The sequence below is a fragment of the Brevibacillus sp. FSL K6-2834 genome, assembly GCF_038592925.1.
In the GTDB taxonomy this organism is placed as follows: Bacteria; Bacillota; Bacilli; order Brevibacillales; family Brevibacillaceae; genus Brevibacillus; species Brevibacillus borstelensis.
On record NZ_CP151945.1, the window covers coordinates 92501 to 207843 of the forward strand.

Annotated in this window: 113 protein-coding genes, 1 other RNA gene and 1 other annotated feature (2 of these 115 running past the window's edge); of the genes, 95 read left to right on the forward strand and 19 right to left on the reverse strand. The window is 51.9% G+C overall.

What is annotated here, in order from left to right; translation table 11 throughout:
- The 5 genes in view from NST96_RS00560 to NST96_RS00580 are tightly spaced (at most 18 nt apart) and all read left to right on the forward strand, a layout consistent with a single transcriptional unit that may run on beyond the window.
- Window positions 1-865: the 3' portion of a NosD domain-containing protein gene (locus NST96_RS00560; protein ID WP_024982954.1), read on the forward strand. The gene continues 557 nt to the left of window position 1, outside the view; the window shows 865 of its 1422 coding nt (coding positions 558-1422); the start codon falls outside the window, past its left edge; its stop codon occupies window positions 863-865.
- Complete coding sequence (locus NST96_RS00565) at window positions 862-1446, forward strand: nitrous oxide reductase accessory protein NosL (protein ID WP_327927309.1); 585 nt, start codon at window positions 862-864, stop codon at window positions 1444-1446. Before NST96_RS00560 ends, NST96_RS00565 begins: the two co-directional genes overlap by 4 nt.
- Before the next feature lie 18 nt (window positions 1447-1464).
- Window positions 1465-2283 carry an ABC transporter permease gene (locus NST96_RS00570; RefSeq protein WP_003390174.1) on the forward strand — a complete coding sequence of 273 codons (819 nt, stop codon included), beginning with the start codon at window positions 1465-1467 and terminating at the stop codon, window positions 2281-2283.
- Window positions 2276-3076: an ABC transporter ATP-binding protein gene (locus tag NST96_RS00575; RefSeq protein ID WP_024982956.1), complete on the forward strand. Its 801-nt coding sequence runs from the start codon at window positions 2276-2278 to the stop codon at window positions 3074-3076. The genes NST96_RS00570 and NST96_RS00575 overlap by 8 nt, the downstream gene beginning before the upstream one ends.
- Window positions 3066-3407 carry a hypothetical protein gene (locus tag NST96_RS00580; RefSeq protein WP_227278100.1) on the forward strand — a complete coding sequence of 114 codons (342 nt, stop codon included), beginning with the start codon at window positions 3066-3068 and terminating at the stop codon, window positions 3405-3407. Before NST96_RS00575 ends, NST96_RS00580 begins: the two co-directional genes overlap by 11 nt.
- A 28-nt stretch (window positions 3408-3435) precedes the next feature.
- Here the strand turns inward: NST96_RS00580 and NST96_RS00585 are convergent, their stop codons facing one another.
- From NST96_RS00585 to NST96_RS00600, 4 genes are all read right to left on the reverse strand, one after another.
- The gene (locus NST96_RS00585; protein WP_003390177.1) at window positions 3436-3645 is read right to left on the reverse strand and encodes a hypothetical protein; all 210 of its coding nucleotides are present in this window, start codon (window positions 3643-3645) and stop codon (window positions 3436-3438) included.
- A gap of 19 nt (window positions 3646-3664) precedes the next feature.
- The gene (locus NST96_RS00590) at window positions 3665-4078 is read right to left on the reverse strand and encodes an ArsI/CadI family heavy metal resistance metalloenzyme (protein WP_024982958.1); all 414 of its coding nucleotides are present in this window, start codon (window positions 4076-4078) and stop codon (window positions 3665-3667) included.
- Between the two features lie 72 nt (window positions 4079-4150).
- Window positions 4151-4501: a metalloregulator ArsR/SmtB family transcription factor gene (locus NST96_RS00595; RefSeq protein ID WP_003390179.1), complete on the reverse strand. Its 351-nt coding sequence runs from the start codon at window positions 4499-4501 to the stop codon at window positions 4151-4153.
- Between the two features lie 112 nt (window positions 4502-4613).
- Window positions 4614-4922, reverse strand: coding sequence for a DUF4870 domain-containing protein (locus NST96_RS00600; protein WP_003390180.1), 309 nt, complete (start codon window positions 4920-4922; stop codon window positions 4614-4616).
- A 237-nt stretch (window positions 4923-5159) separates the two neighbouring features.
- Between NST96_RS00600 and NST96_RS00605 the strand changes: the two genes are divergently transcribed.
- The 4 genes from NST96_RS00605 (at window position 5160) to NST96_RS00620 (ending at window position 9903) form a co-directional block, all read left to right on the forward strand.
- Window positions 5160-6122 (forward strand): cation diffusion facilitator family transporter, encoded by a 963-nt coding sequence (locus NST96_RS00605; protein ID WP_085974964.1) that lies wholly within the window; start codon window positions 5160-5162, stop codon window positions 6120-6122.
- A 132-nt stretch (window positions 6123-6254) separates the two neighbouring features.
- Window positions 6255-7475: an NO-inducible flavohemoprotein gene (gene hmpA, locus NST96_RS00610; RefSeq protein ID WP_031933407.1), complete on the forward strand. Its 1221-nt coding sequence runs from the start codon at window positions 6255-6257 to the stop codon at window positions 7473-7475.
- A gap of 131 nt (window positions 7476-7606) precedes the next feature.
- Entirely contained in the window at window positions 7607-8509 is a 903-nt protein-coding gene (locus NST96_RS00615) for a DMT family transporter (RefSeq protein WP_342405180.1), read from the forward strand.
- A 104-nt stretch (window positions 8510-8613) separates the two neighbouring features.
- On the forward strand, window positions 8614-9903 hold the full coding sequence (locus NST96_RS00620) for an NCS2 family permease (protein ID WP_342405182.1): 1290 nt from the start codon (window positions 8614-8616) through the stop codon (window positions 9901-9903).
- Between the two features lie 29 nt (window positions 9904-9932).
- On the opposite strand, the gene NST96_RS00625 is transcribed toward NST96_RS00620, so the two are convergent.
- Complete coding sequence (locus NST96_RS00625) at window positions 9933-10823, reverse strand: DMT family transporter (protein ID WP_122958741.1); 891 nt, start codon at window positions 10821-10823, stop codon at window positions 9933-9935.
- A 297-nt stretch (window positions 10824-11120) separates the two neighbouring features.
- Here NST96_RS00625 and NST96_RS00630 point away from each other — a divergent pair, with 297 nt between their 5' ends.
- The 6 genes from NST96_RS00630 to recR all read left to right on the forward strand — a co-directional run bounded on the left by NST96_RS00630 (window position 11121) and on the right by recR (window position 17683).
- On the forward strand, window positions 11121-12887 hold the full coding sequence (locus tag NST96_RS00630) for an HD domain-containing phosphohydrolase (protein WP_311067895.1): 1767 nt from the start codon (window positions 11121-11123) through the stop codon (window positions 12885-12887).
- Window positions 12888-12957: 70 nt separating this feature from the next.
- Window positions 12958-13222, forward strand: an RNA gene (gene ffs / locus NST96_RS00635) — signal recognition particle sRNA large type.
- 248 nt (window positions 13223-13470) lie between these two features.
- On the forward strand, window positions 13471-14883 hold the full coding sequence (locus NST96_RS00640) for an ATP-binding protein (protein ID WP_031933409.1): 1413 nt from the start codon (window positions 13471-13473) through the stop codon (window positions 14881-14883).
- Between the two features lie 124 nt (window positions 14884-15007).
- On the forward strand, window positions 15008-16705 hold the full coding sequence (dnaX, locus tag NST96_RS00645; protein WP_311067894.1) for a DNA polymerase III subunit gamma/tau: 1698 nt from the start codon (window positions 15008-15010) through the stop codon (window positions 16703-16705).
- 33 nt (window positions 16706-16738) lie between these two features.
- Complete coding sequence (locus NST96_RS00650; protein ID WP_003390191.1) at window positions 16739-17050, forward strand: YbaB/EbfC family nucleoid-associated protein; 312 nt, start codon at window positions 16739-16741, stop codon at window positions 17048-17050.
- A gap of 36 nt (window positions 17051-17086) precedes the next feature.
- Window positions 17087-17683: a recombination mediator RecR gene (gene recR, locus NST96_RS00655; RefSeq protein ID WP_003390192.1), complete on the forward strand. Its 597-nt coding sequence runs from the start codon at window positions 17087-17089 to the stop codon at window positions 17681-17683.
- A gap of 41 nt (window positions 17684-17724) precedes the next feature.
- On the opposite strand, the gene NST96_RS00660 is transcribed toward recR, so the two are convergent.
- Entirely contained in the window at window positions 17725-19170 is a 1446-nt protein-coding gene (locus tag NST96_RS00660) for an IS1182 family transposase (protein WP_024985259.1), read from the reverse strand.
- A gap of 184 nt (window positions 19171-19354) precedes the next feature.
- Between NST96_RS00660 and NST96_RS00665 the strand changes: the two genes are divergently transcribed.
- Genes NST96_RS00665 through NST96_RS00675 form a run of 3 tightly spaced genes read left to right on the forward strand, consistent with a single transcriptional unit; the run spans window position 19355 to window position 20847 of the window.
- Window positions 19355-20329: a CPBP family intramembrane glutamic endopeptidase gene (locus tag NST96_RS00665; RefSeq protein WP_031933410.1), complete on the forward strand. Its 975-nt coding sequence runs from the start codon at window positions 19355-19357 to the stop codon at window positions 20327-20329.
- Between the two features lie 12 nt (window positions 20330-20341).
- Window positions 20342-20569 (forward strand): DUF2508 family protein, encoded by a 228-nt coding sequence (locus tag NST96_RS00670; RefSeq protein WP_003390194.1) that lies wholly within the window; start codon window positions 20342-20344, stop codon window positions 20567-20569.
- A gap of 11 nt (window positions 20570-20580) precedes the next feature.
- Window positions 20581-20847 (forward strand): pro-sigmaK processing inhibitor BofA family protein, encoded by a 267-nt coding sequence (locus NST96_RS00675; RefSeq protein WP_003390195.1) that lies wholly within the window; start codon window positions 20581-20583, stop codon window positions 20845-20847.
- Window positions 20848-20859: 12 nt separating this feature from the next.
- Here NST96_RS00675 and NST96_RS00680 read toward each other — a convergent pair whose 3' ends face one another.
- On the reverse strand, window positions 20860-21378 hold the full coding sequence (locus NST96_RS00680) for a hypothetical protein (protein WP_003390196.1): 519 nt from the start codon (window positions 21376-21378) through the stop codon (window positions 20860-20862).
- Window positions 21379-21590: 212 nt separating this feature from the next.
- Here NST96_RS00680 and NST96_RS00685 point away from each other — a divergent pair, with 212 nt between their 5' ends.
- From NST96_RS00685 to rsmI, 12 genes are all read left to right on the forward strand, one after another.
- Window positions 21591-22613, forward strand: a complete 1023-nt coding sequence (locus NST96_RS00685) for a hypothetical protein (RefSeq protein ID WP_227278105.1) — start codon at window positions 21591-21593, stop codon at window positions 22611-22613.
- A 47-nt stretch (window positions 22614-22660) separates the two neighbouring features.
- Window positions 22661-22843 carry a sigma factor G inhibitor Gin gene (locus tag NST96_RS00690; protein WP_003390198.1) on the forward strand — a complete coding sequence of 61 codons (183 nt, stop codon included), beginning with the start codon at window positions 22661-22663 and terminating at the stop codon, window positions 22841-22843.
- A gap of 79 nt (window positions 22844-22922) precedes the next feature.
- Window positions 22923-24428 (forward strand): aminotransferase class I/II-fold pyridoxal phosphate-dependent enzyme, encoded by a 1506-nt coding sequence (locus NST96_RS00695; RefSeq protein ID WP_152562266.1) that lies wholly within the window; start codon window positions 22923-22925, stop codon window positions 24426-24428.
- A gap of 68 nt (window positions 24429-24496) precedes the next feature.
- Complete coding sequence (tmk, locus tag NST96_RS00700) at window positions 24497-25138, forward strand: dTMP kinase (protein ID WP_172920820.1); 642 nt, start codon at window positions 24497-24499, stop codon at window positions 25136-25138.
- Window positions 25139-25282: 144 nt separating this feature from the next.
- On the forward strand, window positions 25283-25612 hold the full coding sequence (locus NST96_RS00705; protein ID WP_003390201.1) for a cyclic-di-AMP receptor: 330 nt from the start codon (window positions 25283-25285) through the stop codon (window positions 25610-25612).
- An 88-nt stretch (window positions 25613-25700) separates the two neighbouring features.
- Window positions 25701-26147, forward strand: a complete 447-nt coding sequence (locus NST96_RS00710) for a YaaR family protein (RefSeq protein ID WP_003390202.1) — start codon at window positions 25701-25703, stop codon at window positions 26145-26147.
- Window positions 26148-26156: 9 nt separating this feature from the next.
- The gene (gene holB, locus NST96_RS00715) at window positions 26157-27137 is read left to right on the forward strand and encodes a DNA polymerase III subunit delta' (RefSeq protein ID WP_024984326.1); all 981 of its coding nucleotides are present in this window, start codon (window positions 26157-26159) and stop codon (window positions 27135-27137) included.
- A gap of 2 nt (window positions 27138-27139) precedes the next feature.
- On the forward strand, window positions 27140-27955 hold the full coding sequence (locus NST96_RS00720) for a stage 0 sporulation family protein (RefSeq protein ID WP_003390204.1): 816 nt from the start codon (window positions 27140-27142) through the stop codon (window positions 27953-27955).
- A 40-nt stretch (window positions 27956-27995) separates the two neighbouring features.
- On the forward strand, window positions 27996-28364 hold the full coding sequence (gene yabA / locus NST96_RS00725; protein ID WP_003390205.1) for a DNA replication initiation control protein YabA: 369 nt from the start codon (window positions 27996-27998) through the stop codon (window positions 28362-28364).
- A gap of 136 nt (window positions 28365-28500) precedes the next feature.
- Entirely contained in the window at window positions 28501-29268 is a 768-nt protein-coding gene (locus NST96_RS00730) for a tRNA1(Val) (adenine(37)-N6)-methyltransferase (RefSeq protein ID WP_003390206.1), read from the forward strand.
- On the forward strand, window positions 29243-29527 hold the full coding sequence (locus NST96_RS00735; RefSeq protein ID WP_003390207.1) for a GIY-YIG nuclease family protein: 285 nt from the start codon (window positions 29243-29245) through the stop codon (window positions 29525-29527). The genes NST96_RS00730 and NST96_RS00735 overlap by 26 nt, the downstream gene beginning before the upstream one ends.
- On the forward strand, window positions 29524-30408 hold the full coding sequence (rsmI, locus tag NST96_RS00740) for a 16S rRNA (cytidine(1402)-2'-O)-methyltransferase (RefSeq protein WP_003390209.1): 885 nt from the start codon (window positions 29524-29526) through the stop codon (window positions 30406-30408). Before NST96_RS00735 ends, rsmI begins: the two co-directional genes overlap by 4 nt.
- A 92-nt stretch (window positions 30409-30500) precedes the next feature.
- Here rsmI and NST96_RS00745 read toward each other — a convergent pair whose 3' ends face one another.
- Complete coding sequence (locus tag NST96_RS00745) at window positions 30501-30752, reverse strand: AbrB/MazE/SpoVT family DNA-binding domain-containing protein (RefSeq protein ID WP_003390211.1); 252 nt, start codon at window positions 30750-30752, stop codon at window positions 30501-30503.
- A 430-nt stretch (window positions 30753-31182) separates the two neighbouring features.
- Window positions 31183-31432: a binding site (T-box leader), on the forward strand.
- A gap of 43 nt (window positions 31433-31475) precedes the next feature.
- Between NST96_RS00745 and metG the strand changes: the two genes are divergently transcribed.
- From metG to spoVG, 12 genes are all read left to right on the forward strand, one after another.
- Window positions 31476-33503, forward strand: coding sequence for a methionine--tRNA ligase (metG, locus tag NST96_RS00750; RefSeq protein WP_003390213.1), 2028 nt, complete (start codon window positions 31476-31478; stop codon window positions 33501-33503).
- A 19-nt stretch (window positions 33504-33522) separates the two neighbouring features.
- The gene (locus NST96_RS00755) at window positions 33523-34290 is read left to right on the forward strand and encodes a TatD family hydrolase (protein ID WP_003390214.1); all 768 of its coding nucleotides are present in this window, start codon (window positions 33523-33525) and stop codon (window positions 34288-34290) included.
- Window positions 34291-34870: 580 nt separating this feature from the next.
- A complete protein-coding gene (gene ltrA, locus NST96_RS00760; protein WP_024985477.1) occupies window positions 34871-36169 on the forward strand; it encodes a group II intron reverse transcriptase/maturase in 1299 nt (432 codons plus the stop codon).
- Window positions 36170-36698: 529 nt separating this feature from the next.
- Complete coding sequence (locus NST96_RS00765) at window positions 36699-37790, forward strand: ubiquitin-like domain-containing protein (RefSeq protein ID WP_342405194.1); 1092 nt, start codon at window positions 36699-36701, stop codon at window positions 37788-37790.
- 260 nt (window positions 37791-38050) lie between these two features.
- Window positions 38051-38605: a ribonuclease M5 gene (gene rnmV / locus NST96_RS00770; protein WP_003390216.1), complete on the forward strand. Its 555-nt coding sequence runs from the start codon at window positions 38051-38053 to the stop codon at window positions 38603-38605.
- Window positions 38605-39498, forward strand: a complete 894-nt coding sequence (rsmA, locus tag NST96_RS00775) for a 16S rRNA (adenine(1518)-N(6)/adenine(1519)-N(6))-dimethyltransferase RsmA (protein ID WP_172920686.1) — start codon at window positions 38605-38607, stop codon at window positions 39496-39498. Before rnmV ends, rsmA begins: the two co-directional genes overlap by 1 nt.
- Before the next feature lie 214 nt (window positions 39499-39712).
- Window positions 39713-39985, forward strand: a complete 273-nt coding sequence (locus tag NST96_RS00780; protein ID WP_003390218.1) for a Veg family protein — start codon at window positions 39713-39715, stop codon at window positions 39983-39985.
- 76 nt (window positions 39986-40061) lie between these two features.
- A complete protein-coding gene (locus tag NST96_RS00785) occupies window positions 40062-40253 on the forward strand; it encodes a small, acid-soluble spore protein, alpha/beta type (RefSeq protein ID WP_003390219.1) in 192 nt (63 codons plus the stop codon).
- 184 nt (window positions 40254-40437) lie between these two features.
- A complete protein-coding gene (gene ispE / locus NST96_RS00790; protein WP_339166975.1) occupies window positions 40438-41349 on the forward strand; it encodes a 4-(cytidine 5'-diphospho)-2-C-methyl-D-erythritol kinase in 912 nt (303 codons plus the stop codon).
- Window positions 41350-41374: 25 nt separating this feature from the next.
- Window positions 41375-42196, forward strand: coding sequence for a pur operon repressor (gene purR, locus NST96_RS00795; protein ID WP_003390221.1), 822 nt, complete (start codon window positions 41375-41377; stop codon window positions 42194-42196).
- A gap of 16 nt (window positions 42197-42212) precedes the next feature.
- The gene (locus NST96_RS00800; protein WP_339166977.1) at window positions 42213-42596 is read left to right on the forward strand and encodes a RidA family protein; all 384 of its coding nucleotides are present in this window, start codon (window positions 42213-42215) and stop codon (window positions 42594-42596) included.
- Between the two features lie 194 nt (window positions 42597-42790).
- Window positions 42791-43078, forward strand: coding sequence for a septation regulator SpoVG (spoVG, locus tag NST96_RS00805; protein WP_003390224.1), 288 nt, complete (start codon window positions 42791-42793; stop codon window positions 43076-43078).
- A gap of 44 nt (window positions 43079-43122) precedes the next feature.
- Here spoVG and NST96_RS00810 read toward each other — a convergent pair whose 3' ends face one another.
- The gene (locus tag NST96_RS00810) at window positions 43123-44145 is read right to left on the reverse strand and encodes a GTP-binding protein (protein WP_039070471.1); all 1023 of its coding nucleotides are present in this window, start codon (window positions 44143-44145) and stop codon (window positions 43123-43125) included.
- Between the two features lie 197 nt (window positions 44146-44342).
- Here NST96_RS00810 and glmU point away from each other — a divergent pair, with 197 nt between their 5' ends.
- The 40 genes from glmU (at window position 44343) to ltrA (NST96_RS01010) (ending at window position 90154) form a co-directional block, all read left to right on the forward strand.
- Entirely contained in the window at window positions 44343-45725 is a 1383-nt protein-coding gene (gene glmU / locus NST96_RS00815; RefSeq protein WP_024983378.1) for a bifunctional UDP-N-acetylglucosamine diphosphorylase/glucosamine-1-phosphate N-acetyltransferase GlmU, read from the forward strand.
- Between the two features lie 23 nt (window positions 45726-45748).
- Window positions 45749-46699, forward strand: coding sequence for a ribose-phosphate diphosphokinase (locus tag NST96_RS00820; protein WP_003390228.1), 951 nt, complete (start codon window positions 45749-45751; stop codon window positions 46697-46699).
- A gap of 109 nt (window positions 46700-46808) precedes the next feature.
- Window positions 46809-47435 carry a 50S ribosomal protein L25 gene (locus NST96_RS00825; protein WP_024983377.1) on the forward strand — a complete coding sequence of 209 codons (627 nt, stop codon included), beginning with the start codon at window positions 46809-46811 and terminating at the stop codon, window positions 47433-47435.
- A gap of 478 nt (window positions 47436-47913) precedes the next feature.
- Window positions 47914-48489: an aminoacyl-tRNA hydrolase gene (gene pth, locus NST96_RS00830; RefSeq protein WP_031933419.1), complete on the forward strand. Its 576-nt coding sequence runs from the start codon at window positions 47914-47916 to the stop codon at window positions 48487-48489.
- A 101-nt stretch (window positions 48490-48590) separates the two neighbouring features.
- Window positions 48591-48821 carry an anti-sigma-F factor Fin gene (locus NST96_RS00835; protein WP_003390232.1) on the forward strand — a complete coding sequence of 77 codons (231 nt, stop codon included), beginning with the start codon at window positions 48591-48593 and terminating at the stop codon, window positions 48819-48821.
- Between the two features lie 200 nt (window positions 48822-49021).
- On the forward strand, window positions 49022-52570 hold the full coding sequence (gene mfd / locus NST96_RS00840) for a transcription-repair coupling factor (RefSeq protein ID WP_342405205.1): 3549 nt from the start codon (window positions 49022-49024) through the stop codon (window positions 52568-52570).
- A gap of 34 nt (window positions 52571-52604) precedes the next feature.
- Window positions 52605-53678: a peptidylprolyl isomerase gene (locus tag NST96_RS00845; RefSeq protein WP_003390234.1), complete on the forward strand. Its 1074-nt coding sequence runs from the start codon at window positions 52605-52607 to the stop codon at window positions 53676-53678.
- A 228-nt stretch (window positions 53679-53906) separates the two neighbouring features.
- Window positions 53907-54449 (forward strand): stage V sporulation protein T, encoded by a 543-nt coding sequence (gene spoVT / locus NST96_RS00850; RefSeq protein ID WP_003390235.1) that lies wholly within the window; start codon window positions 53907-53909, stop codon window positions 54447-54449.
- A 188-nt stretch (window positions 54450-54637) separates the two neighbouring features.
- On the forward strand, window positions 54638-56272 hold the full coding sequence (locus NST96_RS00855) for a polysaccharide biosynthesis protein (protein ID WP_003390236.1): 1635 nt from the start codon (window positions 54638-54640) through the stop codon (window positions 56270-56272).
- 31 nt (window positions 56273-56303) lie between these two features.
- Window positions 56304-57785, forward strand: coding sequence for a nucleoside triphosphate pyrophosphohydrolase (mazG, locus tag NST96_RS00860; RefSeq protein ID WP_024983372.1), 1482 nt, complete (start codon window positions 56304-56306; stop codon window positions 57783-57785).
- 2 nt (window positions 57786-57787) lie between these two features.
- Complete coding sequence (locus tag NST96_RS00865) at window positions 57788-58081, forward strand: RNA-binding S4 domain-containing protein (protein WP_003390239.1); 294 nt, start codon at window positions 57788-57790, stop codon at window positions 58079-58081.
- A 147-nt stretch (window positions 58082-58228) separates the two neighbouring features.
- Window positions 58229-58903 carry a tetratricopeptide repeat protein gene (locus NST96_RS00870; RefSeq protein WP_003390240.1) on the forward strand — a complete coding sequence of 225 codons (675 nt, stop codon included), beginning with the start codon at window positions 58229-58231 and terminating at the stop codon, window positions 58901-58903.
- Window positions 58904-59167: 264 nt separating this feature from the next.
- Window positions 59168-61240 (forward strand): copper amine oxidase N-terminal domain-containing protein, encoded by a 2073-nt coding sequence (locus NST96_RS00875; RefSeq protein ID WP_342405207.1) that lies wholly within the window; start codon window positions 59168-59170, stop codon window positions 61238-61240.
- Between the two features lie 222 nt (window positions 61241-61462).
- A complete protein-coding gene (gene yabP, locus NST96_RS00880) occupies window positions 61463-61747 on the forward strand; it encodes a sporulation protein YabP (protein ID WP_003390242.1) in 285 nt (94 codons plus the stop codon).
- Window positions 61744-62313 carry a spore cortex biosynthesis protein YabQ gene (gene yabQ, locus NST96_RS00885; RefSeq protein ID WP_003390243.1) on the forward strand — a complete coding sequence of 190 codons (570 nt, stop codon included), beginning with the start codon at window positions 61744-61746 and terminating at the stop codon, window positions 62311-62313. Before yabP ends, yabQ begins: the two co-directional genes overlap by 4 nt.
- A 20-nt stretch (window positions 62314-62333) precedes the next feature.
- Window positions 62334-62645 (forward strand): septum formation initiator family protein, encoded by a 312-nt coding sequence (locus tag NST96_RS00890; protein ID WP_024983369.1) that lies wholly within the window; start codon window positions 62334-62336, stop codon window positions 62643-62645.
- 42 nt (window positions 62646-62687) lie between these two features.
- Window positions 62688-63053, forward strand: a complete 366-nt coding sequence (locus NST96_RS00895; protein ID WP_003390245.1) for a S1 RNA-binding domain-containing protein — start codon at window positions 62688-62690, stop codon at window positions 63051-63053.
- A gap of 360 nt (window positions 63054-63413) precedes the next feature.
- Entirely contained in the window at window positions 63414-65891 is a 2478-nt protein-coding gene (gene spoIIE, locus NST96_RS00900; protein ID WP_003390246.1) for a stage II sporulation protein E, read from the forward strand.
- A 205-nt stretch (window positions 65892-66096) separates the two neighbouring features.
- Entirely contained in the window at window positions 66097-66852 is a 756-nt protein-coding gene (locus NST96_RS00905) for a DeoR/GlpR family DNA-binding transcription regulator (protein WP_024983368.1), read from the forward strand.
- Window positions 66849-67763 carry a 1-phosphofructokinase gene (gene pfkB, locus NST96_RS00910; RefSeq protein WP_003390248.1) on the forward strand — a complete coding sequence of 305 codons (915 nt, stop codon included), beginning with the start codon at window positions 66849-66851 and terminating at the stop codon, window positions 67761-67763. The genes NST96_RS00905 and pfkB overlap by 4 nt, the downstream gene beginning before the upstream one ends.
- Before the next feature lie 15 nt (window positions 67764-67778).
- Window positions 67779-69797, forward strand: a complete 2019-nt coding sequence (locus NST96_RS00915) for a PTS fructose transporter subunit IIABC (protein WP_024983366.1) — start codon at window positions 67779-67781, stop codon at window positions 69795-69797.
- A 21-nt stretch (window positions 69798-69818) separates the two neighbouring features.
- Window positions 69819-70079, forward strand: a complete 261-nt coding sequence (locus NST96_RS00920; protein ID WP_003390251.1) for an HPr family phosphocarrier protein — start codon at window positions 69819-69821, stop codon at window positions 70077-70079.
- Between the two features lie 15 nt (window positions 70080-70094).
- The gene (gene ptsP, locus NST96_RS00925; protein ID WP_342405213.1) at window positions 70095-71819 is read left to right on the forward strand and encodes a phosphoenolpyruvate--protein phosphotransferase; all 1725 of its coding nucleotides are present in this window, start codon (window positions 70095-70097) and stop codon (window positions 71817-71819) included.
- Window positions 71820-71968: 149 nt separating this feature from the next.
- Window positions 71969-72730, forward strand: a complete 762-nt coding sequence (locus NST96_RS00930) for a VWA domain-containing protein (RefSeq protein ID WP_003390253.1) — start codon at window positions 71969-71971, stop codon at window positions 72728-72730.
- Complete coding sequence (locus tag NST96_RS00935; RefSeq protein ID WP_003390254.1) at window positions 72720-73652, forward strand: serine/threonine protein kinase; 933 nt, start codon at window positions 72720-72722, stop codon at window positions 73650-73652. Before NST96_RS00930 ends, NST96_RS00935 begins: the two co-directional genes overlap by 11 nt.
- A gap of 15 nt (window positions 73653-73667) precedes the next feature.
- Window positions 73668-74417 carry a threonine/serine exporter family protein gene (locus NST96_RS00940; protein ID WP_003390255.1) on the forward strand — a complete coding sequence of 250 codons (750 nt, stop codon included), beginning with the start codon at window positions 73668-73670 and terminating at the stop codon, window positions 74415-74417.
- Between the two features lie 7 nt (window positions 74418-74424).
- A complete protein-coding gene (locus NST96_RS00945; RefSeq protein ID WP_122958774.1) occupies window positions 74425-74874 on the forward strand; it encodes a threonine/serine exporter family protein in 450 nt (149 codons plus the stop codon).
- Entirely contained in the window at window positions 74852-76279 is a 1428-nt protein-coding gene (gene tilS / locus NST96_RS00950; RefSeq protein WP_024983363.1) for a tRNA lysidine(34) synthetase TilS, read from the forward strand. The genes NST96_RS00945 and tilS overlap by 23 nt, the downstream gene beginning before the upstream one ends.
- Complete coding sequence (gene hpt / locus NST96_RS00955) at window positions 76276-76815, forward strand: hypoxanthine phosphoribosyltransferase (protein WP_003390258.1); 540 nt, start codon at window positions 76276-76278, stop codon at window positions 76813-76815. Before tilS ends, hpt begins: the two co-directional genes overlap by 4 nt.
- Before the next feature lie 69 nt (window positions 76816-76884).
- Window positions 76885-78921, forward strand: a complete 2037-nt coding sequence (gene ftsH / locus NST96_RS00960) for an ATP-dependent zinc metalloprotease FtsH (RefSeq protein ID WP_122958773.1) — start codon at window positions 76885-76887, stop codon at window positions 78919-78921.
- Window positions 78922-79258: 337 nt separating this feature from the next.
- Entirely contained in the window at window positions 79259-79900 is a 642-nt protein-coding gene (locus tag NST96_RS00965; RefSeq protein WP_141334247.1) for a hypothetical protein, read from the forward strand.
- 81 nt (window positions 79901-79981) lie between these two features.
- Entirely contained in the window at window positions 79982-80311 is a 330-nt protein-coding gene (locus tag NST96_RS00970) for a hypothetical protein (protein ID WP_024983360.1), read from the forward strand.
- Window positions 80312-80522: 211 nt separating this feature from the next.
- Window positions 80523-82256 (forward strand): ABC transporter substrate-binding protein, encoded by a 1734-nt coding sequence (locus NST96_RS00975; protein ID WP_024983359.1) that lies wholly within the window; start codon window positions 80523-80525, stop codon window positions 82254-82256.
- A 54-nt stretch (window positions 82257-82310) separates the two neighbouring features.
- A complete protein-coding gene (locus NST96_RS00980; protein ID WP_003390261.1) occupies window positions 82311-83267 on the forward strand; it encodes an ABC transporter permease in 957 nt (318 codons plus the stop codon).
- Between the two features lie 12 nt (window positions 83268-83279).
- Window positions 83280-84206 (forward strand): oligopeptide ABC transporter permease, encoded by a 927-nt coding sequence (gene opp4C, locus NST96_RS00985; protein WP_024983357.1) that lies wholly within the window; start codon window positions 83280-83282, stop codon window positions 84204-84206.
- A gap of 11 nt (window positions 84207-84217) precedes the next feature.
- Window positions 84218-85204 (forward strand): ABC transporter ATP-binding protein, encoded by a 987-nt coding sequence (locus NST96_RS00990; RefSeq protein ID WP_251255564.1) that lies wholly within the window; start codon window positions 84218-84220, stop codon window positions 85202-85204.
- Window positions 85197-86162 carry an oligopeptide/dipeptide ABC transporter ATP-binding protein gene (locus NST96_RS00995; RefSeq protein ID WP_003390265.1) on the forward strand — a complete coding sequence of 322 codons (966 nt, stop codon included), beginning with the start codon at window positions 85197-85199 and terminating at the stop codon, window positions 86160-86162. Before NST96_RS00990 ends, NST96_RS00995 begins: the two co-directional genes overlap by 8 nt.
- 154 nt (window positions 86163-86316) lie before the next feature.
- Window positions 86317-87180, forward strand: a complete 864-nt coding sequence (locus NST96_RS01000; protein ID WP_327926355.1) for an HAD family hydrolase — start codon at window positions 86317-86319, stop codon at window positions 87178-87180.
- Between the two features lie 96 nt (window positions 87181-87276).
- Complete coding sequence (gene nadA / locus NST96_RS01005) at window positions 87277-88221, forward strand: quinolinate synthase NadA (RefSeq protein ID WP_003390269.1); 945 nt, start codon at window positions 87277-87279, stop codon at window positions 88219-88221.
- Between the two features lie 634 nt (window positions 88222-88855).
- Window positions 88856-90154, forward strand: a complete 1299-nt coding sequence (gene ltrA, locus NST96_RS01010; protein ID WP_024985477.1) for a group II intron reverse transcriptase/maturase — start codon at window positions 88856-88858, stop codon at window positions 90152-90154.
- A 161-nt stretch (window positions 90155-90315) separates the two neighbouring features.
- On the opposite strand, the gene NST96_RS01015 is transcribed toward ltrA (NST96_RS01010), so the two are convergent.
- Together NST96_RS01015 and NST96_RS01020 are read right to left on the reverse strand one after the other, a co-directional pair.
- Entirely contained in the window at window positions 90316-91614 is a 1299-nt protein-coding gene (locus NST96_RS01015) for an FtsW/RodA/SpoVE family cell cycle protein (protein ID WP_342405227.1), read from the reverse strand.
- The gene (locus NST96_RS01020; RefSeq protein WP_003390271.1) at window positions 91611-91946 is read right to left on the reverse strand and encodes a PadR family transcriptional regulator; all 336 of its coding nucleotides are present in this window, start codon (window positions 91944-91946) and stop codon (window positions 91611-91613) included. Before NST96_RS01020 ends, NST96_RS01015 begins: the two co-directional genes overlap by 4 nt.
- A gap of 893 nt (window positions 91947-92839) precedes the next feature.
- On the opposite strand from NST96_RS01020, the gene NST96_RS01025 reads away from it, so the two are divergent.
- Window positions 92840-95026 carry an acyltransferase family protein gene (locus NST96_RS01025; protein WP_024984729.1) on the forward strand — a complete coding sequence of 729 codons (2187 nt, stop codon included), beginning with the start codon at window positions 92840-92842 and terminating at the stop codon, window positions 95024-95026.
- 64 nt (window positions 95027-95090) lie between these two features.
- Here NST96_RS01025 and NST96_RS01030 read toward each other — a convergent pair whose 3' ends face one another.
- Window positions 95091-95582 carry a PCYCGC motif-containing (lipo)protein gene (locus NST96_RS01030; protein WP_003390273.1) on the reverse strand — a complete coding sequence of 164 codons (492 nt, stop codon included), beginning with the start codon at window positions 95580-95582 and terminating at the stop codon, window positions 95091-95093.
- Window positions 95583-95754: 172 nt separating this feature from the next.
- On the opposite strand from NST96_RS01030, the gene NST96_RS01035 reads away from it, so the two are divergent.
- On the forward strand, window positions 95755-96867 hold the full coding sequence (locus NST96_RS01035; protein WP_339166996.1) for a zinc ABC transporter substrate-binding protein: 1113 nt from the start codon (window positions 95755-95757) through the stop codon (window positions 96865-96867).
- Window positions 96868-96948: 81 nt separating this feature from the next.
- On the opposite strand, the gene NST96_RS01040 is transcribed toward NST96_RS01035, so the two are convergent.
- The 3 genes from NST96_RS01040 to NST96_RS01050 form a co-directional block, all read right to left on the reverse strand.
- A complete protein-coding gene (locus tag NST96_RS01040) occupies window positions 96949-97938 on the reverse strand; it encodes a WG repeat-containing protein (RefSeq protein WP_172920350.1) in 990 nt (329 codons plus the stop codon).
- A 404-nt stretch (window positions 97939-98342) separates the two neighbouring features.
- Window positions 98343-99527, reverse strand: coding sequence for an MFS transporter (locus NST96_RS01045; protein ID WP_122958266.1), 1185 nt, complete (start codon window positions 99525-99527; stop codon window positions 98343-98345).
- Between the two features lie 148 nt (window positions 99528-99675).
- Window positions 99676-99978 (reverse strand): metalloregulator ArsR/SmtB family transcription factor, encoded by a 303-nt coding sequence (locus NST96_RS01050; RefSeq protein WP_003390278.1) that lies wholly within the window; start codon window positions 99976-99978, stop codon window positions 99676-99678.
- Window positions 99979-100256: 278 nt separating this feature from the next.
- Here NST96_RS01050 and NST96_RS01055 point away from each other — a divergent pair, with 278 nt between their 5' ends.
- The 8 genes from NST96_RS01055 (at window position 100257) to NST96_RS01090 (ending at window position 108344) form a co-directional block, all read left to right on the forward strand.
- A complete protein-coding gene (locus NST96_RS01055) occupies window positions 100257-101024 on the forward strand; it encodes a metal ABC transporter ATP-binding protein (RefSeq protein ID WP_171506529.1) in 768 nt (255 codons plus the stop codon).
- A 31-nt stretch (window positions 101025-101055) separates the two neighbouring features.
- The gene (locus tag NST96_RS01060; RefSeq protein WP_003390281.1) at window positions 101056-101895 is read left to right on the forward strand and encodes a metal ABC transporter permease; all 840 of its coding nucleotides are present in this window, start codon (window positions 101056-101058) and stop codon (window positions 101893-101895) included.
- A gap of 31 nt (window positions 101896-101926) precedes the next feature.
- The gene (locus NST96_RS01065) at window positions 101927-102358 is read left to right on the forward strand and encodes a Fur family transcriptional regulator (RefSeq protein ID WP_024984725.1); all 432 of its coding nucleotides are present in this window, start codon (window positions 101927-101929) and stop codon (window positions 102356-102358) included.
- A gap of 495 nt (window positions 102359-102853) precedes the next feature.
- The gene (nadB, locus tag NST96_RS01070; RefSeq protein WP_003390284.1) at window positions 102854-104476 is read left to right on the forward strand and encodes an L-aspartate oxidase; all 1623 of its coding nucleotides are present in this window, start codon (window positions 102854-102856) and stop codon (window positions 104474-104476) included.
- Window positions 104466-105311: a carboxylating nicotinate-nucleotide diphosphorylase gene (nadC, locus tag NST96_RS01075; RefSeq protein ID WP_003390285.1), complete on the forward strand. Its 846-nt coding sequence runs from the start codon at window positions 104466-104468 to the stop codon at window positions 105309-105311. Before nadB ends, nadC begins: the two co-directional genes overlap by 11 nt.
- A 10-nt stretch (window positions 105312-105321) precedes the next feature.
- Window positions 105322-106086, forward strand: coding sequence for a type III pantothenate kinase (locus NST96_RS01080; RefSeq protein WP_342405234.1), 765 nt, complete (start codon window positions 105322-105324; stop codon window positions 106084-106086).
- Window positions 106087-106424: 338 nt separating this feature from the next.
- Window positions 106425-107783, forward strand: coding sequence for a helix-turn-helix transcriptional regulator (locus NST96_RS01085; RefSeq protein ID WP_342405236.1), 1359 nt, complete (start codon window positions 106425-106427; stop codon window positions 107781-107783).
- A gap of 357 nt (window positions 107784-108140) precedes the next feature.
- Entirely contained in the window at window positions 108141-108344 is a 204-nt protein-coding gene (locus NST96_RS01090) for an aspartyl-phosphate phosphatase Spo0E family protein (RefSeq protein WP_216621078.1), read from the forward strand.
- 95 nt (window positions 108345-108439) lie between these two features.
- On the opposite strand, the gene NST96_RS01095 is transcribed toward NST96_RS01090, so the two are convergent.
- Both NST96_RS01095 and fmdA read right to left on the reverse strand, forming a co-directional pair.
- A complete protein-coding gene (locus NST96_RS01095; RefSeq protein WP_024984720.1) occupies window positions 108440-108805 on the reverse strand; it encodes an FmdB family zinc ribbon protein in 366 nt (121 codons plus the stop codon).
- Window positions 108806-108841: 36 nt separating this feature from the next.
- Window positions 108842-110020, reverse strand: coding sequence for a formamidase (fmdA, locus tag NST96_RS01100; RefSeq protein ID WP_251255517.1), 1179 nt, complete (start codon window positions 110018-110020; stop codon window positions 108842-108844).
- A gap of 551 nt (window positions 110021-110571) precedes the next feature.
- Between fmdA and NST96_RS01105 the strand changes: the two genes are divergently transcribed.
- Window positions 110572-111144, forward strand: a complete 573-nt coding sequence (locus NST96_RS01105; RefSeq protein WP_039070450.1) for a hypothetical protein — start codon at window positions 110572-110574, stop codon at window positions 111142-111144.
- Window positions 111145-111214: 70 nt separating this feature from the next.
- Here NST96_RS01105 and NST96_RS01110 read toward each other — a convergent pair whose 3' ends face one another.
- Together NST96_RS01110 and NST96_RS01115 are read right to left on the reverse strand one after the other, a co-directional pair.
- The gene (locus NST96_RS01110) at window positions 111215-112612 is read right to left on the reverse strand and encodes a TraB/GumN family protein (RefSeq protein WP_340700982.1); all 1398 of its coding nucleotides are present in this window, start codon (window positions 112610-112612) and stop codon (window positions 111215-111217) included.
- Window positions 112613-112885: 273 nt separating this feature from the next.
- Window positions 112886-113263, reverse strand: a complete 378-nt coding sequence (locus tag NST96_RS01115) for a DoxX family protein (protein WP_338462933.1) — start codon at window positions 113261-113263, stop codon at window positions 112886-112888.
- Between the two features lie 186 nt (window positions 113264-113449).
- On the opposite strand from NST96_RS01115, the gene NST96_RS01120 reads away from it, so the two are divergent.
- Entirely contained in the window at window positions 113450-114172 is a 723-nt protein-coding gene (locus tag NST96_RS01120; RefSeq protein WP_003390300.1) for an RcpC/CpaB family pilus assembly protein, read from the forward strand.
- Window positions 114173-115343 carry the 5' portion of an AAA family ATPase gene (locus tag NST96_RS01125; RefSeq protein ID WP_251238058.1) on the forward strand. The gene runs 323 nt beyond the window's last position, so the window shows 1171 of its 1494 coding nt (coding positions 1-1171); the start codon lies at window positions 114173-114175; its stop codon lies beyond the right edge, outside the window. It begins immediately after the preceding gene.

Sequence of the window (115343 nt, forward strand, 5' to 3'; positions counted from 1 at the left end):
TCAGTCCCACTACAATCAACTGACATCCAATCGGATTGGGAACATGTTTGACGGAGTTTATTTGGAAAATAGTAATTTCAATACTATTGAACAAAATTTCGTCGAAAAGTCTCGCTATGGGTACCACTTCATGGGGACGGCCGATACCAAGCTCCTTGGCAATACGGGAAGCGCTAATGTTACGGGAGCGATGCTGATGGAAACGACGCGAGCCACAGTCAAGGAGAACAGGTTCGTCAAGCAGAGAGAGAACCCCAATTCGCAAGGAATCCTTTTGTTCGACGTCACCCAGTCACAAATCGAGAACAACTTGATCGAGGGAAATCGCGTCGGACTGTTCATGGAACAATCCAGCGAAAATCTTTTTAAGGGAAATCAGCTTGAGAAAAACTTTATCGGCATGCAGCTAAAAGAGGCGGCCCACAACGAGGTAACAGCCAACCAGTTCATCTCCAATGTCATTCAGGGTCAGGCGCAGGCAAGCAAAGAGAATCTTTTGGAGGGGAACTACTGGGATACGATGCAGGGAATTGACCTTGATGGGGATCAACACAGTGATATCCCGTACGAGATGAACCCGTTTTTTCTTGCGTTGACGGGAGCTGTCCCGCCGTATCAGCTGTTTTTTCAAGCGCCAGGGTTTGTCTTTTTAGAAGGATTGTTTACATCCGGTACAGGTACGGCCATCCGGGATCCTCGTCCACTGATGGCACCTGCTAAAACGGTACTGGTGGCTACCGACGGGATTCTGCCCGCAGAGCAGACCGAGGAGCAACCCGAGGAGCGTACCTGGGTGATGAGTATCAGTGCATGCTTACTGGCGCTGACGAGTTTGGGAATCTATATGGGAGTGAGACAAAAATGAAGAAATGGACAATTGCAGCAGGCGCGATGATGGTAGCTTCTGTACTGATGATGGGCTGTGGCAAAGAGGAGGCACAGCCGGTAGAGATTGTGGAGGGCGTGGACAAGTGCGATATTTGCCATATGGAGGTCGCCAATAACCAGCACGCGACCGAAATTGTGCTCAAGGACGGAAAAGCTTTGAAATTTGATGACATCGGCTGCATGTACCGCTGGACGAATGAAAACGGAACAGAGCAAGTGGATGTCCAATTTGTTCGCGACTACCTTTCCAAGGAATGGGTGAAATCCGATCAGGCCAGCTACGCTTATGACGAGAGCTATAAAACGCCGATGGGCTATGGCGTGTACTCCTTCAAAGAGAAAACGGCTGCAGAGGTATTCGTACAGGAGCAGCAAGCAGGCAAAGTGATGAGTGCGCAAGATTTGAGCAATCACAGCTGGGAATCCAGTATGAAGAAGCATAAGGAAGAGCATGGGGGAGGCCACAATGGTGACGGCCAATCCGGTACCCACGGCGCGAATGCGGACGCAAATGGCTCGCACACGCCAAGCGCCGAAACGCAAGGCAAACACAATTGATCAGGGGAAGTGGCAGAAGTGCACATCGATAAAATTGCCAAACGGGAGATCAAGATCGGTTTTCGCAATCCGTGGGCATATTCCTTTATGGCTCTTTTTTCTCTGTTCAGCCTAGCCTTGCTGATCATCCAATCCCAATCGTTTATGGAAGGGTACACGTACACGACAGGGACTATGCTGAACCTGATTCTGTACCTCCTTCCCCTGATGACGATGCTGCTCGCCTCCTTTTCTCTTACCGCAGAAAAGGAGGAGGGGAGCTGGCAGCTGCTTTCTACATACGCGATCACCACGCCCGCTTTTTTATGGGGCAAATATTTTGGATTGGCGGTGGTGCTCGTTTCGATCGTCTGCTTCGGTTACGGCGTATCCGGGCTGCTCGGGTCGTTTTTAGGGACTGGCTTTACACTTTCCGCCCTGCTTTTTTTCCTGTTCTTCTCCGTTTGCATTGTTTTGCTGTTTTTGGGAATCGCGATCGTCGTCGGTACATTGAGCAAAAACCGCTGGCAGGCGCTCACGTTCGGGGTGAGCATCTGGTTCTTCTTTATTCTCGCATGGCCGACGATACTCATCTCGGTAGTAAGCTTTTTGCCTTATACATGGATCAAGCCAATCCTGCAAATCGCCACCTGCCTCAATCCGGCCGAGTTTGTACGGATTTTCTCGGTAGTCAGAATGGGGGGCGGCTCCATCTTTGGTCCGGAATATTATAACTGGGTCACCTGGATGCAGTCTCCGTTTGGCATTGTCGGGTTTATCGCTCTCAGTATCGGGTGGATTGTCTGTACGATGGGGATTGCCACATTCATCTGGGAAAGAGGGAGATACCGTGATTAATATCGGGTTGGAAATGGTGCAAGTGACGAAAAAAATAAAGGGAAAAACGATTGTCCACCCGTTTGATCTTACCATCAGGCCAGGGCAGGTCGTTGCGCTTTGCGGCGGCAACGGGGCAGGAAAAAGCACGATTTTGCGAATGATTGCGGGACTAACCCAGCCGACCTCTGGCACCATTGAGCTGAATAGACTGGACCGGAAGCTTGACCGCGAGTATTATTTGCGGCAAATCGGCTACATGCCTGATCACTTCAACTTTGGTGCGGGCTTGACCGCCAGCGAGACAATCCGTTTTTTTGCCTCCCTCAAGGGGCGTACTGCACAAGAGGCAGAGGCCGCGCTAAGAGCTGTCGGTCTGGAGGAAGCCCGCAACAAACGGGTCTCGGTGTTTTCCAAAGGGATGCAGCAGAGACTGCTCTTTGCTCAAGCTATTCTGGACAAACCTGCATTGGTTGTTTTGGACGAGCCTACAAACGGTTTGGACCCGTATTGGATGGATACGTTTGTCAGTCTGGTCAAGGAAGTGAAACAGGCAGGGCAAGCCGTCATCTTCTCGACGCATCAGCTGCAGGTGGCTGAGGAAGCGGCCGACCGGGCCATTTTTCTGATGGACGGAAAGATGGTCAGTACGGGAACGATTGAGGAGTACCGCGCCCAGTACGGAACATCCGGCTTGCAGGGGGCCTTCGCCAGTCTGGTTAGCCGAAAGCCTTCCGATGGCGAAGAGGACAGGTCTGCCTCGCCAGTAAAAATTACAATCAGAAAGCGTGAGAATGAGCAGCATGATGAATAACAAAAGGATTTTCTTCCGTTTCCTGTTCGGAGGGGCAGCAGCACTGGCCGCGGTTGTCCTGGCAGCCAATTTTACCAAAATAACAGCAGCCCCTCCCGACGATACCCGAATGATCCTGGAGCATACTCATCGCACCTATATCTCTCCGCCATGCTACGAACAGGCGCAAAAGACCAATCATATCGCCGAATCTACCCTTGGAGAGGCTCGGACGCATTCCTACAGCCCAGAGTCAGCCTGTACCGAGCAGTCCTTGCAGCCGATTCAAATAACGCTTTCCGCCTGGCTGCAAGAAAAACTGGGCATTCAAAAAGGAAAGTGGGATTGGTAAGGGAAACTGGGACTGGCTACAGGGAGCATCAAGCGCAGGAACAACAGCAGGTTTGCGGTGCCGAAGCGATAGTGGCGCCGCTTTTTCCCGCAAGTAAACGCGCCTTTTGCCAAAGCGCAGAAACGGCAATCCGCCTGATAGATTTCTGCTTGAGATACTTCAATGCATGCCGAGAAATGAAATCCAGCTCCCGCTGCCTTTCCATAACCTGCATCTCCGCTACATAAATATTGTCCATCCTATCTCGTCTCCCTTGTTTATTTTTGATTGCAGCAAACAGTCGCATCTTTGGAATGAACATCGGCGTCCTCTTTTGTATAAAAGAACTCCCACTCATTGCCGTCGGGGTCTACTACCCAAAATTTGTCCTGTACCGCATAACAGCAGGTGGTATCGACCTCTTCCTTTTCGATGGTGAGTCCGGCTGCTTGCAGGCGCTCGCGATGTTCGGCCACTTCCCTCGCGCTGTCCACTTGAAAGCCGAAATGGTTGACCTGATTGCCGCCTACCTTGGACCGGGCATTGAGTGTAAAATTCAGGCGGACAGCCTCGACCAGAAACTTGGCGTAGTCGTCCTTTGTCTTGACCGGGTCAACACCGAAAAGACGGGTATAAAAGTCAACCGATTGATCAAGCCGTGTGCAATTGATTCCGACATGTGCATATTTCATGAAAACAACCTCCTATATCAAAAATATTTGATGGATATATCAAAAAAAATTGATGAATAGACGAAAAAGAAATCAGCAGCAATCGCTGCTGCAGCGAAATACACAGCACAGCTCTTCGGATAACAAGCGGTTGACCTCTGCGTGATTCAGCCAATAGTAGTTCCAGACGCCGTCGCTTTCCTTCTGGATCAACCCGGCATCGAGCAAAATTTTCAGGTGATAGGAAAGCTTAGACTGCGCCATCTCCAGCACTTCCGCCAGGTCGCATACGCAGACCCGGCCGTGCTTGGTCAGCTCGTGCATGATCTGCAGTCGTTTTTTATCTGCCAAAGCCTTGAATTTACTTTCAAAGAGGTCAAAAGCTGGTTCTGTAGATGCTGTGTCCGACGGAGCTGTTTCAGAAACTGTGCTGATTTCTTTCATGGTCCGTTCCTTTCATCAAAAACTTTTGATATAGGCAATCATATGCGAAACGGATGTTTTTGGCAATCCATAAAATCAAATTTTTTTGATGAAGGCTATCGTTCGCCCTGCGTTACCCGACCAAAGCGCCAATGATCGGATAGGAGAAAGGACGTCCGCCGAGCGAATACAAAATACCTTTGATCGGGTAGTACAGCGCCATCAGGCCAAAAACGACAAAGAATGGAATGCCGATCAGGATGAAGACAAACGGCCAGGATATTGCAATCAGAACCCCGATAATCACGTGAAACAGCAATGCCTGAAGCGCCGTATTCTTAACCTCTCGATCGGCCATGAGCAGCCAGACGAGCAGCGGCACCAATACAGGTGCGAAAAAAGCGCTGGCGTGCGTGATAGCTTTTACTCCCTTATGATCCATGATAGATCCTCCCAGATAACGAAATAATAATGTCTATGTCCTTATAATACGAAACAGCACCTGCTTTCGTAACAGCCAAAAGCTTGAACAGGAGATCCACCTTGAGACGGAGAAATTGATTGGAAAAATCAGTCACATCCGTTATCATGAACATCACTTGTTTCGCTTATCCATTTAATCATGAAAGGGCTTGTTAAGAGGGGGATAACGTTGGGGAAATTGACCTTGTGGCAATTGATGAAAAAAGGCAATAAATCTTCTGCGGCGGCAGCACTGGGTAACACGGGCCTGGCGATCATAAAAGGCATCGCGGCTGCTTTGAGCGGCAGCGGGGCGATGTTTGCTTCGGCCATGCATTCTGTCGCCGATGCCGTCAACCAAGGATTTGTCTATGCGGGAAGTGTGCTTGCGGAAAAGGAGCCAACTCGTCGATTTCCGTCCGGTTTTGGCCGGGTCATCAACATCTTTTGCATGGTGGCTGTAATTGTGGTTACGATCATGGCGTATGAGACGATCCTGGAGGGCTTCCATCTGCTGGCCCACCCCGTACAGGCTGGACATTTTATACTCAATCTTGTCGTATTGCTCCTGGCTGTTGGCGTAGACGGCTTTATTCTGGTGAAAGCGATGAAGGAAATCGCCCGAGAGACGAGGACGGAAGCAAAAGGAATGGCTGTTATAAAAGTCGCATTTCAAAATGTTGGGCGTGCGGCGCCTCCGACCCGGCTGGTGTTTTACGAAGATCTGGTTGCGACATCAGGGGCTTTGCTCGCGTTGCTAGCGGTCATCGTCACCCAGTTGACCCCTGTGAAGGCACTGGACGGCATTGCGACGATTCTGATCGGAATCCTGATGGTCTTGGTGGCGTTTAAGGTTGGCTACGACAATATGGTGGGCTTGATCGGCGTGGCCGCTCCTCGCGAGGTGGAGGATCGGGTGGCGCGCATTATTTTTCAGGACCCTTCTGTAACGGATATCAATCGGATGAGAATTATGCAAGAAGGGCGCTTTTACCATGTTGAAGTTTATCTGGAGCTGGTAAAAGGTCTGACGCTTGCGGATGCAGACGATATCAAATTCCGGGTGCGGGACGAGCTGTTGAAGGACCCGGACATTACGGATGTCACGCTGGGCATTCTGGAGGACAACGACGTCCGCGACTGGCGGCCGGAAAAAGAAGAGCCCCAGCCGGTTCAATAGAAACGAAGACCCGCCCTGCCGTTCACAAACCTTCCACGTTTGATGTGATTCCAGTCACAGATGCGGAAAATGCCCCCCTTTATACTGAGAGTTGTCAAAGAAATTGACCTCAGGAAAGAAGGAGGGCCTAGCATGCTTAGTCCACAAACCATTGCGATCATCAAATCGACTGTGCCTGTCCTCGAGGTGCACGGCAAAGCCATTACAACCAGATTTTACGAAATGATGTTTGCAAGCCATCCCGAACTTTTGAACATATTCAATCACGCCAATCAAAAGCAAGGCCGTCAGCAAACAGCCCTTGCCAATGCCGTTTATGCGGCGGCTGCCCATATCGACAATCTGGAAGCGATCCTGCCGGCAGTGAAGCAAATCGCCCATAAGCATCGGAGTCTGGGCATCAAGCCGGAGCATTATCCCATCGTCGGGGAGAATCTGCTTGCCGCTATCAAGGATGTCCTGGGCGATGCGGCGACCGATGAAATCATCAATGCCTGGGCCGAAGCATATGGTGTCATCGCCGATGCCTTTATCAGCGTGGAAGAAGGCATGTACCGGGAAGCCGAGGCAGCAGAGGGGGGCTGGAGAGATTTTCGCGATTTCGTCGTGGTCAAAAAGGAGAAAGAGAGCGCTGTCGTAACATCTTTCTACCTGAAGCCAAAGGATGGCGGACCGCTTCCTCCCTTCCAGCCTGGCCAGTACATCAGCGTGAAAATGACAGTACCCGGTGAGACTCATACGCATATTCGCCAGTACAGCCTGTCCGACAGTCCCGGCAAGGAATATTACCGCATCAGCGTCAAGCGTGAAGACGGAGGAGAGGAGAAACCGGCTGGAATCGTCTCCTGCTATCTTCACAGTCATGTGCAGGAAGGCGATATCCTGCAAATCAGCGCACCTGCCGGCGATTTCATTCTGGATACGGAAGCCGACACGCCTGTGGTGCTGTTAAGTGGCGGCGTTGGGCTTACGCCGCTGGTGAGCATGCTTCAAACACTAGCGCAGCGTCAACCGAAAAGGCCGGTCATGTTCATTCATGCGGCTCGCAACAGTCTGACTCATGCGATGAAGGAGCAGGTAACTCAGCTTGCACGTCGTCATGAAAATGTACGGTCATATGTTCTTTACTCTGAGCCGACTGAGGAAGACCGCAAGCTCGGCGGCTTTGACAAGGAAGGCCATGTCGATCTGCCATTGCTGCAGTCACTGCTCCCCGATAACCGGGCTGATTTTTATTTCTGCGGCCCCGTTCCGTTTATGAAAACCGTTTATCGCGCGCTGCAGGAATGGGGAGTACCGCATGAACGCATCCACTACGAGTTTTTTGGTCCAATGGGTAGCTTGAATGAATAATTTTTAGTATAAATAAAATGTCCATTGTCTTTTCGCCCTCCGCTGCAAAGCGGAGGTATTTTTTTTCTTGCAATGCAAGCTTGCTCTCTCATCTCTCACTTATAATGGATGATTATGGGAGGCGTGATAGTGTGCATACAAAAAAACAACTTCTTTGGGCAGACTTGTCGTTACTTTTTATAGCTCTTGCCTGGGGCTATACGTTTATCCTGTCCAAGGATCTGCTGACGGAGCTGACACCCTTCGTTTTCACCGGAACGCGCTTCCTCGTCGCGGCTTTGATCCTGTTGCCGTTTGTTTGGAAACGTCTGAGGTCCGTTAGCCGGGAGGTGTGGATACAAGGAGCGGTTTGCGGAATTGCCTTGTGTGCCGCCTACACCTTGCAAATCCTGGGGATCGAGAGGACGACACCGGGCAAGGCCGGAGTTATTACAGGAACCAATGTGATTCTCGTTCCATTTTTGTATTTCCTGTGGAGAAGGCTGCCGGTAAAAAAGGGGGCAGTCATAGGCTCTCTGCTCGCTTTCTCAGGTCTGCTTTGTTTGTCGGGGGAAGGGGAATGGGCCGGGCTGTCGTCGGGCGATCTGCTCGTGTTCCTCTGTGCCGTCTTTTTTGCGCTGCACATCCTGATGGTCGACCGAGCCTATGAAAAGCACCAGGACATCGATACGCTTGCCTTTGTGATGATTCAGCTGATGGTTGTGGGCGTGATCGATACGGCGATTGCTGCCGTCAGCGAGCCGATTCCTCATCAGCTCAGCGGGTACGGCTGGTTTGCTTTCTGGTTTGACTGCCTGATCGGGACGCTTTTGGCCTATGTCGTTCAAATCAAGGCACAGCAATTTTCTCCGCCGGTTCACGTGAGCATCCTGCTCTCCTTGGAAGCGGTTTTTGCCTTTCTTTTCTCCTGGCTCCTGTGGGGAGAACCGCTGACCACTGTCGTAGTGATCGGGGTGGCTCTCATGCTTGCGGGAATCTACGTGACGGAGCTGTCAGACCACAAGGAAAAGGCGGATGAAGTGGGCCGCATTTGATCAAAATACGTGTATCCATCCTTTATCGGAGGGAGACAAAGCGCAATTTTTGCCGTTTTTATCTGGAGCTTTGAAAAATCGGATATACAGGAGCAGCTCTGCACATGATCAACCAGCGCAAGTGGACCTGGAAGCAGGAAGTGATCGCAGGTCTTACGACTTTTTTTACGATGGCTTACATTATGGTGGTAAACCCGCTTATTTTGGCCGATGCCGGTTTGCCGTTTGAACAGGGCTTCACCGCAACGATCATAGCCACTGTGGCGGGAACCTTGATCATGGGCCTGTGGGCCAATTACCCGATCGCTATCGCGCCGGCTATGGGGCTTAATGCGTATTTCGCCTACTCGGTTGTGAAAGCGGAGGGCGCCCTGACGTACACTGTCGCCTTTTCGGCTGTCTTTGTCGCCGGAGTGGTGTTTGTCCTGTTGTCTTTGACGCCGCTTCGCTCCAAGCTGATCGAAGTGATCCCCGATAATCTCAAATACGCCATTACGGCCGGGATCGGTTTGTTTATTACTTTTATCGGTCTGCGCTTAACAGGGCTTGTCACTGATCACCCGACCAATCTGGTCGCGTTGGGCGACCTTCACTCTCCGCAAGTTGTCCTGGCCTTGATCGGGCTCGGTGTCACGCTTGTATTTTTATCGCTCAATCTGAACGGTGCGCTTTTTTTCGGAATGGTGGTCACCGGACTGCTGGCTTGCCTGAATGGGCAGCTAACTTTTGAAAAAGGACTCATTTCCACTCCTTCACTGCCGAATGGTTTGATCGTTTTAAGCCCGATTCAGGCTTTTTCTGATGTGGCCAGCTACGGATTGTACGCCGTCGTTTTCTCCTTTTTGCTGGTTACCTTGTTTGATACGACTGGAACTGTGCTCGGAGTGAGCAGGCAAGCGGGATTACTGGTGGACAACAAGCTTCCCCGGGCAGAGAGGGCGCTGGTTGCGGATTCCGCTGCTACACTGACCGTATTCGGAACCAGTCCGACGTCCGCCTACATCGAGTCGGCCTCAGGGGTAGCGGCAGGAGGACGCACGGGAGTCACAGCGGTAGTGGTGGCGCTCCTGTTTGGAATCGCAGCGTTTTTTGGCCCTCTGGTGGGTGCCGTATCAGGGATTTCTGCGATTACTTCTCCGGCGCTCGTCGTGGTAGGCTCCATGATGCTGGGCAATGTCCGCTATATCGATTGGGATGCGATGGACGAGTCTTTCCCCGCCTTTCTCGTCATCGTCAGCATGCCGCTCACCTCCAGCATCGCGACGGGGATCGCGCTCGGGTTTATTTCCTACCCGCTGATGAAGGTGTTGAAAGGGAAATGGAGAGAAGTGCATCTCCTTGTTTATATTTTTGCTATCCTGTTTATTTATCAGCTTGCATTCTTGCCGCATTAAGGCAGATGCGAAAAGCGCCCTCTTCCTGCTCAAGACAGGGGAGAGGGCGCTTTGCTTTTTCCGCGGTGGCGTGCCCACTCAGGCAGCACCATTCCGAGCAGGATGACGACCACGCCAAGCCATTGCAGCAGGCTGACAGACTCCTGCAGGATGAGGTAGGAAGAAAAGACGGCCGTCGGCAGCTCCGCAGCTCCCAGGATTCCGGCCATCCCCGGACCGGTGTGCGGGACTCCGAAAGTAAAGCAAACAGTCGGGACAAACACGCCGAACAAGGCGAGCAGAAACACATATCCAAACAGGCCTTCCCACAGCACGCCGCTGGTGAGAAAGGCTGGCGGGTAGATAAGAAATATGAGCAGCATAGAGCCAGTCGACATAAAAGATGTACGAATCCAGGGATTCACGTCGGCAGCCGCTTTTCCGCTAAAAAAGATAAACAAGGTGTACGAAACGGCAGCCAAAAGCCCAAAGATGACACCGACGAGCGAAAATTCGCTGATTCCTTTGTCCAGCACACCCCCGGCCAAAAGCGTGCCCGCGAGCAGCAGAACGAGTGAAAACAAGGTGGGCGCAGAAGGTTTTTTGCGTGTGAGGATGGTCTCCAGCAAGACGCCCATCCAGGTAAACTGAAACAGCAGAACAATCGCAATAGAAGCGGGTATATGCTGCAAGGCGTTGTAGTAGAGCAAACCGGTGGAGCCGACCGGAAGTCCAGCAGCCAAAAGCAGAAGAATACGCTTGAGAGGCGGCTTATGGCGCAGGGCAAAGAGGGCCGGTATCCACGTTAGTACGAAACCAAAAAAGATCTGCCCGCCTACTACTTCCGCCGGTGAATATCCTTGTCCGTAGGCCAGCTTGACAATCGTCGACAAAATTCCATAGCTGCATGCGCCCAAAAAGACAAGCAGAATGTATCGCATAGGTATGTAACTCCTTACAGTGTGTTTGTACTTTGCTAGGATAATACGAATATTTCCTTTTGTCTATGTATGGAAAATTTGATGGCAAAAAAATCCGTTCAATCAACAAATAACAGGTTTATTGTCCACTCCAAGGTGGAAGGTATTGAAGTGTCACCGAATATTGGCAGCAAACCAGATTCAGTTTGTCAAACAGAGCGGGCATCTCCTTTTCATAGCGTATGCTTGGAGGACAGGAGATATCCTTTTGCCAAAGTGTCGTCGCAGCCAAAAAACTGACTGAGAAGGGGGAGGCTCATGTTTTCTAAAGCAAAAGATCGAATATTTGCAGCCTTGCTGTTTTTGTGCCTGATCCCCATCATCCTCGTCAGCCTGGTCAACTATCATGCGGCGAAAAAGGCGCTGTTTGAACAGTACTCGACAAACATCCGGGAACACATGCGCCGCCTTGACGACCAACTTTCCCTCTATTCGATGGTAGGGCAACGGGAACTGGACAAGCTGGCGGAAAAATTGTCAGCCCCGATCAATTCCGGCAAGCTCATCATGCCTCCAGGCAGAGGCCATCCCCCCTCCACTCCGACTGCTGAGACAGCGGCCGTACTTGAAGCTTTTACCGAAATTCAGAAAAAACACGCAAACTCGCGAAATATTTGTCTGATCGGCATTGATGGGACCTCCCTCTTCTTGCTGCCGAAAAACGGGGGAAGTGAAAGCGACCCGCGAGGATGGGATGTTTACCATCATACGTTGAGGGACGGGCAGGGCCATTTTCATATTATGAAGAGCGACGGTCGGGAAGGAGAGAGCTGGTGGACCTCCCGTCTGATAAAGGATGACCAGGGCAGGCTTTTTGGGGTTCTGGCGATAGAGTGGAATGCCAAACAAATCAACAAATGGCTGCAGAAAGATATCCGACCGACCAATACGACGCTGCTCATCTTTTCCAGAGGCAATATGCTGCTTTTTGGAGACAAGGACGGAACCGACAGGGAAGACTGGACGGGTCAGGAATATTCCTCTGTGCTCCAAGCGCTGCAGGAAGGTACCGGAAAAGAAGTCATTCCGTTCATTCATGGAAATGAAGAAATGCACCTGTTTCACTACACGTCGCCTGTATCGGGATACACCTACGTAGAGCTCCTGCCGAACAGTGCGATTGACCAACAGCTAAATCCGCTGAAAGAGATCTTTTGGGTGGTCACGATTCTGGTGGTGTTGTTGGCGGTGATCATTACCCGGCGTGTGGCCAAGTGGATTGACAGACCGATCCGTTCCCTGGTCGAGGCGACGGAAGCCTTGCAGCAGGGCGATTTCTCCATACGGGTAAAAAAACACGGGCTGCAGGAGATATCTCAGCTTGAGGATAAATTTAATCAAATGGCCTCACAGCTTCAGACGCTGATCCAACGCGAGCGGGATTACATGCAGACAGGGCTCGATCAAATCGTCCGGAGCTTCTATCTGGCCGTTGAAATGAAGGACCCATATACCGCGGGGCACAGTGAACGCGTCACGGAATATGCGCTGATTATCTACGATCATATGGACGAACGAAAAAAAGCGGAATTTTCCCGTGATGACCTTCGTTTTGCAGGGTTGATGCACGATATTGGCAAGGTGGCGATACCTGATCGCGTCCTGCTCAAAGACGGAAAGCTGACGGACGAGGAGTATGAATTGATCAAGCTGCATGCCTCGATCGGCGCGAATATCGTCAATCAAATCGTAAGTCTTGCCCACGTGAGCCCTGGTGTCCGCCATCATCATGAGAGGTGGGACGGCAGGGGGTACCCGGACAGGCTGGCGGAAAAGGATATCCCGCTGATGGGGAGAATTTTGGCAGTTGCCGATACCTTTGATGCGATGACTTCAACTCGTTCTTACCGAAAAGCGCTTTCCATGGAGGAAGCTCATGCCGAGATCCTCCGCTGCGCCAGCACCCAGTTTGATCCGGAAATCGTTCAGGTGTTCAGCAAGGCTTACAAAGCAGGTTGTTTCCATAGAAACAAGCTTCCATCCTACACCAACCAAAGCGATCTGCCGGCAGCTGCACAAGCCTGAGGGGGAGATTCCCTCTTTTGGTTGGCTTTACGCCTTGCGATTACACCTTATCTTTGGTATGCTTATGCTACCGTGCTAGACGGGGAGGTTGCGGTGCCCTGTAACCTGCAATCCGCAATAGCAGGGTTGAATTCCTATCAGAGGTCTTCTCATGTGAGGCTGCCTTATGATGGCGGTGTTGAGGAGCGGGTCCTGTGCAACGTGAACCCATGAACCTGGTCAGGTCCGGAAGGAAGCAGCCATAAGTGGATCATCGCGTGTGCCGCAGGGTAGCCTGTTCTGAGCTGTAGTCATAAGTAACGCTTGGATGGGGACGATCGACGATAGGTGCACGGTATATAATATAAATAATGAAGAACAGACGGTATGTTCCTGAGCGGATCGTACCGTTTTTTATTTAGCCATAGACTGCCATGAGCCGTTCATGACAATTTTTGTTGCTTTCTGGCGATCTCTAGCGAAAACATTTCCGGTAAAAATCGGTTGTTCCGGAAGGTTATTCCCATTTTTTGACGAAATTGTACGTGAACGGCAGACGCTTGAAAAATGCTAAGGTCAGGGGGGACAAGCTGTGGGAGAATCAATGTCGTTACATCTCGTCGGCTCGTCCAAAAGATTGCAACAGTTTGTCCAACAGTTGCCAACTGCTATTTTCCTGGTAGATCAAGCGGGATGTATCGTAGAGGTGAATGAACAGCTGTTGCGTGTCACAGGCTATCGATACGAAGAGCTGATCAACAAGCCCTTTCACCTTCTTTTGCCGTACGACGGTACGATAGAGCAGTTGTATTTGGAACTAATGGGCCAGGAAGCTGACCAAACGCTGGATGTGCTCTGGCAGGACAGTCAGGGCAGAACTGGCAAAACGCCAGCGATAATTATGATGCAGCCCGGAGAACATCCGTCTTATGTGGTCCACTTGTTTGAGCTGGGCAAAGAAACGGAGAACACGCTCTCCCAAAGGCTGATTGACAAACTTACGAATGACAGCAGCCTGGGTTTGTTTGTGCTGGATGAGCAAGGACGTATCGTAGAAGCGAGTCAAATGGCTTGCAAACTGCTGGGAAAAAACCGCATGGAGGTCATCAATAAGCACGTAGACCAAATCTTCGCCGGGATCCCGGAGGATCATCGACTCATCAGACGCGAACTGTTGGACGGTGTCAAACTCTACAACATGGCGACGTCATGGAGCAATGACAACCAACGCTATGAACTAATTGTCGACGCCAACACGCTTCAGGATGAATCGGGTAAAACCGTAGGTGCTTTCTTTCTCTTTAAGGATATAACAAACCTGCGCTCCTTCGAGCAAAAAATAGAGCGGAACGAAAGGCTGGCCATGATCGGGCAGATCGCTGCCGGCACCGCACACGAAATCCGCAATCCGCTCACGTCCATAAAAGGTTTTTTGCAAATGTTTTTGCAATCGTTTAGCGAAAACGGGATGGATCGCGAACGAACCTACACCGAAATCATGTTGACGGAGATCAACCGGATCAACTCTCTTGTCAGCGAGTTTTTACTGCTGAGCAAGCCCCGTGATGTGCAGTACGCGATCGTCGATTTGAATACCGTTTTTGAGGAAATCCTGCCGATCGTGGAATCGCAGGCTTTGCTCTACGGCGTTGAAGTCCAGTTTTCGTCCCGAGGCAAATTGCCGCTTGTCGTGGGGGATACCGAACTATTGAAACAGGTTTTCATCAATATTTGCAAAAACGGGATTGAGGCCATGGGAGAACAGGGGACCTTGAACATCTCCCACCACATCGATCCAGACGGCGACAAGGTCAGCATTGATATCAGAGATTCCGGACCGGGAATACCGTTGTACATTATTGACAAAATATTCGACCCTTTCTTTACCACAAAAGAAGAGGGGACCGGCCTGGGCCTGTCTGTTTGCCAAAAGATCATTCACGATATCGGTGGACAGATTCGCGTTTCCACCAAAGGATATGGCACGACCTTCCACATCCTGCTCCCCTATTTGTAAACAAGACCTTCTACGAGGCGTCCCGCAAGCAGTACGGGGCGTTTTCTTTGTACGATGCGGAGCAGATGTTGTATAATAGATGAGATTCGGAAGAGGACTGTGCAGATTGGAGTGTCACACAACCATGGCTTACACCGCGCTGTATCGCGTTTACCGACCGCAAGCCTTTCAAGACGTGGTAGGACAAGAGCATGTGACCGTCACCTTGCGCAATGCGTTGCGCGAGCAAAGGCTGTCTCACGCCTATTTGTTCAACGGTCCCCGAGGTACAGGCAAGACCAGTGCAGCCAAAATTATGGCCAAGGCTGTAAACTGCGAGCAGCCGCAGGATGGCGAGCCGTGCAATCAGTGCGATACCTGCAAGGCAATCACCGACGGCTCCGTCACCGATGTACTGGAAATCGACGCCGCCTCCAACCGGGGGGTTGAGGAGATACGAGACATTCGCGACAAGGTAAAATTTGCTCCCAGCGATGTCAGGTACAAGGTGTACATTATTGACGAAGTGCATATGCTGACGACGGAAGCGTTTAATGCGCTGTTAAAAACGCTGGAGGAACCTCCTCCCCACGTCATTTTTATTTTAGCGACGACTGAACCGCACAAACTGCCTGCTACGATTATCTCTCGCTGCCAGCGCTTCGATTTTCACCGCATCCCGCTGAGGGAGATGGTCAGGCGTTTGTCATATATTTGTGAAGCGCAGCAGGTGCGGGTAGAAGAGCAAGCCTTGACGCTGGTGGCAAAACTGGCGGAGGGCGGCATGCGTGATGCGCTGAGCCTGCTGGATCAAGCGATCAGCTACTCCAAGGATCAGGTAACAGCTGCTGACATTATGCAGATAACGGGAACGGTGTCACAGGGGTACTTTTCCGTATTGGCCAAACATATCGCCGAACGCGATGTAGCTCCGGTCATGGAGCAGTTTGACAAGGTGATGGTGCAAGGGAAAAACCCTGAGCAATTTTTAAACGATTTTCTCCACTACTATCGAGATATGCTGCTCCTGAAGACAGCACCTCACTTGGAAGAAATCGTGGAACGGACAACGATCGACGAACAGTTCGCCCAAGTGGCAAAGCTGTACGAGATAGCCGACCTCTACGAGGCCATTGAGACATGCAATCAGGCACTTACCCAATTGAAATGGTCTACCTACTCTCGCGTACTGGTGGAACTGACGCTGGTGAAATTATGCCAAGTGCAGGGGAAAGCTCCGGCAGCACCCGTACAAAGTGCTGTGGGGAATGACGACCTGGCTGCACTTGTCAATCGCGTCAGAGTGCTGGAAGAGAAGCTTGCGCAGCTCGCCCAGGGGCAGGCCATGGAAGCCGGTCAACCGAGAGCAGAGGAACCGCGAAAAAGTGAAGCGCGCCGTCCGGCTGCTGCCGGTGGGGGTTCGCGGACACCGATGAACAAGGTGCGGGAAGCGGCAATGGCCATCGATGAAGCGATGTCCCGTCAGGTCCGTGGCCAGTGGAGCCAGATATTGGCCGAGGTCAAAAAGGTCAAAATCCAGTATCAAGCCTGGTTGGTTAACGGGCAGCCCGCTGCAGTTGGCGGCGATTCGATCATCGTTACCTTTACCAGCCCGATTCACTGCGACAAGACGATGGAGCCGGAATTGAAAAGCGTGATCGAGCGGGCCATTTTCGCTGTAATTGGCAAGCAGCTGCAGCTTCTCTCCGTCATGGAAGAAGAGTGGCAGTCGGTTCACCAGCAAGCGGCGCAGGGAGAGGCTCAGACGCAAGAGGAGCAGGACCCGTTTGTGGCTGAGGCCATCCGTCTGGTGGGCGAGGGACTTGTTGAAGTGAAAGAATAGATAACCACACATCCGATTAAGGAGGACAACCACGTGAAAAACATGCAACAAATGATGCGTCAAGTAAAGAAAATGCAGGAAGAGATGCAAAAAGCCCAGGAAGGCCTGAAGGAAAAGGTAGTGGAAAGCTCTGCTGGCGGCGGCGCCGTAATGGTAAAGGCCAATGGTCATAAGGAAATTATCGACATTACGATCAAGCCGGAAGTAGTGGACGCCGATGATGTGGAAATGCTGCAGGACCTCGTTTTGACCGCTGTCAACGATGCTCTGCGCAAAGTCGATGAATTGGTCGGCAAAGAAATGGGACGCTTTACCGGAGGGATGAACATTCCGGGATTGTTCTAGTCGCGCACGTCGGAGCCTTTTGAAGGAGTAGAAGCGATGTTTTATCCCGAACCGGTCTCAAAACTGATCGAAGGCTTTATGAAACTGCCAGGCATCGGTCCGAAAACGGCAGGACGCCTGGCCTTTTTTGTACTCAATATGAAAGAGGACGATGTCCTGGACTTGGCCAAGGCGCTGGTCAATGCCAAGCGCCAATTGCAGTATTGCTCTGTTTGCAACAACATCACCGATCTCGATCCGTGCCATATTTGCCGCGACAAACGTCGGGACGGCTCGATCATCTGCGTCGTACAGGAGCCGAAAGACGTGGTGGCGATGGAAAAGACCCGGGAGTTCGAGGGGTATTACCATGTGCTGCACGGAGCCATCTCCCCTATGGATGGGATTGGGCCGGAGGACATTCGCATCCCTGATCTGCTCAAGCGGCTGGGAGACGAGCAGGTGAAGGAAGTCATTTTGGCGACGAATCCCAATATCGAAGGAGAAGCGACGGCGATGTACATTTCCCGTCTGATCAAGCCGTTCGGTATTCGGGTCACGCGGATCGCCCACGGATTGCCGGTTGGCGGTGATTTGGAGTACGCAGACGAGGTTACGCTGACCAAGGCATTGGAAGGGCGACGGGAATTATAAGAGAAAATGCAATACCTCAAACCCAGACAGGCTTGCCTGTCTCAGGTTGCAGACAAACTCCCTCGCTGAACGAACAGCAGAGGGAGTTTGTTTAATAATTTGATGAAAATACCGAAGGTGTTTTGATCGTTCACCTTTTGGCGACCTGATTTCCATAGCCAGGTCGCCATTTTTTTCAAGTTCATGGCAGCGAAAACAAGCATCGCCTGCATCGTGACCTTCTCCAGTCCTCGTAAGGTCGTCCAACGCATGCCATGCTTTTCCTTCATATCAGCGAATACACGTTCAATCGTTTCTTTCCGTTTGCTATAGATTTGTTTGTTTTCCTCGGTATGCCGGAGGTGGTCTACCTCTTCGAGGTAATCAGCCCAGATGTGGCGACTCACTCTCTTTGTGTAGTCTTTACTTTCCGTGCATTGTTTCAAGAACGGACAACTTCGGCAAACTTGAGAATTTGATCGATAGATACGGTACCCATCCTTGTTTGTTGTCTCATATGTTAAGATTTGCTCGTTCGGGCAGATGTAGCAGTCGAAATATTCATCATACACATATTCGTGCTTTTTAAAAAAACCTTCTTTGGTGCGTGGTCTTGTGTAGGGCATAACGGGGCGAATCTGGTCATCAAGGAGTGTTTTACTGATGTAAGGCGTCTTGTATCCCGAGTCCACTGCCACAGCTTGAGGCTGTGCAAACGTCTTTCGCACTTGATTCAAAACATCCTCAAAAACCTGACTGTCATGCACATTGCCTGGCGTTACCTTGGCACCAAGCACAAATCCATTTCGATCACATGCTGTATGAAAACTATAAGCAAATACACGTTCCTTTTCCCCTTTTACAAACAATCCGCAATCCGGGTCAGTTGTGCTGACTTTCACCTCCTTCTTCGAAGTTTCTGTCTTTTTTTCAAGGGGCTTCTTTCCATGTGCAATACGATCCTGATTGATTTCTTCGTCCAGCAGCTCTTGATATTTCTTCGCTTGTTCTTCAACGATTTCTTTCACGTATTTATGCTTATTCGCACTGGCTTTTACATGCGTAGCATCAATGAAAAGCACATCAGGCTTCACGAATCCATGATGAACCGCCTCCTCCAATATTCGAAGGAAGATCGACTCGAAGAGTTGAGTATCCCGAAAACGGCGAACATAGTTCTTGCCTAGGGTCGTGAAATGGGGAATGGGCTGACTGAAATCATAGCCAATAAACCACCGATAGGCAACATTGGTTTCGATCTCTTTAATCGTTTGTCGCATGGAACGAATTCCAAAAATATATTGGATGAAAGCAATTTTAACTAAGACTACAGGGTCAACACTGGGTCTGCCATTGTCATGACAGTAAAGGCTTTCCACCAAGTCATAGATGAACGAAAAGTCGATTGCATTTTCAATTTTTCTTACGAGATGATCTTCTGGCACCAACTCATCTAGCGAGAATGCAGATATCTGATAACGCCCTTCGGCCTCTTGCTTATTAAGCATAATGCCACCTCTAAAAAATAACTTTTGAAAACGTAACATGTTCTATATTCAACAAAAAAGCCTGCAGACCCTGTTCCTTACGGAACTTTGTCTACAGGCTGAGACAGGCTTGCCTGTCTTTTTTTTTCAAAAAACTACTTTTTTGCTAGGACGAGACATAAAGTGTAACGGGGAGAGTGAGACAATGCTGAATGGACCGGGGCTGCTGCTCTCGGAAAGGACACAGAAAGACCGGACGAAGAGCTGGGCGATCGTCCTGTTTATCGGCTATTGGGTCATGTTTGCAGCGGAGTTGTTCATGGTCCGCTTTCAGCGGGGAGCTGACGGCTTGTGGGTGGCGACAACTGCTGAGGAGCCGGCAGCGTGGCTCGTTATTCTCATATTGAGTGTCACAGGGATAAGTCTGCTGGTTTCCATCGTGTATGCGGTGCAAGCGGCGAGAAACCGGGGGAGAGGGGACTGGCTGTGGACCCCGTCCGAAGTGACGGGCAGTGATGTGCTGCACGTAGTCGCATGGCTTCACGTGTTTCAGACATGTACGCTGGTGTTGTATGGATTGGTGGTGCCTGCCACGCTTTTTCCCGCAGGGTCGATTGGCAGTTTTGTTGAATCTGCATCCTTTCAGCTTTTTATTTTGGTGCTTGTGCCGCTGCTGCTGCGAGGGCGCCTGGATCAGATAGGCGTTTGCAGGCCGCGTCAGTTGGGATGGATGATCGTCAGTTTGATCCTGTTGTTTTTGGCTGTCATGCTGCTGCTTGATGTGGCAGTGACCAAACCGGTCGCTGAATGGTTTGGACTGGCACTCGACTCGGAGAGAGAAAAGCAGATCGAACAGGAAATCGTCCATGCGCGCGAACGCAACGGATGGGCTGTCTTGACCTCGCTAGTGATGATCGGGGGGCTGGTTCCGCTTGCGGAGGAATTGCTGTTCCGCGGTGTGGTGCAAACGTTCCTCGTGAGCCGGCTCGGTGCCGTGATCGGCATTTTTATCAGCAGTCTGTGGTTTGCGTTGATACATGTGGATATCGCTTTGCTTGCACCGCTGTTTGCGATGGGCGTATTCCTCGGGTATCTGCGCCATCGTTTCCAATCAATATGGGGGGCCGTACTCCTGCATGCACTCAATAATATGGCCGGTGTTCTTTATTACTTCCAATAGGGAGGATGGGCAATGGGCTTTTGGAGGCAGGAAAAACCATCAGTTACATGGGGAAGCAACGGAATTGAGGAAGCGGTCAACCGCGCTCGGCTCGACTGGCAGCACGCCAGCCATCTGATGGAAATCAGCGAGCCGGACAACGGGCTGGAAGATGCTATTTACTACCTGCAGCTAACTGAAAAACGCTACATGTATCTGCTCTCCCATGCGAAAAGGGAGCGGGAACACCAACAAGCGTAAGGGGGATTTCCATGACATCAGGGTGGTTGATTGCCCTGCTCGTTGCGGGGATGTTGCTGTTGATTGCGGCCAGCAAATCAGTATGGGGGCCGATCCGCTGGCTTGGATTCGGTGTCATGCAGCTGGTCATTGGCGCCGTTTTGCTGTTTTTCGCCAACCTCGTCGGGGAACTGGCCGACTTTCACATTCCGATCAACCCTGTTACGGCTCTACTGACCGGGTTGTTGCGATTGCCGGGTCTGGCCGCTCTGATCGTGATCAAAATGTGGATGATCTAAAAGCTGACAAAGTCAGCCGTCGGTCAGCAGAAAGGCGACACTGCGATTTTCGTATTTGACGCGGCAATGCTTAGGCAGGCGGAGGGAAACAAGCAGGGCCAACAGCCTTGGCAGCGCAGCAATAATCGCACCGGCAAAAAGTGTAATGCCATAGGGAACGGGCAGCCAGACGTACAGGAATGCGGTCAGAAACAGGCTTCCTGCCAGAACGGTCGCTTCCGCACCACGATAGGCCGAGAGCGGGACAGGCAGTCGATAGCCGGCTCCCCACCAGGGTGAGAACAGCATGTCTGGAGTCGTCTGAGGAGCATGCCCCCGCAAGTGAACGTACATGCGAAATAAACAGAGATGGATGATCGCTATTCCCGGCAACACAGCCAATGAGACAACCAGGGCTGGAGCCGGGATTGCCAGCAGGCGTGCAGCAGCCGCAAAAACCAGTCCGAAAAGCAAGAGCTGTAACAGTGATCCGGCCAAGCGCCAGCGAAAACGGCGCACCAGTTTATAGCTGTAAATGGTTTGGTTTTCCATATGCCACATCCATTCGTTTTACGTACTCGAGTGTCATCATTTACTACTACCCTCGGATAATCCAGCCGTAAACCGGGAAAATTATTCAAAAATGCCCGTCACTTTACGTGCTGGCTGCACGGGGTACATCCCTATTATGGCATAGCCTCTCTTTGCGAGGAAGACGGGCATGTCTTGGCAGAGGACGACGAAACAGGAGGCGGAGAACGATATTGCCAGAGGATATGATCACACTCAGGGAAATCTCCGGTGTGACTCTTTCGGAATCGCGGAAGGCCGAACTGCGCAAGCTCGGGCTGGAGATATGCTCCGGGGAGGAAAGCGGAGCAAGCATTCAAGCGGACGGCATTCTGGTGGGCGGTCAGCCGGACAATTATGTAGAGGATCGGATCCAAATTGTTGAGGCGGGGGATGGTCCCCGTCTATTGCTCGTCTATGGGGACAAAATCCGGGCGGGGCTGGCAGATGAATGGTCGGCTGCCCATCCCGGGTGGGAAGTGATCCGGATGTTCCGTTTTTCGGACGGAGACAAAGTGCTGCTGGGCGGAGAGCCGTCTGGCAAATGGATGCGAAAGCTGAGTCGGCAGCTCGCCCGGCGAAACATAATTTCGCTCCTATGCCGCAGAGGTGAGGTTGACGAGGCTGTCCGTCAGCTGGGACTTTATTTGACGTGGAAAGAACGGTTTTTTATGCGCCTTGGCGAGGTATGTGACGAAGAAGGCTCGCAGCTGCGAATCCAGGTGCTGGCGCGTGCACTCGGCATGGACAAACGAGTCGGACAAGGCTGGCTGTACCCGGAGCGGAAGAGCCAGACACGGCTCTGCCGCTGGTTGGACCAGCAGCTTCAGCAAGTGTTAAAAAGAACAAATGTACATAGGATTACACTGTGGGGAAATATTTCGTTTTGGCTGCAGTTTCCTGCAAGCGGGTTGCTTGGAAAGGAAGTTCGGCTGTTCTCCCCCGCAGTCGATCACGCCAAAGCCGAAAACGTACCCGCCGAATGGTCTGTATACGAGGATTGGCGTTCAGCCCTGTCCCAGTCTGATCTGCTGATGATTGGGACCGCCGATCCAGTTATTTCGGAGATGCCGCTACCTGTGCTCGCCAGGGAGATGGCCAAACCGATTGTCATCGATGCTTGTTCATGCTTTCCTATAGAAGAAGCAGAATCATGCCGGATAATCTACCGAGCTATCGGCGAAAACACGAACGTTTGGGAATGGAGCCGATTATAATGGGGTATAATGGTTGGTAGATTGAGGGAAAAGGGCAGGCGTTTACTATGGAAAGAGTTGCTCAGCGATGCATCGTCTGTGAGGAAGAACGATTGGACGGGATCGCGATCTGTGAGCAGTTTATCTGCCAACATTGCGAGCAGGAAATGGTGCACACTGACGTACAAGATGCCAAATATCCATTTTTTATTCATCAGATGAGACGCATCTGGCTCACAAAAGACGCGTAGCTACGTTCAAAAAAGGCATTGGCCAAAGGGCCCGTGCCTTTTTCCGTTTTCGCCGACTTGCGGATAAAATCATGCTACAATGAAAAAAGTTGAAAAAAAGGACGTGAAGCTCGTGCGGGAAAAAAGCCCTGGCTACGGGGAGAGGCAGCGGCGCGCTCCCTTGTACGAACAGTTAGTCAAACACGCAAGCAGGCATCCGCATCCTTTTCATGTGCCTGGACATAAAATGGGACACAGCTTTGACCAGATCGGCAGGGAAACATTCGGTCCCTTACTGGAGCTGGATATGACGGAAATAACCGGGATGGACGATCTGCACCATCCCGAAGGCGTGATTGCGGAAGCCCAGGAGTTGGCGGCGGAAGCATTCGGTGCCGAGGAAACCCGGTTTTTGATCGGGGGCAGCACAGTCGGAAATATGGCGTTAATTATGGCGGTTTGTCGCCCCGGTGAGAAAATTCTGGTGCAGCGCAATTGCCACAAATCCGTTTTTCACGGCATGATGCTGGCTAGAGCCAATCCGGTCTATATTGTGCCTGCGGTCGATCCGGCCAGCGGGGTTGCTGCAGGCTTGCGCCGGGAGGACGTAGAGCGGGCTCTGATTGCCCATCCGGATGCGAAAGCCGTCTTTTTAACCAATCCAACCTATTACGGCATGGGCATCGACCTTGCCAAGATGGCCGCCACGGTTCACCGCTTTGGCGTGCCGCTGCTGGTCGATGAGGCGCATGGCTCGCATTACGGCTTTCACCCGGCTTTTCCGCAGTCGGCCATGGAAAGCGGGGCGGATGCTGCGGTGCAGTCCACGCATAAAATGACGACGGCGCTCACGATGTCGTCCATGCTGCATGTACAGGGCAACCGGATCGACCGGGAGCGTTTGGCCCGCAGCCTCGCGCTGCTGCAATCATCCAGCCCGTCCTACCTGTTGATGGCCTCGCTGGATCTCGCCAGACGCCATCTCGTTATGGAAGCGGCCCAGGAGTGGGATGAGCTTCTCCCGTTACTGGACGAGCTGAGGGAGGCTGTCCGCGAAATGTCATGGCTGGAGCTTGCGGGAATCGAGTCCACGAGTGTATATAGCACGATGGATCCGCTAAAGCTGATGCTCATGCCGCGGGCTGCCGATTTGGACGGGTTCGGGCTGCAGCAGGTTCTGGAGGATTTCCGGATTTACCCCGAGCTTGCAGACACAGGGCATGTTTTGCTGGCAGCCTCGTCAGGTACCAGGCCGGCGGATATCGATCAACTGCTGCATGCACTGACATCGATCCCGGAGAAGCCAGATCGTCAGCCAAAACGCATTCTGCAACCGGGAATCGTCTCCTCCAGCTTTTTGCGCGAGCAGGCGATGCCGATCCACGAGGCGATGGACGCCCCGCTGGTCAGTGTGCCTCTGGAGCAGTCGCTGGGGCGGATAGCGGGAGAAATGATCATTCCTTACCCGCCGGGAATTCCGTTGTTGACCCCGGGCGAGAGGATCGATGAATCCTTCCTTGCCTTGCTGAAAGAACTGAGAAAAAGCCAGGTCAGATTTCAGGGAGTCCGGGATTCCCGGCTCGATTCGATAGTAGTCGTCCGGTAACCGCACTTTGATGCGGAAGCGCCGGGCAGGCAGCTTCCGGGCTGCTCATTTGAAATGTGGAGGGAGCAATTGTCGTGACAACGAGAAAGACTGGTCGGTTCATCACCATAGAAGGAGCAGATGGGGCCGGAAAATCGACCGTGGCAGCCCGCCTGTATGACGAACTGCGAACAAAGGGCTGGGATGTCATGCTGACGCGGGAGCCGGGCGGCATTGAGATCGCTGAAAAAATTCGCGAGATCATCCTCGATCCAAAGTACGTCAATATGGACAAACGGACCGAAGCCCTGCTCTATGCAGCGGCGAGAAGGCAGCATTTGGCGGAAAAGGTGTTTCCTGCGTTGGCAGAGGGTAAACTGGTTCTATGCGATCGTTTTATAGATAGCAGCCTTGCCTACCAGGGATACGCCAGAGGGCTGGGGATTGACGAGGTATTTGCCATCAACAAGTTTGCTGTAGAAGACTGCATGCCGGATTTGACGCTGTATTTTGACGTCCGTCCCGAGGTTGGGCTGGCCCGGATCAATGCCACAAAAGGGCGGGAGGTCAATCGACTGGATCTGGAAGCGCTGGAGTTCCATGAGAAGGTCAGGGAAGGGTACCAGATTGTCAAAGACCGTTTTGCCGATCGGTTTATCGTCATCGATGCGGAGCGGCCGGCAGATGAGGTGTTCGCGGAAGCATTAGTGCAGCTCGAGGCGCGTTTGTAAGGTTGGGGTACCGTAGTTGCGTGTACATGCTGTATACTATGAATAAGAAGAATATCGTTACACTGCCCCAGCTTTCTTCATATTATAGAAGGAAGACAGGTATTCGACTGTAAACCAAAACTACGCGGAAAGGGTGAGCGCCGTATGAAAATGGTGGTTGCTGTCGTTCAGGACAAAGACAGTGGTCGTCTGTCACAGCAGTTGGTGAAGAAGGGTTTCCGAGCCACAAAATTGGCAAGTACCGGAAGCTTTTTGCGCGCAGGCAATACGACATTTTTGATTGGTACGAATGACGAAAGTCTGCCGGATGTCATTGATATTATTCAACAGAACTGCAAATCACGCAAACAGATGGTCACCCCTGTCTCACCCTTGAGCAATGCCGTCGACTCGTTTATGCCCTATCCGCTTGAGGTTCAGGTGGGTGGCGCTGCGGTCTTTGTTTTGGATGTCCAACAGTTTCACTCATTTTAACAACGATGCGTACAAGGCATCTCCTTTTTGCGGCTGCTTTCGTATATACTGAAACAAGGCGGCAAAGGAGACTTGTCGGAGGTGCCGGATGAAAATCAGCGAAGGATTCAGACCAATCGCGGATATGGGCAAAGCTTCAGACATGCGGAAGACTTCAGAGACGGGGAAAGCAGCCTTTGCTGAAGTGATCAGGGAAGAAGAGCAGCGCATGTCCCGAGACCAGCTGATCAAGCTTTTCAACGACATCGACAAGCAAGGCCAAATTCTCGCTCGTTCCCGCTCCATCCGCGATTTTTACCGCTATAAACAGCTGATCAAGGAGTTCATGGAAGAGGCAGTCAAATACGGAATGGCCCTCGATGACCGGAGTGGGACGAATCGCCGGGGACAAAGCAAGCTGTATAAAATGATCAAGGAAGTAGATGCACAGCTCCTTCGGCTTGCCGATGAAATCGTAGATGTCCATTCGCCCATTATCGACATGCTGGGACGGATCGGCGAAATTCGCGGGATGCTGATCAATATGTATTTTTAGGTGAAAACCATGACATGGACAACATTTTCGCAGCAGCCCCGTGCGGCTGAGCTGCTCCATCATAGCCTGCGCAATGACCGGCTGGCACATGCCTACCTGTTTACCGGACCCAAGGGCGCGGGAAAAAAACAGATGGCCCTGCATCTGGCAAAATCCCTCTTTTGTCAAGAGAAAGAGGCGGATGCCTGCGGGGCCTGTCTCTCATGCAGGCGCATTGAGGCCGGAAACCATCCGGATATTACGGTCATCACACCGGATGGGGCTTCCATCAAAATCGATCAGATTCGCCATCTTCAAAAAGAAATGGCAATGCGCGCCGTAGAATCGATTCACAAGGTGTACATTCTTGAGCATGTAGACAAAATGACGACGCAGGCAGCCAACAGTCTGCTGAAATTTTTGGAGGAACCCCCTGCCGGTGTGATCGCCATGCTTTTGACAGAGCAAAGTCACGCCATTTTGCCTACCATCCTGTCACGCTGTCAAATCATTCACTTCTCTCCACTTTCTGCCGAAGCCATCGCCGAAAAATTGGTCTTGGAGGGCGTCTCCGCAGGAATGGCCAGGATCGCGTCCCACATTACGTCAAATTTGGAAGAAGCCCGTGTGCTTAGTCAAGCAGAATGGTTTGCACAGCTAAGAAATGTAATGATACAATTGGTGCAGGAATGCAAACAACACAACTCCTCAGCACTCTATACCATTCATGATATGTTGCAAAAGAGCGACAAATTAAAGGAGGAACTGCCCCTCTTTTTGGATTTGCTCATCCTTTGGCTGCGCGATATCCTGTATGTGCAAGTAGACAGACATGCCCATCTCATCAACAGCGACCAACAGGATGTGCTGCAAGGACAAGCCTTGATTTGGACAAAAGCTGAGCTCTTGCATGGGATCGATCTGGTCATGGAAACGAAAAATCGGATAGAGCGAAACGCCAACGCACAGTTGGCCCTTGAGCGGTTGGTTCTTCAAATCCAGGAGGGATAACCTTGTACGAGGTTGTAGGTGTCCGTTTTAAAAAAGCGGGCAAAATATATTACTTTGACCCTGACCAGCTGCCGATCGAGCGGGATTCTTCCGTGATCGTCGAGACGGCGAGAGGGGTAGAATACGGCAAGGTTGTAATCGGTCGCAAGCAAGTGGCTGACTCCGACGTGGTTTTGCCGTTGAAAAAAGTCATCCGGATGGCAGATGAGCGGGATGCGAAGCAGGTGGAGGAAAACAAGCAAGCCGCCAAAAACGCGTTTTCCGTTTGCCAGACGAAAATCAAGGAACACAAGCTGGAGATGAAGCTGGTCGACGTGGAATACACCTTCGACCGCAATAAAATCATCTTTTATTTTACAGCGGATGGACGAGTCGATTTCCGCGAGCTGGTCAAGGATTTGGCTTCCGTCTTTCGCACGCGCATCGAGCTTCGCCAGATCGGCGTTCGCGACGAAGCCAAAATGCTCGGCGGGATTGGCCCCTGTGGACGTCTTCTCTGCTGCTCCACGTTTTTGGGCGATTTCGAGCCCGTGTCGATCAAGATGGCCAAGGACCAAAATCTTTCATTGAATCCGGCGAAGATCTCCGGGTTGTGCGGACGGCTGATGTGCTGTCTGAAATATGAAAATGATAACTACGAAAGCACGCGCGACGAGATGCCTGACATCGGAGCATCGGTCACGACGCCGATGGGCGTAGGACGAGTGGTTTCCTTGAACATCCTGGATCACTCGATGCAGGTGGAGCTTTCGGAGAACAGACGGATTATGGAATTTGCGTTGGATGAAATCGTCGTGGGGCAGCCTACGTTTGAGTAGTCGATAGAAAAAGAACAGGTAGCGGGGATGAGGTGAGCAAGTGGACAAACGGGAAATCTTCGTCAAGATGGCCAGTATCGAGGAACGAATCGGCGATCTGTATCAAGAAATTGGCGAATTAAAGGACGTCATCGTCGTCTTGATGGAGGAGAACGCCCAATTACTCGTTGAAAACCAGCACCTTCGCAACCGACTGGACAAAAAGACGACCAAACCCGCACCGAAGCAAAAACGGTCCGAGCAGGTCAAAACCGAAGAAGCCAAGAAAAAAGTAGTCGGAGAAGGATACGATAATCTAGCGCGTTTATACGCGGAAGGATTCCATATCTGCAATGTGCATTTTGGCAGCTTGCGCAAGGAAGGGGACTGCTTGTTCTGCCTCTCTTTCCTCAGCGGGGTACAGAAATAAAACCAGAAATCATGAAGCAATGCGACAGAACTGAACAAGGAAAGAAAGCGACCTGGGCCCAAATGACAGGTCGCTTTTTCAGACCTGTATGAGCAAAAGACGTGGCTTGCAAAAGCAAAGGAGTAGAAAGTGACGAATGGATTCGGGGAAAAACGTGCCGCTTTACGAGTCGGAGCGGATCGATGACCTGCTGACTCACGAAATGAAAATCATTCAAAGCCATGAAGTGTTTTGTTTTTCGATGGATGCTGTGCTGCTCGCACGTTTCGCCTCCGTGCCCAAGCGCGGCAGAGTGCTGGACATGTGTACCGGCAACGGAGCGATTCCGCTGATTATGACGACGCGTTCCCCGGAAGCTGTATTTGAGGGTATCGAGCTTCAGCCCCGTTTGTATGACATGGCCAGTCGCAATGTTCAATTAAACAATCTGGGCGATCGGCTGACTATGCATCTCGGCGACGTAAAAGAAGCGGTGCAGTTGTTTGGCTACGGGAAATTCGACCTGATCACCTGCAATCCGCCGTACATGCCGGCGGGAAGCGGAGAGCATAACTTGAGCGAGCATTTTGCGATTGCCCGTCACGAGATCCGGTTATGCTTGGAGGACGTCATTCGGGTAGGGAGCCAACTGTTGAAAAATGGCGGAAAATTGGCTTTGGTCCATCGGTCCACACGTCTGATCGACATCGTGACCTTGATGCGCCAGTACGGAATCGAGCCCAAACGGATGCGTCTCGTCTATCCAAGACGCGATGCCGAGCCCAATATGGTGTTGATCGAGGGAATCAGAAACGGCAAACCGGAGCTTCGCATCCAGCCCCCGCTGATTGTTTACGAGAACGGGGAGGAATACTGTGAAGAACTTCAGGAGATCTACTTTGGAAAACGCGATTCCCTCTCATAAAAGCCACTTTGTCTATATTCTGCGTTGTGCGGACGGGACGTACTACACCGGTTACACAACCGAGCTGGAGAGAAGAATCCGCGAGCACAACGAGGGAAAAGGAGCGAAATATACGAGAGGAAGGGGCCCTGTCGAGCTGATGTACATGGAAGAAGGTGTGGATCGTTCGTGGGGGCTGAAACGGGAGGAAGCAATCAAGCGGCTTTCCCGCCTTCAAAAGGAAGCGCTTATCAGTCAAGCGAAGGGAGGATGCGAGTGAACATCCAGCGAAGCTTTGCAGATGAACAGAAGGGTGTGCTGTATTTGGTAGCGACACCGATTGGCAATCTGGACGATATCTCCGTCCGCTGCCTGGAGACACTCCGCTCTGTGGATGTAATCGCCTGCGAGGATACACGCCAGACCAGAAAGCTGCTCACCCACTTTCAGATCGAGAAGCGTACGGTCAGCTACCACGAACACAACAAGGAGGCAAGCGGAAGCGGGCTGCTGCAGTGGTTGGCTGAAGGCAAGCAAATCGCTCTGGTAAGTGACGCCGGGCTTCCGGCCATCTCCGACCCGGGAGCCGATCTGGTCAGGGATGCCGTAGAGGCAGGGTATCCGGTCGTGCCCGTGCCTGGGGCGAATGCAGCGCTGACAGCACTGATTGCGTCCGGTCTGCCTACGGACCGGTTTGTGTTTTGCGGATTTTTGCCGCGGGAAAACAAGGATCGGCGGAAAGAACTGGAGCGGCTCAAATTTTATCCGGAAACGCTTCTGTTTTACGAAGCGCCGCACCGGATCGCAAAAACATTGGAAGCGATACGGGAAGAGTGGGGCGACAGACGGGCGGTTTTGGCCCGCGAGCTGACCAAGCGGTATGAGGAGTTTGCCCGCGGAACGCTGGATGAGCTGATCCGGCATATTCGAGAAGGAGAAGCCCGCGGAGAATATTGTCTGGTCGTTGAGGGGTTCACCGGGCAGGCCGAAAAAAATCCGGATGAAGATCAATGGTGGATGCAGGTCAGTGTCGTGGAGCATGTGGACCGATATTGTGAGCAGGGCTTTAGCAAGAAGGAAGCGATCAAACAAGCGGCAGATGACAGAGGCGTGTCGAAAAGGGACGTATACAACGAATACCACCGGGAGATGCCGCTCTAGCCGCCATACATAAAAAAGAGACTGGTTTCTCGCACCAGCCTCTTTTTTATTCATCCAATCATCATAGATGCAATTGTTCCGATCAGGAGGGCCTAGCGCTTAACTGCAGGCATCTCAGACAGGCAATCTTGGCATACAATCTTGCCTTTAAAATGGGATACGCGGTCCGCATTGCCACAGAAGATACAGGCAGGCTCGTACTTCTTCAGAATGATGCGCTCGCCGTCCACGTAAATTTCCAGCGCATCTTTTTCAGCAATCCCCAAAGTGCGACGCAATTCAATTGGAATAACGACGCGACCCAGCTCGTCCACTTTTCTAACAATACCTGTAGATTTCATCATGTCTAGCCTCTCCTCTCAAGATGTTTCAAAATGTCGTTTATTGTTTGAAACGGATTTATAGTCGTCAATATTCGACAATTTCCGGTGTTTTCATTATACCAGCGATTCCCAAAGGTGTCAACATTCATTTTACATTTAATTGAAGATGAATGTGTTTTTGGCATTGTAAATCCATACAGGAGCATCAATTACATGTGATGTTTGTATATATGGCTGTGTGCATGGAAAAAACTAACTGGGATTTTTGTGGGGGAAAGCAGTCAGTTAATGTCGAATGCCAAGGATATTATTCGACAAATTTCGATGATATCCATTTGTTGTTCGACAAACTGATGCAAATTTTCGAGAGAGTAGGCAGGCGCGATTGTTTCTAGGCAATGGTTTACAAACAAAACCCAATGTGTACAATAGAATAGTAAAGAAGCATAAATGATCGACCATGACGGGAAGAGTAGGCTTGCAAACTTATGACAGAGAGCCGGGGTAGCTGCGAACCGGTATAAGCGACCAAGCCGAACATGGACCCTGAGTTTCACGGATGAACGGGCACCTTGGCACCAGTAGTTCGTGACGTAAGCCTACGTTACAGGTGAAGTCAGCAGCACTGACTTGCCAAGTCCGCCATTCGCGAGAAGGCGGAGCATTTGGGTGGTACCACGAGATCAAAGCTCGTCCCAATCCGGGGCGGGCTTTTACTATTTTATCAAGGGGGGCACTTGTCTTATGAAACCGACGTATTACATTACGACGCCGATCTATTATCCCAGCAACAAGCTGCACATCGGAAACGCCTACACGACCATTGCGGCAGATGCCATGGCCCGCTACAAAAGACTGCGCGGTTATGATGTCTACTATTTGACGGGTACGGACGAGCACGGGCAAAAGCTGCAGGAGAGAGCAGCAGAAGACGGCAAACAGCCGCTGGAGTTCATCGACCCGATCGTCGACTGGATTCGCGATCTATGGGAAAAGCTCGATATTTCCTATGACGATTTCATTCGCACCACCCAGCCTCGCCACAAAGAGGTCGTCCAGAAAATTTTCCAACGCCTGCTTGACCAGGGAGACATCTATCTGGGAGAGTACGAGGGCTATTACTGTGTGCCGGATGAAGCCTTCTGGACGGAGACACAATGCAAGACAGACAAAGGGTATTTCTGTCCGGACTGTGGGCGTGAGGTCAAAAAAGTGAGGGAGCAAAACTACTTCTTCCGCCTGTCCAAGTATCAAGACAGACTGCTGCAGCACATCGAAGCCAATCCTGATTTCATCCAGCCGGAAACCCGCCGCAACGAGATGATCAACAACTTCCTCAAGCCGGGTCTGCAGGATCTGAGCGTTTCCCGCAGCACATTTGACTGGGGAATCAAGGTTCCGAGCGATCCGAAGCACGTCATTTACGTCTGGATTGACGCATTGACCAACTATATCTCCGCGCTCGGCTATCTGTCCGATGACGACAGCAAATATTTGCGCTATTGGCCCGCTGATGTTCACCTGGTTGGGAAGGACATCCTTCGTTTCCATACCATCTACTGGCCGATCCTGCTGATGGCGCTTGACCTGCCGCTGCCGAAAAAAGTGTTCGGCCACGGTTGGCTGCTTATGCCCGATGGCAAAATGTCCAAATCAAAAGGGAACGTGATCGATCCGAAGCTGCTGATCGACCGCTATGGTTCGGACGGTGTTCGCTACTTCCTGCTCCGCGAGATTCAATTCGGACAGGACGGCGTCTTCACCCCGGAAAGCTTTGTTCAACGACTCAACTACGATCTGGCCAATGACATCGGAAACCTGCTCAGCCGTACGGCGACGATGATTGAAAAATACTTTGACGGCGTCGTTCCCGCACCGCAGGACAAGGGAGAGCCTGACGACAGCCTGATCAGTCTGGCGACCAGGACCAAAGCACTGGTGGAAGAGCATATGGATGAAATGCGCTTTAGCAACGCTCTCGCCCACATCTGGGAATTGGTCGGACGCGCCAACAAATACATTGACGAGACCATGCCGTGGAATCTGGCCAAGTCTGACGAAACCAAAGGACGGCTGGCGACAGTCATGTACAACCTGGTGGAAAGCATCCGGATTTGCTCTATCCTCATTCAGCCGTACATGACCAAAACACCTGCGAAAATTTGGGACCAATTGGGCATTCTCGACAAACCGGAGGCATGCAGCTGGGAGTCGGCTGGCGTCTGGGGAGGCCTTCCGGCTGGAAGCAAAGTCAGCCGCAAAGAGCTGCTGTTCCCGCGCCTGGATGTACAGGCGGAGCTGGCTTTCATCGACGAGTCGACAGCAGAAGCCCGCCGTCAGGCAGAAGAAAACAAGAAGAAGCAGGACGCATTGAAAGGAGAACCAACCGTGAGTGAAGCAACGAACCAAACCGAGGCACAAGCTGCAGAAAAACCGGCGGACGCAAAAGAAGAGATCGGCATCGACGACTTTTCCAAAGTCGAGCTTCGCGTTGCACAGGTAGTCGAATGCGCGAAGCATCCAAACGCGGATAAGCTCTTGATTCTCCAGTTGGATCTGGGCTACGAAAAACGTCAGGTCGTCTCCGGCATTGCCAAGTACTACACGCCGGAAGAGATGGTTGGGAAAAAAGTAATCCTCGTGGCCAATCTCAAACCGGTCAAGCTGCGTGGGGAAATGTCCCAGGGCATGATTCTGGCGGCATCCGTCGGAGACCAGCTGACGCTGGCGACTGTAGACCCGACCATGCCAAACGGAGCAATTGTGAAATAAGGAAAGGGAGGACGCACACGTGTTATTTGAAACGCACGCGCACCTCAACGCCCCGGAATTCGATGAAGATCGCGAAGAGGTGATCGCACGTGCCCGGGAAAATGGCGTAAGCACGATCGTCAACATCGGGTTCAATGCAGAAACGATTCCCACCTGCCTGCAGCTGGCTGAGAAGCACGATTTCATTTATGCGGTCGTAGGCTGGCACCCGCAGGACGCCAAAGACATGACAGACGAACATCTGGAATGGCTGGAGGAGCTGAGCCGTCACCCCAAAGTGCTCGGTCTCGGGGAAATGGGACTTGATTACTATTGGGACACTTCACCCAAGGACGTCCAGGCGGAGGTGTTCCGCAAGCAAATCCGTTTGGCCAGGAAGGTGAACCTGCCGATCATCATCCACAACCGCGACGCTCACCAGGATGTGATCACGATCCTGAGAGAGGAAAAGGCGGCTGAGGTCGGCGGCATCATGCACTGTTTCTCCGGAAGCTGGGAAACGGCAAAAATGGCACTGGATATGAACTTCTACATCTCCTTTGGCGGTCCGCTCACGTTTAAGAACGCGAAGCAGCCAAAGGAAGTGGCGGCGAAAGTGCCGCTTGACCGCCTGCTGATCGAGACCGATTGTCCGTATCTGACGCCGCACCCGTTCCGCGGAAAGCGAAACGAATCCGGCTATGTCCGTTATGTCTGCGAAGAGATGGCCAACATCCATGGCATGACGTACGAGGAGATGGCCAAACAGACTGCCGAGAATGCTCGGAGGCTGTTCCGGCTGGATTGACAGTCGAGGCAAAAAACAAATGAAACGAGCTTGTCCCCTGGGGGCAGGCTCGTTTTTTCGTGAAGCGTGCCCAGCAAGCCGTTAATTGCTAGTTGGTGAAAGTCCAACCGAGGCAGGAGCCAAGTCACCTCGTAGCTGACAGGCAACTGGTGGAGAAATCCTAAGGTTGAAGCCCTGTGACAAAGTAACTCGAAAGAGTGCGAGCAAATCAGCAGGCCGTAACATAAAGTGAATCCTGCAGCCTCGTTAAGAAAGACCACCGAGAGGTGGACAAAGGGAAGCCGAGCTTGTTTCATATGGGCGAAGGCCAAGGACGGTGTGGAGAACTTGGAATACAGCACCTATGAATCCCTCGGGGTATGGGGAGCGGTATGTTGAGAAAGTAGTTAACGGAACTGGGGAGACCCTACTCTGCACGCCCCGTCAGGAGCGTAAAACGGAAACCTATAACCGTAAGGGAAGTGGTGGATGGCAGAGAGGGAGTCGGAGGGGTTCATAGTACCGATGAACATAAGGACAACACAACCTTATGGAGGGAAGGAGCCCTGCTTTGTTCACGGGTCGAAGGAGGTAAGAGTGAGTGAATGCAAGTAAACTTGCTAACTACACCGATGTAAAAGCTCGACAACTTTGGACAACCCTATATCTTTGTGCCAAGGCAAACTCAAAACGGCGATTTCATGCCTTGTATGACAAAATCTACCGCCCGGATATTCTAGCGACAGCTTGGAGGAGAGTAAAAGCAAATAAAGGGAGCGGAGGAATCGACGGACAATCCATCGCACAGATTGTGGAGGAGTATGGGGAGAGCCGTTTTCTTAACGAGATCTATCTAGATTTAAAAGAAAAGCGGTATCGTCCACATCCGGTTCGTCGAACTTACATCCCTAAACCGGATGGCAAGAAACGTCCACTCGGCATCCCGACGATCAAGGATCGGGTGGTCCAAATGGCTACTAAGCTAGTCATTGAACCGATCTTTGAAGCTGATTTTCGGGACTGTTCTTATGGCTTTCGGCCAGGAAGAAATGCTCACCAGGCAATTGCACAGATACGCAAAGCAAGCAAGAGGTGTTATTGGGTCGTAGATGTTGACATTAAAGGGTATTTCGACAACATCAACCATGAGAAGTTGATGAAACTGGTCGAAATGAGAATCAGCGACAGACGTGTTCTGAAACTTATCCGACAATGGCTGCAGGCTGGGGTCATGGAAAATGATCAATTCCATGAAACAGAACTGGGAACTCCGCAAGGAGGGGTAATCTCGCCTCTTCTTTCAAACATCTATCTAAACTACATGGACACCATTTGGGAAAATCAATTCTCCCATCTTGGCACACTTATCCGCTATGCGGATGACTTCGTTATCATGTGCAGAACCAAACAAGAAGCATTGGAAAGCATTCAAGTGCTGATGGCTATTCTAAACAAGCTGGAGCTTAGTCTCAGTAAAGAGAAATCTAGACTCGTTAATATTTGGGACAATTCCACTGGGTTTGACTTTCTTGGGCTGCACCATCGCAAATTCCCCGTGTTCAACAAAGGGGGGAGCAAGGTATTTGCTATGTCTCATGTACCAGCTAAGAAAGCAATGAAGGAAATGAGACGTAAAATTAAGGAATACACTGCACCAAGGAACAAACTGTTTCTGTCTCTAGAAGAGCTAGTGAAAGGGCTAAATCGCAAGCTAAGGGGGTTCAAGAACTACTACTTCATCTCGCCCATCGCCAAACGATGGGCAAGACGGATAGACTGGTATGTGATTGAACGCCTTACAATCTTCTGCAACAAGAAAAGAAGCAAGCGGAATAAACATGCCGGAAAGCTGAAGGTCATACAAAACACGCAGGGTAGTTTATTGAAATTAGCCGGATAAAGTAAGCCGAATGCCAAAGAAAGAAGAACATCGGAAAGCCGTATGAGGGAAAACCTCACGTACGGTTTGATGAGGGGGAGCTGAAATGAGCAAGGCGACCATACGGTCGCCCGAAAGTTTCAGTTCTCTACTCTACAAAGGCACGTGCAATCGGATGCCGTAAACGCTTGCTGCTACCGGGTTTTGCAAAAGCCAGGTGCGCTTTTTGCTAGAAGCAGAAACAAAAAACCTGTTCTTCCAAAGGACATCCCGCATAGCATTAAAGTATGTGTCGAACGATTATTGCGGAATCGACATGCACCCTCGACAGAAACCCGCTTCCATTCGCCAAACGGTTAATGCTAGGCTGGTAGCAATCAAATCCTCAGTCCGGCAGGGGGAATTTGACAAAGAGAAAAAAGTAGAATACAATCAAATCCGACCTTGTTCAGAACTGGCCAATTTCCAAAATATTGGTGCGATTTCATCAACCCTTGCCTGGCTAGACTCGAAAAGCTTTACGCTTTTCAGCAAAAAAGGAGTGTGGGAAATGGAGTTACGCACGGTGTGGGAAAGGCAAAAGAACCGGGCGATTGTCGTTCTCGGCAGCCTGGCTCTGGTGCTCGTTCCCATGATTGGCTATTTCTCTGCCCAAGCAACCCAGCCAAAACAGATCACGTTTTCGATGGACGGAGATACCCGCAAAGTGGGAACCAAAGCCTCGACCGTCGAACAGTTTTTGGCAGAACGAAACATCACGGTAACGGAAGATGATCTACTACAACCAGACATTCACGCGAAAATAAAAGACGGAACAACCATTACCTTACATACACGCTGGACAATTCCGGTCCAGGTGGACGGGCAGACCAAAGTAGTAAAAACGCTAAAGCGCGATGTAGCTGGAGCTCTGCAGGAGGCTGGCATCGCATTAGGCAAGCAGGACCGGGTAAAACCGGCTCTCACAGACTCACTTTCCAGACAGACGACAATCGTCGTTACCCGAGTCGAAGAGAAAGTCGTGCAGCAAGAGGAGCGCCTGGCCTTCCAGGAGCTGCGCAAAAACGATTCCGTATTGTCAAAAGGGACGACGCGCGTCATGCAAGAGGGCCAAGAGGGAAAAGCCATCGGTCATTATAAAGTCATCACGGAAAACGGAAAGGAAGTTTCCCGTGAGCTGATCAAGCGAGATGTAATCACACCAAAGAAAGATCGAATTGTAGCGGTAGGAACAGCCGTTGCTGTTCAAATCGATGACAAATCGAATCGAGTCGTAGCGTCCGCAGCGGGGATGGTCTCCCGGGGCGGAAAAGTGTTCCGGCCAAAACAGGTCCTGAACGGGGTTACTTTGACCGCCTATTCACCGGCAGGTGGAGGCAAACATCCAAGCTCGCCAGGCTACGGGCGTACAGCTACGGGCGTAAAGGCAAAAGCAGGGCACACGATCGCGGTTGACCCGAAAGTCATTCCGCTCGGGTGGTGGGTGTTTATTGACGGCATCGGATACCGTCGTGCAGAAGACGTAGGTGGAGCGATCAAAGGCGCGAAAATCGACGTTTTCGTCGGGACCGAGGCGGACGCGGTTCAGTTTGGACGCAAGCGAAACCGAACTGTCTATATCATCGGGCCGCACAAGCCATAGGACAGGAGCCATGCTCCTGTCTTCTTTATTTATCATCGACCTGATCGCAGATAGCAAAAAGCTTCGTTGAAAGCTTTCGCAGCCGAGTTTCCTAATCCGGCGGGGTTGTGTTAAGCTGAGTTATTAAGTAAGACGAAAGCGAGCCGAAAATGTTTCACCCAAAAACGAAGGAATTCCTGTTTTTTTGGCGCAAACTATAACTGTTTTGACTATCCTCAAAACCGTCGTTTTCGACATTTTATGAAAGCGGGAGCATCGACATGAAGATCAAGGAAGTCATCGTCGTAGAGGGACGAGACGATACAGCTGCCATCAAGCGGGCAGTCAACGCAGATACGATCGAAACAGGCGGATCTGCCATCAATCAAAAAACGATCGAAAAGATTCGCCTTGCTCAATCCAAGCGCGGCGTTATTATCTTTACCGACCCTGATTACCAGGGAGAGCGGATTCGCAAAATCATCAGCAAGGCAGTACCCGGCTGCAAGCATGCTTTTATCACCCAAGCGGACGGAACAAAGAAAGACGATATCGGCGTGGAAAATGCGTCGGTAGAGACGATTATCCGCGCGCTGAGCGACGTCCGGACCGAGATGGCGGAAAGTGCAGGAGAAATCACTGCCGATGACATGCTGGCCTACAGACTTACCTCAGGGGCTGATTCCAAGGAACGGCGTATCAAGCTGGGGGAAAGCCTCGGTATCGGCTACGCCAATGCCAAACAGATGCTCTCCCGCCTCAATGCGTTTCAGATAAGCCGTGAGGAATTTCTCAAAGCGATAGAAGCACTAGATCAGGAGGAGGGGAAGTCGTGATGCACGCCTCAGGGAAAGATATCGCAACACCGACCAGAACGAAAGAGGTTCTGGAGAAATACGGCTTCTCTTTTAAAAAGAGTTTGGGACAAAACTTTCTGATCGACACGAATATCCTCCATAACATCGTGGAAGCGGCCGATCTGGACAGCTCGAAGGCTGCCATCGAAATCGGCCCCGGTATCGGTGCGCTGACCGAGCAGTTGGGGAGAGCCGCAGGGCATGTCCTCGCCATCGAGATCGACCAGCGGCTGTTGCCGATCCTTGAGGATACGCTGGCCCCCTATGACAACATAGAGGTCGTACATGGTGATGTGCTGGAGCTGGACCTTGCTGCTCTCGCGCGGGACAAGCTAAGCGGGTATGAAAAGGTGAGCGTAGTAGCCAATCTGCCCTACTATGTGACCACGGCGATATTGATGAAGCTTTTGGAGAGCCGATTGCCGCTGGAGAACATCGTTGTCATGATTCAAAAGGAAGTGGCTGAGCGGATAGCGGCAAAGCCGGGGAGCAAGGATTACGGCTCGCTGAGCGTAGCTGCTCAGTTTTACGCGGAGACGGAAGTGGCGATGATCGTTCCGGCCAGCGTTTTTATTCCTCGACCCAATGTTGATTCGGCAGTGATCAAACTGAAAATCCGGGACCGTCCTCCCGTGGAGGTAGACGATGAGAATTTCTTCTTCCGGGTCGTTCGGGCATGTTTTGCCCAGCGCCGTAAAACGCTGCTGAACAATTTAATGAGCGGGCTGTTTGATAAACAGCGAAAAGACGAAGTAATACAGATGCTAAGCGACCTTGAGATCGAACCGAGCCGCCGAGGCGAAACTTTGTCGATCGATGAATATGCAAGCCTGGCAAACGAGATTATTCGACGTCAATTGCTGGGTAAATAACAAGCGAAAAATCCCCTGCTATTTGCGACAAATCAGCAAAAGCAGGGGATTTTTGGTGTTATATTGGGAATGTAGGAAAAATCGACAAATATCAACGCATTTATCGAAAAAAAAGGCCGTTGACAAAAACTCGGCCGGATTGCTATAATTTTTTATTTCTTTGACAAAATAAGCGTATGCTGTTATAATGGGATCAAGCGAGGTGGATGGAACAATGGCAAGAAACGCGTTACTTGACATTAAGCGCAGTTTAGACGGGCACATTGGCGAACGCATCCTACTAAAAGCCAATGGCGGTCGACGCAAGACCGTCGAGCGGACGGGCATCCTCGAAGAAACATACCCATCAGTATTCGTAGTAAAGCTCGATGACGACCAATTGTTCGAACGAGTTTCATACAGCTATGCTGACATCTTGACGGAAACCGTTGAGTTGACTGTCTGCAGAGAGAACGAGCACATTCGCATTACTTTTGTTCAACAATAGAGCCATTTTCGGCTCTATTGTTTTTTTTGTTCTCCGCCGTACATACTAAGCCTGTCAACGAGAAAGGGAGGGTGTTATGGGTCGCAGACGAGGCATTATGTCTGATGAGTTCAAGCTGGAGCTGGCCAAGGAACTGGGGTTTTACGATACAGTGAAAACCGAGGGATGGGGCGGCATCACTACGCGTGACGCCGGAAATCTGGTGAAACGCGCCATTCAGATTGCCGAAGAAGCGCTAGCGAAGCAAAATACCACAGACACTCGTTGACAGGGAAGGCCGGGGAGACCCGGCTTTTCTTTTGTGCCAAACTCTTGACCCGATAAAGACTATTTTCTGCCGGACTGTATTTGGTGCGAATAGTATGGTTATTTTCCCCTCTACTGGCAAGGCAGAATACCCCTGTGCTACAATAAGAGACTAGGAAAACAGATCGTAGGCAGAGGTGAACAACGTGCGTATCTCGGTCAAAGCGCCCGCCAAAATTAATCTTACTCTTGATGTACTGGCCAAACGCCCTGACGGCTATCACGAAGTGGAAATGGTGATGACGACAGTAGACTTGGCGGACCGGGTTGATCTGACCTTGCGCGATGACGGGCGCATTTCACTTGATTGTTCGGCAAGCTTTGTACCGGATGACATTCGCAACCACGCTTACAAGGCGGCGCTGTTGCTGAAGGAACGCTATCAGGTGCCCTATGGGGTGCATTTGTACATAGATAAACAAATTCCCGTCGCTGCCGGGCTGGCAGGAGGAAGCAGCGATGCTGCGGCAACGCTCAGAGGGCTAAACCTTCTTTTGAATTTGGGGCTTAGCCTGGACGAGCTTGCAGAGGTGGGAGCGGAGATCGGCTCAGACGTACCGTTTTGCGTCTATGGCGGGACGGCAGTGGCCCGTGGACGCGGAGAGCAGATTACCCATCTGGCGCCGCCTCCCCCGTGCTGGGTCATCCTGGCGAAGCCGCCGATCGGCGTTTCCACGGCAGATGTGTACGGCAATTTGCGCGTGAAGGGGATTGAGCGCCATCCCTCCACGGAAAACATGCTGCGTGCGATACAGGAGCAGAATTTCTCCCTGATGTGCCGCACCCTGGGCAATGTGCTGGAAGAAGTGACGTTGAATATGCACCCGCAGGTACGGCAGATCAAGGACCTGATGGAGGCTTCGGGAGCGGACGGAGTCTTGATGTCGGGCAGCGGCCCTACCGTTTTCGCCCTTGTCCAAAAGGAAGCAAAAGTGCATCGCATCTACAATGCCTTGCGTGGATTTGTAAAAGATGTGTTTGTGGCCCGTATGTTAGGTGTCCCTGAAAGGGGAAATGCTTGCACAAACACGTATGGAAATGATACATTAGCACCATAATATTCGGTTTTTTGGAGGAAGAAACATGAAGAAATTGCGCAGAAGTGCCCGTCTTGTCGATATGACGCAGCACTTGCTTGCCGAGCCCCACAAGCTGATTCCGCTTACCGTGTTCGCCGAGCAGTACGGGGCTGCGAAATCGTCTATCAGTGAGGACCTGTCGATCATTAAAGAAGCGTTTGAAAGCCAGGGTGTAGGCGTATTGACAACAGTGGCGGGAGCGGCCGGCGGAGTCAAGTACATTCCCAAGGTCAAGACGGACGATGCGCTTGCCTTCATGAACAATTTAATCGGCCACTTGGGCAATCCGGAACGTCTCTTGCCCGGCGGATACTTGTACATGTCAGATATATTGGGCGACCCCGCGACCATGTCGAAAATCGGCAAGCTGTTCGCTTCCGCTTTTGCGGACAAGAACGTCGAGCTGGTCATGACCGTCGAGACCAAGGGGATTCCACTCGCGTATGCGACGGCCGTCTATTTGAATGTACCGGTTGTCATCGTCCGGAGAGACAACAAGGTGACCGAGGGTTCGGTTGTGAGCATCAATTATGTATCCGGTTCCAGCAAGCGGATACAAACCATGTCGCTGGCTCGCCGCGCCTTGCCTGAGCAGTCCCGCGTTTTGATCGTGGACGACTTTATGAAGGCGGGAGGAACGGTTCGCGGCATGATCGATCTTTTGCAGGAGTTCCGGGCTACAGTGGTCGGCTGCGGTGTCCTTGTGGAAACGGCAGACGTATCCGAGAGACTCGTAGATGAATACGTCTCTCTGGCAAAGCTTCAGGAAGTAGACATCAAAGGCAAGCAGATCGAACTGGAATTGGGCAGTTATTTTCAAAAATAGAGAGGAGTAGAAGGGCATGGCAATCTCATTTGTGTCGACAAGCCAGGCTCCGGCAGCGATCGGGCCATACAGCCAGGCGGTAAAGGCAGGTTCCTTCCTGTTTGCATCCGGCCAGATTCCGCTTCGTCCGGACGGTACCTTGGTGGAAGGCGACATCGTGGAGCAGACTCACCAGGTTTTTGCCAACATCAAAGGCGTTTTGGCTGAGGCGGGATTGACGCTTTCCGATGTAGTGAAGGCAACGGTGTTCATCAAAGATATGAACGAATTCGGACGCCTGAATGAAGTGTATGGCGAATATTTTGGGGATCACAAGCCAGCCCGCTCTACAGTAGAAGTCGCAAGGCTCCCGCGCGACGTACAGGTGGAAATCGAAGTGATTGCGTACCTGGGAGAATAACGGACAGACAAGACAAAAATAGCTACGACAGCCCGACACAACTCGCGTGTCGGGCTTGTTTTTTGCTAGTAATTGGAGTATGCTGGATAAAATTATAGTTTTTTTTGCAAAATTTCGGTAAACGTAGCAGGAATATTTACCCAGTGCGTGGAAATACTCCTAAACGCTTTTTATAGATAAAGGGAGTGAACTTGATGGAAGTAACAGACGTCAGACTTCGCCGCGTGAATACGGATGGTCGCATGAAAGCCATTGCATCTATTACCATCGACCATGAATTCGTGGTTCATGATATCCGTGTAATTGACGGAAACAATGGCATGTTCGTAGCTATGCCGAGCAAGCGTACCCCAGACGGGGAATTCCGCGATATCGCTCATCCGATTTCCTCGGCGACACGCGAAAAGATCCAAGCTGCTGTACTGAGTGAGTACGAGCGTGTAGGTCAGGAAGAAGAGAGCACCATCGAAGCAGGCGCGTAACTAATGAAAAACAGGCACCCCGTCCTATGACAGGGTGCCTTGTTTTATTCATAACAAGCTTCTAGATCCCGGATGATTTTTTCCTTGTCCAATCCTTCGCCGATAAAGACCGCTACCATTTTGGGGCCAAAATTTTCAAAGGGGAACAAATGGACCTGGTTATCGGTATGCTGAAACGAGATCAGCTCATCCCGCCCTTTAAACAGCACGTAGCCTTTTGCCCGGTACACATTTTTCGGCAGGTCCCAGAGAAAATCTTCAAATTTTTCTGGATCTACAGGATAGGTAAAATGGTAGGAAAATGTTTCGATGCTGTTGTACAAAGAAGGTTCGGAAGCAGAAAGTCCTAGCGATTGCTTGACCTTTTCAATTGCAGACATTTTGCCTATGCTTTTTTGCACAAAAGGACCTCTCGTCCGGTCGTCGGCCCGTTCGGAAGCGACCTTCTCGGCGATTCTCTTTACCTGCAGCAATTGATCCAGGTCCATATCGCCCTGTATGGTGACGTGAATGGGAGCGTATGGGTTTAGCTCGACCAACTTCGCTTTTACCTTTTCCAGAGCGTCCGGTGCGACCAGATCGCTTTTATTTAATAGAAGCAAGTCGGCGTATTTCACCTGATTGCGGACTGTTTTTACGAGCGAGCTTTTCGATTGGAAGCGGGAGTTCAGGTCCCGGAAGCGGGAAGCGTCCACGACGCTGACAATGCCCTTCAGCTCCATCCTGTCGTAAAGCTCGGGGTGCGTCAGGGCATCGACGACATCTACGGGATCAGCGACCCCGGTAGTTTCGATCAGGATATGGTCGGGGTTGATCGTGGAGAGAATTTCCTGCAGCCCTTCTGTCAGCTCGCCTTGAATGGAGCAGCAGATGCAGCCGTCCAGCAGCTTTTTTACGGGAAAGCCGTAGCCTTGCAGTTGTTCCCCGTCGATATCTTCTTCGCCCATTTCGTTCATCAGCACGACGACCTGTCCGTCTTGCTTGCGCAGATAGGCTAGCAGCTTTTGCAGCAGCGTCGTTTTTCCGCTGCCAAGATAGCCCGTCAAGATGTACACGCCGGCACTCATCGCATCCATCCTCCTTTGCCTTGCGTTCATTTGTCATCTTTTCCCTTTCCATCATAAGATAGGTGCAAACAGGCGTCAAACGTGGCAAAAGCGAGTCGTTGATTTGTTACGAAAATAGAATACTGCGCCTATTATCTTGAAATCCTTATATGATTTAAGATATAGTCATTGTGGAACTTCTACGCTGGAGGGTTGACATGTCTAAGATCCATGCCGTGGTATTGGCGGCAGGCCAAGGAACACGGATGAAATCGAAGCTGTACAAGGTTCTGCACCCTGTTTGCGGAAAGCCGATGGTCCAGCATGTAGTGGATACACTGGCTTCCATGAGGGTGGAGGATGTCGTTGTCGTCGTTGGTCACGGTGCCGACACCGTTCAGGCCACTTTAGGCGAGCGTGTCGCATACGCATTGCAAAAAGAACAGTTGGGAACGGCACATGCTGTGCAGCAAGCAGCGTCGTTTTTACAGGCGAAAGAAGGAACTACGTTTATTTTGTACGGAGACGTACCTCTGTTGTCAGAGGAAACGTTGACCGCTCTTTTGCATTTCCATGAAGACCAGAAGGCAGCCGCAACGGTATTGACCGCTGTCCTTCCGGATCCAACCGGTTACGGGCGTATTGTCCGCAACGATTCCGGAGAAGTGATGGAAATCGTTGAACACAAGGATGCGTCTGACGAGGTTCGGGCAATCAAAGAGATTAATACGGGAATATACTGTTTTGACAACCAAAAATTATGGAATGCGCTGGCCCAGGTGAAAAATGATAACGTGCAAGGAGAATACTATGTGACAGATTGCATTGGTATTCTGCGCCAAGCCGGCGAGAAGGTTGTTGCCTTCGAAGCCGCAGACCCCGATGAGACAATGGGCGTCAACGACCGGGCACAGCTTTCGGAAGCGGAAGCATACATGCGCAAGCGAATCGCTGTTCGGCACATGAAAAACGGCGTTTCTATCATTGATCCTCTGTCCACGTACATCGAGGCGGATGTGACAATCGGTTCCGATACGATTCTCCAGCCTGGTACGTATCTTCGCAGAGGGACAACCATCGGCAGCGATTGCGTCATTGGCCCGCAAGCTGACCTGAGCAATACCAAAGTGGCTGACGGGGTTACCATTTCATACTCGGTGCTGGTAGACGCAAAAGTGGATGAGCAGGCTACAGTCGGCCCGTTTGCTTATGTACGGCCGGGAACAGAAATTGGTCCCCAGACGAAGATCGGCGATTTTGTCGAATTGAAAAACGCAAAAATCGGCAAAGGAACGAAAATCCCCCATCTCAGCTATGTAGGCGACGCGGAAATTGGCGAAGGTGTCAACATTGGCTGCGGCACGATCACGGTAAACTATGACGGCGCTGTCAAACACAAGACTGTCGTGCAGGACGGTTCCTTTATCGGATGCAATACCAATCTTGTGGCGCCGGTGACCGTGGGCAAAAACGCATACGTGGCAGCGGGCTCGACGATCAATCAGGATGTGCCGGACGACGCCCTGGCGATTGCCCGCGAGCGTCAGGTGAACAAACCAGGATACGCGAACAAACTGCCGCGAAAAAGCAAAAAGGAATAACAACGGGAGGTTCTTGAAAGATAATGGCTAATTACCGCGACCCCAAACTGAAGGTCTTTACGTGTAATGCAAATCGGGAGCTGGCAAGAGAGATTGCCGAGCATATTGGCGTTCCTCTGGGCAATTCGGAGGCGATTCGCTTCAGTGATGGCGAGTGTCAAATCAAATTGAACGAAAGTGTTCGGGGTTGTGATGTATTCGTCATTCAGCCGACATCTGCTCCTGTAAACGAGCACCTGATGGAGCTTTTGGTTATGGTGGATGCCTTGAAACGCGCTTCGGCAAAGAGCATCAACGTGGTTATTCCTTACTACGGCTACGCTCGCCAAGATCGCAAAGCGCGCGCCCGCGATCCGATTACTGCCAAGCTGGTAGCCAATCTGATCGAAACAGCCGGTGCTCACCGCGTCATCACGATGGATTTGCACGCGACCCAGATCCAGGGATTCTTTGATATTCCGGTTGATCATTTGCTGGGTGTACCCATTTTGGGCAAGTATTTTTCCGAGAAGGGGCTGAAGGACATTGTTGTCGTCTCCCCTGACCACGGCGGTGTCACGCGCGCCCGCAGACTCGCAGAGCGTCTGGAGGCTCCGATCGCGATTATTGACAAGCGCCGTCCGGAACCAAACGTCGCGGAAGTTATGAACATTGTCGGTAACATTGAAGGCAAAACGGCGATCATCATCGATGACATCATCGATACGGCCGGTACGATTACACTGGCGGCAAGTGCCTTGATCGAGGCGGGTGCAAAAGATGTTTACGCATGCTGCACGCATCCGGTCTTGTCCGGCCCGGCTATCGAACGCATTGCCAACTCCAAAATCAGCGAGCTGGTCGTAACCAATTCGATTCCGTTGACCCAGGATCGAATGATTGACAAAATCAAGGTCCTGTCGGTTGCGCCTATCATTGGGGAAGCGATTATCCGCGTTCACGAAGAACTTTCCGTAAGCAAGCTGTTTGACTAGAAGCCTGACGTGATCTAGGCGTTGAACACTGCATGGGGATGGAAAAGACCTCCACTGGACAAGCTAGAAGGAAGAAACTTCTAATCTAGCTGCCAGAGGAGGTTTTTTTGTGGAAGCAATTCAGGCGATGATCCGTCGCAAGGGAGAGACCGCGAAGACGAACAATGAATTGCGGCGAAAGGGATGGATTCCTGCGGTGATCTACGGTTCGGAAACCCCCAACCTGTCGATTCAGGTAGAAGGACGTGTCCTCGACCAAGCCCTTCGCCAGCAAACGACAAACAAACCGTTTACACTGGTCATAAACGGAAACAAGCATACCGTGATGGTTTACGAGCTGCAGCGCCATCCTGTGATGGGAAACATCCTGCACGCCGACTTCAAGCAAATCAATATGAATGAAAAGGTGCATACGAGCGTACCGATTCTGATGACGGGAGATCCCGAGCTGGGCGTCGCTACTCTGGTGCGCCACAGCGTGGAGGTATCCTGCCTCCCCGGCGACATCCCCGAATCGTTCACAGTCAATGTCGACGGACTGCAGATCGGAGATGTCGTCCTCGTAAAAGACTTGGATATTCCTGCGACAGTCGATCTGGCATTGGACGAGATGGAAGTCGTCATCAGTGTCCTGCCTGTGAAAGCAAAATCAGATGAATCGATCGACGCCGAGCAGGCTGCCGAAGCGGTCTCTGAGGATGCCAAGGCCCAGACCGAGGAAGCGAAGAAAGTATAGAACAACGAATAATGAAAAATGAACGGTGAACAATGAACAATGAACAAAGAAAACAAGCCTTCGACCCGCTTGTGCAGTGGGATTGAAGGTTTGTTTTCTTTTCCTATCCTTCTATTTCTCCTTTGAATTTGCTAATAAAGCTCCGGTAAAAGGAATAGCCGTAGAGATGAAAAAGGGAGAAAAAAGCGAGGGTCTTTGGGACACCTCCCAGGCTTTCTTTTCCAAGCGGAACCGTTTTTCGCGTCCAACTCTGAGAAACATCCCCGAACAGGCTGCTTTTGGACGCGGTTCCGCTTGGGAAAGAAAGCCGGACAGGCCGACCCCATGCAAGTGTCCCACCGAACCCGAGCATTTTTCTCCCTTTTTCATCTCCTCCCCCCAAAGTCCCGGCCAAAGCGCAAATGAAAAGGCACCCCCGTTCCTTTTGTTCCGCCCTATGTTTTAGTACAATGAAGAGAAGAACGAGGAGGGAACAAGCGTGAAAGTGATCGTCGGACTGGGCAACCCCGGCAAAAAATATGAAGATACAAGACATAATGCCGGTTTCATCGCCATAGATAAGATTAATGACAAATGGGGCATTCCCGTCGTGCAAAACAAGTTCCGCGCACTCATCGGCGAGGGACGGATCGAAGGGGAAAAGGTGCTCCTGGTAAAGCCGCAGACGTACATGAATCTCTCCGGCGAATCCATCGCGGAAATCTTGAAATTTTACAAGCTCACTCCGGAAGATGTCGTCGTTATTTACGACGATCTGGACTTGCCGCCCGGACAACTCCGCTTGCGGGAAAAAGGCAGCGCCGGCGGCCACAACGGAATCAAATCGTTGATTTTGCATATGGGTACACAAGAGTTTAAACGAATCAAAATCGGCATCGGTCGCCCGGAGCCGGGACGGAGCGTCAGCGATTATGTCCTTCATCCGTTTTCTACGGCAGAGCGCCCCTTGATCGATGAAGCTGCAGAGCTGGCTGCTGCGGCAGCGGCGATGTGGACAAAAGAGCCGTTTGTAAAAGTGATGAACCAGTACAACGTCTCCAAAAAACAAGGGTAGGCAAGGCTTTTCTCGCCGGTTCTACAAGAGTTGACACGTTAGTATGTTTTTCCACTCCCCCGGTCATACTAAGCCTAGGAATGACTGGGGGGTATGCGTGAATGAGCATTCGTTACGAGTGCCGCTGCTGTGGAGCGAGGATTGCGGAATTTGACGAAACCAGAGTGACGGAAGAACAACTGGGGTTGAACTCCTTGACCGCAGAAGAGCGTGCTCTTATAATATCCAAAGAACTAGGGGGAGACACGGTTGTGAGCATCACGTGCGGGTATTGCCGCGACGCGCTGCAATTAAACCCGGAGCTCTCACTTGTTGGCAACCCGCTTCAATAAAGGGGAAACGCTTTCGAAGGCTTGCAAATACAAGGCCTTGGCTTGATGAGCTAAGGCTTCTTTTCGCATGGTCGACTGGTGGCGGCATGGTCAGCATCTGATCTGCCTCGCCGACCGCCCGCAAAAGGAAAATCCAATGCACTGCCGATTTTGGCGAAACCAGATTTTCGACACAGAAAAACCTGAGAGGGGACTAGTGAATGCAAGTCATCATTAACCCGATGAAACAGGACGCCAATGTCGGGACAATCGTCGCTGGTCTGGAAAGAGGGCTGCACGAGCAGCTCGTTTCCGGACTGGCTGGCTCTGCGCGACAAGCGCTAATGGTCGCCTTGAAGCAAATGAGCGACCGTCCCGTCTGCGTCATTACCCATAACATGTTTCAGGCGCAAAAGGTGTACGAGGATTTGATCGAGCTCGTTCCTCCAGATGACGTCTTGCTCTACCCTGGAAACGAGTTGATCGGATCGGAGCTGGCGATCGCGAGTCCCGATATCCTGGCACAGCGCATTCATGTATGCAACCGTTTGGCCAAAGGCTTTACGGGTTTTTTGGTTGCGCCGTTTGCCGGTTTGCGCCGTCTTGCTGTTCCGCCTCATGTCTGGAAGGAAGCGCAAATCGAACTGAACGTAGGAGAAGAATTGGACATTGACGCCTTTTTGCTCCGATGCATCGAGCTCGGATATGAGCGAGTGGACATGGTGGAGAGAAAAGGCGAGTTAAGCGTGCGCGGCGGAATTATCGACCTGTACCCGATCGATTCGGAATGGCCGGTGAGAATCGAGCTGTTTGATGTGGACATCGATTCGATCCGTACCTTTGATATGGCTACACAGCGCTCGCTGGAATCGATCCAATCCTATACCATCGGCCCGGCGAAAGAAATGATCGCCTCCACAGCACTGCTGCAGGAATCGGCTGTCCGCCTGGAGCAGAAGCTGGGAGAGACTGTCGCCAAGCTGAAGGATGGGGCTGCAAAAGAAAAAGTGGTGGAATACATCGGCGGAGACGTTGAGCGCCTGAAGCAGGGACAGCGCTTTGCCCATCTGTACTCGTACATCTCCGTTATTTATCCGGCGAACGATACGCTGCTTTCCTACATGCCGTCCGACACGCTGTTGATCGTGGACGAACCGTCGCGTGTGCTGGATACAGCTGCACAACTGCAAAAGGAAGAAGGAGAGTGGCTGACTGGCCGAATTGCCGAAGGGGAGTTCATGGCGAATTTGACCTTGTCCCGTTCGTATGACGAGACCGTCGCCTCCAAGAAGCGCCAAATTGTGTATCTGTCGCTGTTTCTGCGTCAGGCCCCCAAGACCCAGCCGCAAAACATCGTCAACCTGACCTGCCGCACCATGCAAAATTTCCATGGGCAAATGAATGTTCTGAAAACAGAGCTGACCCGTTGGAAAAAGTCGCAGGACCAGATCGTGTTCGTGGCTGCCGATCTGGAGCGGGCAAAGCGGCTGGAGCGTGTGCTGCACGATTACGAGATGGAAGCCGATCTGCTGACGGATGAGGTGGAAACCGTTCCGCCGGGCAGGCCGACCATTATTTTGGGGAATCTGCAAACGGGCTTTGAGCTTCCGTTAAACAAGCTGGTCGTCATCACGGAGGGCGAGGTCTTTACTGCCAAGCAGCGGAAAGCGCGCAAGGTGCAAAAGGCGATCACCAACGCGGAGCGGATCAAAAACTACCTGGAGCTGAAACCGGGAGACTACGTCGTTCATGTCAATCACGGGATCGGAAAGTATTTAGGGATAGAAACGAAAGAAATACTCGGAATTCATAAAGATTACCTTCATATTCAATACGCGGGCGGCGACAGTCTGTTTGTTCCGATCGAGCAGATTGACCATGTTCAAAAATACGTCGCCAGCGAGGAAAGCCAGCCGAAGATTTACAGCCTGGGCGGCAGCGAATGGAAGCGCGTCAAAACAAAGGTACAGTCATCCGTAAAAGACATCGCCGAGGATTTGATCAAGTTGTATGCCGCGCGCGAAGCAGCGGTCGGCCATGCCTTTTCCCGCGATACTGCGGAACAGCGCGAGTTTGAAGCAATGTTTCCGTACCAGGAGACGCCTGACCAGCTTCGGGCCATTGCCGAGGTCAAGTCCGACATGGAGAAAAGGCGTCCGATGGATCGTCTGGTCTGTGGAGACGTTGGCTACGGAAAGACAGAGGTGGCCATTCGTGCAGCCTTCAAGGCAGTCATGGACGGCAAGCAGGTCGCCGTGCTGGTTCCTACAACGATCCTCGCTCAGCAGCATTACGAAACCTTCCGCGAACGCTTTGCCGACTACCCGATACGGGTGGAGGTATTGAGCCGGTTCCGTTCCCGCAAGGAGCAAAACGCGACGATGAAAGGGCTGAAGGAAGGTACGGTCGATGTCGTCATCGGGACGCATCGCCTCTTGTCCAAGGACATTCAGTTCCGCGAGCTGGGCATGCTGATCGTCGACGAGGAACAGCGTTTTGGGGTCAGCCACAAAGAAAAGCTGAAGCAGATGAAGACCAATGTCGATGTTCTGACATTGACGGCCACACCGATCCCGCGGACTTTGCACATGTCGATGCTCGGTGTGCGCGACTTGTCTGTCATCGAAACACCTCCGGAAAATCGCTTTCCGGTACAGACCTATGTCATGGAGTACAGCCCGGCGCTTGTTCGGGAAGCGATCGAGCGGGAAATGGCCCGGGGCGGACAAGTATTTTTCCTCTACAATCAGGTCCAGGGGATCGAGCAGATGGCCGAGCAAATTTCCATGCTGGTTCCCGATGCGCGTATCGCGGTAGCTCACGGACAGATGAACGAAAGCGAGCTGGAAACGGTCATCCTCGACTTTTTGGAAGGCAACTACGATGTGCTGGTAAGTACGACGATTATTGAAACAGGGGTGGACATCCCCAATGTGAACACGCTGATTATTCACAATGCGGACAAGATGGGTCTGTCCCAGTTGTACCAGCTTCGCGGACGTGTCGGACGTTCCAACCGGATCGCCTACGCGTACTTCACCTACCAGCGGGATAAGGTGCTGACAGAGGTGGCGGAAAAGCGTCTGCAGGCCATCAAGGAATTTACCGAATTGGGCTCCGGTTTCAAAATTGCCATGCGCGACCTGTCCATTCGCGGTGCGGGGAATCTGCTCGGGGCCGAGCAGCATGGCTTTATCAACTCTGTCGGGTTTGACCTGTACAGTCAGATGCTGAAAGACGCAATCGATGAGCTGAAAGGGGAAGTGAAGCAGGAAGCGGCTTCTCCGGTGGAGATCAACCTGCAAATCGATGCCTATCTCCCGTCCATGTACATTACCGACAGCCGGCAAAAAATCGAGATGTACAAAAAATTTGTCGCCGTATCGTCACTGGAGGATGTGGATGATTTGGCGGAAGAACTGTTGGACCGTTTTGGACCGTTAACCAAGCCGGTTGAGAACCTGCTGACCATCTCCCGGCTGCGGGTATATGCCCTGGAGCATCGGATTACCGAGATCAGCCAGAAAAATCCGGACGAGATCAAACTGGTCTTTCACCCGAGCCAGAACAACAATATTGATGGCGGTGCGTTGTTCGCTCTTGCCAGCAATTGGAGCAGACGGGTAGGCTTGTCGGGTGGACAACAGATCACCATAACTGTTAAAGTAAAGGGGTTACGAGAAGACGAGGGCATACAGCTCGTCGAAAAGCTGCTCCGACAATTTCATTTGGTGCGTAAAGACACCAATACGGAAAGACCCGTTTCCTGATGGTGACGGGCTTCCTTGAGAAGGGAGAACCAAAATGAAACGATCTGTTGCTTTATTGTCATCAGCGGTACTGGCTGTATCTCTGTTGACCGGGTGTGGCTCAGCAGCGGAAAAGGATTCCGCAGCGAAGCCGGCTGATCAAACACAGCAACCTGCGAACAACGGTGAACAGGCATCCCAGTCTGATGATGTGCTCGACCAGTTTAAAAAACTGACGCTGCCATATTCGGTTGATCCCAAAACCGCTATTGTGGAGTATCAGGGTGGAGAGTTGACTGCGCAAGAATTCGAGACGTTCCTGCGTGTGATCAATTTCTTGAACCCGATGCAAGGGGCTATGATCGAAAGCGCCGATCAGGAGTCGCTGAAAATCTTTGCCCGTGAGTATACGGCTACGAAGATTCTCGCTTCCCGGGCAGATGCGGCGATGGAAAAAGAGTCTCAAGAGCTTGCGGAAAAGACCTTTGAAAATCTCAAAGGACAGTACTTGGGATTGCTCGGCAAAGACGAGTCCAAGTTTGCCAAGCTGATGGAAAAAGAAGCAATCGACAAGGACACAGTCGTCAAGCAAATGGCATTGATTAACAATTCCATGGCCGTGCTGAGAAAAGGCATTGATGACGCCAAGCTGAAGAAGGAATACGAAGGCTTGGACAAAGAATCCATTACCGTTGCCTCCGTCCGTCACATTCTGGTTTCCTTTGAAAAGCACAACAACAACCAGGAGGAAGCCTTGAAAGTGGCCAACGACCTCTTGGCCCGCCTGAAAAAGGGTGAGGACTTTGCGAAGCTGGCGAAGGAAAACACGGACGACCCAGGCAGCCAGGAAACCGGCGGTCTGTACGAAAACGCCGATGTAAGCCAGTGGGTGCCGGAGTTCAAAGAAGCGGCACTGAAGCTGCCGCTCAACCAGATCAGTGACCCGGTCAAGACTTCTTACGGCTACCACATCATGAAAGTGGAAAGCCGCAAGGAAAGAACATTCGAGGAAATGAAGCCTGAGCTGCAGAATAAAATGCTGGAGCAGGAGTACGACAAATTTAACAAAGAAGAGCTGGACAAGCTGATTACGAAGTACAATATTCCACAGCCAAAACCAGCGTCTTAATCGGCAAAACAGGGGACCCCAGGGTTCCCTGTTTTTTCGTTTTCTCGCATATATTTGAAGTCCGGGTGAATACTATAGTCACTCGCTACCGCCCGGGGGAGAGTACAGAAACAAGCTGGAAAATGTTGCAGCCGATGGTCCGTAGTTAAAATGAGAATCTGAGGAAAAAATACAGCTAACCACCAACTTAGTCACAACCCACTTCTCAGGAAAGCGAGGCAACATGACATGAAAGCAACTGGTATTGTTCGTCGAATTGACGACCTCGGTCGGGTCGTGATACCAAAGGAAATTCGCCGTACACTGCGCATTCGTGAAGGTGATCCGCTTGAGATTTTCGTGGATCGCGACGGGGAAGTCATCCTGAAAAAGTACTCCCCGATCGGCGAGCTGGGTGATTTCGCCAAGGAATATGCGGACTCTCTGTATGAGAGCTTGAACCATACCGTGCTGATTTCCGATCGCGACAGCGTCATTGCTGTATCGGGTGCATCCAAAAAGGAGTACATGGAGAAAGCAATCGGCAGCATTGTGGAGAAATGCCTGGAGGAAAGAAAAACGCGCCTGGAGAAAAACGCGGGTACTTACGAAATCTGTCGCGATTACAGCGAGAACTACGGTTCCTTCGTGGTTTCCCCGATCGTAGCTGGCGGCGACCCGATCGGGTCGGTCATTCTCCTCACCAAAAGCGAGACGACGAAAATGGGCGATCTGGAAACAAAAATGGCAGAAACCGCAGCAGGTTTCCTGGCCAAGCAAATGGAGCAATAGCCTGACCCAAACAGCCTCGATGCGGGGCTGTTTTTTCTATGCGCGTGCGGGTGTTTTCAGCACCGAGAATGAGGGTTCATACAGGCCTGATCCCGCAAAGGGCCCGGGTGCATGGCGATTTTTTTGTGGAGAGATGGTTGTGGTATAATGTACGCAGTTTGTGTTTGGAGAGGGGAACGTTCACACACATGGCTCAAGAAAAGGCATCCGTACAATTTGTGAAAGGCGCCGCGATTTTGGGAGCGGCTGGTCTCGTCTCCAAGCTGCTGGGTGCGGTGTACCGGATTCCGTACCAAAACATTGCCGGGGACATCGGCTTGTATGTGTATATGCAGGTGTACCCGTTATATACGACCTTGTTGATTTTAGCTACTGCGGGCTTTCCGATTGCCATTTCCAAAATAGTCTCCGAGCGCATCGCTGTCGGTGATGCGGCGGGAGCGCGCAAGGCGTTTCGCGTAGCCAGTATCACACTGGTGATTCTCGGTCTGTTTTTCTTTGCGTTGCTATACGGGGGAGCGGGTCTGATCGCGCGGTTCATGGGTGATGAGCATTTGACACAACCGCTGCGGGCCGTAGCCTGGTCGCTTCCGCTCGTACCGATGGTAGCTATTTTGCGCGGTTATTTTCAAGGACATCAAAACATGATGCCAACCGGCGTGTCCCAAGTGATGGAGCAGCTGGTCCGGGTCATCTTTATCCTGATCGCGGCATTCTGGGCGATGAATGCATACCAGGACGCGTATCTGGCCGGAACAGGCGCTGTATTTGCGGCGTTTCCCGGAGCGGTTACAGCCGTTCTCGTTCTGCTGTGGTACTGGAAAAAGGACAAGCAGACGGGACCGTTATCCGTGGCCGGTGAGGATCAGTCCAGCCGATCAGGCTGGTCCAACCGTCAGGTGATTCGGAGCTTGCTCTATTACGCTTTGCCGATTTGCCTGGGGGCATTGGTGCTTCCGCTGGTTCCCCTGGTCGATTCGCTGACCGTCGTCAATATGCTGCAGTGGAGCGGCATGCATGAAGATGGGGCCAAGCTTTTAAAAGGGGCATTCGACCGCAGCCAGCCGCTGATTCAATTCGGAACGTTTTTTGCCACCTCGCTGTCGCTCGCGCTTGTCCCGGCGATCAGTGAAGCTGTCGCCCAGCGGCAGCAGCGGGTCATTGCGGGAAGGTCGGAAGTCGCCATCCGCCTGACTTTTTTGCTCGGTCTGCCGGCGTCCTTCGGTCTGGCACTGCTGGCCGAACCGATCAACGTCATGCTGTACGGTGACGATAAAGGCACCCAGGCCCTGGCGATTCAATCCTTTACGATCCTGTTTGCTACCTTGAGCATTGCCAGCGCGGGCATCCTGCAAGGGCTCGGGCGAGTCATGAGACCGGCCCGCAACCTGTTTATCGGCGTGATGGTCAAGCTGGTCCTCAACCTGGCTCTGGTGCCGCTTTGGGGCATCTCCGGAGCCGCTGCCGCGACCGTACTGGCGTATTTCGTTGCGATGGGACTGAATGTGCTGGCTGTGCGGAAATATACCGGAGCCCGGATCGGACTTAAGCGGATCGCGTGGAGACCGTTTTTATCGGTCTTGGCGATGGCCGTTGTCGTGCTAGTCGTGGAGTGGGGAATGCTGTTCCTGCTGGAGGGCGTTGTCGGATCCAATCGGATACTCCATACAATTGTCGGCCTGGTTGCCGTAGCGGCGGGCGGTGCAGTCTATCTCGTCGCTTTGCTCAAAACAGGCGGTCTGACGCAGGCCGACATCCGCTTCTTGCCAAAGGGTGAGCGCATCGCCTCTTTGCTCGTTCGTCTCAAGCTTTTGCGCAAATAGTTCACTTGAAAGAAGGAGGCTACGCGCCTTGATGAATCCAAAAGGTACGATTACCGTTGTTGGCCTCGGCGCAGGCGATCTCGACCAGCTGCCGTACGGCCTGTATCGCACGCTTAAAGAAGCCGGCCACTTGTATGTACGGACCAGTGAGCACCCTGTTTTAGCGGAGCTGGCGGGAGAGGTTGCGTACACCGCATTTGACGATATATACGAGCGGCACGGCAGCTTTGACCGGGTATATGCAGAGATTGCCGAAACACTGCTGGCCAAAGCGGTCGAGGAAAAAGAGGTCGTGTATGCGGTTCCCGGGCATCCGCTGGTCGCGGAGCGTACGGTTCAACTGCTGCTGCAAGAGGGGCCTGGCCGCGGCGTTCAAATCGAGGTTGGGGGCGGACAGAGCTTTCTGGACCCGCTGTTCGCCCGGCTGCGCATCGATCCGATCGAGGGATTCGCCCTGCTGGATGGTACGGCTCTGCAAGCCGGTCAGGTGCACCCCGGCCTACATACGATCATTGCACAGGTGTACGATAAGCTGGTTGCCTCCGAGGTCAAGCTTACGCTGATGGAGGTGCTGCCGGACGAGTATCCGGTGACGGTAGCGACGGCTGTAGGCGTCAAAGACATGGAGCGGATCGATACGGTGCCGCTGTACGAGCTCGACCGGCTCGATCACTTCGGCAATTTGACGCTGGTCTACGTACCGCAGGCCAAGGATGAAGCCGTTTTGTACCGGCAATTCTCTTTCCTCAAGGACATTGTCGCCACGCTGCGCAGTCCAGAGGGCTGCCCCTGGGATCGGGAGCAGACCCACCAAAGTATCCGCAAGAATTTGATCGAGGAGACTTACGAGGTCTTGGAAACGATTGACGATGAAGACCCGGACGCCATGTGCGAGGAGCTGGGCGACCTTTTGATGCAAATCATGCTCCATTCGCAGATGGCTGCCGAAGAGGGGTATTTCACGGTAGATGACGTCGTGGCCGGCCTAAACCAGAAGCTGATTCGCCGCCATCCGCATGTCTTTGGCGACAAGAGCGCCGATGATGCCGGAGAGGCGTTGGCCAACTGGCAGGAAATCAAGGCACAGGAAAAAGCGGCAAAAGGGATCGATCCGGACCGACAGTCCAAGCTGGCCGGCATCCCCCGTGATTTGCCTGCTCTGATGTACGCCTACAAGCTGCAGAAGAAAGCAGCTCAGGTCGGCTTTGATTGGGACGATGTCGCCGATGTGTACAAAAAGATCGAAGAGGAATATCAGGAGCTGCGGACAGCGCCGGAAGAAGAGCGCGCCGGTGAACTGGGCGATCTGTTGTTTGCGGTCGTCAATCTGGCCCGTTTCCTCGGGCTTGATCCGGAAGAAGCGCTGGCCCTGACCAACCGGAAATTTACCAGCCGTTTTGCCTACATCGAGAAAAAGCTGCAAGAAGCGGGACGCAGCTTCGACGACACCAGCCTCGAAGAGATGGATAAGTGGTGGGAGGAAGCAAAACGCATGGGACGAGGGGAGAAATAGAAATGAGACTGGACAAATACCTCAAGGTATCGAGATTGATCAAACGGCGGACACTGGCTAAAGACGTGTGCGACCAGGGGCGTGTGGAGATCAATGACCGCCCGGCCAAGGCATCCAGCTCGGTAAAAATCGGCGACAAGCTGGCTATCCGCTTCGGACAGAAGATCGTGGTGGTAAAGGTGGAAGACATCAAGGAAAATCCGCGGAAGGAAGAGGCGGCTACGCTCTACTCCGTAATCGGCGAAGTACCGGTGCCGCGTGACGAAAAAGAAGAAAACGAATATTTGAAGGGATAGCGGGCCAAAGCCCGGCTCTCTTGAATCGGAAAAGAGGACACCTGGCTGAAGGTCGTCCTCTTTTTTGCCATGATTTGACAACCTATTTGCAAACTTCGTATAGTTTAGTAGATAGAAAGAGTATCTGAGACGCAAAGGAATGAGACCGTGGGAAAAGTGATGCTGTTTTCTTTGCTGTGGTGGATAACGGGAAACCCGTTCGTGGCAATTCTGATCATCCTGATCGTTCTCTATGTACTGGATATGCGCTTTGTCCGGCTTTTTCCGGATGTCACCAAGCCGTTTCGGCGGAATCGGCGCCTGGCAGCTCTCAAGCGGACGCTCCAGCTGAACCCGCATGACTCATCTGCCAAGATGGAGGCAGCTCGCCTTTTGATGGAAAAAGGGGAGTACAAAGAGGCGCTGGACTATCTGGATCAAATATCACAAGTGATGCAGGAGTCGGCGGAGTACATCAGCGAGCGGGGTGCGTGCTTGTTGAAAACAGGACGGATCGCGGAAGGGGAAGAGACTCTGCTGCAAGCTCTAAAGCTGAATCCGCGGGTAAAATACGGCGAGCCGTATTTGCGTTTGGGGGAGGCTTTTGCCAAGGAGAACCGGCCGGAAAAAGCGCTCTCCTATCTGGAAGAGCTGGCTGGCATGCACAAGTCATCGGCTGAGGTGTATTACAAGCTCGGCAAGCTCTACGAAGACCTGAAGCAAAAGGAAAAGGCAAAGCAGGCATACAGGGAAGCCGTAGACGTATACCGGGGGTTGCCCAAGTACAAGAGACGGACAGAAAGGCGCTGGGCATTGCTCTCATGGTTAAAGGGCATGGGCTAGCAGAAACGAGAGCTGATCCCACAAATGCCAGGATCACGAAAAGACTGCGAAAGTGTGCAATCTTTTTACTTTACTTTGGTGCTGAGGCCATGTCGCTGCCTGGCAATGGGCATTTCGGGCATACTGCTTTTTTACCGCACCATGCCGCACCTTGCGGGAAGCGAACAGGAGACGCCGGTTAACAAATCGTTACCTGTTTGTAACGATTTTTCCCTAGCCTTTTCCTATGATGGAGAGAGTTGCATGGAAAAGGAGGCGTTTGTGATGCACAAAAGCGCAAAAAAAGGTCTGGCTGCGCTGATGGCAGCCACGGTATTGACAGCACCGTTAGCCATGAGCCCGATGGCGGCTTATGCACTGTCCGTGGACGATGTATCCGCCGACAATACAGATACGGATGAAGAAACCGAATATACAATTGAATTTGAAATCGAGAAGGATTTGAAAAGAGGAGACACGATTACCGTTTCATTTCCTTCGGGGTACTCGCTGAAAAAAGTGAGGGAATCCGACGTCACCCTAAAGGATGACGACAAGAGCAAGGTCGACATCGATAAGGTCGACGTAGGTTCCAGAGAAATAAAAATAACGGTCGATGAAAAAATAAAAGCGGACACCGGGCTTATTCTCTACATCGACAGGGTCGTCAACCCGTCGAAAAAAGGCGATTATGCGATCAAGGTCAAAACAAACCGGGAAAGCTACGACGACGAAGACATCACGATCGGCAAAAGCTCTTCCTCCAAGGGCAGCTCCAAGGATTTTGACGTAAGCCAGGGCAACTACGAGGAAGGCGCAACCACTTCGATCACGCTGGGTAAATTCAGCCTGTCCAAGTCGGACAAATTGAAAAAGGGCAAATACATCTACGTCGATTTTCCCGACAAGGACATGCTGCCCAAAAAGATCGACAACTCCGATGTGAAGGTAAACGGATCGAAGGCGGATGACGTACGGATTACTGACAGCGACTCGATCAGAATCGAGATACCGAAAGGGGCAGACGGTGACGATTATATCAAGCTGGAGTTTTCCTCTTCGGCTGAAATCAGAAACCCGTCCTCCGCAGGCAGCAAGTACACGTACAAGGTTTCTTACAACGACAGGGATTATGAGTCCAAAACCTTTGAAGTAAAGGGCGGCAAGAAGAAAGCGTTTGATGTTAAGCTTTCGGACAAGGGAGTAGGAGCGCGCACCGGCTACAGCTTTGACGTCAGCCTGAACGAAAAGGTGTATGCCAATACGCTCGTTACGGTCGACTTCCCACGAGCAGAGATGGTCCCGCCGGTCTTGTCCAACCTGAACGTGAAAGTAAACGGCTCAGAGGTCATGTCGCTCGGCGTCAACGGCAGCCGGGTATCGTTCCGTACGCCAAGCGGTTTTGGCAGCAGCAGCAAGCTGAATATCGAGTTTGGCTACGATGCTTTCCTGCGCAACCCGAATACGCCGGGCTCTTATGAGATTGTCGTGACTGTTGACGGAAGAAAATACTACTCGGAAAGCTTTGAAATCTACGGGGCTCCGATCACCAATCCGACAAATCCTACAAATCCTACAAATCCGACGAATCCGGTAACGCCGGTGCCAGTCGACAACAGCACAGCTACGCTGACCTTGAGCAAAACGACTCCGCAAGCGGTCACTGGCATGCAGGTGGCGATCCGATCGCTCGGCGTTCCGCTGGTCAGGAACAGGGATTTTGTCGAGATCGTCTTGCCGGTCGGTTTCCGTGTGCCGGCGTACATCGCTCCACAGACGGTAACGGTTAACGGCGTAGCGGCAGCGTTTGTCGGCGTTCGCGGGCAAAACCTGATCATCGTTCCGTCGCAGGACATCCCTGCGAGATCTGGCGTGAACATCAATCTGCTGGAGACGGCCGGAATAGCCACGCCGGCTGCAGGAGGAGTCTACAGCATTGGCGTGTATTCTTCCGAAGAGCCGGGCCTGCTGTTTGCCCGCCCGGTAAATGTCGTACCGCCGAATTCCGTGACCTTCCAGGCGAGCGTCGGTTCATTCATGAAAAACGGCAAGAAAATTGCCCTGCCGGCAGCGCCATTTGCAGTAAATGGCCACACCTTGATGCCGGCGCCGTTCTTCCGTGACGGTCTGGGTGTCTCGACCACGTATACCAATACCACCGCCAAGATCGTGGGCAATGGCAAAACGATTCAATTCAAGGTAGGCTCCAACGTTGCGACGGTCAATGGAAAAGCCGTTACCTTGCCGGTAGCGGTGCAAGCGAGAAACAACGTGCCAGTCGTTCCGCTCCGTTTTGTGCTGGATCAGTTGCAGTACAAGATTTCCTACAACAACGGCAGCTACGCAGTATTTAAATAAAACCTCCAACATGACAGGGCCGCATCGATGCAACCGGCTCTTCATGCAGCAATACAATCATCTGGAAGGGGAGTATCTTTCGGCAGAGGCCCGGAGGATACCCCTCTTTTTTTCTTGTCCCGGGAAAGAAGCTCGACAATCGTGAAGGCTTGTTGTTCTAAAAGGACATCCCCCTCCATATTTATGGTACAAGAACGAGGTACCGTGAGGAGGGCGAAAACGATGAACGACCACGTGAAGCGGCCACGTCACGAAGTCGTAATGATCAATCGCCGAAGTTTGGCGATTTCCGGTGTGAAGAACGTCGAGAGCTTTGATAGTGAAGAGTTTCTTTTGGAAACGGAAGGCGGCTTTTTAACCATACGTGGACAGAACCTGCATATGAAGAACCTGAGCCTGGAGACCGGTGAAGTGGCGATTGAGGGCTTGGTACACGAAATGGCTTATCTGGAGCAAGGGCAGGCTACAGACCGGTCGAGAGGATTCTTCGGGAAGTTATTCAAGTGAGTATCGCGGTTCAGCTGCAAACGGTTCTGGCCATGTCGGTTTGTGGGGCTTTAATGGGGATGGGGTATGATACGTATCACGTATTCACAGGAAAGGGCAGGCTTCCGGCTTGGGTGACCTTCTTTCTCGACATTTTGTTCTGGGTAGGCAGCATGGGTGTCGTCTTTTGGGTCCTCGTCCGGGTAAATGACGGGATTGTCAGATTGCCCATCTTCATCGGCATGCTTCTCGGAGCATGGGTGTATTTTGTCATAGGCAGTAAGAAGTATGTGCAATTTCTTCACGCCGTGATAAAATTCATACGGTGGTTATATCGAACCATAGTAGCAATAATCAATACGTTAATCGTCCGCCCTGTATTGCTTTTGTATAAATTGGTTTTCATGCTGGTCACTTTTCTGCTGACAATTGTGACGACCATTTTCGGCTATGGATGGAAGATCATTCGCACGCTTACGTCTCCTTTTGCCAGATGGGGTCAGCAATTGGGGAAAAATATATTCGGGAAATGGGCAGGGTTTCGGAGTCATTGGAAGAAATGGTTATTCGGGAAGAAGCAGAAGTAACAGCAATCGAGGTGGCAAACATGCGAACCGTATCCCCCCCTCAAGTGAATAATCGAAAGGGACAAAAGCGGAGAATCCGCCTTGTTCTCTTCTTCGTCCTCTGCCTGTTTGTTTGGGCCGGCTATACGCTTTATGTGCAAAGCGAGGATCTGGCCGGAAAGAAAGCCGAACTCGAAGCTCTCAAGCAGGAAATGAACGCCGTTCAGGCCGAGCAAGCGGAACTGACGTACAAGGCAAGCCGCCTATACGACCAGGATTACATCGCAGAGCTGGCACGAAAGCAATTCTTTTATACAAAGCCGGGCGAAAGTATATACGTGATTCCGGAGTAGACGTTCAGGGATATCTTCACCAAAGGGAGGCCTTTCACGTCCATGGGAGTCGAAGTAGGGAGCAAACTGGAAGGGAAAGTGACAGGCATCACAAAATTCGGTGCTTTCGTAGAATTGCCCGGTGGAGAAACGGGGCTTGTTCACATCAGTGAAATCGCGTCCACTTACGTAAAAGACATTAACGATCATCTCAAGCTTGGAGACAAGGTCACCGTCAAGGTGCTGAATATCCGTGACGGAAAAATCGGTCTTTCGATAAAAAAAGCGCAGGATAAAGAAAGGTCTCCCCGACATATGCGTGATCGGGCAGAAGGATTTGAAGACAAGCTCAACAGGTTTATCAAGGAAAGTGAAGACCGTCAGACAGCTCTCAGGAAGAAAAGGGACAAGAGAGGGCGGGGCCGTTGACCTGCAATAATGTCTGAGTATTGCGAGTTTTCTTATTTACAAAAATGCGCAAAATGACGAGAGAATGAGGAAGGGCATTTCAAAACGATGACGAATCTATAATGACAAGCCCGTTTCGCTAAGCGCGAATCACCTGTCAGCCGACGTAGACCGCCAAAACGTCGGTTCTTTTTTTTATCCAAAGCAATTCATCCCATGGCTTCGGCAAAAAGCTTGTCGAAGCCAAGTTTAATGGGGCCAATTGCGTCAATGATTTTGTCGCACGATTTTAGGAATACGCCTTGGTTTTTTGACAAATTTTACAGCACTGCCTCCGTATAATGGGAACCATTGAATACGTTAACGGGGTGGTGTAGCAAGATGATGATAAATAAAAACGTAACCAGTACAGGCAACATGTGGTCGAGGCGGGTTTCGGAGCAATGGAATGCCGCAACGGGAACATGGGGAGAACGCATTGCAGAAACAGCCGAGAAATGGAAGCTGCTGCCCTTCCTGATGGGTTTTTTACTGGGACGAGCTTTGATCCTGGAGGAATTGACTCCCTTTATCGTTCCGTATTTTATGGTCATGTACTACCTACGCAAGGATAGCATCCTCGCATGTGGGGTTGCTCTCGTTTTCGGGGCCTTTACCCATACCGTTCCGATGGGCTTGCAGGCCGTCATGAGCGTGGCGCTGGCACTGGCTGTTTGCAAATGGAGCGAGCGGCTGCGGCGCAAAGACTTCTCCAGGACTCCTCTGTTTGTCCTGATCACGGTTTTTGCCAGCCACCTGTTGTTTGACGCCATCACCAACCAGGTAACGACCTACAAGCTGGTTATGGTGGCGGTAGAGTCGGTGCTGAGCTTTGTCCTCACCTTGATTTTTATCCAATCCTTGTCCATCATCCATTTGGCAAAACCGTATGAGCCCCTGAAAAGCGAAGAGGTCGTCTCACTGGTGATCCTGCTCGCCTCATTGATGACGGGCACGGTAAACTGGACAGTTGAAGGCCTCTCCATGGAGCACGTCCTGTCGCGGTATTTGCTTCTCTTGTTTGCTTTTGCCGGGGGAGGAACGATCGGGGCCGCGGTCGGGGTGGTAACAGGCCTGATCCTCAGCCTGGCAAATGTAGGCGCGTTAATGCAAATCAATCTGCTCGCCTTTTCCGGTCTGCTCGCGGGCCTGTTGAAAGAAGGCGGCAAGGTTGGCGTATCTGCGGGATTATTGATCGGTACAGCCATCCTGGCCATTTACGGCGGAGCGGAAGAAACCCTCTATTTGTCACTGGTTGAGACCGGCCTTGCGATCATCTTGTTCTTGCTGACTCCGGCCAGCGTATGGAAAAACGTCTCGCGCTTTATTCCGGGGACAACAGAAAATCTGCAATCCCATCAAGAGTACATGCGGCGTGTCCGCGATGTGACGGCTGGCAAGATCCAGCAGTTCTCCGAGCTGTTTACCCAGTTGTCCCGCAGCTTTGCCCAGACGGCCGCCGATACGGAAGAACGCGATGAAGAAGCCGATGCATTTTTGAGCCGGGTGACCGAGTTTACTTGCCAAAAATGCTGGAAGCGCGAGCAGTGCTGGGAAAAGGATCCGGAGGCGATCTATCAAGGCATGCGCTGGATGATCGACAAGCTGCAGGAGACCGGCTCGCTCGCCCATGTCACCCCTCCGCGGGATTGGGAGAGAAAGTGCGTCAAAACGGAAAAAGTGATGACCGTCATGGAGCAGGAGTACGATCGTCAGCTGGCGTTTGAGCTTTTGAAAAAGCAAGTGAAGGAAAGCCGCAAGCTGGTGGCGGATCAACTGTCCGGAGTATCGCGGGTCATGAGCGATTTTGCCCGTGAGATTCAGCGCGAAGGGATGGAGCTGAGCCTGCAGGAAAAACAGGTGTCCCAGGCGCTGGAGGGATTGGGATTGTCTGTGCGGCGGGTGGAGATCCACAATTTGGAGGAAGGGAAGGTTGACATTGAGATCAGCCAGCCTACCTGCTATGGAAGGGACGAGTGCGCCAAGATCGTCGCGCCGATGCTGACGGAAATTTTAGGCGAGAACATCGTGGTGAAAGAGCGGCACTGTGAGGCGCAGAAGGACGGTAGCTGCACGATGTGCCTCGCTTCGGCAAAAACGTTCGAGGTCGACATCGGCATCGCGGGAGCCGCAAAGGACGGGAAGCTGCTATCGGGAGACAGCTTTCGGACGATGGACTTGGGGAATGGCAAGATGGCGCTTGCGATCAGCGACGGAATGGGCAATGGCGAGCGGGCGTTTCTGGAGAGTCAGTCCGCTCTGGACATGCTGCAACAACTGCTTCGTTCGGGCATCGATGAAAAGCTGTCGATCAAGACTGTCAACTCCGTTTTGGCGCTTCGCTCCACGGATGAAATGTTTGCAACGGTAGACCTGGCTTTGATTGACCTGCAAACGGCCCATACCCGATTCATAAAGATTGGATCGACACCGAGCTTCGTCAAGCGCGGATCAGATGTCATCACGATAACGGCCAACAACCTGCCGGTCGGCATTCTGGAGGATATCGAGGTCGATGTCGTCTCCCGCACCTTGAAGCCGGGCGACCTTTTGATCATGATGTCAGACGGAATCTATGAGGCACCACGGCATATCGAAAATCGCCAGGCCTGGATGAAGCGGATCCTTTCCGAATTTCAGACGAATGATCCCCAGGAAGTAGCCGATCTGCTGCTGGAGCGCGTGATCCGGCAGCACTCCGGCCAGATCGTCGACGATATGACTGTGCTGGTGGCGAGAATTGACAGATTTGTCCCGCAATGGTCGTCGATCCAGGTACACGGGATGCCCAAGCTGGAGCGGCCGAGAATTGTGAGTTAAGGAGTTCTAGGGAATAGATAAGGTAGCTGCTGATTCGAGCAAGCTGCCTTTTTTGTGGTTTGTTTTGAAAGAACATGACAGATTTCGTTGTGTTTTCTGATTGATAATGATTAATTGTGATTGTTTATGATCGTTTTTTGGATTATAATCGAGATGTAACAGCATCATGCTTTTTCTTTTCTGCTACGGAGGAAAGGAGGTTGTCATGCTAACCCCGGAACGTCATGAAATGATTTTGAAGGCACTCAAGGAAAAGGGTGTTGTCCGCATTCTTGAGCTGGTGGAGATGACCGGCGCATCGGAGTCTACGGTGAGGCGGGATCTCAGCGACCTGGAGGAACAGCGCCTGTTGAAGCGCGTCCATGGAGGCGCGGCTTTGCTGCAAAGCAAGATCGAAGAACCCTCCATTCAAGAAAAAGCGGTAAAGCACGAGAAAGAAAAGGTGGCCATCGCCAAATATGCCGCAAGCCTGATCGAGGAAGGCGATTCTATTTTTATTGATGCGGGAACAACGACTTACCAGATGCTCGCTTTTATTCCTCATGAAAATATTATCGTGGTGACAAACGGAATCGACATCGCGCTGCAACTGAGCCAGCGGAAGATCAAGACCATTTTGCTCGGCGGTGAAATGAAAGCGGCTACATTGTCGCTGGTGGGCCGAGATGCCGTCAATACGATCAGCCAATACCGTTTCGACAAATGCTTTCTAGGCATGAACGGGATCGATAAAAAGCACGGACTGACCACTCCCGACCCGGATGAAGCGTATGTCAAGCAGTTGGCGCTTCACTACGCGGACGAGTGCTTTGTTCTGTGCGATTCAAACAAGTTTTCCCGCGTGACTTTTGCCAAAGTCGGGGACATGGATCGCGTCACCGTCATTACTGATGACGGTTTGCCCGATGAGGAACAGCGGGAATACGCAAAACTGACACAACTAAAAGTGGTGAAAGCATGATTTATACAGTGACCTTGAATCCTTCGATCGACTATCACGTCTGGATTGACTCTTGGGAAGAGGGACAGATTCACAAGGCACAAAAGGACAGGAAGGTTGCGGGAGGCAAGGGCATCAACGTGTCCAAGGTGCTTCGCAATCTGGAAATGGACAGTACGGCCCTGGGGTTTGTAGGAGGCTTCGCAGGAGCGTTTATCGCTGATCAACTGGAGCGGGACGGTATCCGGCACGAGTTGATCAAAATCGAACAGGAATCTCGGCTAAACATCAAAATCAAGGCCCATGTCGAGACCGATATTAGCGGAGTTCCGCCGGAAATTCCTGCAGAAGCGCTGGCCAAGCTGCACGGCCGGCTTGACCAACTGACGGATGAAGACTGCCTGGTTCTGGCCGGCAGCGTGCCACGCGGGGTTCCGAATGACATCTATCAAGCCATCATGAAGCGTCTGGTACCAAAGGGTGTCCGCATTTTTCTGGACGCGAGCGGAAAAGCGCTGGCAGACGGCTTGGCGGAGCGGCCATTTTTGATCAAGCCAAATCATCACGAGCTGGGCGAATTGTTCGGGGTGAACATTTTGTCGCCGGCTGACGCCATTTTTTACGGAAAAAAGGCGCTTGAGGCGGGAGCCCGGAACGTCATCGTCTCGATGGCGGAACAGGGCGCTGTCTTTGTCAACAGCAAGGCGGCTTTTGCGGCCCGTATCCCGAAGCAGGACCCGGTTAATTCCATCGGTGCCGGAGATTCTGTGGTAGCCGGCTTTTTGTACGCATACGAAAAGGGCATGGAGCTGGAAGACGCATTCCGCTTCGCCGTGGCGGCGGGGAGCGCCACAGCCTTGTCGGAAGGATTTTGCACACACGAGAAAATCAAAGCGTTTTCTCCGAAGATAACCATCAGCAGAGTGGAATGATAAGGGGGGTCACATATGTCTGATCAGATTCGCATTGGGGATTTGCTCAAAGAAGATACCATTATCCTATCGCTTGCGGCTTCAACAAAAGAAGAAGTCCTGGACGAGTTGATCGCCAAGCTGGATGAGGCGGGGCGATTGAACAGCAGGGACGGGATGAAAGAAGCTATTCTCGCCCGAGAAGCGCTCAGCTCGACAGGTATCGGCGAAGGCATTGCCATACCGCATGCAAAGACAGCGGCTGTGAAGACGCCCAGCATCGCGTTTGGCTTTTCCAAACAGGGAATCGACTTTCAGTCATTTGATGGAACCAAAGCCCATCTGTTTTTCATGATTGCGGCAACGGAGAATGCCAACCAGGCCCACCTGGAAACGCTGGCTCTGCTCTCCCAGATGCTGATGGATGAAGACCTCCGCAAGCGGCTGATGGCGGCCGGTTCAAAGGAAGAGGTGTTGGAGATCATCGCCGTCAAGGAGCGGGAGATCAACAGCGCGCAGGGGTCAGACGGAACAACAGCGGACGAATCAACGGGCAGCCAGACAACAGGGCAAGCCGGAGCAGAAAACGCTGCGGTGCACAGCGCCGAAGCGGGGGCTTCGCCAGATGCTATCCCCGCTGGCGAAACCGGGGATTCGCTCCCGGCACGGCCAAAGGTGGTCGCAGTGACAGCGTGTCCGACCGGAATCGCGCATACGTATATGGCTGCCGATGCCCTGAAGAAAAAGGCCGGAGAATTGGGGATACCCATCAAAGTCGAGACGAATGGCTCGGGTGGAGTTAAAAACAAGCTCACACCGGAGGATATTCGGGACGCCGCTGCCGTTATCGTCGCGGCCGACAAGCAAGTCGAGATGGAACGGTTCAAAGGCAAAGTGGTGATTGAAGTGCCGGTAGCCGAAGGGATCCGGCAACCGGAAGCCCTGTTGAATCGGGCAGTCAAACAAGAAGGAAGGACCTTCGAGGGCAACAGCGGTCAGAATGGCGAATCCGCCGAATCCACTGAAGAAAAGGGAGCAAAGCAATTCGCATTTTACAAGCACCTGATGAATGGCGTGTCCAACATGCTGCCATTTGTCGTGGGTGGCGGGATCATTATCGCGCTGAGCTTCATGTTTGGAATCAAGGCGTCTGACCCGAACGATCCTACCTTCCATCCATTCGCCAAGGCTTTGATGGACATCGGCAGCGGGACGGCGTTTGCACTGATGATTCCCGTCCTGGCCGGATTTATCGCCAAGAGCATCGCCGACCGTCCGGGCTTTGCGCCGGGTATGGTAGGCGGGATGCTGGCGGCTGCCAGCGGCGCCGGATTTTTGGGCGGACTGATCGCCGGTTTTCTTGCCGGGTATATCGTGCTCGGATTGAAAAAGCTGTTTGCAGGACTTCCTCAGTCCTTGGAAGGGCTAAAGCCGATGCTGATTTATCCGCTGCTCGGGATACTGCTGACGGGTCTGGTCATGGTCTACGTCATCTCCGAGCCTTTGGCGGCAATCAATACGGGTCTTAGCGACTGGCTGAAGAACATGAACCAGGGAAATGCGGTTATCCTCGGGGTTATCCTCGGAGCGATGATGGCCTTCGATATGGGCGGGCCGTTTAACAAAGCGGCGTTTACGTTCGGGATCGCCATGATTGCCGAAGGAAACTTCGGTCCGCATGCGGCGATCATGGCAGCAGGGATGACACCGCCACTTGGATTGGCGTTGGCAACCACGCTGTTTAAGAAGAAATTTACTGCCGAAGAACGACAAGCAGGGAAAACCGCATACGTTTTGGGGGCATCCTTCATTACCGAAGGAGCGATCCCGTTTGCCGCGGCTGATCCGACGCGCGTCATTCCGTCGACGATGGCCGGTTCGGCTGTGGCTGGCGGTCTGTCGATGTTCTTCGGGTGCACGCTGCCGGCACCGCATGGGGGCATATTCGTTCTCCCCGTTATCGGCAATGCCGGAATGTACGTAGTGTCGATTGTGGTCGGTACGATTGTAACGGCACTGATGATCAATCTTTTGAAAAAAGAAGCAGTCAAATAACTGGACAAGGAGTGAATCACGATGTTGACTCAAACTTTTACTATTAAAAATCCGACCGGGCTGCATGCCCGTCCTGCGTCCCTGTTCGTCCAAAAGGCGACAGCCTACGCCTGCGAGATCAATGTGATCAAAGGGACGAAAAAGGTAAACGGAAAAAGCATTATGGGTCTGATGACGCTTGGTGCGGCAAAAGGCGACGAGATTACGCTCGAAATCAATGGCGAAGGGGAGCAGCAAGCCATGGAGGAATTGGGAGGCCTGCTCGAAGCGGTCCATGAATAAGTAAGGGGCGATCACATGGTTATCCAGGGCATTGCGGCAGCTCCGGGAATCGTCATCGGACGTGCGGTGGTCAAAGGCAGCGAAGAAATCCGCTATGAACGCCGGACCATCGGTGAAGAACAGAGAGCTGCAGAAGTGGAACGGTTTCAACGGAGCATACAGGAGGCTCATCAAGAATTAGAGATGATCAAGGAAAAGACGCGCAAGGACATCGGGGAGAAAGAAGCGGCCATTTTTGAAGCCCACCAGCTGTTTTTGCAGGACCCCGACTTCATCAGTGCAATTGAGGCGAAAATTGCGAGCGAGGGGCTGAATGCGGAAGCCGCTGTGGAAGACGTTCGCGACAGCTTTGTCGTGTTATTCGAAAGCATGGATAACGAGTACATGCGGGAGCGGGCAGCCGATCTTCGCGATGTAAGCCAGCGTGTACTGAGAAAGCTGCTAGGCATCTCTGAACAGTTGGATACAAGCCTGGACGGCCCGATCGTTCTCGTCGTGCATGATCTGACCCCATCCGATACGGCACAGCTTGACCGCGACAAGGTGAAAGGCTTTTTGACCAATATCGGAGGCCGTACGTCTCACTCGGCAATTATGGCTCGCACGATGGAAATCCCGGCCGTAGTCGGGCTGTCTGCGATCACGGAGCAGGTTCAGACCGGGGATACGGTGATCGTCGACGGGCTGGAGGGAAAAGTGTTTATCCAGCCGGATGAGACAGTCATCCGTACGTATGAGGAAAAGCAAAAGGCCTACGCTGAGCAAAAAGAGATGTGGGCCCGTCTGGTCAAGGAAGCGACGATAACGAAAGACGGCAAGCGGGTAGAACTGGCTGCCAATATCGGCAATCCGCAGGACGCCGTGCAAGCGCTTCAAAACGGAGCCGAGGCGATCGGGTTGTTCCGCACCGAGTTTTTGTACATGGGAAAAGCACAGTTTCCGACAGAAGAGGAGCAGTTTGAGGCTTACAAAGCTGCTGCGCAGGCGATGGGCGAAAAGCCTGTGGTGATCAGGACGCTGGATATTGGCGGGGACAAGGAGCTTTCCTATTTGGAGATGCCAAAGGAGCTGAATCCGTTTCTCGGCTATCGGGCCATCCGCCTTTGTCTGGACCGTCCCGAGCTGTTCAAGACACAGCTGCGTGCCTTGCTCAGAGCGAGTGCGTACGGGGGCATTAAAATCATGTACCCCATGATCGCGACGCTGCGAGAACTGCGCAGGGCAAACCAGTTGCTGGACGAAGTGAAAACGGATTTGCGCAATAACCACATTCCGTTTAACGAGAATCTCGAAGTGGGAATCATGATTGAGGTTCCGGCGGCTGCCATGATCGCCGACCAGTTGGCCAAGGAGGTCGACTTCTTCAGTATCGGCACGAACGATCTGATCCAGTATACGATGGCCGCCGACCGGATGAACGAGCAGGTCTCCTACTTGTACGATCCTTTTCATCCCGCTGTCCTGAGACTGATCCGCCAGGTGATCAAAGCGGCTCATCAAGAAGGGAAATGGGTAGGCATGTGCGGTGAAATGGCCGGAGAAGAGCTTGCGGTACCGATCCTGCTGGGCCTGGGCCTGGACGAGTTCAGCATGAGCGCGACCTCCATTCTGCGCACCCGCCATCTTCTGAAGCAATTGGACGCATCTGAGATGGTAGCCGTCGCCGAGCAAGCGCTGGCACTGGAGAGCGGAGAGGATATCCGGGCGTATATCCAGGAGCATGTGATCAGCAAGCTGTGACGATGAAGTGAACGATAGATGAAATGATGGATAAAAGAAGGGTTGCAGCGGGCTTCTGACAAGCCTGCGGCAATCCTTCTGGTATGTTTCCCCTTTGCACTGTCGATACTGGTTACCAATACAGGCAAGACAGAATGGGGAGATGACTAGTGAAAGAAGCAACCTTACGACAAATTTTGGTGGTGACGGACGGCTGCTCCAACTCCGGCATTAGTCCGGTTGCGGCTGCGACCCTGGCGAGGGAGCAGGGGATCACGGTAAACGTCATCGGCGTGATTGAAAAAGGCGATATGGGCGAGCAGGGAGAGAAGGAAATTCGCGAAATAGCAGAAGCGGGCGGCGGTCTGTTTGACATCGTGTACCCCCAGCAGTTGGCCCAAACCGTACAGATGTTGACACGCAAGGCTATGACGCGGACGATCCACCAGGTAGTAAGCAAGGAATTGAAAGAGATTTTGGGCGATTCCGCCATGGAGGGATTGGTTCCCGAGAAAAGAGTCCAGGTCGCCGGGATGGTGGACGAGCTGGGCGAACGCAGTCGTCTCGATGTAGTGATGCTGGTCGATTCCTCCGGAAGCATGAAGCCGAAGCTGGCTGCTGTCCAGCAAGCCATCCACGACTTCAGCATCAGCCTTCGTTCGAGAAGCGGACAAAGCCGGATGGCTGTTTGTTCATTTCCTGGGAAACAAAATCACCTCGATGTCCGCATCCCGTGGACTGAGGAGGTGGATCAGGCTCATCAGTTGACTTCCGGACTGACGATGAGCGGGATTACACCGACTGGACCGGCGATTATCGAAGCGATTGCACTGTTTGAGCATGTCAAGCTCCCAACCGGCTTGCGCGATCGCTACGGGCATAATGAGCTCGAAGACGGTGACCAAGGCAGTTTGAGAGACCATGTCTTTTAATCGCGCCATTCCCAAGCTGCCTCCCCAATTTCGCGGCAAATGGAATCAGAAAACGTACCATGTCCTGCGGGAGCTGGGGCGTGGTGCCAACGGGGCGGTCTATCTGGTGTCCCAGGACGGGGTTCGGCGAGCCGTGAAAATCGGAGCGGAAGGCATGGATATTCTCATGGAAGTTCATGCGCTAAAAAGCGTTCAGCAGGGGCGGGATGCGCGGGTAACCGTCGCTCCGCTCCTCTGCGACGTGGATGACCTCTATATTGACGGGCGGTCATGCACCTTTTACGCGATGGAATACCTCGATGGCGAGCAGCTGGATCAGTTCGTCCAGCGCACGGGAACGGATTGGGTGCCGGTTTTGATCATCCAGCTTTTGGCCAGACTGGCCGTCCTCCATCAAAGAGGATGGGTTTTCGGCGACTTGAAGCCGGAAAACGTGATTGTAACCCGTGCAGACAGTCAAGTGAGGCTGATCGATTTTGGAGGGGTTACGAAACATGGCTGTGCGGTCAGGCAATTTACGGAGGAGTATGACCGGGCTGCCTGGCATGCGGGTGACAGACGCGCAGAGCCGGCCTATGATCTCTTCTCGCTGGCCGTGATGACCGTCCGTCTGGCAAGCAGCCCGGAAGTTTGGAAGAGTTCTCGAACGGAGCCGCGTCAAACCAGTCTGCTCTGTGATATAATACGGAACAACGACAGCCTTTACCCATTTCGGGTTCCGCTCATCAAGGCTTTCCACGGACAGTACGCGGGAGCGGAAGAAATGAAAAGCGATATGCTGGCGATCGTGCAAGGCCGTACGACTGCAGTTCAGCAAAAAAAGGCGTCAGGGTCCGGTTCATCAGGCATCTGGATAGGCGGGTTGTTTGTCGCATCCATGCTGCTATTGGCCGGAACATTGTATTATGCATGGATGATGTAAGGGGTGTGACAATAGGTGTCCCCAGATCTTGTTATGGATACCTGCTTGTTGGCAGGCGAAATTATGTTGAAGAACGGCGGGGAAACGTATCGTACGGAAGAGACGATGTCGTGGATTGCCAAGGCGGCCGGCATGGATTCGGTTAACAGCTCCGCGACCCCGACCAGCATCATCTTGTCATTTCGTGCGAATGGACAAGATCATACACGCATGATCCGCACACCCAGCCGGACGATCAATTTGAGCAAGGTCACCTTGGCCAACGACGTCTCGCGCCGGTTTGTTTCGGGAGATATTACCATCTATGAAGCCTACAACCTGTTTCAGCAAATCGATCAGGGAAAACCGGTTTACCCCAAATGGATGCTGCATACGGCGGCTGGCGTTGCCAGCGGCTCTTTTGCCATGCTTGCGGGCGGTACTTGGTATGATCTGCTGCCCTCCGCATTGGCGGGACTGACGGTCAACCTCAGTCTGCAATTTTTTGAAAAGTTTCTACGGATCAAATTTTTTACTGAATTTGTATCAGCTTTGCTGGGCGGATTGTTTGCGCTCCTGTGCGCTACCTTTTTTACGGAGCTGCACCTCAGCATCCTGATCATCGGTGCCATGCTTCCTCTCTTCCCGGGGATCGCCATCACCAATTCGCTCAGGGATCTGATGGCCGGAGATCTCGTCGCGGGAGTCTCACGCGGGGCAGAAGCGCTTTTGACAGCACTTTCCGTTGCGGTAGCGACGGCTATTACCCTGTGGTTCGTGAGGTGAGAGACGAATGGTATTGTTGAAAGGATTGGGCCTCAGTCTGTTGTCTTCGATGGCGTGGGGATTGCTGTTTAATGTTCCGGTGCGCACCTTGCTGGCATGCGGCTTCGCCGGTTTGACCGGATGGCTTGTTTTCTCCATTCTCCCATATTTTGGGGCTGAGGTTATTTTATGCACGTTTGCGGCAGCGACAACCGTTTCCATATTAAGTCAAGTTTTGTCCGTCTGGCTGAGGGTCCCCTCCACCAACTTCAGTGTTGCCGGCATCATCCCTCTGGTGCCGGGATCTCTTGCTTACAAAGCGATGCTTGCCTTCGTAAATGGACAATATATGGAAGGAATCATGCTGGCCATGCAGACTGCGATGGTGGCAGGAGCGATCGCGTCCGGTCTGATCCTGGGAATTTCTTTATTTGCCATCTGGAGGGGAGCGCGCCATGCTAGAAAGCGTGCGCAATAACATCGAGCGCAGCAGGCTCCTGGAGCCGGGCGAGACAGTCGTGGTCGGCATCTCTGGCGGAAATGACTCGACTGCCCTTTTGCATATCTTGTGGGCTCTCAATTCACACTATCAGTACGGCTGGAAATTGCACGCTGTACACCTGAATCACGGTTTCCGCGGGGAGGAAGCGGGCAGGGACGCGGACTATGCCGGAGAGCTGTGCCAATCCCTCGGGGTTTCTTTTCACTTGTTTGAACGGAGCATTCCAGATGTCATGAAGGAGACCGGCATGGGGGCTCAGGAAGCGAGCCGCGCTGTGCGCTATGATCTCTACAAGCAGGTCGCGCTTCGTACAGGCGCTGCCAAAGTAGCCGTGGCGCATCATGCCGACGACCAGGTGGAGACGGTCTTGTTTCGGCTGTTGAGGGGAACGCGCCTCTCCGGTCTGACCGGGATGCCAGCCAGGCGCTGGCTGGTGGAGGGCCAGGTCGAGCTGATCCGGCCGCTTCTGCATGTGAGCAGAGCGGAGCTGGAGCGCTACTGTGAGGAAAACGCGCTATTCCCGCGAGAGGACAGCAGCAACCGCTCGCGCAAGTACGCCCGCAACCTGATCCGGCTGGAAGTAATGCCGCTGTTGGAGCAGGTAAACGAGCGCTACCGCGAGCACATCCTTTCCCTGTCAAAGGCCGTTCAGGAGGATGAAGCTTACCTGCAAAAGCAGAGTCGCGATCAGTTAAAAGCGGTTGTGATCAAGCAGAAAAAAGGCGACGTGACGATCGACGCCGACAAGTTTCAAAGTTGTGACGTTGCTTTACAAAGGAGAATGATTACTCTAATATTAAGTTATCTCTCAAGCCAAATCGAATGGTCTTCGCAACATGTGGAGGCCGTTTTGCGCATGATAGAGGGAAATCGTCCGTCTGCTGAACTGGATTTGCCCGGTGCCGTGACAGTGGCCAGGGCATATCGGCAGGTTCGCTTTCAGACGAATGGCCAGAAATTATATCGTCAGATTTTCTGCTACCAGCTTGCTGTTCCGGGAACAACACTGATTACGGAAAGTGGAGCAGCGGTACATACGTTTTATCGTGATGGCCCCATCGATTGGGCACGAGTTCCCGATCACGCGGCGGCTTTTGATGCCGATCGCCTTCCTGGGCCTTTATGCGTTCGCAATCGAAAGCAAGGTGACCGCATGCCTCTATGGGGAACAGCGGGGAGCAAAAAGCTGAAGGAACTGCTGATCGACGCCAAGGTGCCGCAGAAGTGGCGGGACAGACTGCCGATCCTGACTGCGGGCGACCAGGTGATCTGGGTTCCGGGCATCCGCCGATCCGCCATTGCGCCTGTAAGTGAACGGACCAAGCGGGTATTGTATGTGGAAGTGGAGTTTGGAGAAGAGTGGCGGGAGGTATTAACGTGAACCAAGACATCAAGGAGATTTTGCTCACCGAAGAACAAATTGCCAGCAAGGTTAAAGAGCTGGGCTCTATCTTGAGCGAAGAATACCGGGACAAAAACCCGTTGGTCATCTGCGTTTTGAAGGGCGCTGTCGTATTTATGGCCGATTTGCTTCGCCATATGGACATTCCCTGCGAAATGGACTTTATGGCCGTATCCAGCTATGGAAGCGGAACCGAGTCTTCCGGGATGGTGAAAATCCTGAAGGACCTCGACACTTCCGCCGAAGGCCGTCACGTCCTCGTTGTCGAGGACATCATGGACAGCGGTTTGACGCTGAGCAGGCTGATGGAGCTTCTGCGCCACCGCCAGGCGGCTTCCGTAAAGGTCGTGACGCTTCTCAACAAGCCGGATCGCCGCAAAGTAGACATCTCGCCAGATTACAGCGGATTTACGATTCCAGACGAATTCGTAGTCGGCTACGGTCTGGATTTTGCCGAGAAATATCGAAACCTGCCATTTATTGGCGTACTAAAACCGGAAGTTTACACGAACTAGCTTTGTTGTGAAGAACTGACTCCATATGGTAAAATGTGAAAAGTGTCTGTTCGTGAGAGGAGGTAAGGAATGAATCGCTTTTTTCGTAATACCGGGTTCTACCTACTAATCTTTCTTGTCACGGTCGGGATCGTGAATTTTATCCTCTCCGGTTCTGATAAGGTTGGGAAACTTACATATCAGGAATTCCGGGTACAGCTGTTAACCGATAACGTCTCCGAGCTTACGCTTCGTCCTGAGGGAGGAACGTATCGGGTAGACGGTATCCTGAAAGCAGCGAATCCGGGACAGGAAACCAAGTTTGTAACAAATGTACCGCTTTACGATTCGGATATCATCAAGCTGGTTAACGCGAAGATCGATGAGCAAAAAGTGAAAAGGGTTGAGGTCGCTCCGCAGGAAGGCAACAGCATCTGGCTGACGTTCCTGACATCGATCATTCCTTTCATCATCATCTTTATCCTGTTCTTCTTCCTGTTAAACCAGGCTCAGGGCGGCGGCAGCCGAGTGATGAACTTCGGGAAGAGCCGTGCGAAGCTATACAACGAAGAGAAAAAGCGCGTTACATTCAACGATGTTGCAGGAGCAGACGAAGAAAAGGCGGAGCTGGAGGAAGTGGTCGAGTTCCTCAAAGACCCGCGCAAGTTTGACGCAGTTGGCGCGCGCATTCCAAAAGGCGTGCTGCTCGTGGGTCCTCCTGGTACCGGTAAAACCTTGCTTGCCCGTGCTGTTGCCGGTGAAGCGGGTGTGCCGTTCTTCAGCATCTCCGGTTCTGACTTTGTAGAGATGTTCGTCGGGGTGGGTGCGTCCCGCGTGCGTGATTTGTTTGAAAACGCAAAGAAAAACGCGCCTTGCATTATCTTTATCGACGAGATTGACGCAGTCGGTCGTCAGCGTGGAGCAGGTCTTGGCGGCGGCCATGACGAGCGCGAGCAAACGCTGAACCAATTGCTTGTTGAAATGGACGGCTTCGGCGGCAACGAAGGCATTATCATCGTCGCTGCGACGAACCGCCCGGACATTCTGGACCCTGCGCTGCTGCGTCCAGGACGTTTTGACCGTCAAATTACGGTAGACCGCCCGGACATCAAGGGCCGCGAAGCTGTACTGAAGGTCCATGCCCGCAACAAACCGCTTGGCGAAGACGTGAAGCTGGATGTCATCGCACGCGGCACGTCGGGCTTCACCGGTGCCGATCTGGAGAACCTGCTGAATGAGGCAGCTCTTCTGACAGCACGGAAAAACAAGAAGCAAATCAACATGGCTGAAGTCGATGAAGCCATCGACCGCGTCATCGCCGGTCCGGCGAAAAAATCCCGCGTAGTGAGCGAAGACGAAAGACGTCTCGTGGCTTACCACGAAGCGGGCCATACGATTATCGGATACTACCTCAGAAATGCAGAAATGGTACATAAGGTAACCATCATTCCGCGCGGCCAAGCTGGTGGATACACAGTGATGCTGCCGAAAGAAGACCGTTTCTTTGCAACGAAGACCGACTTGCTCGACAAGATTACCGGTCTCTTGGGTGGACGCGTTGCAGAAGAGCTGGTGCTGGGCGATATCAGTACCGGCGCTCACAACGACTTCCAGCGTGCAACGGCGATTGCGCGCAGCATGATTACGGAATACGGGATGAGCCGACTGGGGCCAATGCAATTTGGCCGCAATCAGGGTCAAGTATTCCTGGGCCGCGATATTGGCCACGAGCGAAACTACTCCGAACAGATCGCTTACGAAATCGACCAGGAGATGCAAAGCATTATCAACGAGTGCTACGACAAGTGTAAAGAGCTGCTCACGAAGCACCGTGATCAGCTGGAGCTTGTAGCTACCACACTGCTTGAAGTCGAGACGCTTGACGCTGATCAAATCAAGCAGTTGATCGAGCACGGAAAGCTGGATCCGCATCCACTCGAAAACAAAGACGTGGTTGTGAATATCCAGCCAAAGAAAGACGAGCCGACCATCAGCGAAGCGACGGAAGCCAAAAAGGAAACCGTTGAAAACGCGGAAAGCACGACGGAAGGCAACACTGACAACAAAGCGGAAAACACTGCGGAGACGCCGAACAGTGGGTCCGAACAGGACGAGAAGAAACAATAAAATGATTATAGGTTGATCAAGTCGAGTTTGAATACGGTGATCGCTTCTGGGTGCTACCAAGGAGAGATCACCGTATTTTATTTGGAATTAGCGTATAAAAGTGAGGCAGTCAAAATTAATACCAGTAAAAATAACGAATAGTTAGTATAGTTTGACAAATAAATCTCAATATTTTATTATTGTATATAAATACAATTTATAGGAGGTATTAGGGTGAGAAAGATTATTAGCAGTGTTATCTCAGCGATCCTCTTAACCATCTCTGGTCAGTGGAGTTGTAGCGAAAGAATCAAAAACTTCATATGAAGTGACTTTTCAAGCGGAAGAAATTAATGATTTGAGTACATTGTTTATAAGGGCGAAAAATAATATCACAGATTATAAAAGTACTCCAAGTGCTGAGGCTAAGTTGCAAACTGATGGGGGTGTTGAGAAAAATTTGAAAGTTTATCATACGACACAACGTTTAAAAACCGAAAGAAATATTGCTACAAGTGAACAGAAAGAGAGCTACGTAACTTATTACTTCTATGGTATTCCTAAAGAAGTACTGGATAATAAATCAATATCCATTTTAGGGTCAACTTCTGATGAAGATTGGGATTCAAGTTATTCGGTCAAAGCATATTCTACATACTACTGGGATAAGTACAAATCTACTAACGGCGATGGATTTAAGAAATTGACCAAAGTAACTGGTGGCTGGACGATTAGTGATAATAAAGTGTCGATAACAAGCAGAGAAGTGAGATACGGCGCTTCAGGAGGAGCTTTGCGTGATGATGGAACACACGGAGGGTCTGTGATCCAAGATAGTGGACCTTTATACCCATCATCAAATTCTTTCTCATACGATGCCCCCAAAAACTGGAAGCCAGTTTCTGATTGGGCTAGTACAATTGGCGTCAACACAAAGGCAACGCTAAAATTGGGAACTGAAACTTGGACGTTAAAACTGGATAATTATAAGACCAATTAGCTCTGAAAAAGTAAAGCGAACACCAATATTGTCATAAAATTGGTGTTCGTTTTCTAATTGGGTTATTAAGGGGGGGCTTACTTGATTAAATCTTTATCAATCGGGATTGTTCTTGTCTTGTTATTTTTCGGGTACGCTCTTTATCAGGGAGATCTGATTGGTGTATGGATAAGGTTATCAGGTTATGCTGGCTTTGGATTGATCGTACTTGCACTTCTTATGCTGGGATCAACATTAGGAGTAGACAGGATTAATTTGGCGACACCAGATGTGAAAAGGGATTTTGTAGTGGATGATAACAACGAGGCAATGAGAAAAGAAAGAAAACTGGAGCAACGATGGGCACTCTATGTTTTATTGGCAGGGCTTCCGTCATTCGTGACGTGGATCATTCTTTATTATGGGAGGTGATTCTTCTTCCAGTCCCTATTTCCCGGCTGTCTATACGTGTAGTGTAAAGAAGATGATACTGTTTTTACCAAAGAGCCGTTTTCTATTTGTGCCTGGAATGAAAACGGCTTTTTTAATCCTCATAAAACCTACTTTACACATCGGAATTATATGTATATAATCATTTCCAGATGTTGCTTTTTTAACATGACGTTTTGAGGAGGATGTACGAATGAAAAAAGGATTGATTAGCGCGTTGCTGCTGATCCTGGTCGGAGCTGTATCCGTCTCCGGCTGCTCCACCCAGGAAAGCGCAAGCGACAATCAGACGCCTGCTGCACCGCAAGAGACGAGAACGGTCCAGAGCATTCCGGATTCGTTCTTTCCTGCGACGGATAAATCTAAATCGCCGGAAGCGGCAAAAAAGCGGACGGATACGGTTGTGGCTACGCTTACGGAGCCGGGCGGAGTATTTAACCCGTACTTTTACAAAAACGGCTACGACGGAAACGTGAGCGCGGCCATTTTTGCGCCGCTGGTGAGCGTCGACAAAAACGGCAAACCCATTCCCCGTCTGGCGGAAAAATGGGACATCTCGGACGATCAGCTAACCTACACCTTCCACCTGCGGCCAAACCTCAAATTCAGCGACGGCTCGCCACTGACAGCGGAAGACGTCGCCTTTACCCTGACGATTCTCCACGACAAGGCGTACGACGGAGACGAAGACATCTTTGAAACGCAGATCAAAGGCGGTCGGGCTTACAAAGAGGGCAAGGCAGATACCGTCGAGGGGATCAAAGTCATCGACCCGCAAACGATCCAAATCACGACGGAGAAAGTGAATGCCCGTTCGCTTCTCATCCTCGGCGGACCGGTGCTATCCAAAGCTTACTATGGCAAAGGCTATAAACCGGGCAACCTGGAGTATCTGCGGACGCTGCACGGAAAGCCGCTTGGAGCAGGCCCGTATAAGCTGGAGAAATACATCACCGGCCAAGAGGTCCGCTATCTGGCCAACGAACACTACTACGCTGGCAAGCCGGCGGTTGAGCACTTCATCTACAAGACGACAGAAGGAGATGCCCTGCAGTTTTTCCAGACAGGGGAGACTGATTACAACTCCTTTACAGCCAACGAGGACAATCTGGAGCTGCTGAAGAGCTTGGGCTACGCAAACATCAACGTGTACACGTCGACAGCTTACAGCTACATCAAATTCAACCACAGCAAGCCGTACTTCAAGGACAAGCGGGTGAGACAAGCGCTGATATACGGTCTGGATCGGCAAAAAATTGTCGACACGGCTTACCAAGGCTACGGCCAAGTAGCCAATGTCCCGGTCTCGCCTGTCTCCTGGGCATATACAGAGGAGGTCAATCCGTATCACTACGATCTGGAAAAAGCGAAAGCGCTGCTGGATGAAGCAGGCTGGAAGGTCGGGGCGGACGGCATCCGCGAGAAGGACGGCCAAAAGCTGAAGCTGTACTACTTGACGACCAAAGGACCGCTGAGCGATGTGCTCATCCCGATCGCAAAAGAAAACTACAAGGAACTGGGCGTACAACTGGAAGCGGAGCTGATGGACTACAATGCATTGCTGGCCCGCACAGCAAAAGGGGACCATGACCTCGCCTCCTTCTCCACGACGATGCTGACCGATCCGTCCGACGGCGTGATTCAATTTGGGTCGAACCGTTCAAGCAGCTTTACCGGCACGAACGGATACTCCAATCCAAAGGTAGACGAATTGCTGGAAAAGGGGATCAGCACGCTCGATATTGAAAAGCGGAAAGAAATTTACAAAGAGCTGTACAACGAGCTGAGCGACGATCCGCCGTACATTTTCCTCACCTATCGGAAGCTGCTGACCGCCCACAACGCGAGAGTGTCCGGATTTGATCCGAACGGATATACCGGCATTTCCGGCAATTTGCCCGATCTGAAGATTGAACCGATTCAATAGATCGAACGAAGATGCTCAGCCTCCGGGCTGGGCATATTCCTTGGGAGGCACAAGATGAAAGCCTATATCATCCGCAGACTGCTGTACATGGTCCTGACTCTGTTTGGGGCATCCGTTTTGATTTTTGGCCTGTACGCCCTGACACCGGGTGATTTTGTCGATAACAATCCGAAGCTGACTGACGAGCGAAAAGCGGAGCTAAAACAGATGTACGGTCTGGATAAACCGGTCGTGGAGCGCTATTTCGTCTGGCTCGGCAATGCCGTCCGGGGCGATTTTGGATATTCCCTTCAGTATCAGCAGCCGGTCACCTCGCTGCTCAGTCAGTACATCTGGAATTCCTTTTTGATTGCGTCCGCCTCTACCTTGTTTACTTGGCTGATCGCGATTGTGATCGGGGTCATCTCGGCGACCAGACAGTACTCATTCTTTGACTCAGCAGTGACGATCGGGGCATTTGCCGCGATGTCGTTTCCCTCGTTCTTCGCCGGGCTGTTGATCATCAAGTTTTTTGCGGTGGACCTTGGCTGGTTCCCGCCCGGGGGGATGATCACGACCGGCAGCAATGCGACCGGACTTGCATACGTGTGGGAGGTTATCGACCATATGTTTTTGCCGGTGCTTGTGCTCACAATGCTCGGGGTCGGCTCCCTGACCCGCTATTTTCGTACAAACATGCTGGAAATCATCCGGCAGGATTTCATTCGCACAGCAAGGGCCAAAGGCTTGAAGGAAAAAACAGTCGTCTACAAGCACGCCCTGCGAAACGCTTTGCTTCCCGCGATCACCCTGCTTGGCTTTGAGCTTCCGGCCTTGTTTGGAGGCGCGATCATCACGGAGAAGATTTTCAACTGGCCAGGGGTTGGGCAGCTGTATATGCAGGCGTTCAGCCTGCGCGACTACCCGCTGTTGATGGGATTTACGATGTTTTTGGCCATTTTGACCGTCGTCAGCAATCTGCTTGCCGACCTTTTGTACGGCGTGGCTGATCCGCGAGTGAGATTGAAATAGGAGGAGTCGACATTGTCATCCATCGTCACGGAGACAGCGGGACTGGCAGGCACGCGGACCGGTGCCCGGCGGTCTTCGCTCTGGAGAGATACGTTTGCCAAGCTGAAAAAGAACAAGGTCGCCATGTGCGGACTGGTGTTTCTGGTCATTATGTTTTTGTTCTGCTTCATCGGGCCGTTTTTTTCGCCCTACGCATCCGGAAAGGTCAATACGGTGATGATCAACAAGCCCCCCAGCATGGCTCATTGGCTGGGTACGGACAACCTGGGGCGGGACATATTGACCCGGCTGATGCAGGCCGGCCGCATCTCGCTGACGGTGGGACTGGCCGCCATGCTGCTGTCTGTCTTTATCGGCTCGGTTCTGGGAGTAGTAGCTGGCTATTACAGAGGGGTTGTCGATCAAATCGTGATGCGCTTTGCAGACATTCTGATGACGATTCCGGGACTTCCGCTGCTGTTTATTATCGGGGCGATCCTGTCCGAGTGGAAGGTGCCCACAGATTACCGGATCTACATCGTCATGCTGATGCTCAGCCTGATCGGCTGGCCGGAGCTGGCGAGACTGGTGCGAAGCCAGATTTTGAGTCTGCGCGAGCGGGAGTTCATGCAGGCCACCGAGTCTCTGGGGCTGCGCGATCACCGCAAGCTGTTTTTTCACCTGTTGCCCAATACAATCCCGATCCTGATCGTGGTAGCTACGCTGCGGGTCGGGGGAGCGATTCTGAGCGAGTCTGTACTCAGCTACCTGGGCCTGGGGGTCGTTCCCCCGACGCCGACGTGGGGCAATATGATCGATGCCGCGAATACGCTGATCGATTTTCAGAAACGGCCGTGGCTCTGGATTCCACCCGGCTTTGCCATATTTGCCACCGTGATTTCGATCAATCTGCTCGGTGACGGCCTCCGTGATGCGCTTGATCCGAAAATGAAGAGGTAGGAGAGACGGTTATGACAAACGCTTTGCTTACAATCGATCATCTGCAGACCCATTTTTTCACCCCGTCGGGAGTCGTCAAAGCGGTAAACGACATCAGTCTTCGCGTACGGGAGGGCGAGACGGTCTGCATCGTCGGGGAATCGGGCTGCGGTAAAAGCGTAACGGCCATGTCCGTGCTGGGGCTTGTAGCGGAGCCGCAAGGAAAAGTGGTTGGGGGAGACATCCGGTTCGATGGCGTAGACCTGCTGCAGCTCAGCCCACTGGAGAAGCAGCAGCTACGCGGCAATGACATCGCGATGATTTTCCAGGAGCCGATGTCTTCGCTCAATCCGGTCTTGACCATAGGCGAACAGATCATGGAGCCTCTGTGGGAGCATCTTCTTCTCTCCAAAAAGGAAGCCAGGGCGAAAGCGATTGAACTGATTTCGCTGGTAGGCATCCCCCGTCCCGAGGAGATCATGAACGCGTACCCGTATCAGCTAAGCGGAGGCATGCTGCAGCGGATCATGATCGCCATCGCGATCAGCTGCAATCCGAGACTGCTGATCGCCGATGAACCGACGACAGCTCTGGATGTGACGATTCAGGCGCAAATTCTCGATCTTTTGCGCGAGATCAAGGAAACGTACAACACGGCGATATTGCTCATCACCCATGATCTGGGCGTCGTTGCCGAAATGGCCGACTATGTGGTCGTCATGTACGCGGGCAAGGTGATTGAAGAAGGGCCTGTCCTGGAGCTTTTCAGCAATCCCCGGCACCCGTATACCCGCGGGCTTTTGCAAGCAAAGCCGGTGATCGGCCAGCGGAAAAAACGGCTGAACTCCATCCCGGGCCAAGTACCGAATCTGATTGGTCTGGCTGATTCCTGCTACTTCCATGACCGCTGCGAGAGCTGCATGTCGGTTTGCCGACTGAAGCAGCCGGAATTGAAGCAAATCGACGACGGGCACAGGGTGGCGTGCTGGTTATACGAGGAGGAGAGCGGGCTTGCGTGAGGCATTGGTGGAAGTCAAGCAGTTGAAAAAGTACTACCCGATTACCGGGGGCATTTTTGGCAGGACCATTGGTCACGTCAAGGCAGTCGATGACGTCAGCTTTGCCATCCGGAAGGGAGAAGCCTTCGGTCTGGTCGGCGAGTCCGGGAGCGGCAAAAGCACGACGGGACGCACGATTTTGCGCCTTACCGATAAAACGGCGGGCGAGGTCAAGTACAAGGGAGTGGATTTGCATGCAGTAAGCAAGCAAGAGCTTCGTCGGCTTCGGCCCAGCATGCAGTTCATTTTTCAAGACCCGTACAGCTCGCTCAATCCCCGGCTTCGGGTAGGGGATGCGATCGGAGAAGCCCTCATGGACCACGGGCTGGCCGACAAGTCGGAGATACGGGAAAGGGTGCAGGAGGTGCTCGCTCTCTGCGGGTTGGCTCCGTATCACATCGACCGGTTTCCGCATGAATTCTCCGGCGGTCAGCGGCAGCGGATTGGTATTGCCCGCTCGATTATCCTGCAGCCGGAGTTTATTGTGGCCGATGAGCCTGTTTCTGCGCTGGATGTCTCCATACAGGCGCAAATCATCAATTTGTTTAGCGACCTGCAGGAGAAAAAAGAGCTTACGTACCTGTTCATCTCGCATGATTTGAGTGTGGTGGAGCACCTCTGCACCCGCATCGGCGTGATGTATTTGGGCTCTCTGGTGGAAATTGCGCCGCGGGATGAACTGTTTGCCCGTCCCTTGCACCCGTATACGCGGGCGCTGTTGTCGGCGGTGCCTATCCCCGATCCGCGGCTCAAGCGGGAGAGGATCGTTCTGCGCGGAGACATTCCGAGTCCGGCGAATCCGCCGAAGGGCTGCAAATTCCATACGAGATGCCCGCTCGCGACTGACCGATGCAAGGAGGAAGTACCCGTTTTACGATTGGCGGACAGCGATCATCAGGTAGCTTGCCATCTCGTATAGCGGACTTTCGATTATGCAGGCGGAATGTCTGGCCCCGTATTGAATAACCTGGGCGAATAGGGTACATTGAAGGTGGAAGAATTCATAGTGATTTGGAAATAAAGTGCAGGATGTGGCGCCTGCGCTTTTCTTTTCATCAAAGGAGGAGATCGCCTTGTTTTCTAGGCTCCGTCTGGCAGCTTTTGATATGGATGGGACCCTGCTGAATGAACAGTCACAGATGACAGAGGCAACGAAGGAAGCCTGTAGGCTGCTGCAAGCCAGCGGCTGCAAGCTGGTGTTGTCGACCGGCCGCACCTATGCATCCGCGCAGCTGCCGATCGGCGGATTCGCGTTTGACGGATATGTATGCAGCAACGGCGCGACAGTTCTGGAGGCGGACGGAACATTGGTTCAGCATGCTGCTTTGCCGCTGGAAATGATCCAACAGGCTGTGCATACACTAAGGCAGGAACCAATCTACTATGAGCTGCACGACACCGAAAGCAATCGCTGGATGGTTCAGGAAGACAGGGAACGGATAGAAACATTGATTGAAGAAGATGCTTCGGTCGAAGGAGTGTCGCTGCGCCGCTTTTCCTTTTACGAGTGGTCACGGGTCGTTCCCTTGGCAGAAATGATGCAGCGGATCGCCACCGGCGAGTCGAAGATCGTCAAGCTGTTCGTCTGGCACCCCGTCCCGGAAGCGCTCGTGCCTGTCCGGGAACAGCTTGAGCGTTGGAGTGATCAGGCTGACATCACATCTTCAGGGAAGCACAATGTGGAGGTGATCCCGAAAGGCGTCTCCAAATGGGAGGGGCTCACTTATTTTTGTCGGAAATGGGGAATTGCGCCCGAACAAGTCATGGCGTTTGGCGATGCGGAAAATGACCGGGAAGCATTGTCCAACGTAGGGTTTCCTGTCGTCATGGAAAACGCCAGTCCGGCGATAAAAGAGCTGGCCCGTTTTATCGCTCCGCATCACGACGAGGACGGAGTGGCGCGCTTTATTCGCGAGCGCGTGCTGGCGGATGGGTAAATACAGCAGTCTCCCCAGCGGATATGCATTGACAAGCAAGTGGGTTGGGATTACAATGGCCCTAAATTATGACACCTACGTAGGGGGATAATATACATGGAAGCCTTGGCGTTAGAAAAAAAGGCCCAGCGAAACGCTGAGTTGCGCGAACGGCTGATGCAATTGAAAAAAGAACGCAATGCCATCATTCTGGCCCATTTTTATCAGCGGCCGGAGATTCAGGAAGTGGCTGACTATATTGGAGATTCGTTCGGTTTGGCGCAAAAAGCCAAGGAAACCGACGCGGACGTCATCCTGTTTTGCGGCGTACACTTTATGGGGGAAAGTGCAAAAATTCTCAATCCCCAAAAGACCGTCATCATCCCGGATGAACGCGCCGGCTGTCCGATGGCCGACATGGTCAACGTGGAAGGCTTGCGCAAGCTGAAGGCGCAGCATCCGAATGCAAAGGTGGTTGCGTACATCAACACGTCCGCCGATGTGAAAGCGGAAACATACATTTGCTGTACGTCCTCCAACGCGAAACGGGTCATCGAGTCGATCGATTCCGACGAGATCATCTGGGTCCCGGATAAAAACCTGGGTCACTACGTTTCCCAGTTTACCGACAAGAAGATGATCATCTGGGAAGGGTACTGCAATACGCATGACCAGCTTTCCGTCCAGGACATCATGTCGCTGAAAGCGCAGCATCCAAATGCGCTCGTCGTCGTCCACCCCGAGTGCCGTCCGGAAGTAGTGGCGCTGGCCGATTACGTCGGTTCTACGACAGGCATTCTCAAATACTGCCGTGAATCCTCCCATAAAGAGTTCATCATCGGTACGGAAGACGGCACCCGCTACATGCTGGAGAAGGACAGCCCGGACAAGACGTTTATCTTTGCTTCCAAGTATCTGGTCTGCCCGAACATGAAGGTCAACAACCTGAAAAAATGCGTGGAAGCGCTGGAGAACATGAAGCCGGAGATTTACGTGCCGGAGGATATCGCGGACAAAGCACGTGCTTCCCTGGAGCGCATGCTGGCCGTGGCGCCAGCGTAATGCTGGAGCGGCCTGTTTTTCAGGAATCTGGTGAGAACGTGAGAAACAAGTAAAAACCCGAGATACAAGCAAAAACCTGCACCTCTTTTGTCAAAAAGGGGCAGGTTTTTATTGTGAAGCGTGCCCAGCAAGCCGTTAATTGCTAGTTGGTGAAAGTCCAACCGAGGCAGGAGCCAAGTCACCTCGTAGCTGACAGGCAACTGGTGGAGAAATCCTAAGGTTGAAGCCCTGTGACAAAGTAACTCGAAAGAGTGCGAGCAAATCAGCAGGCCGTAACATAAAGTGAATCCTGCAGCCTCGTTAAGAAAGACCACCGAGAGGTGGACAAAGGGAAGCCGAGCTTGTTTCATATGGGCGAAGGCCAAGGACGGTGTGGAGAACTTGGAATACAGCACCTATGAATCCCTCGGGGTATGGGGAGCGGTATGTTGAGAAAGTAGTTAACGGAACTGGGGAGACCCTACTCTGCACGCCCCGTCAGGAGCGTAAAACGGAAACCTATAACCGTAAGGGAAGTGGTGGATGGCAGAGAGGGAGTCGGAGGGGTTCATAGTACCGATGAACATAAGGACAACACAACCTTATGGAGGGAAGGAGCCCTGCTTTGTTCACGGGTCGAAGGAGGTAAGAGTGAGTGAATGCAAGTAAACTTGCTAACTACACCGATGTAAAAGCTCGACAACTTTGGACAACCCTATATCTTTGTGCCAAGGCAAACTCAAAACGGCGATTTCATGCCTTGTATGACAAAATCTACCGCCCGGATATTCTAGCGACAGCTTGGAGGAGAGTAAAAGCAAATAAAGGGAGCGGAGGAATCGACGGACAATCCATCGCACAGATTGTGGAGGAGTATGGGGAGAGCCGTTTTCTTAACGAGATCTATCTAGATTTAAAAGAAAAGCGGTATCGTCCACATCCGGTTCGTCGAACTTACATCCCTAAACCGGATGGCAAGAAACGTCCACTCGGCATCCCGACGATCAAGGATCGGGTGGTCCAAATGGCTACTAAGCTAGTCATTGAACCGATCTTTGAAGCTGATTTTCGGGACTGTTCTTATGGCTTTCGGCCAGGAAGAAATGCTCACCAGGCAATTGCACAGATACGCAAAGCAAGCAAGAGGTGTTATTGGGTCGTAGATGTTGACATTAAAGGGTATTTCGACAACATCAACCATGAGAAGTTGATGAAACTGGTCGAAATGAGAATCAGCGACAGACGTGTTCTGAAACTTATCCGACAATGGCTGCAGGCTGGGGTCATGGAAAATGATCAATTCCATGAAACAGAACTGGGAACTCCGCAAGGAGGGGTAATCTCGCCTCTTCTTTCAAACATCTATCTAAACTACATGGACACCATTTGGGAAAATCAATTCTCCCATCTTGGCACACTTATCCGCTATGCGGATGACTTCGTTATCATGTGCAGAACCAAACAAGAAGCATTGGAAAGCATTCAAGTGCTGATGGCTATTCTAAACAAGCTGGAGCTTAGTCTCAGTAAAGAGAAATCTAGACTCGTTAATATTTGGGACAATTCCACTGGGTTTGACTTTCTTGGGCTGCACCATCGCAAATTCCCCGTGTTCAACAAAGGGGGGAGCAAGGTATTTGCTATGTCTCATGTACCAGCTAAGAAAGCAATGAAGGAAATGAGACGTAAAATTAAGGAATACACTGCACCAAGGAACAAACTGTTTCTGTCTCTAGAAGAGCTAGTGAAAGGGCTAAATCGCAAGCTAAGGGGGTTCAAGAACTACTACTTCATCTCGCCCATCGCCAAACGATGGGCAAGACGGATAGACTGGTATGTGATTGAACGCCTTACAATCTTCTGCAACAAGAAAAGAAGCAAGCGGAATAAACATGCCGGAAAGCTGAAGGTCATACAAAACACGCAGGGTAGTTTATTGAAATTAGCCGGATAAAGTAAGCCGAATGCCAAAGAAAGAAGAACATCGGAAAGCCGTATGAGGGAAAACCTCACGTACGGTTTGATGAGGGGGAGCTGAAATGAGCAAGGCGACCATACGGTCGCCCGAAAGTTTCAGTTCTCTACTCTACAGCCAAAGTATTCACTGTAAAAGCTTTAAGAGGAGAGCGGCTGTCTCACGTCCTTTTGGCGGTAAATTCCAAGGACCAGACCCAGTATTGCCATGTGACTGATGAAGGTAAGACCGCCGTAGCTGATGAGCGGTATGGGTGCGGAAAAAAATGGGACCCACCCGATTGCCATCAAAATCCCCCAAAAATACTCGGTAAAAAACATGGCCGCAAGTCCACACATAAGCAGTGCTCCGTAACGGTCGTTCGTTTGCTTGGCGGCTCGAAACAGTTGCATCAGCAAGAGCATGCCGATCAAGAGGACGCCGACCCCTGCAGCCAGCCCGAACGCGTACACCAGATAAACAAAAATGAAATCGGACCCCAGTGCTGCGGTATAACCCAACCCCTCCAGCTTGGTACCGAAACCATGTCCCCACAAGCCTGCGGATCTGATTGCCTCCAGGGACCGAATCAGCATATATCCTCTCCCCATAGGTTCTTCATACGGGTTGACCCAGTACAACAAGCGGTCTAGCTGATAGCGTTCCATCGTCAGAAGGAGTAATGCCACGGCTCCAATCAAGAGTGTGCCTAGGCTGATGCAAGCTTGACGCCTACTCGCCGGCGAGCGGAAAAGCAGAACGAAAAAACCGACGGAAAAAAGGATCCCGGCAAACAAGTCAGGTGCCTTGACATAAAACAGCAAAGGAACAAAATACAGCCCCAATACCAGCCACAGAGAGAGCTTCCTTTGCCAGTTCCAGTCTGAAAATATTCCCGCGAGCGAGATGATCAGCAAAAACGGACTCAGTCTGACAATATCGATGGGTATGCCGATATCCAAGTACGGTTTTCCTGACAAAGTCTTTCCTTGTGTAAACGCAAAAAAAACTGCGAGGAGAGTACCCATATACATGAGCAGGCCGTAAGCTTTCATTTTGCTGTAATTGGCGTAAAGCAGGGCGACAAACGCAGCAATTCCAAAGCAGATAAAGACGAGCTGTCTCTTCAGGAACTTGATATCTTCGGGATTGCCCGCAATAAGTGAGAGCAGAACGAGGAGTCCGATCCCAATCAATGCCGCCACCATCCCGACGACACTCCATTCCATCCGGGGCTTGTGTGCTTCATGCAGATGTTTTCCCACCGCGAACGGATCTCCCATTTCCGCCAGGGCTCGTTCGACAGCCTCGGCTTCCGTGCTGCCGGACTCCATCAAATCCTCCACCTTGTCGGCGATGTGGCTCTCCAGCTCCAGCGTTACGGCTGGATGCACGTCCTTGCAGCGAATCTGAGAGCAGACCTGCCGTATGTATGCCTGAATCTTGTCGTTTGGCGTCATGCCCGTCCCTCCCCAAGTACCTGATCAACAGCGGTGCGGAACGCGACCCACTCCTGTTTCTTTTCCTGCAGCCGTGCTTTTCCTTCTCTGGTGATCCGATAGTATTTCCGCTTCCGCTCGCCTTCGCCATCGCTCCAGTACGATTCGACAAGTCCCTCCGATTCCAGCGTGTGGAGGATAGGGTACAGGGTTCCTTCCTTCAAGGAAAGGATGCCGTTTGAGCTCTTTTCCATTTCTTTGCTCATCTCGTAGCCGTACATCGCTTTTCGTTCGAGAAGGGTCAGAATGAGGATGACTGTGCTGCCCTTCATCAGCTCCTTGTTGATTTTCATGATAGCCTCCTTTTGCATTGGAATTCGATACATCGAATATCTAGGTATAATCATACAAGAAGCCAGCCGCATTCGTAAAGGGGGAATGGCAAGAATCGGTCGAAACGTTTTTGGTTCCTTTTCGTCAAACTTTATGTTGGATAGTCTCCATTCAGTCGCCTGAACAAAAAACAGCAGCCCCAGATGGCCGCTGTCTGAAATCGCACCTGCTCTGCCGGGATGACGGTCATTCCCCTGTCGGGAGTCGCAAGGCGAAATCCCCTGGACAAACTGTCAGAACATCGATCCGTTTGCCATCATATCTCCGGGTATTCCTTCGTATTGGATGTAAAAAATCGGAATGTGCGCTTCTTGTGCTTTTTCGATCAAGGTTTGAATCACCGCAAAGGTTTCTTCGGTCTTGTAAGTTCCCCAAAGTGGTCCAACCTGCAATTCAATGAGGAGCAACGTGATTGCTGATCCGTCATGGGCAATATCCCCTTTTTATCTCCAGTGGACAGAGAGTTACTTCCATTTTATCAAACGCTTTGCAATCAACATACCGTATAGCTGTCGAAGTATGTTTTCGAGCTTTTACGTGGGGTTTAACATTTTTGTCGATTCTTTTTATCTTGCGGAAAAAAATAACTTTTTTCTTTTTAACGATTTGTAAATACATTTGCGATTGTACTTCTTATAATGGGAACGTACATAGGAAAGCTCTTCATATGAGGGACGGAAGGAGCGTTTGTCTTCGTGTGAAAACAATGTCGTTTTTTGGTGAAATCGCCTCAATCGAGGATTTTCCTTTCATATATACAAGTACACTAGAGGGGAAGGCAGACTGATCATGACAAGAGGGCAGCAAGAGTCAATTACAGCAAGAGCAGCAACACGCAGAGGGGGTGGACGAGATGCCTAAGCCGATCAAGGCAAACGGCCGCTACATGGCTGGCTTGGATGGGCTTAGAGCTTTGGCAGTGCTGGCCGTTATCGCTTACCACCTTCATCTGGATTGGACACCCGGAGGACTGCTGGGGGTCGGTGTATTTTTCGTTTTGTCCGGATATTTGATTACGGACATTCTCATCGCCGAGTGGAAACGAAGCGGCAGGCTCCATTTGGGCGATTTCTTGCTGAGGAGGGCGCGCAGGCTCCTGCCGGCGATGCTTGTCATGATGGCAGCGGTAGTTGGATGGCTTGCCATTAAGGATCCCTCCCGACTTTTGGCGATGAAAGAAGAAATCGGATCGGCGCTGCTCTATGTCAGCAACTGGTGGCTGATCTTTCATGAGGTTTCGTACTTCGAGAGCTTCGGTCCGCCTTCTCCGCTGGGCCATTTTTGGTCATTGGCTGTAGAGGAACAGTTTTACCTCATCTGGCCGCTGGTGCTCGTACTTGGGCTTAGCCTCCTGAGAAAACGGGGAAAGCTGCTTGGACTGACGCTGGCGGGAGCCGCCGCTTCAGCACTGGCGATGGGGCTGCTTTATGAGCCGGGGGCTGATCCGAGCCGGGTGTATTACGGGACTGACACCAGAGTTTTCGGTTTGCTCATCGGGGCTGCGCTCGCGATGGTATGGCCGAGCAGGAAGCTTTCCCACAACGTCTCGGCTGGCGTACGGTTGGCCCTCGATCTGGTCGGGGGAGCAGGTCTTTTGGTCGTCATTTCGATGATCTTCCATATAAATGAGTATGACGAGTTTCTCTATCAAGGCGGATTGGTCGTACTTTCTCTGGCAACGGCTGTCGTAGTAGCTGTGCTTGCCCACCCCGCCTCTTTGCTTGGCAAGCTGATGGGCGCAAAGCCTCTGCGGTGGTTTGGCGTTCGCTCGTACGGCATCTACCTGTGGCATTATCCCGTCATTGTGCTGACCAGCCCAGAGGTAAATACAGGGGGAGTGAACGTCCCGCTGGCATTTGTTCAGGTAACGGCAAGCGTCCTGCTCGCTGCCCTGTCGTGGAGATTCATTGAAGAACCGATTCGCCACGGCGGGTTGGGACGGTTGTGGAAACGCATCAAAGGACGGTCGGGGAGGAGCAGACGCGTCGCATGGATTGCTTCGATTGGGGCCTTGCTCGTGATCAGCCTTTCCTTTGCCGGGATGACGCATCTGTTCCCGATAGCTACCGCGAGTTCGTCTACTCCTGACAAGGTTTATGGCAAAACGGAAGCAGATCCAGCGTCCCTTGATCAAGCGCATGGGTCTGGAGCTGCTGCGGGAGCACAAACGCCCGGCGATGGAAAGGGACCCCAAACCCCAGGCAGTGCAGACAGTGCTGCTGCTGATAAAAGCGGACATGCAACAAAGCCGGCAGGCAATCAGGCAGTGAATGGAAAGCAAACCAATCAGCCCGGCAGTGGAGAAAGCGCGAAGGATACGGTGGCGGCCGGAAAGAACGGCGCCAAGGACGGCAAGCAATCTCCTGCTGGTGGAAAGAATGCGTCAAAGGAGAAGCAGACCCCTTCAGCAGCAGACAAATCTCCGAATGCTGATGCCGCAACGGGCGACAAGCAATCAGCGGGCAACAGCCAAGGCACGAGCACAGACCAACCCGACGGTTCGGCTGCGGAACAGCAGAAAGGCCAGGAGGGAAAAGCGGAAACACCTGTCATCGGGAACGGCCATGGCATTACCGTCATTGGGGATTCCGTAATTCTCGACGCGGAGCCTTACTTAAAAGAGATGCTGCCGGGAATCGTCATCGACGGAAAGGTTGGCCGACAGATGTCCCAAGCGCTGGAAGTGGCCAACCGCCTCCATGCGGAAGGGAAACTGGGCAAAACCGTGGTGCTGGAGCTTGGTTCAAACGGTGCTTTCACGAAGAAGCAGATGGATTCACTCTTGCACACACTCGGCAAAAACCGGCAGATCGTCCTGATCAACACCCGTGTCCCTCGTCCATGGGAGAGTACGGTCAACGAAGCACTGAAAGAGAGGGCCGACAGCTCTCCGCAAATTTCGCTGATCAACTGGCATGAGGCCAGCGCCAACCACGATGAGTATTTTGTAAAAGACGGCGTTCATCTCACCACCGAAGGAGCCAAGGTTTACGCATCGCTTTTGGCAAATGGCATCAAGAACCTCGGCGAAGAAAACTAGCGGAAAACAAGAACCCCTTCCTGCGCTTGGAAGGGGTTTTGTCATATGCTCCTGCAACCGAATCTTACGACGGCATGGGAGTCGGAGTCGGCTTTCCATAGCCGTCTTTATACGTATCGTCGATAAACGTGCGGATTTCTTTATCGGTTTTTCCATCCAGTTTCATCTTGGCAGAGACGACGGCGATTTCCATACATACGCCGCAGCGGGTGCCATGATCGTCCCAGACGATGGAGCCGTCTTCTTTTTCCTCTTTAATAAAGCAGTTTCCATTGTGCTGGTGGCCGGCACTTTCACCGCAGCCGCAGTAGCAAGGAATCACCTTGAGAAGCTCGCGATTGGCTGCAGCGACTTTATAGGCTGCGACGATTTGCGGGTCTTGGTTGTCCAAAAAGCTGGGCAGTTGATCCACCGAAGCGGTCATCTCCTGCAGGTCTCCATTTGGGGCGTGCTGCTGATGCGCTGCATGATCGCCCTGGGCTTTGTCTTGAGAGGCACAGCCGGAGACAAGGGCTGCAGCCAAAAGACCAATTACAAAGAAATGTTTCCGTTTCATCCTGGACAGACCTCCTTACCGGTATCATATCATAATGCGATGAAGAAATTGTGAAGAAACCGGCGCAAATCGGAATAAATCCTATTTACTTTATGGGCAGCTGCCCGTATAATAAAAAACGGTTGAGATACAAATCGGAATGATTATGAATTGGAAGAGGAGTGGAAGAAGGATGAAAAAAACGATGCTGGCTACGCTGACGATTGTGACCGCATTGGCTATGGCTGGCTGCGGCACAGCAAATACTGCCAATACGTCTCCGCAAACGGATGAGGGAACATCCAAAATAAAAGTATATACGACGCTTTACCCGCTGGAGTATGCGGCCAAGCGGATCGCTGGCGAATATGCCGACGTGGCGAATATCGTACCAGCCGGAGTGGAGCCTCATGATTTTGAGCCGACTGCCAAGGATATGGTCGCTCTGAGCAGTGCCGACCTGTTCATTTACAACGGGAGCGGGTTTGAGGCATGGGTGGACAACGCGGTAAAAGGCATGGACAAAAACAAGACGACAGTGGTCAATACAACGGAGGGACTTTCCCTGCTGGAAGCTGCGGGGGGACATGACCATGATCACGGACACGAGGGCGAGGCAGCCGAAGCAGGACATGACGATCACAAGGAAGACTCCGGTGCTCAAGGACATGAGGAACACAAGGAAGGTTCCGAAGCTCAGGGTCACGAAGAACACAAGCAGGATGCCGCTGCTGCCACTGGCTCCACCGAGGAGCACGCCCATGAGCACGAGCATGATCACGGCGGTACCGATCCCCACGTGTGGCTCGATCCGACCATGCTGAAAGCACAGGCGGAGAAAATCAAGTCCGCTCTGGTTGAAAAGGACAAGGCGCATGCTGATGCCTACGAGAAGAACTACCAGCAGCTGGCCGCCGATCTGGATCAGCTGGACAAAGACTTTGCGGATATGGTAAGCAAATCCTCCAAAAAAGAGTTTATGGTCGCCCACAGCGCCTTTGCCTATCTGGCCAAGCGTTACGGACTGGAGCAGGTAGCAATCTCAGGGATTGATCCAGCCGACGAGCCGTCGCCGTCAGAGATGAAGGAGCTCGTCGAGCATGTGAAGGAACACAACATTTCGTATGTCCTGTTTGAGACCCTGGCGTCGCCGAAGGTAGCCGAAGTGATTGCCAAAGAAGCAGGCGTCCAAACGGGAACGCTTAATCCTCTGGAAGGCTTGACGGAGGAAGAAGCGAAGGCGGGGAAAGACTATCTCTCTATTATGAAAGACAACCTCGAAATGCTGCGTGCGGCATTGAAATAGGAAACAGGAACGGAAGCTGTCCTTGGCGATCCATAGAGCCAAAGGGGCAGCTTCCTTTTTTCTATCTTTTATATCCGGATTTTACTGTTGCGGGGGCCAGACAACTCCACCGCTTCGATCGATATAGCCCCATGCTGTACCCGTTTGCACGTTAGCCAGGCCATGATGAAAGTCGTAAGCAAAATCAAATTGAGCCGGAATGACGATTTCTCCGCGTGCGTTGATAAACCCCCACTTTTCGTTAAGCTTTACTGCGGCAAGCCCCTCGGAAAAGGAACCCACCTCCGCAAATTGCGGGGCAATGGCTGTCTTTCCCGTCTTGTCGACAAATCCCCACCCTTGCCCTGTCTTGACCTCGGCCAATCCTTCGGAAAAAGCATGGGCCAATTCGTACGCGGGGGCTATTTTCATCGTACCCTGTCGATCGATAAATCCCCATTTGCCGTCGAGCTTCACCGCTGCGAATCCCTCTTGAAAAGAATGTGCACTCTGGAAGGTGGGCGGGATGACTGCCTTTCCGCTTTTGTCCAAAAAGCCGTATAGATTCCCTGTTTTTATAAAAGCCAAGCCTTCGGAGTAATCCCCCAGTTCTTGTACATTCGGAAACGGGATCTCGAAAGCCGGTTCTCCAGATCGGTTGATAAAGCGGAAGGAGTCGTGATCATGGACAGCAGCCAGCCCCTCGTGAAAGCTTCCGGCGAATTTAAATTGCGGTGTGATGACGACTTTGCCGGTCCGATCAATATAACCCCATCCTTCTCCGTTCGGGACCCGTACCGCAGCCAGCCCTTCCGAAAAATCCTGTGCATCGGGAAATTGAAAATCGATTCGAACGCTTCCTTGTTTATCGATGTACCCCAGCTTCCGATCGTCATTTTCTACAATGGCGAGACCCTCTGAAAAGGCAAAACCTTGGAGAAATGACGGCTCGATAACGACCTGTCTGCTCCGGTTGATATATCCTGCATGGTCCCTTTGTCTAATGGGGAAAAGCGCGTCGTCTTCGCTTGAGGGCTTGCCCTGTTTGACTTGCCCGGCAGGAGTTGAATGCGGGGGTGCATGATCTGGCATTTCCGTTTGCGGCTTTGGGGGAGAGCATCCAACCAATATGACCAGCAGTAGCATTCCAAGAGTATATAGGCGAAATATACTCACAGCGAAATCTCACCCCATGTATTTTCGAAATTTTACGTTTTGTTTTACGGATGGTTATTGTCGCCAAAACACCTGTTTTATATAACAAACAAAGGGGAGTTCATTTTTACGATAATCACCTTTGTTCGATAATAATCCCTCAATTCTGGTATTTATCCCTGTATTTACAATTAGTATGACGGTAATTACACCGGTTTGTTTCGCAAAAGAGAGATAAATAATCCTCAAAATTTCCTGATTCACGAAGGATGGGCTTGTAGAGCTGCCAAGCACAAAAAAACCGGAATCGGTTCGGCCCTCCTGATTCCGGTTGTATTCGTTTATTCGTTTGCTTGAGCCATCTGCTTTCCTTCACTCATCCGCAGCCTCAACAGAAACGCTGCAAGGATCGCCAGGACCACTCCGATCATGCCGAACCATGTAACCGATGACAACGACACTTGATCGATAATGATGCCTCCCATTCCTGCACCAGCCGCCATGGACAATTGCATCATGGATTGGTTAAGGCCCAGCATGATTCCCGAATAGTTTGGTTCAATCCGAACCAGATTAAATTGCTGCGTAGGACCGGTAGACCAGGCCGCAAACGACCACAAAACCAGTAAGCCAGCAACAAGAAGCCACGAATGGGGCAAGGAAACGGAAACGGATAGCAAGATGAGGGCTGCTGCGTGCAGGAGCATGCCCCCGGTCAGCGTCGGGAACACGCCCCACTTGTCCGTGCTGAACCCGCCGAATTTGGATCCGGCCAAGCTGGCGATTCCGAACGCCAATAAAGCTGCGCTCAGCATGTCTTCCTTCAAGCCGGCGACATCGAGAAGATAAGGCGAGATATAGGTATAGGCGATGGAGTATCCGCCCAACCAGAAGAAGGTAATGGCAAGCCCTAGCGCTACTTTTCCGTTTTTCAAAAAAGCAAGCTGCCTGGACAAGGGAACGGGATCGTCTCCTTTGACTCGAGGCAATACTGTGTAGAGAACAAACATCGCCAGCAAGCCTGCCAGTGCCAGGAAGCCGAACACAGACCGCCATCCGAACGCGGCCGCTGCAACTCGTCCAAGAGGAACCCCGATAATCAACGAAGCAGTAAATCCCATAACCACTGTGGCAAGGGCACTTGCTTGTTTGCCCGGGGCGGCAATTTTAGCGGCAATATCCAAGGCGGTGACAACCACCATTCCCGCGCCTAAAGCCATGATGACACGGGCTGCAACAAAAAGCTCGAACCCAGGCAGGACAAAAGACAAAACATTCCCTAACACGAAGATGCCCATTGCAGAAACCAGCAGCTTTTGCCTTTCCCATTTTGCCGTCAAAGCCATGAGTAGCGGCGTGCAGACAGCATAAACAAATGAAAAGATCGTCACAAGCTGCCCAGTCAAAGTGACGGAGATACCCAGGGTCTCCGAAATCTTATCCAAGATGCCTGAAATGACATACTCGGATGTGCCGACTAAAAAACTGACTAATGCCAAAAAGTAAACCTTCCACGTACTGGTCAATGAGATCACAACTCCTTTGTCGATTTTAGATCGATAAATTGAAAAATGTAGATACAAAAGACAAAACTATATGATAATACATATCGCGATATGTCGATTTGACAAACAAAACAAAAACCGAATACATTTTCGGCATTCAGTTTTAGAATTAGAGCTCACTATTGAAAAAAGCAGCGAATTCACGTATTTTCTCTTCATTCCTTTTATAATACGTAAATTTTCCGATCCGCTCTGTTTTTATCAGACCGGCTCGTTGAAGTATGGACAAATACTGGGAAACCGTTGATTGAGTCATCTTCAGCTTCTCTGTGACCTGACTCACGCAAACCCCGATTTTTCTCATATCAATCCCTTCGTGGGGCACAAAATGTTTTTCCGGTTCCTTTAACCATTGCAAAATTTGCAACCTCGACTCGTTAGACAATGCTTTAAACACTTCGATTGGCTCCATAATCATCATTATATCGACGATTTCCGATATGTCAACACGAATCAGTTGACCGTTGATTCTGGCGGCTTCTAATGCCTGCTTGCCGTACTGTGTTTGGCGTTCGCTCTGCGACCCGCCGTCAGAACGTGCGGGTCTTTAAGAGCGGAGAGGATGTTCTGGGAGTTGACGGCGGAAAAGCGGAATGCCGCATTTGACTTCTTGAGATTTTTGCCGAATCGTAGTACGATGTAACGTAGTAAATCAGAATAAATCCGATTTAAAGGAAGAAGGATGGCGTCATGGAAGCGAAACATGAGGATGCCGTAGTCAAGCTGACGTCGGTATTCTTTCAATATGAAGAGAAAGTCGTGCTGGAAAACATAAACTTCTCTCTGGAACGCGGAGACTTCGTCGGCATTGTCGGACCGAACGGCTCGGGCAAATCGACGCTGATGAAGCTGCTGCTCGGACTGCTTCCCGCCACGAAGGGGACGGTGGAGCTGTTTGGGCAGCCTTTGTCCAAGTTCCGGGACTGGAGCAAGATCGGTTACGTGGCCCAGCAGGTCGCTCACGGGGCAGGCGGCTTTCCGGCTACCGTACGGGAGGTAGTTGCTTCCGGTCTGGTGGGAAAGGTCGGTTTGTTCCGCCGCCTGCAAGGCAAGCACCATCAAAAAGTCGAGGAAGTCGTCGAGCGCGTCGGCTTGACGGAAAAGCTGGACCAGCGGATCGGCAACCTGTCCGGCGGGCAGCTGCAGCGAGTCTTCATCGCCCGGGCATTGGTGGCGGAGCCGGAGCTGTTGATCCTCGACGAGCCTACCGTCGGTGTGGATCAGGAGTCAATTGAACAGTTTTACGAGCTGCTACGCTCGCTGAAAGAAGAAAACGGCATGACGATGATGATCGTCAGCCACGATGTAGGCGTGATGACGCAGTGGGTCAACAAGGTAGCCTGCCTGCAGCGGAAGCTCCACTTCCACGGCTCCGCGCACGACTTTGCCCACAATCACGACAAGATTTTACAGCAGATGTACGGTGATTCGATCAAAATGCTCGCTCACCACCATTGAGTAGATTTGGAACGAAAGAAGGAGTAGAACCATGCTGGCTGACTGGTGGCAGTATGACTTTTTGCGGTATACCCTGTTTTCAGGGATACTGATTGGACTGATTTGTCCCATTCTGGGGACCTTTTTGATTGTGCGCCGCCTGTCGATGATGGCGGACGGCCTTTCGCATGTAACGCTCTCAGGTGTAGCGGCAGGCATGCTGATCTCAAAAAAGATTGCGCTGTTTCAGGCTGTTAATCCTCTGTTTTTCGGGATGCTGTTCTCGGTGATCGGCTCTCTGTTTATCGAGCGGCTGCGCAAGGTGTACAAATCGTATCAGGATTTGGCGATTCCGATCATCCTTTCGACCGGACTCGGGCTGTTTACTGTTTTGATCAGCATCGCCAAAGGCTTTAACACCGACCTGTATTCGTACTTGTTCGGTAAAATCGTGACGGTCAGCAAGGAAGATTTGTACGCCCTGATCGGCGTGGCGGCAGTCGTTCTCGGCACCGTTTTCCTCATTTACAAGGAGCTGTTTGCCGTATCGTTTGACGAGGAATTCGCCCGCGTCTCCGGAGTGGCACGCCGCTCGATCAACCTCTGGTTTATGGTTCTGGTGGCGCTGACGATTGCCGCCTCCATGCGGATCGTGGGCGTGCTGTTGATCTCCGCCCTGATTACGCTGCCGGTAGCAGCCAGTCTGCAGATTGCCGGAAGCTTCCGCCAAACGATTTTGTACGCGATTGTCTTCGCCGAAACATCCGTTTTGGCCGGACTCTATTTTGCCTATCTGCTAGATTGGGCATCTGGTGGTACAATTGTATTGGTAGCCGTAAGCATCTTGTTGATCGTGCTCGGTGTGAAGAAAATCAAAGCGGCTCTGCGATAGCATGTGACCAATGCGGGAAGGAGCAAGGATGATGAAGGTAGAAGAAGCGTTGCAGATATTGAAGGAAAAAGGATATAAATACACGGGTAAACGGGAAAAGCTGATCCGCATCTGCGCGGCAGAGAGACGGTACCTGTCAGCCAAGGATATCATGGAACGGATCAAGGACGACTACCCCAATCTCAGCTTTGACACCGTTTATCGCAACATCTCGACATTCGTCGATCTGGGCATTCTGGAGGAGACGGAGCTGGATGGGGAAGGAAAATACAGGCTCGCTTGTTCGGCAGACGGCCACCATCACCACCACGTCATCTGCACCGAATGCGGCAAGACCTCCTCACTCCCCGGTTGCCCGATGAACATCATGTCGTCGATCCCCGAGGACTTCCAGGTCACCGGCCACAAATTCGAAGTATACGGCACCTGCTCCGACTGTGCGTCCGTGCCGTCTCATTCATAAACTTTCTACAGACTCCCTTTCAGCCTTTGCAGCGATGACAAGTTCATCGAAGCAAAGGCTTTTTTATCTTTTGCTTTTAGGAAGACCGGGCGAAAACAATCGCTGTAGAGATGAAACAGGAGAAAAAGGCGAAGGTCTTTGGGACACCGGCCCAGGAGGAATGGAAAAAGGGGAACACGCTTTTCGCGTCCAACCTCTGAGACGCATCCTCGGGCAGGCTGCTTTTGGACGCGGTTCCCCTTTTGGAATGGAGCCGGACAGTATAAGCTTCCAAGCAAGTGTCCCACCGAACTGGAGCCTTTTTCTCCTGTTTCATCTCCGCCACCGCAGCCCGGACAACGCCGCCCAAAACCCGAAAGCCTCGTAAAGCTTGCTAAGACTCGCAAAGCTTCAGGCTTACAAAAGAGCTGCGCCAACTCATTTTGCTACCAAGACGTATTTGTTATAATGGGTGAAACATAGATTTGATCACGGATGAGAGAAGGGACACAGGGAATGATCCCCCGCTATATTGCTGACTTTGATTTGCAAACATTGCCGCGGATGAAAACGGAAGTGGCGGTCATCGGCGCTGGCATCGCCGGGCTGTATACGGCCCTGCAAGCCAGTGAACAAAATGAAGTGGTATTGATCAGCAAAAAGAAACTCGACGACAGCAATACGCGCTGGGCGCAGGGCGGGATTGCCGCGGTCACGGCCAAGTCCGATTCGCCCGCGCTGCACCGTCAAGACACCTTGATCGCAGGAGCGGGCCTGTGCTCGTACGAAGCGGTGGAAGTCCTCGTCCACGAAGGGCCTGAACGCTTAAAAGAGCTGATCGCCTACGGTACAGAGTTTGACAAGGACGCCGAGGGGCGGTATGAGCTGACCAAAGAAGGGGCGCACAGCAAACGTCGTATTTTGCATGCCCACGGGGACGCAACGGGAGCGGAAATCGTCCGCGCCTTGTCCGCACGCGTTCGGGAGAAGTCCAACATCACCGTACTGGAAGACCACTTTGCGATTGATGTTGTGACACAGGACGGCGAATGCGTCGGAGTGATCGCCATGAAGCCGGACGGCGAACGCTTTTTCCTGGAAGCAAAGGCGACGGTGCTCGCGACCGGGGGAGCGGGTCAGCTCTACCGCTACACGACCAACCCGGAGATCGCGACAGCGGACGGAATCGCGATCGCGTATCGGGCCGGAGCGCGGATCAAGGATGTGGAGTTTATCCAGTTTCACCCGACAGCGCTGTATTATCCGGGTGCGCCGCGCTTTCTCATCTCGGAAGCGGTACGCGGGGAAGGGGCGATTCTCCGCAATACGAGCGGGGAGCGCTTCATGGAAAAGTACCATCCGCAAAAGGAATTGGCGCCGCGCGACGTCGTAGCCCGGGCGATCGTTTCCGAGATGGAGCGCACACATTCGGCTTATGTTTATCTGGATATCACGCATGAGTCGGAGGAGCTGATCAAGCATCGCTTCCCAAACATTTACCAGTTCTGCCTCCAATACGGGCTCGACATGGTAACCGACTGGATTCCGGTCGCGCCTGCCTGCCACTATATCATGGGCGGAGTTCAGACCGATCTGAACGGAGAGACCTCTACCAAGCGCCTGTTTGCCTGCGGCGAGGTATCCTGCACGGGTGTGCACGGAGCGAACCGCCTGGCGAGCAACTCGCTGTCGGAAGCGGTTGTGTTTGGCCACCGAATTGTTCATCGCATCCGGGAGCTTCCGCCGTTGCCCGAAATACGTCCGTTGCAGGCAAAGGCAGAAAAACGGGGGAATCGGACCGTCAACACGAGAGAGCAGCGGGTCAAGCTGCAAAAGCTGATGCTGCGCCACGTCGGCGTAAAGCGGCAGGAAAAGGGACTGCAAAAGGCGTTGGAAGAGCTGGAGCGCATGCAGCGGTTTTACGCCTGCGAGCACCATGAAATCGAGGCATTCGAATTCCTCAACCTGCTCGGTACGGCCGTGCTGACGACACGCGCGGCATTGCGGCGGGAGGAAAGCCGGGGCGGACACTATCGCAATGATTTCCCGAACAAAGACGATTTGATTTGGCGCAAGCACATCATCCAGTCGATGGATGAGGGTGTACGTGAGGAGAGTGACCAGTACGATGTGGAATAAGCGGGAATTGCAACGCAAAATTGAAGAGTGGCTGCAAGAGGACATCGGCTTCGGAGACGTGACGACAATGAGCACGATTCCCGGGACGGAGACAGGGACGGGCATTCTGTACGCCAAGGAAGCAGGGATTATTGCCGGATTGTCCGTGGCGGAGCAGGTGTTTGCGACCGTAGATCCAGCCTTGTCCTTTACAAGCCGCGTCCAGGAAGGGGCGCGTGTCGAGAAAGGAGAGCAAATCGCAGACGTCAGCGGTTCGGTTCGCTCGATCTTGAGCGGTGAGCGTCTGGCGCTCAATCTGCTTCAGCGCATGTCCGGCATCGCGACGCTGACCAGGCAGTATGCCGACGCAGTCGCAGGAACGAAGGCGCGGGTGGTGGATACGCGAAAAACCACCCCGGGCCTGAGAATGCTGGAAAAATACGCAGTCCGCGTCGGGGGCGGACACAACCACCGCTACGGACTGTACGATGCCGTGATGGTCAAGGATAACCACATCAAGGGAGCGGGCGGAATTGCTCAGGCAGTCGCGGCGGCCCGTGCCGCCATTCCGCATACGATGAAAATCGAAGTGGAGGCGGAGTCGCTGGGGCAGGTGCAGGAGGCACTGGCTGCCGGAGCCGATATCATCATGCTGGACAACATGCCAAACGAGACGATGCGTGAAGCCGTCGCCATGATCGGCGGCCGGGCTGTCGTGGAAGCCTCCGGCGGCGTCACGCTGGAGACGATCGGGGGCATTGCCCAAACTGGGGTGGACGTCATCTCGGTCGGAGCGCTGACGCACTCGGTAAAAGCGCTCGATATCAGTCTCGATTTAAACACCCGGAAACGGTAGGAGAAGCCTTATGCTACTGGTGATGGACATCGGAAATTCCAACATCGTGATGGGACTGTATGAGGGAGAAACGCTGCGTCATCATTGGCGCGTGGCTACGGATCGCAACAAAACAGAAGACGAATACGGCATGCTCGTCCGCAGCCTGTGTGACAGTGTCGGCCTGACGTTGGACAGCGTGGACGGTGTCATTATTTCCTCAGTCGTGCCTCCGATCAAAGTGATGATGGAGCGGATGTGCGAGAAGTACTTGCGCCATAAGCCTTTGATCGTGGGACCCGGAATCAAGACCGGCCTCAACATCAAGTACGAGTATCCGCGCGAGGTCGGGACAGACCGCATCGTGAATGCGGTGGCCGCGATTCACGAGTACGGAACCCCGCTGATCGTCGTCGATTTTGGCACGGCCACCACCTTTTGCTATGTGGACGAGCGCGGACAGTACTGGGGCGGTGCCATAGCCCCGGGGATCGGCTCTTCCACGGAGGCGCTGGTAAGCCGCGCTGCCAAGCTGCCCCGCATCGAGATCGCGAAGCCTTCGTCCGTGGTGGGGCGAAATACGATATCAGCGATGCAGGCCGGGATTTACTACGGCTTTGTCGGTCAGGTGGAGGGCATTGTCCGCCGGATCAAGGCCGAGTACGGCACACAGCCGACTGTGGTCGCGACAGGGGGCTTGGCTCCTTTGATTGCAAACGAAGCAGAGTGCATCGATGTTGTTGATGGCGACTTGACGCTGAAGGGCCTTCGTTTGATTTACGAACGGAATCAGTGAGATGTTAGCTTGTTCATAAAAAGAGAGCAGTTCTCTTGCAGGGAAATCGGCAGGAGGGTTGCTCTCTTTTATAATGGGAGCCTTTAAGATTCATCGAGTCCTACTGCTTTTCTTGTTTTCGCCTCGACCGAGGAGACAGGCGCTCGAAACTCTTTCTTTGTTTGCCGGGGGTTATCTCCAACAAAATGAGAAGATATGTTAGGAGAAATACTTCCACTAGTTTACCTCTATGTGTATCATATGGTAAAATATAGAAATATCAAAAAGATATCTCTTTATCAAGAGTGACTTAACGTACTGAATAGTAATCACTTTGGGAGTAGGGGGAGTGTTTTTCTATGAGGCTGCAAGAGACGGTGCAACGGTCGTTGCGGTCAGAGATAGAAACGCATCAGAAGCAAAACGGTTATACATTAAGCAAGCTCAGCGAATTGTCCGGTATAAATCACGGACACCTTAGTGATATTTTACGTGGCAACCGCCCGATGACGATAGGACAATTGGATGCGTTGACTAAAGTTTTTGGGAAGCCTTTAGGGTGGCTCTATGAATTGTACACAGAAGAGTGTTTCGCAAAAGAGAGGGTATCTCGCCCGCGAGTGATTCCCTACCTGATCCGGTGCGCAGAAATTGGCCTGAAGGATTGTATTCAACAGATCGTTTCCAAATTGCTGGATGACCCCAAAAATGTAGGGATCCTTTTTTCAGTGGCAGAGCAGCTCTTTGAGAGCGGGAAGCGGAAGGAGTCCGTTCCTTTCTATGAGTTCGTGATTGAAAATGAGAAGGACAGTCATTCCGACCGTTTTTTGATCAGTCAGTACCGGTTGTTCCGGGCAGCGCAAGGGACAGATGCCGAAGAGAACTGGAAGGCGGTTATTCGGTTTGAACCTTATCGGAAGCGTTTGCCGGAAAATTTTCAGTTGGACGGGTTGCTGCAATTGGCGAATGTGTGTTTTGTGTTGCAAAGATGGAGTGAAATGGAAAAGTATGCTGACGAATTACGAACACTTGCCATGAAGGTCTATCAGGACGAGCTGCGTAAACGGAAAAGCAACAAGAACTGTGAGCCGTTAAAAACAGAGCGTCATTTGGTTACGTACTATGGACAAGGATTTCTATTAAAAGGCGCCGCATTACAAATGCAAGATTTGCATGAAGAAGCAAAAAAATATGTTCATGGCTATGCTGATCTTGGGTGGTTTGAACTGTTAGATGATGTGGGACAAAGAGAGGTTGAGAAGTTTAAGACATGGGCAAAAGCCAATTTTTATACGTATGATTTGCTGATGGGTGAAGTTACTATTTTGCCCGAGTATCTGAAGTTTTTGGCCAAGCATCCAGCGGAAATACCAGCGGGGCTTTTGACTCTCATGGAAGCGGCCAGTAAATATGACATTTTTATCGAACCTATTTTGGAACAGTATTCAGTAGAAATAGAACGTTTTTATAAATATGAAGATCCGGTTAATATTGGCAGACATTATAATTTCAGGTATAATAAAGTCGTCTATGAGTTAAAGAAAGGGCGCATTACCAATGCACTTGAAGAAATATTATGTTGTTTGGACCTAGCCGATAAGTTGAAGAATCAAGAAGCATTTAAACGATGTACTGCACTGTTTTGGGAACATCGGCATCATGCATCGGAGCAGCATGAACGAATATATCAAGAAATAATAGGGAGGTTCAAAGAATGAAACGAAAGTTGGTATCGTTATCACTCGCGTTAATTGTTAGCCTGTGTATCGGTATTGCAAACACTGAAACATCATCTTCTACAACAATTCAAACAGTGCAGACCTACACTCATGGAGTAGGTGGGTAAAACAAAAGGCCAGTACCTTCAAACGGGTGCTGGCTTTTTATATTTCCTTATTTTTTCAAAGCGGCATTTATTGGAGAATCTAGTATAGTTATAAATGTCCTTGTATTACATAATAAGGAAGGTGTGATATCCGATCACTGTGAAAATTCTAGAATGGGACGTTCCCCTTATGTGCCCGTTAAAAGGAATGCCTACAAAAGGGGAATCGCTTGCTCCTAAAGGCAGGTGCATGATCCGGTTGGTAGGTGAACAAGAACAAAATCGGCATAATGAGAAGGACTTAATAAGGATTATAGAGAGCTTGCGGGGACAATTAGTTGAACTTGTTCAGGAAAAAGGCTTTGACAACGGGGAAGTTGTAGAGTTGAGCCAGCGCCTGGACCAGTATATTGTCCAGTATCAAAACAGAATGAAAATTAAGTCAATCAAATAAAAAACATGCATGAGTCAAACGTAAGCAAAAACAGCCCAGCACGCCACGGTGCTGGGCTTGGCTTGGTACGCTCGCAGATGTTTTTCTCAAACGGATTAATGCCCCACCTGCCACGGACGGCTGGGTGCGTGCGAACGATAGGCCGGCTTGCCGGGACGAGAGGCATGGCCCGCATGGCTGTGTCCATGCGATCCGCAAGCATGCCCGTGAGCTTGAGCGCTGCCGCGTCTCTGGCCTTCCCCGGAACAGCCGGGAGTCTCCCTTTTTACCACTTTCGGCACCGCGCTCTGCTCGATGCGGGTCCGCAGCGCTTTGGACGACGTGATCAACCCGGTGGGCAAATAGAGCCGGACCGCAAGCTTTTGACATTCCGGACAATGCCCGGGGTCCCCGGCTTGTGCCATGCTGCGGTACAGATCAAAGACGCCGCAGGTTTCACATACAAACGAGTAGGTCGGCATGACTGCATCCTCTCCTAAAAAGAAAGTGAAGGTTTGTTATTTCGGTGTGATATCACGGTCAAAGATCGCCGTCGGTATGGCGAGCGTGCAGCACGCGTTCGGAATGTCGACGATGCCGCTGATCCGCCCTTCCACAGGTGCGGTGGAAAGCAGCATGTAGGCCTGCTCGCCGGTATATCCCAGCGTTTTCAAATACTCGATGGCGTTCAGGCAGGCACGACGATAGGCGAGATGAGCGTCAAGGTAGTGCTGCTTGCCGCTGAATTCGTCGACGGAAATGCCCTCAAAGACAAGGAATTCGGAATAGTGAGGCTCGACCGGACCTGGTTTGAAAACAGGATTGTTGACGATGCCGTATTTGGCCATGCCGCCCTTGATAATGTCCACGTGCAGATCGATGAAGCCCGCCATTTCGATCCCGCCGCAGAAAGAGATTTCGCCATCGCCCTGGGAAAAGTGGATGTCTCCCATCGACAGCTTCGCCCCTTTGACAAAGACGGGGAAGTAAATGCGGGAGCCTCTGGACAGGTTTTTGATATCGCAGTTTCCTCCGTTTTCCCGCGGCGGCACGGTACGGGCCCCCTCGGCTGCGATTCGCTCATACTCGGCACCGGTAAGCGAACCGAGCACAGTGCTCGTCGGATCGGGAAGAGTAGCCAGCTCCGGCACGCGATGCGGGTCTGTCGCGACCAGCTCCCTCTCACGCTTGTTCCACTTCGCAAGCAGCTCGTGGGAAGGGGCAACGCCGATCAGTCCGGGGTGGGTAATCCCGGCAAATCTGACTCCGGGTATGTGGCGCGAGGTGGTGTAGATACCGTGGAAATCCCAAATCGACTTGGCTGCCTCGGGATAATGCTCTGTGAGAAAGCCGCCGCCGTTTTCCCGGGCGAAAATGCCGGCAAAGCCCCACTCCGCCCCCTGCAGCGGGCCGATGTCGAGGATGTCAACGACGAGCAAATCGCCCGGCTCTGCCCCGTTTACCCAGATCGGTCCGCTGAGCACGTGGACGCGCTTTAGATTGACGTCGCGGATGTCGCTCGGATCGTCGTTGTTCTGGATCTGTCCATCCGTCCAGTCCTTGCACTCGATGCGAAACATAGCCCCCGGGTTGACCGCAGCCACGGCAGGAATATCGGGATGCCAGCGGTTGTGTCCGGGTAAATCCTGCTCCTCCATCGGTTTGGTCAAATCCACCTTGAACAGCACTTCAGGCATTTTGTCTCCCCCTTGTTTTCCTCATTTGCTCACCTGGTTTCACCTGTCCCCCCTTTGTTAAGTCCATATGCGTGAATGGTTCGATTTAAGCCTGTTATAAAATAGAAAAGCGTCTGTTTGTTTTTAAAGACAAGTCTACCTTCTTTTAATTTCGCCAAGGAGATTGTGAAAGATTTATTGATAGATGACAGACGAATGCAAATATATAGGCATTAAAAACCGACACAAATAAAGAACGCATAGCTTGCGTTCGAGAGCATTGTTAAGCACTCAGAAGGGCAGGGAATGTTACGATTGCAAAATATTGAAGGATCTTCCAACGCAGGAACTACATAAGGCTGGGGAAGCCCTTTACGGACTCCGTTTGCGAAGAGAGAGCGAGACATAACCGATGTTGTTTGCAATTACTTTGCGGATGGCTTTAGGACCAACTAGCTATTGATCTCGGAGTAAGGTTTTAAGGGCACTTTAGCGATATGTTCTTAGTAAGCAAACTATAATGTCTCTCGATTATTATTTGCGTGTCCAGCCTCTAAAAAAGGGTGGTTTGTATGGAAATTGGAAAAAGAGTGCACGTAAAATACCTAATGTTTTTATCCATAATCCTTCTGCTAATATCATGCCAGAGTAATCATGTTAGCAGTAATTCAACAGTTATAGACATCGACAAATTTAACAAAAGGTATCTGGATATTAAGACTAATTTTTCACTAGATGGTTATATTGAAATAACCGAAGACTGGGCTATTACGAATCTCGTTCGTAAATTTAAAGACAGTTCCGATTCAGAGCATAGCCTTTTTCAAGAAAACAACAAGACTTTAGTATATAAAAATGAGAGTGAAGGAATCGTTGTTATGGTTGGGCTTTCTCCCGGTATGGAAGAAAAATTCCAATGGAAAAATGCATTATCCTATTCATCTGGTTTTTATAATGCGACGAATGAAGATAGCGGAATCACAAAAGGATACAGTGAGATATATCCAAATACTGATTTTCTTATCTATAATTTTTCAGGTAAAGAACTAAATGCGAGTATTGTACTTATCGCAGACCACTCCAGAGATTTACATAACACTGAATTTTTACCCGAATTTATTAAATACCTTGAAAATATAAACTAGCTTGATCCTATATACGGTAATGAAAGAGGCGCATGACATCCATGCGCCCTCTCTGTTACCCGCAAAAAAGCTACCGAATAAACTCCACTTTATAGCCTTTTTGCTTCAATTGATCAATCACCATATTCTCGACCACAAAATGCCCGGCACCAATGACGACAAAGACAGTCGATTTGCCTTCCTTTTCAAGCAAGGAAGCCAGCTTCGCGGCCATGTTCTTGTCCCGTTCTCCGAACAACCCCTTCGCAAGAGCGCTCTCCATCATTTGCGGGGAGGAAGTAAATGATTTCGTAAAGCCGTCCAGATCCCCTTTTGCCCATAGCTGCTGCCACTCGATAAGCTGTTTCGCCGTGTTCTGCGAGGCGGCATCCGGATTCAAAACCGAGTCCAGCAGTTCATTCAATTCTTTTTCCTGCAGGTCAGGCGGTGCGTTGTTGAAAAGATCGGCTTGCAGCTTTATGCCTTCCAACTCGTGTATCGGTTTCCCGGAAAGAAGCGCGCTTTGCAGGAAGTACATGTCGACCCCCAAAGCCGAAGACTGAGGCTGCTCGCTTGGCGAGACTCTGGTGGAATTCAGGGACAGGCCGGTGGATACGGCCCAAGGCTTGTAGGAGTCGAAGGCATCCCGGGGAAGTTTCAGCTTGTCGGTAACCTTCTGCAGCTTCTCATACGTCGCTTTGGATACGTGATCCTTCAGTGTTGTGCCGTCGGTGTACATCATGGATTCTTTAAAGTATTCCAACGCCTCTTCATCGTCAGAGAGGAGATTCAGCTCCACCCAAAGGGTATCGGATGCGGCGAACGCGTCCCTGACGTTTTTTTGCATCGGGTACATATCCGGAGTGCCATAGTGAATCGAACCGAGCAGGTAAAGCGTGTTGCCCCCCTTGGTGGCCTTCCAGAGCAGCCCTTTTGCCCCTCCCTGGGCGGTATCGTATGTATAGGTTACAAGCCTGCTTGCAAAGACGGCGGCTTGCTCGACAGTGCATGGCTGGTTCAGTCCCAGGCTTTTAATGGTTCCGCTCACGATGCCTTTCTTTTGCAAATAATCAATCGGGGAAAGCTTGCCGATTTCGAAAGCTTCCGGCAGCTCGTACTGTGTGAGGACGCCGTACAGCGAGTTCAGGACCATTTCTCTCGTTATTGTATCTGTTGCTTTCGGGCCGCTGAAATCAGTCTTCTTGCTGAAGCCCAGCTTATCCAGTTTCGCTGCCGTGCTGGTCAGCAAAGCTTGAAATTTGTCCGTGGTAATCGGCTGCTGAAAGGTGCCGTCTTGATACCAGGCAAGCGGATAAATTCCGTATTTTTCGCCTTCGTGAAGGGTCTGGACGGCCCAGGGGCTGATTGCAGGCGCTGCGGCAGGCGCTTCGTTCGCCTGTACGGTCAATACGCTTCCGAGTAACGCGGTTATGCCGAGCAAGCCGCTGGCGAGCAAGCGATGCAGTTTGCTCCATTTACTTTGTTTCATCTAAGAATGTCCTCCCCTGAGATAATCCAACTAATTATATCCCAGTATATGGATACGGGCAACGGCCTGAGGATATGCATTTGAACCTCCTCTTTTATTTGAAGAAGGCACACGAATGCATGGATCGCACTGATGTGCCTTTATTCACATTCTGTTGCCTGGATAGAAAAAATCCATCTTATTCCATACCCGACACAGCCAGGTTCTCGCAAGGTTTCCTTGCGTTTTGCAGCATAGCCAGTAAGACCGGAACCGAGTAAGGTTAAAAAATAATTACGATTGGAATGGTAGGTTACTGTACTGTTCCTTTCTTGGTTTTTTAATAGCGGCGAACAGGAAAGCGATGAACATGACAAATGGCAGCACAGCAAGATGTGGTTCGCCGTGAAAAAGGTGTGTGAGGGAAGCACCGAGCGTTATCACAGCCAATGCGAAGGCTGCGTAGCGGAAAAGCTTATGAAATAACAATCCGAGGCCCCCCAGCACTTCGCCAGGACCGATTATGATCTGAAACCAATAAGGATATCCATACTGTTGAAAAGCGAGTGTAATGTCCGGATTTCCATTTAATTTAAAGAAACCAATGAAAAGAAAATAAAAGCAGGTTACAGATAACAGAGTCCATTTTGCAATACGAAGCCATTTTTTCATACTGAATCCCCCATTCATTCCCTAGATGGAACTAAGTGTAGCTTCCAAGGTATGACATCTAATGTCATATATGCGAAGCAAAAGTCCGAGGAGATAGACTCGTCTTTCCCTATTGCTGGAAAGCCGGCTTTTTTTGTCCCGTCCATCCTTTGTACGCTGGCAAAAACAGAGAAAGGAGGCAAAGGCATGTCCATCCATCCTCTGCGGCTGGTTGCCATCCTGCTCTTGGCTGCTTGCGTGGCGGCGGGAGCGTATCACTTTTTGCAGCCGCAAACCTTTGTCTTTGTCAAGCTGAGGGGAAATGTGGCGAAGGAGAGCGGAGAAAAGCTGACTGCATCCGATCTTGAGCGCGGCGAGATTCAGGTGGGCGGCCTTGCCCGGGAGCAGTCTGCGGAGGCTTTCGGCCTGATCCCGTGGGAAGAAGCTCCGCGTTATCTGAACCGCCCTTTGTCCCGCAGGGTAGAAGGAGGAAGACCGCTTTTGCCGGGAGACGTAGAGCAGACGGGGGAAGTTGCGAAAGGGCGGGAGCTGGAGCGGTCGATGACGGGCATCAGCATTCCGGTCAACAACGTCACGGGCATTAATCCGCATGTAGCGATTGGCGAGCGGGTGCATGTGTACGCATCGTTTGAAGACGACAGCGGCGCGCATACCGGATTGCTCCTGCGGAACATGCCGGTGATCGGGGTGCAGAGAGAGATGGACGGCGATATTCCCAGACTGGAGGCGGTCACGCTTTCGCTGCAGCTGAGGGAAGCCGTTTTGCTTACCCACGCCCTTCATTACGGAAAGATCCGCTTGGGAAAGGCGTCTTTCCTGGAGGAAGAAAACAGTGCGGGAGTCGGTGACGCGAGCTTTGCAGCGGCTCTGATGAAAACGAAAAAACGGTGGGGAGAGGAGGAGCAGTAAGTGAAAAAGCGATTGCTGATCGTGGATGATGATCCCGCTGTCGGCGCAGCCTTGCAAACACAGACGGCCGGAAGCCGGTGGCTGGAGGTGTGCGGACAAACGACAGGGGTAGAGGAGACGTGGCGGGCCCTTCATGAAAACAAACCGGACATCGTGCTGCTCGGGGGAGTGCAGGAAGCGGAAAGAGGGGTTTTGTGCCAGCAGTTCAGACTTGCTTTTCCGCACCTGTTGTTTATCGCCGCTTGCAGTGAACAGGAGCTGATATGGGAGCCATTTTTCCGCAATTTGGGCATGTGGGTGATCGCCAAGCCGATCCATTCTGGTCAATTGGAAGCGCTCGCGATGCAGCTCTCTTCCATGACAGCCATGTCCTCGATGCATGCCAGCATGCCGGCAGGCAGTGCGGCGATGGGAGGAATGATCGGGACGGGAACAGGTCTGACCGGTATCGGAACGACAAGCAACGGTATGGGCGGAGCGGCTTTTCCGGGCGTGGAAGCAGGTATGCAGGCGGCTGGATTTTCTGGAGTCGCGGAGGCCAAGCCCCACCACCCCTATGTTGCAGGAAGCGGCCAACAGGCAAAAAAACGGCTCATTACCGTATACGGTCCAAAAGGGGGCGTCGGAAAAACCTTTCTTTCCCGCGAGCTCGCCATCTATTTTGCACAACGGAAGCTTGGCGGAAATCCTCTGAAGGTTCTGGCTGTCGACTTCAATTTGGACCTGGGAACCTTTGCGACTGCATTGAATTTGCCGCGTACTCCCAATCTGTATTCGTGGGTCCAGGATATCGACGAGCGGCTGCATGACTGGATTCGCTCCCAAGGCCGGGAACCGGGTGATTTGAGCCAGGAGGAGTGGCAGGTCCAGATCGGTAGTGTACAGCTTTCGCCGCAGGAAGTGGACAGGCATATCGTTGTCCACGAGGCAAGCGGCTTGCATGTTTTGACCTCTCCGCGCGATATCCGGCACAGCTTTGAGATCAAAGACTACCATCTGTATTTGATCCTGGATGCGCTCAAGAACAGCCACTATGATGTCATCCTGATCGATACGGCTCCAGATACGACGGATGCAACGATCCAGGCGCTGTTTTTTGCCGAGCAGGTCGTGATGGTCGGGAATCCCGTAGTTGATTCTATTGAAAATATTCAACGTATATTAAAGCTCT

Bases quoted from the DNA above. Each gene is read 5' to 3' on its own strand.
- nadB (WP_003390284.1), top strand. From the start codon at position 102,854: ATGATCCCCCGCTATATTGCTGACTTTGATTTGCAAACATTGCCGCGG.
- holB (WP_024984326.1), top strand. From the start codon at position 26,157: ATGACATGGACAACATTTTCGCAGCAGCCCCGTGCGGCTGAGCTGCTC.
- NST96_RS01020 (WP_003390271.1), bottom strand. From the start codon at position 91,946: ATGAAAATCAACAAGGAGCTGATGAAGGGCAGCACAGTCATCCTCATT.
- recR (WP_003390192.1), top strand. From the start codon at position 17,087: ATGTTTTATCCCGAACCGGTCTCAAAACTGATCGAAGGCTTTATGAAA.
- NST96_RS01115 (WP_338462933.1), bottom strand. From the start codon at position 113,263: ATGAAAAAATGGCTTCGTATTGCAAAATGGACTCTGTTATCTGTAACC.
- mazG (WP_024983372.1), top strand. From the start codon at position 56,304: ATGAATCCAAAAGGTACGATTACCGTTGTTGGCCTCGGCGCAGGCGAT.
- NST96_RS00875 (WP_342405207.1), top strand. From the start codon at position 59,168: ATGCACAAAAGCGCAAAAAAAGGTCTGGCTGCGCTGATGGCAGCCACG.
- NST96_RS00935 (WP_003390254.1), top strand. From the start codon at position 72,720: ATGTCTTTTAATCGCGCCATTCCCAAGCTGCCTCCCCAATTTCGCGGC.
- NST96_RS01040 (WP_172920350.1), bottom strand. From the start codon at position 97,938: ATGCCAGATCATGCACCCCCGCATTCAACTCCTGCCGGGCAAGTCAAA.
- metG (WP_003390213.1), top strand. From the start codon at position 31,476: ATGAAACCGACGTATTACATTACGACGCCGATCTATTATCCCAGCAAC.
- NST96_RS00705 (WP_003390201.1), top strand. From the start codon at position 25,283: ATGAAAATGGTGGTTGCTGTCGTTCAGGACAAAGACAGTGGTCGTCTG.
- NST96_RS01110 (WP_340700982.1), bottom strand. From the start codon at position 112,612: ATGAAACAAAGTAAATGGAGCAAACTGCATCGCTTGCTCGCCAGCGGC.
- NST96_RS01050 (WP_003390278.1), bottom strand. From the start codon at position 99,978: ATGGAGCCAATCGAAGTGTTTAAAGCATTGTCTAACGAGTCGAGGTTG.
- spoVG (WP_003390224.1), top strand. From the start codon at position 42,791: ATGGAAGTAACAGACGTCAGACTTCGCCGCGTGAATACGGATGGTCGC.
- tilS (WP_024983363.1), top strand. From the start codon at position 74,852: ATGCTAGAAAGCGTGCGCAATAACATCGAGCGCAGCAGGCTCCTGGAG.
- NST96_RS01095 (WP_024984720.1), bottom strand. From the start codon at position 108,805: ATGCCGACCTACTCGTTTGTATGTGAAACCTGCGGCGTCTTTGATCTG.
- NST96_RS00585 (WP_003390177.1), bottom strand. From the start codon at position 3,645: ATGGACAATATTTATGTAGCGGAGATGCAGGTTATGGAAAGGCAGCGG.
- NST96_RS01065 (WP_024984725.1), top strand. From the start codon at position 101,927: ATGAAGGTAGAAGAAGCGTTGCAGATATTGAAGGAAAAAGGATATAAA.
- NST96_RS01055 (WP_171506529.1), top strand. From the start codon at position 100,257: ATGGAAGCGAAACATGAGGATGCCGTAGTCAAGCTGACGTCGGTATTC.
- dnaX (WP_311067894.1), top strand. From the start codon at position 15,008: ATGGCTTACACCGCGCTGTATCGCGTTTACCGACCGCAAGCCTTTCAA.
- NST96_RS00765 (WP_342405194.1), top strand. From the start codon at position 36,699: ATGGAGTTACGCACGGTGTGGGAAAGGCAAAAGAACCGGGCGATTGTC.
- NST96_RS00800 (WP_339166977.1), top strand. From the start codon at position 42,213: ATGGCAATCTCATTTGTGTCGACAAGCCAGGCTCCGGCAGCGATCGGG.
- NST96_RS00595 (WP_003390179.1), bottom strand. From the start codon at position 4,501: ATGAAAGAAATCAGCACAGTTTCTGAAACAGCTCCGTCGGACACAGCA.
- nadC (WP_003390285.1), top strand. From the start codon at position 104,466: ATGTGGAATAAGCGGGAATTGCAACGCAAAATTGAAGAGTGGCTGCAA.
- NST96_RS00690 (WP_003390198.1), top strand. From the start codon at position 22,661: ATGGAAAGAGTTGCTCAGCGATGCATCGTCTGTGAGGAAGAACGATTG.
- NST96_RS00780 (WP_003390218.1), top strand. From the start codon at position 39,713: ATGGCAAGAAACGCGTTACTTGACATTAAGCGCAGTTTAGACGGGCAC.
- NST96_RS00855 (WP_003390236.1), top strand. From the start codon at position 54,638: ATGGCTCAAGAAAAGGCATCCGTACAATTTGTGAAAGGCGCCGCGATT.
- NST96_RS00745 (WP_003390211.1), bottom strand. From the start codon at position 30,752: ATGATGAAATCTACAGGTATTGTTAGAAAAGTGGACGAGCTGGGTCGC.
- NST96_RS00890 (WP_024983369.1), top strand. From the start codon at position 62,334: ATGCGAACCGTATCCCCCCCTCAAGTGAATAATCGAAAGGGACAAAAG.
- NST96_RS00920 (WP_003390251.1), top strand. From the start codon at position 69,819: ATGTTGACTCAAACTTTTACTATTAAAAATCCGACCGGGCTGCATGCC.
- yabP (WP_003390242.1), top strand. From the start codon at position 61,463: ATGAACGACCACGTGAAGCGGCCACGTCACGAAGTCGTAATGATCAAT.
- NST96_RS00785 (WP_003390219.1), top strand. From the start codon at position 40,062: ATGGGTCGCAGACGAGGCATTATGTCTGATGAGTTCAAGCTGGAGCTG.
- NST96_RS00640 (WP_031933409.1), top strand. From the start codon at position 13,471: ATGTCGTTACATCTCGTCGGCTCGTCCAAAAGATTGCAACAGTTTGTC.
- NST96_RS01080 (WP_342405234.1), top strand. From the start codon at position 105,322: ATGCTACTGGTGATGGACATCGGAAATTCCAACATCGTGATGGGACTG.
- NST96_RS00695 (WP_152562266.1), top strand. From the start codon at position 22,923: ATGAAAAAAGTTGAAAAAAAGGACGTGAAGCTCGTGCGGGAAAAAAGC.
- ftsH (WP_122958773.1), top strand. From the start codon at position 76,885: ATGAATCGCTTTTTTCGTAATACCGGGTTCTACCTACTAATCTTTCTT.
- NST96_RS01035 (WP_339166996.1), top strand. From the start codon at position 95,755: ATGAAAAAAACGATGCTGGCTACGCTGACGATTGTGACCGCATTGGCT.
- purR (WP_003390221.1), top strand. From the start codon at position 41,375: ATGAAGAAATTGCGCAGAAGTGCCCGTCTTGTCGATATGACGCAGCAC.
- NST96_RS00810 (WP_039070471.1), bottom strand. From the start codon at position 44,145: ATGAGTGCCGGCGTGTACATCTTGACGGGCTATCTTGGCAGCGGAAAA.
- rsmA (WP_172920686.1), top strand. From the start codon at position 38,605: ATGCACGCCTCAGGGAAAGATATCGCAACACCGACCAGAACGAAAGAG.
- NST96_RS00905 (WP_024983368.1), top strand. From the start codon at position 66,097: ATGCTAACCCCGGAACGTCATGAAATGATTTTGAAGGCACTCAAGGAA.
- NST96_RS00730 (WP_003390206.1), top strand. From the start codon at position 28,501: ATGGATTCGGGGAAAAACGTGCCGCTTTACGAGTCGGAGCGGATCGAT.
- NST96_RS01060 (WP_003390281.1), top strand. From the start codon at position 101,056: ATGCTGGCTGACTGGTGGCAGTATGACTTTTTGCGGTATACCCTGTTT.
- ptsP (WP_342405213.1), top strand. From the start codon at position 70,095: ATGGTTATCCAGGGCATTGCGGCAGCTCCGGGAATCGTCATCGGACGT.
- NST96_RS01030 (WP_003390273.1), bottom strand. From the start codon at position 95,582: ATGAAACGGAAACATTTCTTTGTAATTGGTCTTTTGGCTGCAGCCCTT.
- NST96_RS00980 (WP_003390261.1), top strand. From the start codon at position 82,311: ATGAAAGCCTATATCATCCGCAGACTGCTGTACATGGTCCTGACTCTG.
- NST96_RS00680 (WP_003390196.1), bottom strand. From the start codon at position 21,378: ATGGAAAACCAAACCATTTACAGCTATAAACTGGTGCGCCGTTTTCGC.
- NST96_RS00630 (WP_311067895.1), top strand. From the start codon at position 11,121: ATGTTTTCTAAAGCAAAAGATCGAATATTTGCAGCCTTGCTGTTTTTG.
- NST96_RS00600 (WP_003390180.1), bottom strand. From the start codon at position 4,922: ATGGATCATAAGGGAGTAAAAGCTATCACGCACGCCAGCGCTTTTTTC.
- NST96_RS00675 (WP_003390195.1), top strand. From the start codon at position 20,581: ATGACATCAGGGTGGTTGATTGCCCTGCTCGTTGCGGGGATGTTGCTG.
- NST96_RS00945 (WP_122958774.1), top strand. From the start codon at position 74,425: ATGGTATTGTTGAAAGGATTGGGCCTCAGTCTGTTGTCTTCGATGGCG.
- hmpA (WP_031933407.1), top strand. From the start codon at position 6,255: ATGCTTAGTCCACAAACCATTGCGATCATCAAATCGACTGTGCCTGTC.
- rnmV (WP_003390216.1), top strand. From the start codon at position 38,051: ATGAAGATCAAGGAAGTCATCGTCGTAGAGGGACGAGACGATACAGCT.
- NST96_RS00665 (WP_031933410.1), top strand. From the start codon at position 19,355: ATGCTGAATGGACCGGGGCTGCTGCTCTCGGAAAGGACACAGAAAGAC.
- NST96_RS00845 (WP_003390234.1), top strand. From the start codon at position 52,605: ATGAAACGATCTGTTGCTTTATTGTCATCAGCGGTACTGGCTGTATCT.
- pfkB (WP_003390248.1), top strand. From the start codon at position 66,849: ATGATTTATACAGTGACCTTGAATCCTTCGATCGACTATCACGTCTGG.
- NST96_RS00990 (WP_251255564.1), top strand. From the start codon at position 84,218: ATGACAAACGCTTTGCTTACAATCGATCATCTGCAGACCCATTTTTTC.
- spoVT (WP_003390235.1), top strand. From the start codon at position 53,907: ATGAAAGCAACTGGTATTGTTCGTCGAATTGACGACCTCGGTCGGGTC.
- NST96_RS00975 (WP_024983359.1), top strand. From the start codon at position 80,523: ATGAAAAAAGGATTGATTAGCGCGTTGCTGCTGATCCTGGTCGGAGCT.
- NST96_RS00620 (WP_342405182.1), top strand. From the start codon at position 8,614: ATGATCAACCAGCGCAAGTGGACCTGGAAGCAGGAAGTGATCGCAGGT.
- NST96_RS00660 (WP_024985259.1), bottom strand. From the start codon at position 19,170: ATGCTTAATAAGCAAGAGGCCGAAGGGCGTTATCAGATATCTGCATTC.
- NST96_RS00895 (WP_003390245.1), top strand. From the start codon at position 62,688: ATGGGAGTCGAAGTAGGGAGCAAACTGGAAGGGAAAGTGACAGGCATC.
- NST96_RS01090 (WP_216621078.1), top strand. From the start codon at position 108,141: ATGATCCGGTTGGTAGGTGAACAAGAACAAAATCGGCATAATGAGAAG.
- NST96_RS01105 (WP_039070450.1), top strand. From the start codon at position 110,572: ATGGAAATTGGAAAAAGAGTGCACGTAAAATACCTAATGTTTTTATCC.
- NST96_RS00820 (WP_003390228.1), top strand. From the start codon at position 45,749: ATGGCTAATTACCGCGACCCCAAACTGAAGGTCTTTACGTGTAATGCA.
- NST96_RS00605 (WP_085974964.1), top strand. From the start codon at position 5,160: ATGAAAAAAGGCAATAAATCTTCTGCGGCGGCAGCACTGGGTAACACG.
- NST96_RS00670 (WP_003390194.1), top strand. From the start codon at position 20,342: ATGGGCTTTTGGAGGCAGGAAAAACCATCAGTTACATGGGGAAGCAAC.
- spoIIE (WP_003390246.1), top strand. From the start codon at position 63,414: ATGATGATAAATAAAAACGTAACCAGTACAGGCAACATGTGGTCGAGG.
- NST96_RS01025 (WP_024984729.1), top strand. From the start codon at position 92,840: ATGCCTAAGCCGATCAAGGCAAACGGCCGCTACATGGCTGGCTTGGAT.
- NST96_RS01015 (WP_342405227.1), bottom strand. From the start codon at position 91,614: ATGACGCCAAACGACAAGATTCAGGCATACATACGGCAGGTCTGCTCT.
- NST96_RS00625 (WP_122958741.1), bottom strand. From the start codon at position 10,823: ATGCGATACATTCTGCTTGTCTTTTTGGGCGCATGCAGCTATGGAATT.
- NST96_RS00865 (WP_003390239.1), top strand. From the start codon at position 57,788: ATGAGACTGGACAAATACCTCAAGGTATCGAGATTGATCAAACGGCGG.
- NST96_RS00590 (WP_024982958.1), bottom strand. From the start codon at position 4,078: ATGAAATATGCACATGTCGGAATCAATTGCACACGGCTTGATCAATCG.
- NST96_RS00835 (WP_003390232.1), top strand. From the start codon at position 48,591: ATGAGCATTCGTTACGAGTGCCGCTGCTGTGGAGCGAGGATTGCGGAA.
- NST96_RS00580 (WP_227278100.1), top strand. From the start codon at position 3,066: ATGATGAATAACAAAAGGATTTTCTTCCGTTTCCTGTTCGGAGGGGCA.
- nadA (WP_003390269.1), top strand. From the start codon at position 87,277: ATGGAAGCCTTGGCGTTAGAAAAAAAGGCCCAGCGAAACGCTGAGTTG.
- NST96_RS01120 (WP_003390300.1), top strand. From the start codon at position 113,450: ATGTCCATCCATCCTCTGCGGCTGGTTGCCATCCTGCTCTTGGCTGCT.
- glmU (WP_024983378.1), top strand. From the start codon at position 44,343: ATGTCTAAGATCCATGCCGTGGTATTGGCGGCAGGCCAAGGAACACGG.
- NST96_RS00710 (WP_003390202.1), top strand. From the start codon at position 25,701: ATGAAAATCAGCGAAGGATTCAGACCAATCGCGGATATGGGCAAAGCT.
- fmdA (WP_251255517.1), bottom strand. From the start codon at position 110,020: ATGCCTGAAGTGCTGTTCAAGGTGGATTTGACCAAACCGATGGAGGAG.
- NST96_RS00915 (WP_024983366.1), top strand. From the start codon at position 67,779: ATGTCTGATCAGATTCGCATTGGGGATTTGCTCAAAGAAGATACCATT.
- mfd (WP_342405205.1), top strand. From the start codon at position 49,022: ATGCAAGTCATCATTAACCCGATGAAACAGGACGCCAATGTCGGGACA.
- NST96_RS00565 (WP_327927309.1), top strand. From the start codon at position 862: ATGAAGAAATGGACAATTGCAGCAGGCGCGATGATGGTAGCTTCTGTA.
- NST96_RS01085 (WP_342405236.1), top strand. From the start codon at position 106,425: ATGAGGCTGCAAGAGACGGTGCAACGGTCGTTGCGGTCAGAGATAGAA.